Genomic DNA, 106159 nt, shown 5'->3' with positions numbered 1-106159 from the left:
CTCATCAAACGCCCACACTTATCGACTGTTAATTTTTAAAGAACTTTATTCGGTGCATCTTGCTGCTGGTAGCGAATCGTTTTGTTCGCTGCAGCAGAGAAGAGAGATTATGCTGTGTTTCTGAAATCTCGTCAACTCTTTCTTTTCGCTTCGCCTCAGATTTCTCTGTAGACTTTGCTCTCGTAACCACTTGATTACGTTAACTTTTTCGGTCAGTGCCGAAGCGGAGGCGAACTATACCAAACCTGCCGCGCAGTCCGCAAGGGACTACAAAGAAAAGATTTTGTCCTACAAGAGCCAGTCGATCGGCAGCCAACCCAGCCCATGCACCACCGCCCGCTTCCACCACGTCGTTCCAGGCTCGACGTCGTGCCGGACGATCTTGCCGTCGCGGCCCTCCAGCCAGTAGACATTCCCCTTCTCATCCAGCAGCACTTCATACGCGCGCATTGGCAAGGTCTCGTCCAGCGTCGTACTCAGGCGATGGGCCAGCTCGACGCTGTCGATCACCATCCCCATTTCGGTATTCAGGTGAATCGACCGCTGGTCGAAGTTGAACGAGCCGACGAAGATCCGGTTACCGTCCACGCCAAACGTCTTGGCATGCAGGCTCGCATCCGAACTGCCAAAGCCGGGACCACTGCGCTTCTTCTTGCGCGATGGTTCGTCGGTCGACGCACGGCGCAGTTCATACAGCGCCACGCCGGCCTCCAGCAGCGGCTTGCGCCACTTGGCATAGCCCGCATGGACGGCAGAAACGTCAGTCGCCTCGAGCGAATTCGTGAGTACCCGGATTTTTGCGCCCTTCTTGGCCATCTCGACCATTGCGGCCGCCCCATCCTTGCCCGGCACGAAGTACGGTGAAACCAGGTCCAGATTGCGTTCCGGCTGGCCAAACAACACCGCCAGTCTGGCTGCAATATTCTCATCTGGCGACGACTGGTTCAGCACCTTGGCCGGATCGTCGCTCAGGAAACGCGCATGCGCCCATTCCAGCGGCAGCGTCCCGCTCATGACTTTGTTCAGGAAGGCCGATTGTCCGATCGCATCCAAATATTCTTTGGTCTCGGCATCGACCGTGGCAGGCGGCGGCGCCTTCGCATCCTTCACCATCAGCGCCAGCGGATACGCCGACGGACAATTCCAGTACAGGTCGAAATCCGCGGAAACTTCTTTCACCACCGGACCGGTAGCGATCACGTCGAGGTCGGCGAACGAGATATCGCCTGCTGCGCCGAAATACTCGTCGCCCACATTGCGGCCGCCGATGATCGTGGCCTTGTTATCGGCGGTGAACGATTTATTGTGCATGCGCCGGTTCATGCGCCAGAAATCGGCGACCATGCCGAGCGGACGCATCGAGCGAATACCGTTCGGATTGAACAGCCGCACTTCGATCTGTGGATGGGCGTCGAGCTGCGCCAATATCGCGTCCAGGCCACCCGTGTTGTTATCGTCAAGCAGCAGGCGCACCCGCACGCCACGGTCCGCCGCCTTGCGCAAGGCGTTGAACATCAGCATGCCGGTCGTGTCATTGCGCCAGATATAGTACTGAACGTCCAGGCTGCGATCGGCCGCCTGCGCCAGCACGGCGCGCGCGGCGAACGCATCGCGCCCATCGGGCAGACTGTGAATGCCGACCAGGCCGGGATGCGCCGTGGTCAGTGGCAACAGCGCCTGGCCGAGCCGGGTATTGTCCGTATCGGTCAAGGCGGTGCTGGCAACGCGCCCCTCAAGAGGTGGCAGCGTTGAGCAACTCGATAGCGTCAATGCGCCTGCAAGCAGCGCCGTTGGCAAGAGCAGCCACAATTTGGCGCGCTTCTTCATGGTTCAATGTCCTTCGAAGTCAGGTTTGCGTTTTTCAAGGAATGCCGACATGCCTTCTTTTTGCGCAGGCGTGCCGAAACCGGCGTGGAAGTAGCGGCGTTCGTAGGCCACGCCCTGGCTCAGCGTCATTTCATAGGCCTGGTTGACGCAGTCCTTGATCTGCATGGCAACCGACACCGGCATGTCGGCAATGCCCTGGGCGATCTTGATTGCCTCGTCCATCACCTCGGCCGCCGGGTACACGCGCGACACCAGCCCGGTCCGCTCTGCCTCGGCGGCGTCGATCATGCGCGTGGTGAGCAGCATGTCCATCGCTTTCGACTTGGAAATGGCGCGCGGCAAGCGCTGGGTGCCACCGGCGCCTGGCGTGACGCCGACCTTGATCTCGGGCTGCCCGAACTTTGCGCTGTCGGCGGCGATCAAAAAGTCGCACATCATCGCCAGCTCACAGCCACCACCCAGGCAATAGCCCGAAACCACGCCGATGACCGGCTTGCGGATATCAAGGATGTGTTCCCAGTTGCGGCCAATATAGTTATTGCCGTAGGTTTCCTGGTAATCGTACTGCGCCATGGCGGCGATGTCGGCGCCGGCGGCGAAGGCCTTCTCGCTACCCGTCAACACGATGACGTTGATGGCCGGATCCTGGTCGAACGCGCGCAGCGCATGGCCCAGCTCGTTCATCATATTGTCGTTAAGCGCATTCATCGCCTTCGGACGGTTCAGCCGTACCACGGCGACCTTGCCGTGGTTCTCGATCAACAGGTCAGCATATTCCATGGGAAACCCTCATCTGGTTGGATAGTATCGTCGCGATTGTAGCGCTTTCCGTGTACGTCAAGTAGAGCGCCCCGATCGGCCAATATGCATGCGACGCCGGCCATCACGGCCCTGCCGGCGGCAGCACGACCGGCAATTCCGGGCAGCCCATGGCCTGGCAGCCGTTGGGCAAGGTCCGCAGCCAGGTCACGATCGACTCCACCGAGACGGTCTGGATCCTGCCCTTCCAGCGCAAGCTGGACGGATGGTCGTCAAATGCAATATTCGCCTTCGATATCCGCGCGCCCAGGCGCGTCATCGTGCCCAGCGCCAGCTCGGTTGGCTGGTAACCGGTCGACGCCAGCCAGGTCTGCGCCGTGGCGCGGGTCGTTGCCGCGCCTTCGGGGGCGATGGCGTAGGCCAGCATTTCAAGGACCCAGCCGTTCGAATTCTGATAGCGCGTGCTGAACGGATAGGCAGCCAGGCTATAGTGGGGCTCGTGATAGTCGCGCGCCTTCGTGCCAAGCAGTGCGTTCTTGAGCCGGGCTTGCACGGCAGGCGCCAGGCGCCAGATGCCGGCCTGATACCGCACCGGCGCGTCAGAGAAGAAATTGATCAGTCCTTCGTCGTACAGTGCCGACGTCGCTGTGCCACACGTATTGAGCTTGTGCACCACCGACCAGGCGCCGGCAGAATGTGCGCGCACGGCAAATGCCGCGTGCGAATAGGTCAGCCGATAGGCCGACAGATCCTGTCCCACGCGCGCGATCAGTACGACATCGTCGCCGATGCCTTCCAGCGCCGTGCGCGTGAGATCGGCCATCTGCATGCTTCGGACCAATAGCTCTGGAGAAGCGACCTGCTCCTCGCAGGGGGTGCCGGCGAAGGCCGTGGGCACCGCCAACGCCAGTGCGGCCGCAGCAACGGCGCGGCGCATCCTAGCTGCGCGGGCGCGAGTGGGCCATGCCGGTGCCTGGTTCGGCCAGCAGAGCAATCGTCGCCTTGCCTTTCTTGACGGCATAGCCAGCCTTGCCGATTGCTTCAATATCAATGCGATCGCCGGCCTTGATTGCCTCGTTCTGCGCGATCCGGGTCTGGATTGCCATATCGATCTTCAACTGCTGGTCGTCGCTGTGCAGTTCGAGCGCAGTCTTGTCGCCCTCGGGCTGAACCGTCACGACGCTCCAGCGCCTGGAGACGTCGATTGCAGCCTGCGAGCCTTCCGCTACTTTCTTCGCGCTCAGATAAACCACACTGAACGGCACCAGCAGCACGATGCTGCCCACCGACAGTACGGTATCGGAAGGACCAGGCGCGGCGGCCTGGCTGGGCGCGGCAATGGCAGCGGCAAGGGTAATGGCAAGAAGGGAATGCAGACGCATGAATAGAACCTGTCAAAAATGAAAGCACCACCACGTCACCGCGCATCAACCACAGCGGAAAATTGCAACGTGGAAATTGAATCAAAAGTCAGAGTAGCCCGATTCTCTCATTAATGCAACGAAGGTTCACTTCGGCAACAACACCCACATCGTCCCACTTTGCTTCATGAGTCCGGCATTTTCCGTCGCTTCCGGCCCGAAGCCGAAGAAGAAATCGGCCCGCACCGCGCCGCGAATCGCGCCGCCGACGTCCTGCCCCATCACCAGACGCTGCAGTGGTGCGCCATCCTTCGGCATGGTCGTCGACAGCCACACCGGCGCGCCCAGCGGCAGGATGGTACGGTCGATGGCAATCGAGCGGCCTGGCGTCAGCGGCACATTGAGCGCGCCACGCGGCCCGACGCCCGGGTCTGCCACCTTGGTTTCCGTGAAGAAGATATAGCTCGGGTTCACATTCAACAGTTCCTGGCGTCGCGACGGATTCGCCGCAATCCAGGCCCGGATCGACTGCGCCGACACCTGGTCCGGCGTCATGATCCCCTGCTCCACGAACCAGCGTCCGATGGCTTTATAAGGATGACCATTCTGGTCGGCATAGCCCACGCGCACCGTTTCACCGGAATCAAGCTTGACGCGACCCGAACCCTGCACCTCAAGGAAGAACGCATCCACCGGATCGCTTACCCACAGCAACTCCTTGCCGCTCAATGGCGCGCGGTCGATGTCGGCACGGCTCTGGTACGGAATCACGGTCTTGCCGGACAGACGGCCCCGCAGGCGCCGGTTCTGCAGATCGGGATAGATGCTGCCCAGGTCGACCGTCACCAGATCGTCCGGCACCCGGTACAGCGGCGTCTGGAACGCCCCGCCCCGCTTGCGCGAACCGTATAGCATCGCTTCGTAATAGCCGGTGATGAGCCCGGTATTGGCGCCATCCGGGTTGCGCACCTGGTTCGGCACGAAATACGTCTCGAAGAAGCGGCGCACGGCCGCGACGTCTTTGGCATCCACCGCGCCAGCCGCAGCACACGGTGCTTTCCACGGCGCCTGGCGCGACGCCAGTACGCTGCACGATTGCAGGAAGGCCGGCCAGGCCTGACGCACGTCGTCCTGCTGCCAGCCCGGCAGCGCGGCAAAGGTGGTGGGCGTGAGCGGTGCTGTCGGCGCGGTCGGCGCTGGCGGCTGAACCGGCGGCGGCACTACCACCGGCCCGACCGGCGGCGGCATCGTGACCGGCGGCGGCGCGGAGGGCGCCGTGGGCTTCGGTTCGGTCGAACAGGCACTCAGCAGGCTGACGAGCGCGATCAGGACGGGTACACTGCGGCGTATTGTATACATGGGAACCATGGGGACCGATATGTGGATCTTGATGGTGGAAGCCGGCGTTGCGCTGTTCCTGTTCGTGTTCATCGTCTGGTGGACCATGTTCGCCGGCCGCAAAGATAGCGACCGGGACGACGGCGACGACACCCCCGCCCCGTAGGCTCAGTGCAGGGAGCGCGGCGGCGACAGCACGAATTCAGGAATGGTGGCCTCGAAGCGGTGGCCATCCTCGGCCACGCAGAAGTATTCGCCGCGCATCGAGCCCTGCGCGGTGCCCAGGTGCGTGCCGCTCGTGTACTCGAACTGCTCGCCCGGCGCCAGCAACGGCTGGTGGCCAACCACGCCCAGGCCTTTGACTTCCTGCATCTGGTTATTGGCGTCGAGAATGACCCAGTGACGGGAAATGAGCTGGGCAGGAATGCTGCCGGTATTCTTGATCGTGATCGTGTAGCTGAACACGAACTGGCTCCGGTCCGGGTCGGACTGCTCCGCCAGGTATTGCGTTCTGACGGTGACAGCGAAATCGTAGGCGGGCATCGAGGTTCCTTGCGTGATCGTGGACTCGGCCGCTGCGCCATTCGCAGGGGCCGGCGCGCCATGTGGCGCAAATAACAATCATACCGCCTGTGGCCGCCAAGCGCCGACGCGCCACGGCATCGTCAACGCTGGAGGCGCCAGCGCGACCGGCGTAGAATAGCGGATTCCCACCAAAACACGCATCGTCGCCCCATGACCACCTACCGCATCGCTCCCAGCATCCTGTCCGCCGATTTCGCCCGCCTCGGTGAAGAAGTGCGCAATGTCGTTGCCGCCGGCGCCGACATCATTCACTTCGACGTGATGGACAACCATTACGTCCCGAACCTGACCATCGGCCCGCTCGTCTGCCAGGCGATCCGCCCGCACGTGGACGTGCCGATCGATGTGCACCTGATGGTCAAGCCGGTCGACCGCATCATTCCCGATTTCGCTAAGGCCGGCGCCAACATCATCACCTTCCACCCGGAAGCGTCAGAGCACATCGACCGCACGCTGCAGCTGATCCGCGATCACGGTTGCAAGGCCGGCCTGGTCTTCAATCCGGGCACGCCGATGCATTACCTCGAGCACGTGATGGACAAGATCGACATGATCCTCATCATGTCGGTCAATCCGGGTTTCGGCGGCCAGTCGTTCATCCCCGAAGCACTCAAGAAGATCGCCATCGCGCGCCGCCTGATCGACGAGTCGGGCCGCGACATCCTGCTCGAAGTCGATGGCGGCATCAAGGCCGAGAACATCGCCGCCGCAGCAGCTGCCGGCGCCGACACGTTCGTGGCCGGCTCGGCCATCTTCGGCAAGCCAGACTACAAAGCCGTGATCGACGCCATGCGCGCCGAACTGGCCACGGTCGCGCGCTGATGCGGGCCGGCGCAGCACGTATCCGGGCCGTCATCATCGACCTCGATGGCACCATGCTCGACACGGTGCCCGACTTCGAGGCGGCGCTGAACGGCATGCGCCACGACCTTGGCCTGGCGCCCATCAGCCAGGCCATCATCAAGCCCCTGGTCGGCAAGGGCTCCGAAAAACTGGTGCGCGATGCGCTGCTGCTCGACTGGGACGCGGCGCGGGTCGATGCGGCGTACGTCGACGCAATGGCCGGCTACCAGCGGCACTACCTGGCCATCAATGGCGATCGCAGCACGCTGTATGACGGTGTGCTGGACGGCCTGGCGGCGATGCAGGCGCTTGGCCTGCGCCTGGTCTGCGTGACCAACAAGCCAATTGCATTCGCACTGCCGCTGCTGGCCCAGAAAGGCCTCGCGCCGTATTTCGAGCACGTGTTCGGCGGCGACTCGTTCGCCAAAAAGAAACCGGACGCCATGCCGATGCTGGGCGCCTGCGCCGCCCTGGACATTCCGCCAACGCAGGTGGTGGCCATTGGCGACTCGTCGAACGATGCCGAAAGCGCCCGCGCCGCCGGCTGTTTCGTACTCACGGTCCCGTACGGCTACAACCACGGCCGTCCTGTACAAGAAATTCAATCCGATGGTATAGTGGATTCGCTGCTGGATGCAGCACGCCGCATCGGCGCGCACAATGCAACGGCCAGCTTAACCAACTAACTTCTCTCACCATGTTTTTCACCAAAAAACTCACTGTCAACCAAACCGGCGCCCCTGAGGCCTGGGTCTGGCGACGCTGGCAATCCTGGGCTGACTAAGCCGTACCGATTGCTGCCGGGTGTGCGTGCGACTGCACGTCACCGGCGGGTTTTTTGAAGCACACCACCGCCCTCTTCCCCCGTGGCGGTCTGGAGAAAACATGACCGAACTCGAATTCAAGTCCCTGGCAAACCAGGGCTACAACCGCATCCCCCTGATCGCGGAAGCCTTCGCCGACCTCGAAACCCCGCTCACGCTGTACCTCAAGCTGGCGCAATCGCAGAACACCGGCAAAAACACCTTCCTGCTCGAATCGGTGGTGGGCGGCGAACGCTTTGGCCGCTACTCTTTCATCGGCCTGCCGGCGCACACGCTGCTGCGCACGACCGGCAACCTGACCGAGATCGTCAAGAACGGCGAAGTGATCGAGTCGCACGAAGGCAATCCACTCGACTTCATCGAGGCGTATCAGGCACGCTTCAAGGTCGCGCTGCGCCCTGGCCTGCCGCGCTTTTGCGGCGGCCTGGCCGGCTACTTCGGCTACGACACGGTGCGCCACATCGAGCACAAGCTGGCCGCGAGCACGCCGCGCGATGAACTGGGCCTGCCCGACATCCAGCTGATGGTGACCGAAGAACTGGCGGTGATCGACAACCTGTCGGGCAAGCTGTACCTGATCGTGTACGCCGACCCGGGCCAGCCCGAAGCGTATTCGCGCGGCCGCCAGCGCCTGAAAGACCTGCGCATGATGCTGCGCCGGAGCGTCGATGCGCCCGTTACGTCGGCCTCGGTACGGACCGAATCGGTGCGCGACTTCAGCAAAGAGGATTACCTGAAGGCCGTCGCCAAAGCCCACGAATACGTGATGGCCGGTGACCTGATGCAGGTGCAGATCGGCCAGCGCATCCGCAAGCCGTATGTCGATTCGCCACTGTCGCTGTATCGCTCGCTGCGTTCGCTGAATCCGTCGCCGTACATGTACTACTACAACTTCGGCGACATGCAGATCGTCGGCTCGTCGCCCGAGATTTTGGTGCGCAACGAGACGCTGCCCGAGGGCGGCCGCAAGGTCACGCTGCGCCCGATCGCCGGCACGCGCGGGCGCGGCGCCACGCCGGAACGCGACGCCGCCCTGGCTGCCGAACTGCTGGCCGATCCCAAGGAAGTGGCCGAACACGTGATGCTGATCGACCTGGCGCGCAACGACATCGGCCGCATCGCAGATACCGGCAGCGTCAAGGTCACCGACCGCATGGTCATCGAGAAATACTCGCACGTGCAGCACATCGTCTCGAACGTCGAAGGCAAGCTGAAAGACGGCATGTCGAACCTCGACGTGCTGCGCGCGACCTTCCCGGCCGGCACCCTGACGGGCGCGCCGAAGGTGCGGGCGATGGAAGTGATCGATGAGCTGGAGCCCGTGAAGCGCGGCATCTACGGCGGCGCCTGCGGCTACCTGAGTTTTGGCGGCGAGATGGACGTGGCGATCGCGATCCGCACCGGCGTGATCAAGGACGGTAACCTGTACGTGCAGGCCGCCGCCGGCATCGTCGCCGATTCGATCCCCGAGATGGAATGGCAAGAGACCGAACACAAGGCGCGCGCCGTGCTGCGCGCGGCCGAGCAAGTGCAAGATGGCCTGGATGGAGAGTTCTGACATGCTGCTCATGATCGACAACTACGACTCGTTCACCTACAACATCGTGCAGTACTTCGGCGAACTGGGTGAAGACGTGCGCACCGTGCGCAACGACGAGATCACGCTCGAAGAGATCGCTGCCATGAAGCCTGACCGCATCTGCATCTCGCCGGGCCCGAAGGCGCCGAAGGATGCCGGCATCTCGCTCGACGTTCTGCGCGAATTCGGCGGCAAGCTGCCGATCCTGGGCGTGTGCCTCGGCCATCAGGCCATCGGCGAAGCGTTCGGCGGCAAGGTCATTCGCGCCAAGCAGGTCATGCACGGCAAGACGTCGACGATCGCGCACATCGGCGAAGGCGTGTTCCAGGATCTGCCGAGCCCCTACACCGTGATCCGCTACCACTCGCTGGCGATCGAGCGCGCGTCGCTGCCGGCCTGCCTCGAAGTGACGGCATGGACCGACGACGGCGAGATCATGGGCGTGCGCCACAAGACGTTCGACATCGAGGGCGTGCAGTTCCACCCCGAGTCGATCCTGTCCGAGCACGGCCACGCGCTGCTGAAGAACTTCCTGACGCGCTGATGCACGTCATTCCCGCGAAGGCGGGAATCCAAGTCAGCACCGCAGCCTGTCCGTCATCAGCACCCCGGACACGCAACAAACTTGGGTTCCCGCCTGCGCGGGAACGACGTACGAGCGAATACTGACACCATACTGGACCCCGCCATGGCGATCACCCCACAAGAAGCGCTGCTGCGCTGTATCGAACACCGCGAAATCTTCCACGACGAAATGCTGTCGCTGTTCCGCCAGATCATGTCGGGCGACGTGTCGCCGACCATGGTCGCGGCGCTGACCGTCGGCCTGCGCGTGAAAAAAGAAACCATCGGCGAAATCACCGCCGCCGCCCAAGTCATGCGCGAGTTCTCGACCAAGGTGCCGATGGCCGACACCACCGGCCTGCTCGACATCGTCGGCACCGGCGGCGACGGCGCCAACACCTTCAATATCTCGAGCGCGGCGATGTTCGTTGCCGCCGCTGCCGGCGCGCGCGTGGCCAAGCACGGCGGCCGCAGCGTCTCGTCGTCGTCCGGCAGCGCCGACCTGATCGAAGCGTTCGGCGCCCACATCGACCTGACGCCCGAACAGATCGCGCAGTCGATCGCACAGACCGGGATCGGCTTCATGTTCGCACCGAACCACCACGCGGCGATGAAGCACGTGGCGCCGGTGCGGCGCGAGCTGGGCGTGCGCAGCATCTTCAACATCCTGGGCCCGCTGACCAATCCGGCCGGCGCGCCGAACATCCTGATGGGCGTGTTCCACCCCGACCTGGTCGGCATCCAGGTACGCGTGCTGCAGCGCCTCGGCGCCCAGCATGCGGTCGTGGTCTGGGGCCGCGACAATATGGACGAAGTCTCGCTCGGCGCCGGCACCATCGTCGGTGAACTGGTCAACGGCGAGATCCGCGAATACGAAATCCACCCGGAAGACTTCGGCCTGCAAATGGTCTCGAGCCGCAACCTGAAGGTGGCCAACGCCGAAGAATCCAAGGCGCGCGTGCTCGAAGCCCTGCGCGGCGAGCCCGGTCCGGCGCACGACATCGTGGCGCTCAACGCCGGCACTGCCCTGTATGCCGCCGGCGTGGCCGACTCGATCGGCGCAGGCCTTGAGCAGGCGCGCGCCGCCATCGCCTCGGGCGCGGCGGTCGCCAAGCTCGAACAGTTCGTCCAGGTCACGCGCCAGCTCGGCGCGGCCAACTGATACCGAAAGCACCAGCATGTCCGACATCCTCGACAAGATCCTGGCCGTAAAGGCCGACGAAGTGGCCGCCGCGCGCAAGCACCGCGATCTGTACAGCCTGCGTAATGAGGTGGAAAGCGATGGCGACGCGCGCCGCAGCCTGCGTGGCTTCGAGCAGGCTTTGCGCGCAAAAATCGCCGCAGGCCAGGCCGGCGTGATCGCCGAAGTCAAGAAAGCCTCGCCATCGAAGGGCGTGCTGCGCGCCGACTTCCAGCCGGCCGCGATCGCGCAGAGCTACGCCGAACATGGCGCGGCGTGCCTGTCGGTGCTGACCGACGTGAATTTCTTCCAGGGTTCGAGCGAGTACCTGCGCCAAGCGCGCGCCGCCTGCGACCTGCCGATCCTGCGCAAGGATTTCATGGTCGACCTGTACCAGGTCTATGAAGCGCGTGCGATGGGCGCCGATGCGATCCTGCTGATCGTGGCAGCACTGGACCACGGCCTAATGGCCGAACTGGAAGCGTGCGCGCTGGAGCTCGGGATGGACGTGCTGGTCGAAGTGCACGACGGCGCAGAACTCGACGCAGCCCTGCAATTGCGTACGCCGCTGGTGGGCATCAACAACCGCAACCTGCGCACGTTCGATGTCACGCTCGATACCACGCTCGGCCTGCTCTCGGCGATTCCGCCAGAGCGCCTGGTGGTTACCGAATCGGGCATTCTCGGACCGCAGGACGTGCAGCGCATGCGCGACGCAAATGTGCACGCCTTCCTCGTTGGCGAAGCCTTTATGCGCGCTGAAAACCCGGGTCAGGAACTGGCGCGCCTGTTCGCCTGAAAAATCGAACGCTTAACGCACATTGCACGGCGCAGGCGCCGCGTGACTACCGTCATGCCGCGTACGCGTCGTGCAACGCTTGCAGAACCGGCGGTTGCGCAGGTGCGCGTACAGCAGCATGAAACCACTGAGGACAGCAACAGCCGCCTCGGCATGCTCGCCCAGCAGCGGGCTGACAACGAACACGGCCGCCAGGAACAGCGCCAGGCCCGCGCAGCCGATCAGCAGCGTTGTCTTGTCACGGTGCCGCAGATAGCCAGGCACCAGCGCCAGCAGCACCGGCAGCGTGATCGCTGCGATCAGCGTGTCGTGGAACGTGTCGTGCGCGTGGGCGAGCCCCAGCATCGGAAACGCCAGGATCACGAGCGGCATCGCCAGGCAATGCAGCAGGCACAGGACGGATGCCGTCATGCCGGCGATATCGCCGAATTTGATCAGTGCAGTTTTGGTCAGAGCGTTCTTGCCTGGGTGGTTCATGGCCCTGTTCCAATCATCATTAGAATCTAATGATAACCCATTATCGTTAGCGATTCAATCTGCATGGCGAATCGTGCGTGCGATGCCAGAGCCCAAACGACAAACGGCGCACGGCAATATCTGCCGTGCGCCGCTTAGGATCCTTCAATCAGCCTCAGAACATCACGCGAATCCCTGCCGTGACATTACGGCCGGTGAGCGGCGCCGCATTCTTGATGAACGATGTGTGGCTGAACGCCAGTTCGTCGGTCAGGTTGTTCAGGCGCGCATAGAACTGCGTCGGCACGCCGCCGATGCGGGTCGAGTAGTGGGTACCGACATTGAGCATGTTGTAGCCGCCCGTTTCGGTCTCGTACTCGGCCAGCTTGTCCTGCTTGCCGACGCGGTACAGCTCGACCATGCCATGCAAGCCATTCCACTCGCCATCGAGCTTCACGCCAATGCGGCTGGCCGGAATGCGCGGCAGGTTGCGGCTGCCGTCACCACCATCGAAACGGGCGCGCACATAATCGCCGAACACGGTTGCGCTCAGGTTGGACGACAGCTTCTGGCGAAGTTCGCCTTCCACGCCGGTGAACAACGCGTCACGCTGCGTGTACTGCACCAGCTGGAAGCCATCCTGGCTGTCCAGCGTGCGCGCATAGATGTAGTTGTCGACCTTGTTGCGGAACGCGCTCACCGAGAACGTCGTGTCGCCGTCAAACTTGCGCAGCGTGAGGTCGACGTTGTTCGAGGTTTCCTTATCCAGTTCCTGATTGCCGATCTCGTAGGTGGACGTGGCCAGGTGAGCGCCGTCCGCATACAGTTCTTCGGCGGTCGGCAGGCGATGGCTGCGCGAGAGCGAAGTGCCCAGCGAATAGCCCGGCGTGAGCTTCCACACCGCGCCGACCGATGCCGACGTGCCGCGCGCATCGGCGTTCAGCAGGCCCGGGGCATCGACCTCGATGTCCTGCCACTCGTGGCGCAGGCCGGCCTCGAAGCGCCAGTCCTGCAGCTTGTATTCCTCGGTCAGGAACGCCGCATGCTTTTTGGTGAGGGTCGGCGGCACATACGCTTCTTCGCCCAGCGCCGAGAAATCGCGGCGCGTGGTCTGCAGGCCGAACACGCCGCGCACACCGGCAATCGGCGCGTGCACCGCTTCGAGGCGCGCATCGATGCCCTTGTTGCGGAACGACGTCGAGACCACGTTCTCTTCCAGCTCATCGTGGACGTACTCGGTGAACGAGGCGCGCATGCGCACACGCTCGATGCCGGCCACCGGATTGCGGTACTCGCCGCGTACATCCCAGCGCTCGCTGTCGAGTTTCACGACCGGGACGTCGCTGTGCTCGTGTTCATGGTCGTGGTCGTGTTCTTCTTCCTCGTGGTCGTGCCCCTCTTCTTCTTCATGACCGCCGCAATGCAGCTGGGCGCCATGCGGATGGCAGCCTTCGAATTCGTGGTTGTGGCCCGGGATGCCGTATTCGGTGCGCTCTTTCGTGAAGGCCGCGCCAAGGTAGCCGTTCTTGCCGATCCACGACAGGCCGACCGTCCCGGTCTCGCCTTCCTTGTAGCTGCCCAGCACGCGGCGGCCATCGACCCAGTCCTTGCCGACACGGTAGTCGCCCGCATCGCGCTTGACGCCTTCCAGGTGCAGCGCAACGTTGCTGCCGGCCGCCGTGGTGAATTCAAACGCGCCGGTCTTTTCGCGCGCAGCCGAATTGGCGCGGATTTCGGCGCTGCCCTCCAGGCCGTTTTCCGGCATCGCCGTCGGGATCTTGCGGTCGATGATGTTGACGACGCCGCCCACCGCGCCGCCGCCATAGGCCAGCGCCGACGGGCCGCGCAGCACTTCGATGCGCTCGGCCAGCACGGGTTCGAAGGCGACAGCGTGATCGGGGCTGATGGTCGAGGCATCCTGGATCTCGGCGCCATCCGACAGGATTTTCACGCGCGGGCCATCCATGCCGCGGATCACCGGACGGCTGGCGCCAGCGCCGAAGTGGCTCGACGTGATGCCCGGCTGGTGGGCCAGCGTTTCGCCCAGCGTCGATTCGCGCGCGCGCACTAGTTCAGCGCCGCCGAGCGACGTCACTGGCGTGATCATGTCGTCGTGCACCACGCCCAGCGCGCTGGCCGACACCACGACGGTCGGCACGCTGTCCGGATCGGCCGCCATGCGGCCCGTCGTCGTCTGGGCATGGACGGCCAGCGGCGCGCCGAAGGCCAGCATCAGCGCCAGGGTCAGTGGCGTGCGCTTGCAGGTGAAATGCGACATGGTGAAATCCTTGGTGATGAGATGAACGGCAGGCGGCAGGTCACCGGGCGCGAACGCGTCTAGTGATAAGCCATTATCATTAACGTCGAGATGATAGGCCATTATCAATAAGGATTCAAGCCCCTTCTGGCCGAAGGGTCGCGCTTTCAGGTATTCTTCGGCTATGCAACGCAATACACGCCAAAAATCAGCCATCCTGCACGCGATCGAGCATGCACGCCGTCCACTGTCGCCACAGGAGATCCTGGCCGAAGCCAGTCAGGCCGTCAGCCAGATCGGCATGGCCACGATCTACCGCAACCTCAAGTCGCTGGTAGACGACGGTGCGCTGAAAGTCGTCACACTGCCGGGCGACGGCGCCCGCTACGAATCGACCAGCGTGGCCGAGCACCATCACCATCACTTCCAGTGCACCAACTGCCAGCGCGTGTTCGACGTGCACGCCTGCCCGGGCGACATCGACCACATGGCCCCGAAAGGCTTCAGCGTCGAGCGCCACGAACTCACGCTATACGGCCGCTGCGCCGATTGCATCAAAGCCGCGCCGTAACAGCAGCGCGGCCCGTGACGGGCCGCGTGGTTTCTCTTATTTACCCAGCACGTTCAGCACCGCCAGCGTCATTGCCTGGGCGCTCGTCTTGATCGACGGTTCCGGCACCGGCGCGTAGAACGGCGAGTGGTTGAACGCGATCGGCTTGCCGCCGGCCTGTTCGGCTGCGGCGACATCCTTCGGGTCATACACACCGGTAAAGAAGAACATCGACGGTACGCCTTCGTTCGCGTACAGCGAGAAGTCTTCGCTGGCCGTCATGGCTGGCATGCGATGGGCCTTGTCGGCGCCGAACGCTTCCTTGAACACCACCTCGGTCTTGTTGACCAGCTCCGTGCTATTGACGATCGCCTGACCGCCACCGCTGATCTGCATCTCGGGCTTCGGTGCACCGGCCATTGCGGCCGACCCTTCCGCCACGCGGCGCACGCCCTCGAGCAGCTTGGCCCGTACCTGCGGGCTATATGAGCGAATGGTGCCGCGCACCTGCACGCTGTCGGGGATGATGTTGCCCACCGTGCCGCCCTGGATCGAACCGATGGTGACGACGCCGAATTCCTTCGGGTCCTTCTCGCGGCTGACGACCGTTTGCACGTCGACGACGAAGCGCGCTGCAATCGCGATCGGATCGACGGTCTTGTCGGGCGCCGAACCATGGCCGCCACGGCCCTTGAAGGTGATCTCGAGCGAGTCGGAATTGGACGACACCGGGCCGTCGTTGTAGCCGATCGTGCCATGCGCCAGCGGCCACGAATGCAGCGCGAACGCGTAGTCGGGTTTCGGGAAGCGCTTGAACAGGCCGTCGTCCAGCATGGCCTTGGCGCCGGAGACGATTTCTTCGGCCGGCTGGCCGATGAACACGAGCGTGCCCTTCCACTGCCCTTTCAGTTCGACCAGCGTGCGCGCGGTGGCGAGCCAGCTGGTCATGTGGATGTCGTGGCCGCAGCTGTGGGTCACGAAGCTGTCGCGGCCTTCGCTGGTGGCGCGGGCGCGGCTGGCGTACGGCAAGCCGGTTTTTTCTTCCATCGGCAAGCCATCCATGTCGGTGCGTACCAGGACCGTGGGGCCGGCGCCGTTCTTGAGCACCGCGACGATGCCGGTCTTGCCGACCTTCTCGGTGACGGTGAAGCCAAGTTTGCGCATCTCGGCTGCCAGCTTGCCAGCGGTGCGCACTTCCTGGAAGGCGATCTCGGGATGCGCATGCAGGTCCTTGTAGATCGTGTCGAGCCACGGATACATGGCGTCCACGCGCGTGACGACATCGTTCTTGAGCGGAGCGGCCGGTTGGGCCAGGGCGGAGGTTGCGGACAGTGCCAGGAGCGGCGCACAGGCTGCGGCGGCGATGCGGGTCAGGATCGGCATGGGCTCTTGCGGTCGTGTTGAACAGGCCACAACGATAGCATGCTGCACTGCGATATGGTACGGGCGGCGGGTCGTGCCCGCCGCCCGGTATGGCTAGACGGGCTAGACGGCGCTCGGCCGCTTGAGCGCTGCCGGCTTGCGCCCCGCCGCTGCCTGCGACAGCGTGATGACCGGCACCCGGTCGCCCTGCAGCGTAACGTCGAACGCCATCAGTTCATCGCGCCGGAACGCGTGGACGGGTACGCGGTCGCCGACGCGATAGCGCGCCAGCAGCGCATCGACATTCGACGGATTGCCGTTCACGCGCAGCCCGTCGATCGCAATGACCACGTCGAGCGCCGACAAGCCGGCCAGATGCGCGGCGCCGCCTTCGTGCACTTGCGTGAGCCTGGCGCCCAGCGGATCGCGCCCGATGCCGGCGTCGAGCGACGCCTTGCCGGTCTTGCGCTCGTCGACCAGCTTGACGCCGAACGGCGCGTACAGCTTGGCCAACGGCAGGTCTTCCACGCCGCGCACGTAGCGCTCGAACAGGTTCCTGAGTTTCAGGCCGCTGACTTCATCGAACAGCGCTTCGACTTCGTGCTCGGTCACGCCGCGCCCGACGCTCGGATAAAAGTCGCGGCCGTAGCGGTCCCACAGCGCCAGCATCACGTCGTCGAGCGACTTTGCGCCGCCCGTCTTCGCGCGGATCGTCAGGTCGAACGCCAGCGCGATCAGCGAACCCTTGGTGTAGTAGCTGATGATCGCATTGGGCGAGTTCTCGTCCTGGCGGTAGTACTTGCTCCAGGCGTCGAAGCTCGACTCGGCCACGCTCTGCTTCAGGCGCCCGCTGCCGCGCAGCACGCCGCACATGGACTTGGCCTGCAGCTTGAAATACGTCGTTTCGCCGATGATCCCGGCGCGCACCAGCATCAGGTCGTCGTAGTAGCTGGTGAAGCCCTCGAACAGCCACAGGAGCGGCGTGTAATTCTCGACCTGCAGGTCGTACGGCGCGAACACGGCCGGCTTGATGCGCTTGACGTTCCAGGTATGGAAGTACTCGTGGCTGCACAGGCCCAAAAACTGCAGATAGCCCTCGCCCGGCTCGCCGGATTTCTGGTTTGCGGTGGTGGGCAGGTCGGCGCGCGCGCAGATCAGCGCGGTCGAGGCGCGGTGTTCGAGGCCGCCGTAACCGTCGCCCACGGCCATCGTCATGAACACGTAGCGCTCGAGTGGCGCGCGTTTGGTCAGCGGTTCGAAGAAGGCGATCTGGGTTTCGCAGATGGCTTTCAGGTCGGCCTGCAGGCGCGCCATGTCCAGGTTGGGCACGCGGCCCGTGATGACGATGTCGTGCGGGATGCCGTGCGCCTCAAACGTCGCCAGTTCGAAGTCGCCCATCTCGACCGGATGGTCGATCAGCTCATCGTAGTTGGCCGCGCCGTAGGTGCCGAAGCCGTAGCGCTTGGCGCCCGCTTCTTTCATCGAGGTCGCCACGCGCCAGGTGCGGGCAGCTGCATCGCCCGGCCGCTGGATGTCGACGTGGTGCGCCGTCGCTTCCTGCCCCACCACGCGCAGGAACACGCTGGTGCCGTTGAAGAAGCCGTGGGTCTGGTCCAGGTGCGCAGCGCGCACTGACAGGTCCCACGCGTACACCTCGTAGTGCAGCGTCAGCAGGCCATCGCCAGGCGCGCCACGCCACGTGTGCTTGTCGAGCTTTGTCAGTGCCACCGCAGCCCCGGCCCGCTCGGCGCGGATGCGCACGATATTGCGCGCGAATTCGCGGATCATGTAGCTGCCCGGGATCCAGGCCGGCAGCGCGAAGGTCTGCCCGTCAGGATCGGGATTGGCCACCGTCAGCGTGACGTTGAACAGGTGACCGGCCAGGTCCCGCGGGACGATGGTGTAGTGAAGTGCGCTCTGTTTTTTTTGCGATGGCTTTTTCATGATCTGGGGTTGGTCTCGGGTCGCGCCGTATGGACAGTAGTGTAAGCGGATTCAGGCTGGCAGATCGCCCTGTGTATCGATGTCGCGAAGGATGCCGGGGTCGGGCACGGCGACTGTGGTCACCGGCCTGCTCGCGAGCAGGCGCCGCGCGCCCTGGTCGCCGTCCAGCGCCAGCAAGGCGGCGTGGTGGACGGCGCCAAACGCAACCGGATTGCCGCGGCGGCCATCGAACAGCGGCGCCGCAATCCCGGCACCGTCGCCAATCGCGCGCACCAGCGCCTGCAGCGTCGCTTCGGCCACGAACGGCATGTCACCCAGCGCCACCAGCCAGCCGTTGGCACCATGCGTATGGAGCGGCGCATGGCGAATCGCATGCGCCAGCGACAGGCCCATGCCGCTGTCGGCGTCCGGGCACACGGTGACGGTGCAACCGAGCGCGCGCAGCGCATCGGCCACGCCACCATCGCTTGGTGGCACCACCGCCACCACGTGCGGCAGCACCGCCAGCAGCTTGCGCGCACTGGCCACGACGACGAACTCGCCGCCCGGCAGGCGCTGGAGCAGCTTGTTCTGCACACCGGCCGGATCGAAACGCCGGCCGCGCCCTGCGGCCAGCAGGATGCCGGTGAGCGTGATGTCCTCGCGCGGCGGCACGCCGGTTACTTCCCGGCCTTGCCTTCGAGCGAATCGAACTTGCCTTCGAGCGCCTTGAGGTCGATCGCGCCCGGGATGCGCGAGCCGTCGGCGAAGAAGATCGCCGGCGTGCCCGTAATGCGCAGCTTCTGGCCCAGCGCGAGAACCTTCTCGTTCGGTGATTCGCACGCGGCCGGCGTGGTTGGCGGCACCTTGCCGGCGATCATCCAGTCATCCCAGGCCTTGTTGCGATCGGACGCGCACCAGATGTTCTTCGACTTTACCGACGAATCCTCTGACAGGATGTTGTACATGAAGGTGTAGATCGTGACGTTGTCGATCTCCTTGAGCGTGGTCTGACGCAGGCGCTTGCAGTAGCCGCAGTTCGGATCCTCGAACACCGCGATCACGCGCTTGCCGTTGCCCTTGACCTGCTTGAGCGCCATCTCGAGCGGCAGATCGGAGAACTTGATCTTGTTGACTTCATCGATGCGTTCGCGCGTCAGGTTGCGCGAGCTTTTCACGTCGTAGACCTGGCCGATGACGAGGTACTCGCCCTTCTTGTCGGTGTACAGGATGTCGCCTGCGACGCGCACTTCGTACAGGCCCGAATACGGGGTTTCCTTGACCGACTCGATCTTCGCGCCGCTCAGGCGTGGCTCGAGCGCCTTCTTGATGGTCGATTCGACGTTGGTCTGCGCATCGACGCACGATGCGAGAAGGCCAGTCGCCAGCAGGACGGCGATCTTCATTTTAAGCATGCTTGTATTCCTCAGCGTGTATTTCTCAGATTGATGACTTGCCCATGGCATGGGCCATCAGGCGCCGCTTCAGTGCCGGCATGTTATTGAGCAGGTTCAGGCCGATATTCCGGACCACGCGCAGCGGTTCCAGGTTCGCGCCGAACAGGCGTTCGAGTCCATCGGTGGCCAGTTGCATCAGCAGCACCTCTTCCTTGCGCTTGCGGGCATAGCGCGCCAGCACCCGCTCGTCGCCGATGGCGCGCCGCTCTTCGCGGTCACGCACGATGGCCAGCAGGTCGACGATGTCGCCAAACCCCAGGTTCATCCCATGGCCGGCCAGCGGATGCACGGCATGCGCCGCGTCGCCCACCAGCGCCACGTGCGGCGCCACCATCGCATGCGGCTTGATCAGCGCCAGCGGCACGGCGGCCACCGCATCGGGTTGCAATGGACGCAGCGTACCCAGTTTGTCGTCGGCGTATTCGCCAAGCCGGATCGCCAGCTCGCCCAGCGACTCTTCCATCAGCGTGGCGGCCAGGGTTTCCGGCGCCGACCACACGAGCGAGACGCGGTTGCCCGGCAGCGGCAGCAGCGCGATGATGCCGTCCGAGCCGGTGAACCACTGGTGCGCGACGCCATGGTGCGGCTTGTCGCAGGCGAAGTTGGTGACGATGGCGCTCTGGTGATACATGCGGTAGTCGACGCCGATATCGCACTGCCCGCGCACCCACGATTCGCGCCCGTCCGCGCCGACCAGCAGCGCGCACTCGACACGGCGGCCGTCTTCGAGGCGCACGGCGGCGCCGCTGTCGCTGCAGGTCAGTTCGCAGGCGCGCCCCTCCACGCGCTGCACATTGTGCGCGAAGCGGAGCGCGGCATCGAGCGCGCCGTTCAGGTTCTGGTCTTCGACGATCCATGCGAGCGTGCCGACACGGGCGCCGAAGGCATCGAAGCCCAGGCTGCCGCCATCGGCGCCGTCGCCGTGCACGTCCATCGCATCGACCGGCGCAATGCGCGCCATGTCAAGGGCATCCCATACCTTCAGTGAGTCCAGCAGGTCATGCGCCGTATGGTTGAGCGCATACACGCGCACGTCCCACGGTCGCTCGACCGCCGGCGTAGTCGCTGCAGCTGGCGCTTGCCGGGCCGACGGCGCCAGCAGCGTCACGCTGTGGCCCGCCTGGGCGAAGCCGAGGGCTGCCGTCTTGGCGATGGCGCCATTGCCGACGATGCAGACGTCGGTCCGGATGGTGGAGGTCGTGGGCGTGGTCATGGAGGCATTATAGCGATATGCCGGTGCCGGGGGCCGGGCGGCGGGTTCACGCCGGTGCAGGTGAGCGGGACAGGCCGATGAGCCCGACAGCCACGCACAGACCACGTTTGCGCGGCCGCGCGCGCAAGAGCACTTGCGCAACTGAAAATCGATCGCTATAATCGTGCCTCTCTTGGCCTGGTAGCTCAGTTGGTAGAGCAGAGGATTGAAAATCCTTGTGTCGGTGGTTCGATTCCGCCCCGGGCCACCAAGAATTCAGCAACACGCAAAAAACGCCACCACCGAGTGGCGTTTTTGCATTCCAAGGCCACTCATGCATACCCTTCCGCCCTGCCCCCTCTGCCAATCGGCCTACACCTATGACGACGGCGCCGGTCAGTACGTCTGCCCGGAATGCGCGCACGAGTGGCCGATCGCGGGTGCTGCTACCGCCGAGACCGCGCGCGTCTACAAAGATGCGTCGGGCAACATCCTGCAGGACGGCGACACCGTCACCGTGATCAAGGACCTCAAGCCAAAAGGCTCGGGCGGCGTGATCAAGCAGGGCACCAAGGTCAAGAACATCCGCCTGGTCGACGCCGACCACGACATCGATTGCAAGATCGATGGCTTCGGCGCCATGAGCCTGAAGACGGAGTTCGTGCGCAAGGTGTGATGGCGTGGTGCTGTAAACCATGCGACATCATGGCGGTTTTGTCATTATTCTGTGAACCTTGAAGATCACAAGAGGTTCCCATGTTTGCCAAGCCATCGTTCCTTGCCGCGTGCGCCACGCTCGCCCTGTCTGGCCTCTGCGCCGGGTCGGCATTGGCTGCTGACGCCGCCAAGCCATTGCAGCCGATCGAATCGCTCGCGGTGCCCCGCTATATGGGCGTCTGGTACGAAATCGCCAAGTTCCCGAACGAGTTTCAGAAGAAATGCGTGGGCGACACCAGCGCAACCTACAACCTCGACAAGGACGGCCGGGTCAAGGTGATCAACCGCTGCCGCACTGCCGACGGCAAGGTCGATACCGCCGAAGGCGTCGCGCGCCAGCCGGGCGCGGCCACGTCGCCCAAGCTTGAGGTGCGCTTTGCACCGGCCATCCTGTCCTTCATCCCGATGGTGTGGGGCGATTACTGGGTGATCGATCTGGACAACAAGTACCAGCTCTCCGCCGTGAGCGAACCCAAGCGCGAGTACCTGTGGATCCTGTCGCGTACACCGCAGGTCCCCGCGGCCGAATACAACGCCTTGCTGGCACGACTGAAGGCCCAGGGCCTCGACACCTCGAAACTCGTGCTCACGCCGCACACGCTGGCGTCGCAAGCCGGGCAGTGACCGGCCGGTGAAGCGATCAGTCATGCGCGCTGCCCTCTTCGGGCTCGGCCTGCTGACATCGATCGCGCCAGCCTGGGCCCAGTCGCTTGCTGCCGATCCGCTGGCAGCACTGATCAATGCCTATCGCGCCAAACCGGCTGACTGCGACGGCGCACCGGTCGCGCCCGTGACGCCGCTGGTCGCCGAGCCGGCCCTGGCGCAGATCCGGATTGGCTTCGGGACCTTCATTGAATCGGCCCTGGCGCAGGCCGGTTACGCCGCCGATAACGCGGATTCCGTCGACGTCACCGGTCCGGAAGATGCCGTGGCCGCCATGAAGGTGCTGCAGCAGAAGTACTGCAAGGTGCTGCGCAGCGAACAATTCTTGGCCGTGGGCAGCTACCGCGAAGGCGCAACCTGGACCGTCGTGCTGGCCCGCCCGGCGCCGCCCCTACCCTCGACTACTTACCCGGACTGGCGTGACGCCGGCCGCGCGATCCTCGAAGCGGTCAATCTTGCACGCGCCAGCGCACGCATGTGCGGCGACCGCGCATTTGCGGCGGCGCCGCCCTTGCAATGGAACGCGGTGCTGGGCGAGGCCGCGCTGGCCCACAGCCACGACATGGCCACCCGCCGCTACTTCAACCACTATGCACAGGACGGCAGCGACCCGGCCGATCGCGCCACGCGCGCCGGATACCGCTGGCACCGGTTGGGTGAAAACATCGCCTTCGGCCAGCACTCGCCGCAGGAAGCGGTCGACGGCTGGATCGACAGCCCGGGCCACTGCGCCAACATCATGCAAGCGGACTTCACCGAGATGGGCGCGGCCTACGGCGTCACGGCCGACCGACAGGCGGGCATTATCTACTGGACCCAGGTGTTCGGCACGCCGCGGTAAGGTGCCAGTAACTCGCCCTGCCCCGCTTTCGACCCTGGTTCCAACCCCAGGCGCGCTCTTCGTCAACGCTGCTTCGGCTAGACTTGCCTGCACCATGACCCTGATCGCCACCCAACCACACCTCGGCCTTGTCTGCATCACCGTCTCGAAAGAGGTGCGGTATCGCACGATCACGCGCAAGCGCCTGCTCGACCTGTCCGAAGAAGGCCAGCAGCGCGCGCTGGAAGACATCTACCGCGACAATATCCAGACGCTCGACAACGCCCTGCGCTACTGCGAGCGCGAAGGCATCAAGCTGTACCGGATGCCGTCGTCGATCTTCCCCTTCGCCGACGAGCCGTTCGGCCTGGCGATTCTGGAAAAATTCAAGGAAACGCTGGGCCGCTCGGGCCGGCGCGCGACCGAACGCGGGATCCGGCTCGTGATGCACCCCGACCAGTTCGTGGTACTGAGCTCGGACTCGGAGAACGTCGTCGCCAACAGCGTCAAGATCCTGCAGATGCACGCCGACATCATGGATTTGCTGGAGCAACCGCGCTCGCCCTGGGCGCTGCTGGAGATCCACGGCGGCAAATCCGACCGCGAAGACCAGCTGGTGGCCCGCATCGCCGAATTGCCCGAGGCGATCCGCAGCCGCCTGTGTCTGGAGAATGACGAATACGCCTACAGCGCCGACGAAATCCACGCCGTGTGCGTGCGTGCGGGTGTGCCGATGGTGTTCGACGCCCACCACCACATCGTTCATGAAAAGCTCGACAGCTACGACCACCCGAGCGTGGCCGAGACGCTGGCCAAGGCCCGCGCCACCTGGCCCGATCCCGCGCACCAGCTGGTGCACATCTCGAACGGCCGCGAAGGGTTCAACGACCGCCAGCACTCGGATCTGATTTCGGTGATGCCATCGTCTTACCTGCAAGCGCCATGGATCGAGATCGAGGCCAAGCACAAGGAAGACGCGATCCGCGGCCTGCACGGCTGGTGCGAGAAAGTCACGCCCGCCGCGGCATAGTCGTTCAGCCGGCGCGCAAGGCTGACACGCTTTCCAGCCACGGCACCAGCACCTCTGCCAGCACCTGCGGCGCTTCGATCGGGATCATGTGACCGCTGTCCTCGATGACGGCAAACGTGGATCCGGCGATCCCTGCATGCAGCTCCTGCGATTCTTCCAGGCTGCGCAAGCGGTCGTGCCGGGCCGCGACGATCAGCGTCGGGCACCGGATCTGGTCCAGCAGATGCAGGTCACCGGGCCGCTCGACCATCGACTGGTGGCGAAACGCCTCTGCCCCCAGCCGCACACCCATCTGGCGTACACGCTCGATCAGTGCCTCGTCGCCCGCACGCGCAGGATGCAGCGATGTCGCGATCGCCGTGCGGCTCAGGCCCGCGAACGACACCGACGGCGCCGAGCGCGCCACCGAGCGCTTGCCCTGCTTGACCGCATGGGTATCGGGCCGGGTCGAGCTGGCGATCAGGGCCAGCGCCTCCACCCGTTCGGGCGCCTGGCGCACGATCTCGCGCGCGACATAGCCGCCCATCGAAAAGCCGACGAGGATGAACGAGGGCGGTGCGTCGCGCAGTACGCGCGCCGCCATTGCTTCGAGCGACGTGTCATGGCGCAGGTCGGCATGAACGAGCGGACCGAATGGCGCGAGCGGCGCGCGCAGGTCGTCCCATAGCGTGTCATCGGCCATGTAGCCGGGTACCAGCAGGATCGTCATCGCCGGTGTTCAGGTATTACGCATCTGCGCTTGCGACACATTGCTGCCCGGCGGGACGCTTTGCGTGAGCCAGACATTACCGCCGATGGTCGACCCGGCGCCGATGGTGATTCGGCCCAGGATGGTGGCGCCGGCATAGATGACGACGTCGTCCTCGACGATGGGATGCCGTGGAATGCCCTTGACGAGGGCGCCGCTGTCATCGACCGGGAAGCGCTTGGCGCCCAGCGTGACCGCCTGGTACAGCCGCACGCGCTCGCCGAGGATCGCGGTTTCGCCGATCACGACGCCGGTGCCGTGGTCGATGAAGAAACTGCCGCCGATCTGCGCGCCGGGGTGGATGTCGATGCCGGTGAGCGAGTGGCCGATGTCGGCCACCACGCGCGCCAGGAACGGCACGCCCAGGCGCGTCAGGCAATGCGCGATGCGGTGGTACAGGATGGCAATGGTGCCGGGATAGCACAGCATGATCTCGGCCACCGAGGTGGCCGCCGGGTCGCCCGCGAGCGCGGCCTGCACGTCCGACACCAGCAACGCGCGCAAGGCAGGCAGGCGGGCCGCGAACTCGCGCGTGATCGCGCGGGCGCGCTCGGCCAGCACGAGGTCTTCACGCTGGGCGTCCGCACCGGTCAATTCGGACGGCGCCGCCGGCGAAAACCGCAGCGCGCGCCGTACCTGCTCGACCAGGCGATCGAGCGCGACGTTGAGCGTATCGGCAACGTAGTAGTCGATGCTCTCGTCGTTCAGGTCGGGGCGCCCGTAATGCGTGGGGAACAGCGCGGCCGACAGGCCATCGACGATCTGGCGCAGCACATCGCGCGACGGGAGCTCGCGCACGCGGCCCTGGTGCCGGATATTGTGGGTCGACTCGCGCGAGGTGCGCAATGCATCGATAACGGGACCAAGGTGCCACTGCACCGATCCACCTTGGTATGGGAGTTCGCTGTTCATTTGCCGAGCCTAGCGGGTTTGCATGGTGATGCCACGATTTTATGGGTATTTCGGTCAGCGCGTTTGTCGGGCTATCTTTTTGTCGCCGGGGCAGCAGATCACGACGGCCACGGCTGACCTTGCCGCGCAGCAGTTTCTGAGGCAACATCAGCACTCGCCTAGCCACTTGTATTGATTGCAACCATGAACCTGCCCTCCCACCAGCTCAGCATGACAGTGCTGATGACGCCCGACACGGCCAATTTCTCCGGCAATGTGCACGGCGGCACCATCCTGAAACTGCTCGACCAGGCAGCCTATGCCTGCGCCAGCCGCTATGCCGGGCGCTACGTGGTGACGATGAGCGTCGACCAGGTGACCTTCCGCCAGCCGATCCACGTTGGTGAACTGGTGACTTTTCTGGCCGCAGTGAACTTTACCGGCCGCAGCTCGATGGAAATCGGGATCAAGGTGATCGCCGAAGACATCCGCAGCAAGGCCGTGCGGCACGTGAACAGCTGCTTCTTCACGATGGTGGCGGTGGGCGACGACAAAAAGCCGGCCTCGATTCCGCCGCTGGTGCCGTCAACGCCGGATGAAGTGCGCCGCTTCGAGGAAGCCAAGGGGCGCCGCGACCTGCGCCTGGCGCTCGAGCGCGATCATGCGCAGCGGATCAGCAGCAAGGGTTGAGGATCGGCGCGGAAGGATTGTCTGCTTGCCACAAACGCTGCTATAATTGCGCGCTCTTGGCCTGGTAGCTCAGTTGGTAGAGCAGAGGATTGAAAATCCTTGTGTCGGTGGTTCGATTCCGCCCCGGGCCACCAAGAATATAGTTTACGCAACGCCCACTCATCGAAGTGGGCGTTGTCGTTTCTAGGATTCATAATCCTCGGCTCCGGTCGATTTCCGGTAATCAAGCACATTCCTAAGTCCGACACGACTATGGTACTCCCGATCGCTGTTTCATCCACCCCAAGCAGCGGTGATCCCAATTTTCAGAGTTTGCTAAAAGTAGCGCAATTTTCTGTTTTAGCGTGCTGCCACCGAGTGCCATGTTGGGCCGGTAGTTCACGATTGAATTACCAATGACGTTAAACAATCGAATGCTGCGTTGGTCGGCAGGCTAACCATGCATGAGGTCCCTCGACCGGCTCTGATTGAACGCGGTTGGCACATACACTGGCAGCGGATTCTCACGCATTAGTTAGTGGAATGGCTTTTTTTTGATCCGCAGATTCAACGCAGTTGCCGCACAACCGGTACACCTTCTGTGATCCACTGAAATTTTTCGACGACGCGCAGGAAGCAGATCCGGAACCCTCAAATGCTCGGTCGTTCTTCAACTGCACCAGCCAGTCAGCAGGCAGGCCTTTTCTCGCGTCCGGCTAATCTTGTGAAGGTAGAATGCCTGGCTGATGCAAACTCTCGGCACGCTTGCATGGCAGTAACTTACCGCTCTTTTGCAGCTCACTGCGCCAGCACTCACCGTTGAGCCGGCGCTGCCATTCTTTGAGCGTCTCGGCAATGATCTCAGTGCCTTGTTCACACGATCAAGTTTAGTGCGCTTATCTTGAGCGTGGCATTGCTGGTTTCGTGCTCGCGGTAAAGCTCTGGAACGGAAGTTCCGGTTTCAACCTGCTTGAGAATGGCGATAGACTGATCGTCGTTGAAACAGGACGTCTTCATTTAAGCGTTCTCTGCCTAAAGTAGGAGATTCTACTTCTCAAATCACTTTTGCGCGGAACCACTGTCCGACATTCTGATTGCGCCATCCACATTTCTCCCTTAAAGTGTTGCTTCCTCAGCCCCGGATTAAAAAATGAACACAACTACCATCGGCAACGATTTTCGAGATCACGTATTAGCTCTCCTCCGATGCAAATTTCCGGATGCTCGTCCTGAAGGGAAAGCAAGTTGGAAGAATGCCGATGTAGTTTTTACTATGATGGAACTGGGCAAACGTGTAACAATCGCAGTCGAGTGCAAGAAATATTCACGAGCTTTACAGACAGGCGATTTAATTAGCATTGTAGGAAATTACCAGAGCGCGCTAGATAATAATGAGATAAACTTGCTACTCATTGTTTCAAACCATCCAGTAGGTGCGGCTTCCAGACAATTTATTGAAAAATCTCGCACGCTAAGATTTATGACACTAAGCGATTTGGAGAGTTGGCTTGTTGGACTGGAACCTTATGTAAAAGCGCTTGCTGATGAATTTACATCTGATGAAGTCCATAAGTATTATGTCGAAGGTCGCTTCCAAAATGAAAACGATATTGCATACAATTCGGTTCACGCTTGGATTAATTCAAAAGAATTCGGCGATACCGGAATGGCAGTTCTCGGCGGTTATGGCATCGGGAAGAGTAGTCTAGCGAAGCGAATTGCTTCTGCACAAGCCCAGAAGTATATTAAAAGCCCTGCCAACGAACGCTTGCCGATACTTATTCCATTAGGTCAGGTAGTTCACGAAACAGAGTTAGCGGGCCTATTTGGAAAACATTTCACCTCTCGATTTTCATTGGAAAATTACTCATACAAAGCTTTGATGCAGTTAAACTATGCTGGCCGGCTGCTGATTATTCTCGATGGTTTTGATGAAATGAAACATGCTATGACGGAGCATGACTTTCGAGCCAATTTTCGTGAGTTCAACAAGCTGCGCGCTCAGAACTCGAAAGTACTGCTCTTAGGCCGTCCGAATGCCTTTACGTCAGAATCAAGTGATTTACTCATTCGCGGCCTGAACAGAGTTGCAGACCAGGATTTTACAGACAGTGACTTTCCGGCATGGCAGGAAAAAAAATTAGCATTTTTCACACCAGATGAGCAAATTCGCTTTCTAAACGGATTCCTAAAACACCGTAACCCCGCCCTTATGGATGAAGAAACGCGATCACGACGAATTTCCGAAGTTACCAATGATTTAAATGACGAAATTCTTCAGAGACCAGTGCAAGCACGTATCGTAGGGCTTTTAGCGGCTGATCCAAGTTACTCTTTTAAAAAAGCCAACCGTTACAGTCTCTATCGTGACTTTGTTCGCGAAGTTATTCATCGAGATCAGGAAAAAAGAGCAAGAAGCATCATTCCTGCTGCTGATCGACACAAATTTCTTAGAAATTTAGCATGGTGGGCATGGACTCGGCAGGGCGTGTCTCAAGGCACTTTCAGTCGCGAAGAGGTTCCGACAGCGCTCTTTGAAGGCCTTTCTGATGGTCAAGCCATTGATTGGCGCGCAAAACGGATGGAATATTTAGTCTCATCATTAACTGAAGAAAAAGATTCTAGTTTCCTGTACTTTGCGCACCGATCATTCCAAGAATTCTTGGTTGCCTCCTATATTAATTCACTCACCGATATTACAGACGAACAGATTTCGGAATTAAGTTTTGCTTTAAATGAGGAGATATGCAATTTCCTTATAGAAGCAGGCGATTCCAACTACCTAAAAGTAATATATGCAAAATTTCGCAAACAAAACAACATCAAAATCAGCTTTGAATTACTACAAATATTAGCCTTATCGGGCGAACTTAACTTCGAACTATCCAAGAAGCCACTGGACAGTTTGGTGCCCTTAGACGTACTTATTATAGGCAGCGCACCCAACAAACAGGTTTTTCTAGCAAACGTCAGCCGTTTAGGATCTATAATTCTTGGTGCAGATCAATCAACTGCTGATGCTGCTGCTTTCATCCTTGCAAGACGAGCGCACGACTCCAATGAGGTCGCAGGTAAAGATATTGCGATAGAGATACTCTTACAAGCTTGGGAGCGAATGCTATCAAATGAGGTTGCGTCCGAGGACGAGAAGATTCTTATCAACGAAGACAGATTTGGAAATTTGGGCGCGGCGATTAAATCGTCTTCACTCAAATTAAGATTATCAAACGGCGATTTTTTAAACTTTGGAATAACCAAAGCTTATAACGTTCTACAAAAGCGTTTGAGTGAACAAGGCTTGACAGTAACCGGAAAAAATCTTAGCGTTCAATTTGTAGAATGCGAAAAATCATTTTTAATAGAGCGAATGAGCAAAAATAACGCTTTGCGCTTCAAAGACATATATGCCATGACTGGGGATGAATTCAACATTGCATCACATCGGAAGAGTCCAGTAAGACGCAAAAAGCTGGCTAAAATTTGATTTTCTTAAAAATTCACTGTGAGCATATCGATCACAGTTGACGCAAAGCCCCGGATGCCCCAACGACCTTCTCAGCTAGCTCTGCGGCATACGGTAGGCTTCACATTAGAGATTCCTAAAAATCCTTTAGGCATGAAACGAGTATAAGCTTTGGTTTTGACACAAATGCAGTTTCTGATTTCGGCAACATTACCACGTCATCAGGGCCCCTCCTCCCCGCACGATCGCCTCAAACAGAATTCGTCTCCGCTTGGGCTAATCCACGCTGCGATCCGGTTAACCTGAACAAGCTCGGTAGCGGTAGTTCGATTCTTTATGAATTGCCTGCAACTGCACAACCAGTTCGCCGTCGACCACCTCATTTTGCCGGCCAGTGAACATGTGTTCCTGCGCTCCCCCGAAGTTACCTTTAGCACCATCTTGCTCGCGGATCAACTCTCACCCTTGGCTTAGCCGCACAGTTGGTGGAGTAGAGGATTAAAATCCTTGTGTCGGTGGTTCGATTCCGCCCCGGGCCACCAAGAACATACCTTGCACAACGCCAATCCATCGTGATTGGCGTTGTCGTTTTTGGAATTCGCATGCCTCGGCGCCTGTCAATGTCCACTTCGCTTATCCATCAATACAGCACGGCAAGCTCATGTGTCTAGGCCGGGTCAGGTCACCGAAGCATCGTCCGCGAAACAGCCGCGAGGGAAGTATTGCGCAAGGCGGGTGAGACGTTCACGCAGCGGATAGAAGGGAGAATTCTGTCGGCGAGCCTGGTTCATCAATGCGAGCGAATCATGGGTTTGACAAGCGTCCAGCCCGATCTGCACGGATTGCGGATAATCGCGACAGCCTGTCTGTACCGCGCGTCGGGGCCAGCAGGCGGCCGACGGCTGCGTGATTCTCCGCAGACGCCACAACGACCAATCCGATGCAATCCCAACCAAGGATGAACAACATGCCTCGCCCCTCCTTCATTGCTGCATGGGCAGCTTCGCATCGAATTTATGACCCCGTCAATTCGGGCGCCAAGGTAGCAAAGGTGATAGGAGGAAATGTTGAGAAGAATATTAATAATTCCACTGCCGCACAGCGCTGGAATAACACCTGCGCCGTGCGGATGAGTTATATCCTTGGCGAGGCAGGCCTGATGATTCCGAACATCCATGGACAGACAGTATCCGGGGCGGACGGGCGAAAATACTTCTTCCGTGTACGGGACCTGATTGGTTTTTTGAAACAGCAATGGGGCAAAGCTGAGGTTGGGAAATATCCCGCTTCCGGCGGCGGCACGTTGGTTGGCAAAAAGGTGTCATCCTGTTTGAGGTATCTGGCTGGTCGGATGCGCAGGGGCATGCCACCCTTTTCAACGGCCAATCCTGCTATGACCACTGTTATTTCAATGAGCCGGAAGCGAAATATCGCACTGACCGTGCGAACTTTTGGAGCTTGCGATGAAGTCGATCCCGTTGTGCCTGGCGCTGGTCACCTCCACATTGCTGTCATTCACAGTCCACGCCTCCGATCAAGCCCTCATTTCTCCACAGGCTGGCGCCCGCACCTATGCGCAAAATTATAAGGACATGGTGCTGGCAACCTGTATGACACAGGCTTACCGGAATGAAACCGGTGCGGCCACTGATGCTGGAAGCAGTGCCAGTGCCTTGCGTGATTGGACCTACTTCGATATGGAGAAGAGTCCCGATGCGGTCAAGTCGCTGGTGAACCGCTATCTGGCGCGGGACTATGCCAATCCGCTCGTCGAATCGGAAATCAAGGGAGTCAGGTTCGATTTCCTGAAGTGTATGGACCTGTACCATAGCAAAGCGCTGGAAGACCTGGTCAAGCGGTTGGTCATTCAACCAAAGCGTACTTATAGGCAGGAAAATCCTTCGCGGGCAAGGGCTCCTGGCGCAGCCGCCAGGTAACAACTGGCTAGCGACGAACACCGTCATACCAAGATCAAGTGCATGCGTTATCGAGGCGACGCTGGCCGCAAAGGTACTTACCGCATAGACTAGACCAAGCGGGCTTTCTGGCATCCGCGATCCTTGTGTCCGGCCCAGGAAATAATTTCCCCGGCTAGTTCCCAAGAGAAACAACTATGCTATCGTGAAATTTCAATGTCATTCCATCGCGCGACCGTCAACCTGTCGCAGCGGCGATGTTCCGTTGGAGAATCGTCATGAGCGAGTTATCGTCTTTTTTTCATGCAGTAAAATTGCCCGTCATTTCAGAAGTTGCCCATGCATTGATCAAAACCCTCGATGATGAGGATGCGTCGGCCACTCAAATCAGCGCGATCATCGCGCGCGATCCCGCCCTCACCGCCAAGCTGATGCGCCTGGCCAACAGCGCCCGCTTCGGCGCTGCGCGTGGCGTAACGTCACTCGACGATGCCATCGCGATGGCGGGCCTTGGGCACGTGCGCACCCTGGCCCTGGCTGCCTGCTTCGCCGAAACTTTCCCGGACCTGCCGGGCCTCGATAGCGACGAGTTCTGGAAAAGCAGCATGGCCTGCGCCGGCTACGCCAAGTGGCTGGCCCTCTGCCTGGGTGACGATGGCCAGGATGCCTGGCTCGCAGGCATGATGATGCGGCTTGGCGAACTGCTGATTTACCAGGCGGCGCCGGCAACGTTTGCCGAGATCGAGGCGCAACCCCACCTGCCGGGCGGCCGGTAGGAACGCGAGACGCGACTGCTGGGCTTTTCGGAGGGGCACATTACCGCCGAACTTTGTCGTCGCTGGAATTTCCCAGTCGTCATCGTGACCGCATTAGAAAGTGCATCCGATCCAACGGCCGCCCACCCGTTCAGCAAACTCGGTGCGATCATCCACCTGGCCAGTCTGCTGGCCGACACACCGAGCGACGATCCGGCCATTCTCGAGAGCTTGCCGCAAGACGTCGTCACCGCTTTACAGCTGAACCGCGAGTGGATGCACAAAAAGTTTCCATCCCACGCATCCTTCTCGCCCGCGCCATGAATCGCCTGGTCGCGCTCACTGGCAAAGCCGTTTGGCGATGCGCGCGACCGGCGGCTTGGGCAGTCGACTCGCAAGCCTGCTTGCGATCCGCGTTATTCAGGTCATCGGCTATGCGCGACTGAAACGCCACGCCTCCTGGCGTCCTGCAGGCCCGGCGCCGCGTGGGTAAAAGTGTATGCTCTTGCCATGCCCACTGTCCCAGGAAGGTGCGCCATGACTGCCCCCACACGACCATCCCGCCGCATTGCCCGGCCATGGCGCACACGACAGCTGATCGGCCTTGCCTGCGTCCTGGGGCTGTCGCTGGCGTTGCTGCCCGCAGCCAGCCACGCGGTCGAAGAACCCGCCTACACCATTGTGCGGTCCTACCCCGCATTCGAGATTCGCCAATACGCGGCCTATACCGTTGCCGAGGTGGTGATGCCGCCGCCCGCCGAGGATGCGGGGAACCGCGCCTTTCCTATTTTGGCCGGCTACATCTTTGGCAAGAACAAGGGCGAACGCAAGCTTGCCATGACCGCCCCGGTGACCCAGGCGCCGGTCCCGGCCAAGCTGGACATGACGGCGCCCGTGACCCAGAGCACGGGTCCCGACGGCATCCTGGTGCAGTTCGTCCTGCCCAGGGAGATCAATATGGACAATGCGCCGCTGCCGCTCGATCCAACCATCAGGCTGCGCGAAGTGCCGCCCGCACAGGTAGCTGTAATCCGGTATTCCGGCTTCTGGTCGCAAGCCAATTATGACGAGCACCTAGCGGAACTCCAGGCGGCGCTGCGTGCGGCCAATATCCGCTGGACCGGCGAACCGGTACTGTCGCGCTACAACAGCCCGATGACGCCATGGTTCATGCGGCGCAACGAGATCTGGCTGAAACTCGACTAAACGGCGCCGCGCCGGCCCTTGTTACCGACGCGCGGGCATGCGCCGCCATTTGACCAGGCCGACAACCTCGGCTTGCGTTCGCCGAACAGGGCTAGCGATCGAAACCTGACGGCTGAACGGAACGTGGTCGGCAAGCGCCGGTTGTAGCGTGCCCGCCCTCCCTACCCCGCAATCATCCTAACGGACGCAGTCGTTATGCACGCTGCGGTACGCTTGCAGCCTACGCACACCCGTGCGATGGGAGATCGATCATGCATCACATTCGCTGCGGCACCGGCAAACCTTTGCTTCTGATTCATGGCCTCGGTGGTCATTGGCAGAGCTGGAATCCCATCCTGGCCGATCTCGCGACCCGGCGCGAAGTCATCGCGGTGGACCTGCCCGGCTTTGGCCAGACACCGAGACTCAATGGCGAAACCTCGATCCGCACGCTGGCGGATGAAACGGCGGCCTTCGTCCACGCCCAGGGCTTGACCGGCATCGACGCAGTCGGCAGCTCGATGGGCGCGCGACTGGTGCTGGAACTGGCGCGCCGCGGTGGCGTCGTTGGCGGCGTGGTGGCGCTCAATCCGGGCGGGTTCTGGCAGGGCTGGGAGCGTCACGCATTCTTCAGCTCGATTTACTTGTCGATCCGGCTGCTGCGACTGCTGCGCCCCGTGTTGCCAGAAATCTGCGCCAACCCGATTGGCCGCGCGCTGTTGTTGGCGCAATTTTCTTCCCGGCCAACCAAGCTGGCGCCAGACATCGTGACCGATGAATTGTGCAGCTATGTGGCCTCGCCGGTGTTTGACGAAATGCTGGCCCAGCTCGCGTATGGCGAGGAGCAGCAAGGCGCACCCCGCAACAGCATTACGCAGCCGCTTGTCATCGGCTGGGGGCGACGTGACCGGGTCTGCTTTCCATGGCAGGCCAAGCGGGCATTAGCCTTATTTCCGGATGCCCAACTGCACTGGTTCGAACGCTGTGGCCATTTCCCGCATTGGGATGCGCCAGCGGAAGCCGCGCAGCTGATCCTGAGCGCACTGGCCGGCACGTACGCCACTGCTGCTGCCGGACTTGCTTATGCGGGCGATGGACCCCATCTTGAACAATCCCTGAGTCTGCAACTGCCCGCCCGCTGATGTTCACGGCCCGACACGTCGATGTGTCAATCAGCGTCGTCCGCGCCGTTGCCGGGCTCCGTTAAATGCAGCAGTGCCGGTGGGCTGCAACGCTGCCATTTGCCAAAAATGGGGCAGGTGCGACGACGAATGCATCAACGTGGGAAGATAGACGTTATCGACTCATGACTCATCCAAGCAAAGGACATCAATGACACAACGAACTGAAACCGCGATCCTGGCCGGAGGTTGCTTCTGGGGCATGGAAGATCTGCTGCGCCGCATGCCTGGCGTGCTGTCCACGCGCGTCGGCTACACCGGCGGCGACGTACCCAACGCGACCTACCGTAACCATGGCACGCACGCAGAAGCGCTCGAACTGGTGTTCGATCCAAGCCAGATCAGCTATCGCCGGATTCTCGAATTTTTCTTCCAGATCCACGATCCGACTACCCCGAACCGCCAGGGCAATGACCGGGGCATGAGCTATCGCTCCGCCATCTATTATCTCGACGATGCACAAAAGCAGATGGCCGAACAGACCATTGCCGACGTCGACGCATCCGGCCTCTGGCCCGGCAAAGCTGTTACCGAGATCGCTGCAGCAGGGCCTTTCTGGGAAGCCGAACCGGAACACCAGGATTATCTGGAGCGCATTCCGAACGGATACACCTGCCACTTCATCCGCCCGGACTGGAAGCTGCCATCGCGCCAGGAATCGACGTAATCCCGGTACCGCCCGGGCATGGAGTTGCCAGACGAGGGTGCAATATCCTCAGCCCGGTAACTCCATGTAAAAGCTGATGTGGCAACGTCAAGTCAAACCATATCGGATTGATCCCAACCATCGGTTGCACGCTGAAGCGGAACTCCAGCGGATGAACTTCAGTCCAAAAAGGACGTTCATTCCGGAGGTGCAACCATGAGATCTGTCTTGAAGTGGCTGGGTGCGTTGAGTTTGGCGGTTCTTCTGTCGTCCTGTGGAAGCAGTGACGACGATCTCGGCAATGTCGCCGAGGTCGCTCAAAAAAATGGTTTCACAGCATTGCTGGCAGCGGTCGACAAGGCAGGTATTGCCAGTACCCTGACCGCGGCAAATGCCGACCTGACGGTTCTGGCGCCCACCGACGCGGCCTTCGGCGCACTGGCGACGCAACTTGGCTTTACCAATGCCAGCGCCATGGTGGCGGCACTGCCAGCGGCCGACTTGGGCAAGATACTTCGCTACCATGTGATCCCCGGCGCCAGGTCATCGGCAGCGTTGAGCACTGCCGGCGCGACTCTGGCGACAGCCTACGTCTTCGACGGCGCCGCTGCCCGGCTCGCATTGAACACTTCAACCGGCGTGGCATTCACCGACGCCGTGCTGGCCAGAGCCAGCGTGACAACGGCCAATGTGTACGCCGACAACGGCATCATCCACGGGATCGACAAAGTCCTGATACCGCCCGGCGTGCTCAATATCGTGCAGATGGCTCAGGCCAATCCGGCATCTTTCAGCTCGCTCGTCGCGGCAGTCGTGGCGACCGGCCTGGCGCCTGCGCTCAGCGCAAGTGGCCCCTTTACTGTCTTTGCGCCCACCAATACCGCTTTCGCTTCGGCACCCACGGGCCTGACAACATCACAGCTCACATCGGTCCTGACCTATCACGTGTTGCCGGCACAGGTTCTGTCCACTGCCATACCGTTTGGCACGCCGGTGGCGACACTGGCGACGACAGCCCTCGACGGATCGACGGTTCCGGCCCAGACCATTACGATCAACCGCAATTTGACGATCACCGACACCACGGCAGCACCGGCCACCATCCTGGCAACTGACGTACGCGCCAGCAACGGCGTCATTCATGTCATCGGAAAGGTATTGATTCCCAAATAGATGCACTATCGGTCTTGGCAACACCCTCCTTCCAGGCGAGAACGGCACAGTCAACAAGTACGGCAAGCTCCTCCACGACAGCGTCCGGGCCTATCGTACAGGCCCGGGGCGCTGTCCAGCCAGACAGCATGAGCCAGGCTTCCCGCCTGTACTGACGCTGCCGGCTGCCAGCGCCCATAACGTTGACGACACCCTTGCGCCCGGCGATACTCGTTGCTCTTCGATCAATGCCATGCACGATGCATGCTCGTCATTGGTCCCTGACGCGAATAACCTGGAGCGCGCATGCCGCCTGTTTCTGCTGCCATGATTACCAACGACGCCGTCGTCTTCGGTATGCTAGCCGCCATACTGGGTACCGTCCTGTGGACCGCGGCGCGCCCGGATGGTTTCTGGAAAAAGTTCTACAGCTATGTACCCGCCCTGCTGCTGTGCTACCTGCTGCCTTCGCTGCTGAACACGCTTGGCATCATCGACGGCGCGGCCTCACGTCTCTACCCGATGGCGCGCGACTATCTGCTGCCCAGTTCTCTCGTGCTGCTGTGCGTGGCAATCGACTTCAAGGCGATCGTGCGGCTCGGCCCCAAGGCAATCATCATGTTCCTGACCGGCACGGTTGGCGTCATGCTCGGCGCGCTCGTCTCGTTCGAGGCCATGCGCGTGATCCATCCCGAGACAGTGGCCGGCGACACCTGGCGCGGCATGACCACCGTGGCCGGGTCCTGGATTGGCGGCGGCGCCAACCAGGCCGCCATGCGCGAGGTCTTTGACGTCGATGCGACGATGTTCGGCCAGTTCGTCGCTGTCGACGTGCTGGTCGGTAATCTGTGGACAGCCGTGTTGCTGTTCCTTGCCAGCCGGGCCCAGGTATTCGATCGCTGGACAGGCGCGGACCTGACGGCGCTGAACCGCTTGCGTGACAGCATCGAGCAATACCAGGCGCAGCACGCGCGCATCCCGACGCTGGCCGACATCATGGTGATCCTTGCCATTGGCCTGGGCGCAACAGGCCTGTCCCATTTCCTGTCGGAGCTGCTGGTCGGGTGGATCACGTCCCTGCCGGCCGAATGGCGCCTGCAGGATTACAGCCTGACGTCGGGCTTTTTCTGGATCGTCGTGATCGCCACCACCATCGGTTTGCTGCTCAGCTTTACCAAGGCCCGCACGTTCGAGGGTGCCGGCGCGTCGCGCATCGGCTCAGTGATGCTGTACGTGCTGGTCGCCACGATCGGCATGCAGATGGACCTGAGCGCCCTGGTCGATCGCCCGTGGCTGTTCCTGCTTGGCCTGATCTGGATCGCGTTCCACGGCGGCTTGATGATCCTGATGGCCAAACTGATCCGGGCACCGCTCTTCATGATGGCGGTCGGCTCGCAAGCCAATATCGGCGCGGCAGCATCGGCGCCGGTGGTTGCCAGCGCCTTCCACCCGGCGCTCGCGCCGGTCGGCGTGTTGCTCGCCGTGCTGGGCTATGCGCTGGGCACCTATGGTGCCTACATCACGGGGATTTCCCTGCGCGCGATCGCTGGCGGGTAAGCACGGGCCGCTGGCGCGCGCGGCTTAAGGATGACATCGTCAGCGTGCTGTTAGAATTTGCGACAATCTTTCCCTGTTCTTTCCCTATTTATTTGCAGGAGTATTCAAATCCTCGGCTTTCTCGTCAAACTGGCAATCGGCAAGCCAAAACTGGTGCTTGCCCTGGTGGTGGCGCTGCTGGCAGTGTTGGCCGGCACGATCACCTATACCGGCTACCTCGTGATCGGGGTCGTGGCCGAGTATCTCGGCACGGGCCGGTTCGTGGCCGGCTTGCTGCTTGGTATTCTGTTTGCCAGGTTTCCTTCGGTTAGCCAGGGCAAGCTGCGCCTCGTTGGCCTGCTGCCCAAGCCTGTCCGTCGCCCGCTGATGGTGACCCTGGTCGCACTCTGCCTGCTGCACTTCGTCTGGCAAGGCGAGTACGTGCCAGCCCTGTTCACCGGGTTTGTGACGACGTTTCTTGTTGCCTTTCCCTGGTTGCGCAAAACCCTGTTCGATCGGGTGTCCTCGTCGTTCTTCAGGTTCATGCCTGGCCGGCGCCCGCCTGAACGCAGCGACGATATGGTCATCGAGGGTGAATTCAAGGAACGCAAAGAGTAAGGGCTGAGCGTCACCGGCAAGGGGCGACGACGCGTGCAGAAGGTGAAACCGCATCCTTCTTGCATGCAAGCCGTATGGCGCTCAGTGGTATGCTGCGCCCTTAAACTCCGAAGCCAATGCCATGACCAATAAAAAACAGCCTTCCACCCGCCAGCCAGCCGAGACGCCCGCCGGCCGGACTGAAAATCCCTTCCTCGACCTCGAGTTCTATCAGCGCATGCGCGACTACACCGAGCGCGACGCCGCCTTTTCGAAGGAGCTGAAGGCCATCGGCGACAGCGGCGCAGGCAAGCACAGCACCGACATTCGCGAGGCGCCGTCACTGGCATTGCTGCGCGCCGTCGTCAAGAAAGGCTTGTCGCTGGAGACCATGCTGGGCCGCATGGCGCAAGGTGTGGAACTGGGCTTGTGGGAACCATGGATGAGCGCATTCGGCATCGAGATCCGCGGCGTCAACTACGCAAAAACAGAGCAGCGCAATGCCCGCCTGGCGCTCGACATGAGCCTGGCGTGCAAGGTCAATTCGGTGTTTGCCAATGCAGGCGTCGTCAACTGGCGCAGCCTGGTGGCGCAGGATTGCGCACAGATCCAGATCGACAAGCCGACCGAGAAATCCGGCGCCAAGGTCTACGCCATTTTCTTCCTGGATGCGCCAGCGAAATAATACGCACCACCTGATCATCCAACCCAACTGCCCCAGCCACCAAGAGCCCCATGGACCGACGCCACTTTCTCGCCGCATTGGCGGCATGCGCAGCGCCCGTTGCCGGGGCCGCCTCATCACCATGGCCGCTGCTCCAGCGCGGTGGCTACGTCATCCTGATGCGCCATGCCGCCACGGTGCCGGGCATTGGTGATCCGCCCGGCTTCAAGCTCGGCGTATGCAGCACCCAGCGCAACCTGTCGCAGGCGGGTCGCGCGGACGCCACCAAAATCGGCGCAGCTTTTCGCAAGCATGCGGTGCCGGTCGGCCCGGTGCTGTCGAGCCGCTGGTGCCGCTGCGTCGACACCGCCCGGCTTGCGTTCGGCCGGGTCGAACCCAGCGAGATGGTCGACTCGATGTTCCAGGATGAGGACGCGGCGCGTGAGCGCAAGCTGGCGCAGCTGCGCGCCTACCTGGCGGGATACAAGGATCCCGGCAACCTGGTGCTGGTGACCCATGACGTGAACATCCGCGCACTGGTCGGCAAGTACGTCGAACAGGGCGACATCGTCATCGCCACCCGCAGTCCCGATTGCACCTTGCGCATCGAGACGACAATGCCGGTGGCACAGCTGACGGGCTGACCGGCCCTACCAGGGCAATTCAGCGCCGTTGTACGACCTGAACGAACCGCTGTCGGCCGGCGTCAGCGCATCGAGTACCTGCAGCATGTCGGCAGCAGCGGCCTCGGCCGGTCGCCCGATAATCTCACCACGAAACGGTTTCGACAGCCGTGAATTCACGGTCCCCGGATGCAGGGCGACCAGCACGCTGTTCTTCTGCGTGCGCGCCACTTCGATCGCCGCGGTTTTTATCAGCATGTTCAGGGCCGCCTTCGAGGCGCGGTAGCTGTACCAGCCACCCAGGCGGTTGTCGCCGATGCTGCCCACCTTGGCGGACAACATGGCCATGATGGCGCGCTCGCCTGCCAGCAACGGCGCGAAATGGCGCATGACCAGCGCAGGACCAAACGTGTTCGCCATGAAGGTCGCCTGCATCTGCGGATAGTTCAGATCGGCCAGGCGCTTCTCGGGCATCGTTGCGCCGTCGTGCAGCACACCGGTTGCATTCACGATCAGGTGGTAGCGCGGCCCGTCGGCGAGCGCCTGCGCCGCCCCGGAAACACTGGCCTCGTCCGCGAAATCGATCGCGGGTTCTGACTGCCGGTGCAGCCCCCGCACCGAAGCGCAGTGCGGCGACTGTTCCAGCAGATCGACAAAGGCCGCGCCGATCGTCCCCGAGGCGCCGATGACCAGCGCATGAAATTGATCCGGCAAACTGTTCATCATGATGTCGTGCTCCGCCGTTGTACGTGCATCGAGTGTACCGAAGGCAGGTCGTGCCATCACCGTCATGCGACGACAACGCCGGGTCAATACGCGGGCTGACCCGCGCTGCTACGCGATCATTCCCTGGCAGCCCCATGCTATTCTTGCATCGCCCCGACCACCACGAGACCCCATGACCCGCTCGCTTCCCCTGCTCCTGTGCACCCTGCTGTGCGCCGCCCTCCCCGCCATGGCCCAGGTCAAAACGCCGGCCACACCGGAAAAAATGAACCAGCTGTACGCCGAATACTGGGAAGACTATCTGCGCGAAAATCCGATCGCCGCGACCTTCAATGGCGACGCGCGCTACAACGATCGCTTCGGCCCCGTTTCGTCGGCCGAGGAGCGCAAGCAAAGCCGCGCGCTGTCGGAAAAATATCTCGCCGCCAGCGCCAAATTCGATCCGGCGCCGCTGCCGGCCGAAGACCGCATCAGCTATGACTTGCTGCGCTACCGCCTGCAGCAGGTGCTCGACGGCCTGCGCTTTCCGTCCGACCTGGTGCCGGTGGACCAGTTCTCGGGCCTGCACCTGATGATGGCGCAACTGGGTTCCGGCGCCTCGACGCAGCCGTTCCAGACCGTCCAGGATTACGACAACTGGCTGGCGCGCGCTGCCGGCTATGCCCCGGCGGTCGACAACGTGATTGCCGACATGCGCCTCGGTATCAAGCAGGGCATCGTGATGCCGAAGGCCTTGATCAGCCGCGTCTTGCCGCAGCTCGAGAATGTCGGCAGCGACGATCTGGCGACCAGCACCTATATGGGCCCGGTGAAGAAGTTCCCGGCTTCGTTCAGCGCCGCCGACAAGGCGCGCCTGACGGACGCGTACGGCAAGCTGGTGCGCGAACAGCTCGCGCCCGCCAACCGCAAGCTGCTCGCGTTCATGCGCGACACCTACCTGCCAGCCGGCCGCACCACGGCCGGCATCGGCGCCCTGCCCGGTGGCAAGGAATGGTATGCGTTCCGCGCGCGCCAGTCGACCACGACCGACCTGACGCCGTCACAGATCCACGACATTGGCCTGTCCGAAGTAGCGCGCATCCGCGCCCAGTTCGAAGAAGCCAAGGTGCGCGTGGGCTTCAAGGGCACGCTCAGGCAATTTTTCGATCACCTGAACAATGCGCCTGAGCTGCGCTTCAAGTCGCGCGAGGAAATCCAGGCGGCCTATGAAGGCGTGCGGCCGCAGGTCGAGGCCAAGGTGGGCCAGCTGTTTGCGAATGTGCCGAAGGCGCCGTTTGAAATCCGCCCGGTCGAAGCGTTCCGCGAAGTGAGCGCGGCGCCCGCGTCGTACCAGCGCGGCTCGGTCGACGGCAAGCGGCCTGGCATCTTCTATTACAACGCCTACAAGCCCGAGACGCGCACGCGCTTTACCACCAATGCGTTCTTCCTGCATGAGGCGATTCCCGGCCACCACTTCGAGCGCAGCCTGGCGCAGGAAACGACCGGCCTGCCGGCCTTCCGCCGCTTTGGCGGCAGCACCGCGTTTTCGGAAGGCTGGGGCCTGTACAGCGAAATGCTGGGCCAGGAAATCGGCATGTACGACGATCCGTGGCAGTGGATCGGTCGCCTGACGGCCGAAATCTGGCGCGGCGTGCGCCTGGTGGTCGATACCGGCATCCACGAGAAAGGCTGGACACGCGAACAGGCCATCGCCTACTTCATGGACAACGTGCCGCAGAACGAAGTGACGGCAGTACAGGAAGTCGAGCGCTATATCGCGGTGCCCGGCCAGGCGCTCAGCTACAAGATCGGTGAACTCAAGCTGCGCGAACTGCGCGCACGCGCTGAAAAGACGCTGGGCAAGGACTTCGACCTGCGCGCCTTCCACAACGAGGTGCTGTCGCACGGCGCGGTGCCGCTCGACGTGCTGGAAGCGGCGACCGATCGCTGGATCGCGGCGCAGAAGAAAAGCTGAACTGGCTTTAGTTGCCGCCCTGCGCCTGCGCCATCTCGATCGCGGGCAAGGTGACCGTCAGGAATGACGACACTTGCCCGATGAGTTCGGCAGCCTGCTGCCGGACTTGCCCCATTTGCAGGATCGACAGCTCGGCCTGGCGCACTGCCTGCTGGAGCAGCGTACGTCGCTGCACGAGCGCGTCGAGCAAGGCGATATCGGCCGAGTCGCCGGCCAGTGTCGACACCACTGCCAGCGTGGCCGAATGCAGGCTCAGGTTCTGCGCCGACGCTTCCAGATTGCGCGTGGCGACATCGCTGTCGGCGATGAGCTGCACCAGTTGCGCGCGGGCAGAGGTCAACGCTGGCTTGAATTCAACGGGCGACGTCGCGCGCCGAAACAGCTTGCCGAACATGCCCGCCGGCGCACGCGTGGTCTCGAGCGCCGCGTCGAGCAACCCCGGCACCGCCATCTGCCTGAACGACAGCACCAGCTCCGTCACGGGCCGCAGCAACGCAGCCTGCTCCATCAGCGGCGCCTCGCCCCATTCCGTCACCAGCGACAGCTTGACCGGCAGGATGCGGCGGAACAAGGCGGCAAAGCGTTGTTCGGCGTGCGCAAACAAGACGGGATAATCAGTCCGGGCAATGGCCAACGCGTCACGCACCGCCGGGTGATCTTCACTGTCGAACAGCGCCCTGGGCGCAGCCTTCGCAGTAGCGCCTGACACCGCCGGGACGGCTGGCAGGTCGTCGAATGACAGCGGCTTGGGCGGGCTATTGCGCACGGGAGGCGCCGATTGGGCATGCGTGTCGCCGAAATCGAGCGCGCGCGGCGTAGCCGGCACCTCGACCGGATCGGAAGGCGCCCCGGCCGCCTCACCGAAATCAAATGGCTTGGGCATCAGCGAACGGTGGGCGAGCAGCGCGGGTGGTCGGCCTCAGACCGTGCCACCCAGCTTGCGGATGAACGTCGCCAGATTGAGCTTGAAACCGGCGCCGACCGCCTGGAAGCGCCATTCGCCATCCCGGCGGTACAGTGAGCCGAACTGCAGCGCGGTCTTGTCCGAGTAGTCTTCGTTCAGGTCGTACTGCGCGATCGTCTCGCCCGTGTCGTCGTTGTACACCTTCACGTAGGCGCCACTGACGCGGCCGAAATTCTGCTTGCGCACCTCGGCGTCGTGGATCGTGACGACAATCGGCATTTCCACCACGGCCGCTTCGACCTTGGCCAGATCGACGATGATGACTTCGTCGTCGCCATCCTTGTCGCCCGTGCGGTTGTCGCCTGAGTGCACCACCGCGCCGTCGGGCGACGTGGTGTGGTTGTAATAGACGAAGTGGGCGTTGCTGATCATGACCGGGTGGTCGTCCGCGTCCTTCTTGCACAGAAAGACCGATGAATCGAGGTCGAACGCCTGGCCTTCGGCCGCATTGACCTTCCAGCCCAGGCCGATACGAACGCGCTTCAGGCCCGGCGCCGTCTTTTCGAGGTTAATGCGATGGCCGGTTTCGAGCGTGGTCGACATGGATATTCCTTTATGAATGTGATGGGTCAGTTCGTGATTACTGCGCGCCGGGCGTTGACGCCGACGAGAAGCGCGTGATCAGTTCGCGCTCGAGTTCCTGCAGCTTCGGCAGCTCGTCCTTGCGGCGCTGCTGGCCTTCGTTCGAGATCTGCTCGAGCTTGTCGAATGCGGTCATCAGCTGCGTCTGCACGTGCTGGGCGGTTTCCAGGCTGACGATCGAGCGCTGCTTGACGCGGGCCACGGTCTCGGTATTTTCCAGCAGCATGTCGGCCTGGGTGCGGAAGGCGGCGTCGGTCGCATCGTAGGCAGCATTGGCCACAGCTGCGCTCTGCTTGGCTTCGAGCTGCAGCAGGTACAGCGAGAACACATTGCGCCAGGCCGGGATCGAGACGTTGACGATATCGGTGAAGGTGTCGGTCAGTGCGCGTGCATTGTCTTGCGACAGCCGGATTTGCGGCACCATCTGCGTGGCCATCAGCATCGCCCGGCGCAGGTCGTCGATGCGCTTTTCGAGCCGCTCCAGGCGCCGCCGCAGTTCGGTCGCCTGCTGCGCTTCGAACGCATTGGCCGGGGCCGCCTGCTGCGCGACAGCCTGCTGCAATTTGGCGGCCCATGCTTCGCCCTTTTTGACGTCGGCGTCCAGCCCCTGGTAATAGATTTCCAGGCCCTTGTACATCTCGTCGAAATCATTGATGCGCCCGCGGTGCACGTTGGCATGGCGCGTCATTTCGGCCACCAAGGTGTCCATGCGCGATTCGACCACCTGGTACTGCGACAGCATCTTTTCCTTGACCGAGCCAAACATGCCCGTCACGCGCGCCATCAGGCCGCCAGAGCGCAGCTTGGCCGGGTCGAGGCCCTTGGCGGTGGCAATCAGTTCGTTCAGCTGCGCGCCGAAGACGTCGGCGTCGGATGCACGCACGGTGCCCAGCAGCTTGGCCGACACCTTGGCCACGCTCGCACCGGTCGCGCCGCCCAGGGACTCGATGGCCTTGTCGTCGATGCCGGAGATATCGACGCGCACCAGCGGCGCCGCGCTCGCCTCGGGACGCAATGCCGGCAGCGCGTCGGTGCCGGCAGGACTGAACAAGGGCGGCAGCGCCGGGGCCGGGGTGGATGGCACTGTGGATGGCACTGCGGATGCTGCGTTCGCTTCTTCTTCGGCGGAGAACAGCGGCTTCATGGCAATCCTTCAGGTGTGAGGTGACGATGTTGATAGCTTACCACCGGTCAAACCGGCTGAGCGAGTGTCACCTGACGACTGCGCCTGACGTCGTCGTCACGATACGGATGCCGTGTGTCGGCGCGCGCCCGCTACCGCTACAATCCCTCCATGAAGATGCGCAAGAAATCCGAGCTGCCCACCAAGACCTGCGCCCACTGCGCGCTGCCGTTTACCTGGCGCAAGAAGTGGGCGCGCGACTGGGAGCAGGTCAAATATTGCTCGGAGCGGTGCCGACGTGCAGCGCCCCCGGACCGGTCACCACCACAGTCCGGCTGACAGTCGCCCTGCGCCCGTCGCGCGCCACGACCGTCGCCGTCACCGCATACACGCCGGCCGTTGAAAAGCTGTGACTGGCGCTCGCACTGCCGCCGCCGCCCTGCTCCACGATCTTGCGCGCCGCCCCGCTACTGCCGTCACCCCATGCCCACTCGACGCTGCGCGTGCCGGTCCGGTCGCCATCGACGAAACTGACCGACGCCTGCAGCGGCACGCCGGCCTCGGCCTGCGCAGGCAGGACCAGCGGCCCCAGCGTGTGACCGCACATGCATTCCCGATCTGGCCTCAGCAGTACCAGCCCCGCATTCGAGCCCGCCACGATCGCGCCGTTGTCACCGATCGCCAGCGCCTGGTCCAGCACGAGGCCCGGCGGCGCATGGCGCAGCGCCCGGTTCAGGTCGAGCATGCCACCTCGATCGCTCCAGACGAAGGCGCGCATGGCACCAAGCCGGTCCTCGGCAAAACCGACGATCTGGCCCCGGGTGTTGACGTCGCGCGCGGCGGATGTCCGCCCGCCCAGCGTGCCGAGTTCGCGCATCCCGCGCTGGCGCGTCCACGACATTGCCCTTTGACGCCCATCCGGATACCCGATACTCCCGGCGATGTGCAGACCGGGCGTCATCGCAATGACCGATGCGGTGGAACCGCGGCCGGTGCCAAGGTCGACCATGCCGGTGGCGCGCGTCCAGAGAAACGGCCGCGCGCCGCCATCGTCGAACGACGCGAACCGGTTGCCCGCCACCTCGCCCCCGGCCCCGACGGCCACCGGTGACGATTCGACGCTGCCCAGCGTGTCGATGTCGATGAGCCCATCCGAACGTGTCCAGACGAAAGCGCGCGTGAATTCGTCATCGATCGTCGTCACGCCGGCAACCAGGCCGGCGTCGTTCAGCACGCGGCCAGCTGCCGGCGCCGGAATCCCGGGCGTAACGTTCAGGTCTTCGACACCGCTGGCGACGCTCCAGAGAAATGGATGCGCTGCATCGCCTGCTGCGCCGGTGACGACGCCGCGTTTGTTGATGGCCCAGCCATATGAGCGACCACGGGATGCGTCGGCGCGCAGGTCGAGCATGCCGCCGCGCACGCTCCAGACGAAGGCATTTTCGATGCCAGCTTCATTGAGCGACGTGCCGGCGACCTGCCCGGCATCGTTCAGGTCGTTTGCATACACGGTACGGCCGCCCAGCGAACCCATCTCCCGAACGGCATTGCCATCGTAAAAGTAGCCGTCCGTACGATCGCCATGGATCAGCGAGAACGCGACGTGCCCTGACGCATTGATGCGCGGGTAGGTCGCGATCTCGCCCGTGCCCAGGTTGATCACGCGGTAGGCGGCTGGCGATGCGCCCGCGCCGCCGCTGACCTGGATGGACGCTGGCGCTGGCTGTGCCAGCGCGGGACTGGCCGCCGCGAGGACCAACAGGCCTGCCCACAAGCCCATGCACGCCAGCCACCGCATGGCGCTGGCAACCGACATCATCTTCCTCCAACCCCAATACATGATCTCTCCAGTCAATGTTAAACAGCGCCACGCTGCCGACACCCGGCGCCACTGGCGATGTCAGGCAGCGCGCCAATCATGCACGGCGCCGCACACGCACGGTACGGCGCGCACCGAAATCTCACGATGGTTTGTGCGGCGCCAATGCGCGCGGCGGCGGTCAATTTTCTCCAGACACGAGGTGCGCCGCTCATGGAACCTCGCGCGGCGCAGGGTGTCCTATTAACACCTGCGGCCTCCGACACTGCCACCACGTTCTCCACCGGTATCCGCTGCTGTCCGCTGCTGTTTCACATTGCAATAGTGATCCGAAGGAGACCACAATGAAAATTTACGGCGCCGAGTTTCTCGGCACATTCTGGCTGGTAATGGGCGGGTGCGGCAGCGCGGTGCTGGCCGCTGCATTTCCCGAACTGGGCATCGGCCTGCACGGCGTCGCCCTCGCCTTTGGCTTGTCCGTGCTCACGATGGCGTACGCGATCGGCCACATCTCGGGTTGCCACCTGAACCCGGCGGTTTCGATCGGCCTGTGGGCCGGGGGCCGCTTTCCCGCGCGAGAACTGTTTCCTTATATCGTCGCGCAGGTCGCCGGCGGCATCCTCGCCGGCGGCGTGCTGTATGTGATTGCCAGCGGCGCCCCTGGCTTTGACAGCGCCAATGGCTTTGCTGCCAATGGCTATGGCGATCATTCGCCAGGCGGTTATTCGCTGCTGGCAGGGCTGCTGAGCGAAGTCGTCATGACCACCTTCTTCCTGCTGATTATCCTGGGGGCGACCGACCAGCGCGCGCCCAAAGGGTTTGCGCCCGTCGCAATCGGTTTGGCACTGACCCTGATTCACCTGATCAGCATCCCTGTGACAAACACGTCCGTCAATCCTGCGCGCAGCACGGCCGTTGCCGTGTTTGCCGGCGACTGGGCCGTGGGGCAGCTGTGGCTGTTCTGGATCGCGCCCATCGCCGGCGCGTTACTTGGCGCCGCGCTCTACCGCGTCATTGGCGCGCAGGCGCCGGTGTCGGAACCGGTCGACGCGCCCGCCTACGGCCATGTGGAGCGGCGCCAGCGGCAGGTACGGGGCAGCGGCGTGGGCCGCGAGCAAGCCCAGCATTGACGTCCGGGTACCTGATCGACTGGGGCGGCGGAACGCCGGGCCGCCGAGCCACGCCGTCTTTCGGCGGCGTGGTTTGTTGTTTTTCTGCACATTTATTGAAGCCCCTGGTGCCCGCGCCAGGGGCGTAGCAGGCGCGTATCCTAGGGGGCGCACACGATATGAGGCATTGTCTTACATGATTAAACCCACATCGCATTTACTGTTAGATTGTTAATACACCTTCACCCCAACCCTTCTATCAGTGCTGCTATGAAAACCTTTCACTGCGACAAATGTTCGCATCAGATCTTCTTCGAGAACACCCTTTGCTTCAATTGCGAAAGCACCCTGGGCTACCAGCCTTCCCAGCGTTCCATCAACAGCTTCGAACAGGCTGAAGACGGCCTGTGGCGTAGCCTGAACCGCAAGGATGAAGGCAAGCTCTACAAGCAGTGCAGCAATTATGTGCAGCACAATGTGTGTAACTGGATGCTGCCGGCCGACGATCCGCATGAGTTGTGCGAAGCATGCCAGCTTACAGTGGTGATCCCGGCGCTGACGTCGGAGAAGAACCGGGTCCTGTGGTCGCGCCTTGAAACCGCCAAGCGCCGCCTGCTGTTCTCGCTGGCGCAGCTGAACCTGACTCCGGCCTCGAAAGAAACCCAGCCCGACACCGGCCTGGCATTTCAGTTCCTCGAAGACGGCGTGACCGACCAGTGCGTGATGACCGGCCACGACAATGGCCTGATCACGCTGAACATCGCCGAAGCCGATCCGGCCGAGCGCGAGCGCACGCGCGAACAGATGCACGAACGTTACCGCACGCTGCTGGGTCACTTCCGCCACGAGAGCGGCCACTATTATTTCGACCGCCTGGTTGCCGATACACCATGGATCGACAGCTACCGCGCGCTGTTCGGCGACGAGCGCCAGGATTATGGCGACGCACTCAAGCGGCACTACGAGAACGGTCCGGTCGCCGACTGGGAAGAGCGCTTCGTGAGCAGCTACGCCGCATCGCACCCATGGGAAGACTGGGCTGAGACCTGGGCCCACTACCTGCACATGATCGATACGCTGGAAACCGCGCACTCGTGCGGGCTGTCGCTCAAGCCGGCCAAGGCCGACGAGCCGGAACTGGACAAGATCACGCTGCCGACAAAATCCGGCGCGTTCGAAGAAACACTGAGCGACTGGTTCGCGCTGACCTACGTGCTCAATAGCCTGAACCGCAGCATCGGCATGCCGGATTCGTACCCGTTCAAGCTCAGTACGCCTGTGCTGGAAAAGCTGGAATTCGTGCACAAGGTCGTGCGTGATCAGATGGGCAAGCCGTCACTGGCTGCGCAGGCGGCGCAGGCACAAGCGGCTGCACCAGCACCGGCGGCTGCGCCAGCACCGGCAGCACCTGCAGCACCGGCACCAGCTGCCGTCTGAGCTTGAGTAGGGTGGACGGGGGCGCCGAGCCGGCTATGCCGTCCACGCGTTCAAATTGACGTGATTTTGTGGCGCGCCAAGGATCGTTGAACGCGTGGACGGGAAACCCGTCCACCCTACTGGCGGGGGATCGTCAACCTGGCGCCCCCTCCAGCAACTCCACCGTCACCTGCATCTCATGCAGCGCCAGCGCCGGCCCGAACTGCGTGAAGATCGCTACATCGGCCGCATCGCGCCCATACCCGATCGTCACGCGGCCGCCGCGCGGTCCATCCTGGCTCGCATCGAACGTGTACCAGCGCCCGCCCACATACGCTTCAAACCACGCATGCAGGTCCATCGGCACCAGGCCATGCAGATAACCGGCGACAATGCGCGCCGGAATGCTCAGCGCGCGGCACAGCGCAATGCCCAGGTGCGCCAGATCGCGGCACACGCCTTCGCGATATTCATTGACCTCGGTTGCTGCCATCTGCGTGTGATTCGCCGCCGGATTGAAGCGCACCTCGCGCCGGATCCAGTCGGTGATGCAGGCGACCTGGTCATACCCTGGCGCGACACCCGCCACAATGGCGCTGGCCATCTCGGCAAACCGGTCGGATTCGCAGTAACGGCTTGGCAGCAGATACAGCAGCACGTCCGCCGGCAAGGTCGGCACCTCATCGAACGGCGCACCGGGTGCAACACTGATGACCTGGTCGGTCAGCACGTCGGCCGACGTCTGGATTGAAAACTCGCCGGGCGGCGCTGTCAGCCGCTGGCACAGGTTGCCGTAGGCATCCGTATATTCAAGCACTTGCACGCTCGGGGTGAGCGTATAGGATTCGCGCGCCACCCACTGTTGCGCACCGCTGCGGGGACGCAGCATCAGGATGAATGGCGTGGGGTAGTCGACGCTGAAACTGAGCTTGCAACCGGTTCGCAGCCACATCGCAGGCCCGCCTTCCTTCGTTAAAGTGGGCGCACCGCCATGACGCAGGCTGGCCATGACGGTGCGCCGCGCCATTGTTTGGTGCGCGAGTTGGTCAACGCGTCTGCGACTGTGTTTGCGACTGGGTCTGCGTCTGCGATGAGGTCTGCGATGACGTTTGCGACTGCGTCTGCGACTGGGTCGGCGCCGGCACAGGCACTGGCACCACTTCCGGCAACTCCGGCGCCACCGGCAGCAGGAAGTCACGCCCGATACCGTTACCCAGCTCGCCAATACACGCCAGGAACTTGGTCAAAAATTCGTGCAAACCTTCGTCGAGGATCTCGTTGATCTCGGCCGACTTGAGCGACGCATGCAGTTTTTCCGCCAGCCGCTCGGTGTCGTGCGACAGCTCGTTGCGCACATCTTGCAGCACGGCGACGACCGCGGCCATGCAGGCCACCAGCGAGCGCGGCATCTTGCCCTGCAAAATCAACAGTTCGGCCACGCGGGTCGGCGTGATCGCGTGGCGGTATACCTTGCGATAGGTCTCGAACGCAGATACCGAGCGCAGCAGCGCGACCAGGTAATAGTATTCGCCTTGCGCGCCTTCCTGGATCGTGTCCGACGCCAGGAACCGGAACTTCACGTCGAGAATCCGCGCCGTGTTGTCGGCCCGTTCCAGAAAGGTGCCCAGGCGGATGAAGTTGAACGCTTCATCCTGGAACATCGTGCCCAGCGTGACGCCGCGCGACAGGTGCGAGCGGTACTTGACCCATTCGAGGAACTGGCCGGGATCGCGTTCGAACATGCGCTCGCTCAGGTGCTTTTGCAGCACGAGCCAGGTGGTGTTTTCGGTTTCCCAGACTTCGGTGGTCAAGGTGCCGCGCACGGCGCGGGCATTTTCGCGCGCGGCGCGCAGGCAGCTGGCGATCGACGACGGATTGTCCGGGTCACGTACCATGAAGTCGATGACGTTTTTTTGCGTCAGTGCGTCGTACTTGGCGTCGAACTGGGCTTCGAGTTCGGACACGCTCAGCATCGTGCGCCAGCCTTGCTGCTCGGCCTGGACCGATTGCGGCATCAGCGAATACTGGACGCGCACGTCGAGCATGCGCGCCGTGTTTTCAGCCCGCTCGGTGTAGCGGGCCATCCAGAACAAATGATCTGCGGTGCGGCTCAACATGCTAGTTCTCCAGTATCCAGGTGTCCTTGGTGCCGCCGCCCTGCGACGAATTGACCACCAGGGAGCCTTCTTGCAACGCCACGCGGGTCAGCCCGCCCGGCACCATCGACACGCTCTTGCCCGACAACACGAACGGGCGCAGATCGATGTGGCGCGGCGCGATGCCCGATTCGACATAGGTCGGGCACGCCGACAGCGCCAGCGTCGGCTGGGCGATGTAACCGTCCGGATTGGCCAGCAGGCGGCGGCGGAAGTCTTCGATCTCGGCCGTCGTCGAGGCCGGTCCGACCAGCATCCCGTAGCCGCCCGCGCCGTGCACTTCCTTGACCACCAGTTGCGGCAAATTCGCCAGCGTGTACTGGAGGTGTTCTGGTTTCCTGCACTGGTAGGTCGGCACGTTGTTCAGAATCGGCTTTTCGCCGAGATAGAACTCGATCATGTCCGGCACGAACGGGTAGATCGACTTGTCGTCCGCCACGCCGGTACCGATGGCATTGGCCAGGCCAACGCGGCCGGCGCGCACCGCATCGAGCAGGCCCGGCACGCCCAGCGTCGATTCGGGGCGGAACGCGCGCGGATCGAGGTAATCGTCGTCGATGCGGCGATAGATGACGTCGACCTGCTTCGGGCCGCGCGTAGTGCGCATATAGACAGTGTCGTTGCTGACATACAGGTCTTGCCCCTGCACCAGCGCCACACCCATTTGCTGGGCCAGGAACGCGTGCTCGAAATAAGCCGAGTTGTGCATACCCGGCGTGAGCACGACCACGGTCGGATCGTCGCCGCCATGCGGCGCCACGGTGCGCAGATTGTCCAGCAGCAGGTCGGGATAATGATCGACTGGCGCCACGCGGTTGCGCGCGAACAGTGCCGGGAACAGCCGCATCATCATCTTGCGGTTTTCCAGCATGTACGACACGCCCGACGGCACGCGCAGATTGTCTTCGAGCACGTAGAACTCGCCCTCACCGGCGCGCACGATGTCGACGCCGGCAATGTGGGCGTAGATATCCAGCGGCACCTTGACGCCTTGCATGGCCGGCCGGTACTGCGCATTATTCAAAATCTGTTCAGCGGGGATGACGCCTGCCTTCAGGATATTCTGGTCGTGGTACACATCGTGCAGGAAGCGGTTCAGCGCGGTCACGCGCTGCACCAGGCCGGCCTGCAGCTTGGCCCACTCGGCGGCGTTGATCACGCGCGGAATGATGTCGAATGGGATCAAGCGTTCCTTGCCGGCGTTGTCGCCGTACACAGCGAACGTGATCCCCACGCGTTGGAAATTCAGCTCGGCTTCTGCCCGCTTCTGCTCGATCAGATGCGGGGGTTGCTGGGCGAGCCAATCCGCGAACGCCTGGTAATGAGGTCGTACGGTTGCTGCAGTGGAATACATTTCATCGTAAAAGTTCGACATCATTGCCTCCTGTGCCAGAATACTAACAAGAAACGTGCCAGCCACCCCGTCCGACTCGCAAGTCAAACGAACGCAGGTATGAATCATGCTTAAATGCTTCTATCTTGCGCATACATAGTTGCGCGCAAATTAACACGACCAAATTCAGAGCGCCGGCATCGATCGCGCCCCAATCGAAAGGCACTACCGCATGGCTATCCGCGTTGCGCTTCATCACAAGACCAGCTACCGTTACGACCGCCTGGTCAATCTGTCACCGCATGAAGTGCGCCTGCGTCCGGCGCCACATGCGCGTACACCGATCCTGTCGTATTCACTGACCGTCCTGCCAAAAGAGCATTTCATCAATTGGCAGCAAGACCCGTACGGCAATTACATCGGCCGTTTCGTGTTCCCCGAACAAACCGACGTGCTCGAGTTCACGGTCGATCTCGTTGCGGACATGACGGTGATTAACCCGTTCGACTTCTTCGTTGAAAAGTACGCCGAGACCTTCCCGTTCACCTACCCGGACCTGCTGCAGTCCGAACTGAGCCCATATACCAAGTCGCAAGAGCCCGGCCCGCTGCTGACCGAGTGGGTCGCCAGCGCGCGGCGCGAACTGCTGGCCCAGCCGATGGGCACGAACGACTTTTTGGTGGCCATCAACCAGCGCCTGCAGCGCGACATCGCGTACCTGCTGCGGATGGAACCGGGCGTGCAGGAGCCGGAAGACACATTGCAGAAGCGCTCCGGCTCGTGCCGCGATACGGGCTGGCTGCTGGTGCAGATCCTGCGCGAGATGGGTCTGGCGGCGCGTTTCGTGTCCGGCTACCTGATCCAGCTCACCGCCGACCAGGAAGCGCTCGATGGCCCGAGCGGCACCACCGTCGATTTCACCGACCTGCACGCCTGGACCGAGGTGTATGTGCCGGGCGCCGGCTGGATCGGACTCGACCCGACCTCGGGCATGCTGGCCAGCGAAGGCCATATTCCGCTGGCCTGCACGGCGATGCCGTCGTCGGCCGCGCCGGTGACCGGCTTTACCGACAAGGCCGAGGTCACGTTCGTCCACGAAATGACGATCACGCGCATCCACGAAGATCCGCGCGTGACCAAGCCGTACACGGAACACGACTGGGACAAGATCAACCGCCTGGGCCAGCAGGTCGATTCCGATCTGGTAAACCAGGACGTGCGCCTGACGCAGGGCGGCGAGCCGACCTTTGTGTCGATCGACGATATGGACGGCGCCGAATGGAACACCCTGGCGCATGGCGACAAGAAGCGCGAGCTGGCGGGCAACCTGATGCACCGCCTGAAGAACCATTTTGCACCGGGCGGCATGATCCATTACGGCCAGGGCAAGTGGTATCCGGGCGAGCCGCTGCCGCGCTGGGCGCTGAACATTTTCTGGCGCGTCGACGGCCAGCCGATGTGGTTCGATCCGTCGCTGTTCTCGGACGAGCACATCGATGATGGCTACGGCAGCGAGGACGCCGGCCGCTTTGCTGCGGAGCTGGTCAAATCGCTTGGCCTGCCGGCCGGCAGCGCCATCCCGGCCTACGAAGACGTGCTGCTGCAAGCCCAGCGCGAGCAGGCGCTGCCGCGCAATCTCGATCCGCTGGACGCTGACCTGAAAGCACCGGAAGAACGCCGCCGCCTGGCGCGCCTGCTCGAACGGGGCCTGGGCCAGGTGGCCGGCTACGTGCTGCCGCTGAAAGCCCGCGAGCACGATCCGTCCGTCATGCTGGGCACCAGCTGGCGCACGTCGCCGTGGCCGCTCAAGCGCGAAAACCTGTACCTGATCGAGGGCGATTCGCCGATCGGCCTGCGCCTGCCGCTGGCCACGCTGCCGTGGGTGCTGCCCGAAGAGCGCGATCCTGATTTCGATGTCGACCCGTTCGCGCCGCGAGGCCCGCTTCCGGTTGGCAAGAAGGACCGGCGCCCGGTCCTGAGCGTGGCGCCCGGCAAATCGACAAACAAGGCAACGGCTGCACCGGCTGACCCGGAAGCGCGCGAAGTCATCCACACCGCGCTGTGCCTCGAAGTGCGTGCGGGCCGCCTGTACATCTTCATGCCGCCGCAAAAGCGCATCGAGGATTACCTGGCGCTTGTCACGGCGGTCGAGAACACTGCCGCCAAGCTGAAAATGAAGCTGCGCATCGAGGGTTACGCGCCGCCGCGCGACCCGCGCATCAAGCTGCTCAGCGTCACGCCCGACCCGGGTGTCATCGAGGTCAACATCCATCCGGCCGCAAGCTGGCATGAGCTGGTCCACAATATGACGACGCTGTACCAGGAAGCGCGCCTGACCCGACTGGGCACCGAAAAATTCATGCTCGACGGCCGCCACACCGGCACGGGCGGCGGCAACCACGCGACGCTGGGCGGCGCCACGGTCGAAGACAGCCCGATGCTGCGCCGGCCAGACCTGTTGAAAAGCCTGATCACGTACTGGCAGATCCACCCAGCGCTGTCGTACCTGTTCTCGGGCACCTTCATCGGCCCGACCAGCCAGGCGCCGCGCGTGGATGAAGCGCGCGACGACAACCTGTACGAACTGGCGATCGCGTTCCAGCAAATGGACAAGGTGCTGCCGACCATGCACCCCGGCGACAAGCCGTGGATGGTCGACCGCCTGCTGCGCAATATGCTGGTCGACCTGACCGGCAACACGCACCGCTCGGAGTTCTCGATCGACAAGCTGTATTCGCCGGACGGCCCGACCGGCCGCCTGGGCCTGGTGGAATTCCGCGCCTTCGAGATGCCGCCGCACGAGCGCATGAGCCTCTTGCAAATGCTGCTGCTGCGCGCCCTGGTCGCGCGCTTCTGGCGCCAGCCACTGCAGGCCAAGCTGGTGCACTGGGGCACGGCGCTGCACGACCGCTGGATGCTGCCGCACTTCGTCGCGCAGGATATCCGCGACGTGGCGAAAGACCTGCGCGCGGCCGGCTACGCGTTCGAGGATCACTGGTTCGAGCCGTTCATCGAATTCCGCTTCCCGCGCTTTGGCACCGTCGTCTACGAAGGCGTCGAGATGGAACTGCGCCAGGCGATCGAGCCGTGGAACGTGCTGGGGGAAGAAGTCAGCGCCGGCGGCACCGCACGTTACGTCGATTCGTCGGTCGAGCGCATGCAGTTGCTGGTGCGCGGCCTGACCGACGGGCGCCATGTGGTGGCCTGCAACGGCCGCATGCTGCCGCTGCATCCGACCGGCGTGCCTGGCGAATACGTGGCCGGTGTGCGCTTCCGCGCCTGGAGCCCGTGGTCGGCGCTGCATCCGAGCATCCGGGTGCAGGCGCCGCTCGTGTTCGACCTGGTCGACACCTGGAGCGGGCGCTCGATCGGCGGCTGCACCTACCACGTCGTGCATCCGGGCGGACGCAGCGAAACCGGCTCGCCGGTCAATGCCAATGCTGCCGAGGCACGCCGTTTTGCCCGTTTCTGGCCACACGGTCACACGCCGGGCCCGTTCACGGTGTACAAGGAAGACCTCAATCCGAGCTTCCCGATGACCCTCGATTTGCGCTGGCAGCCGATGTAACGCTGGCATTCGTTTCAACCGTAAAGCTGCACGCCAATGCCCAATCAACTGCTTGCCCACTATCTGGCCGCGCCGGATGGTTTCGATGAAATGCTGGGCGCCGACAAGGCGCCGCGCGCGCACTGGCGTGCGATGCTGGCCAACCTGGAGCACGAAGCACCGGACATGATGCGCCAGCGTCTGGAGATGGTGCAGCGCCAGGTGCGTGAAAACGGCGTCAGCTACAACGTGCTGGCCGACGCCGGCACCCGGCCGCGCCAGTGGGACCTGAACGTGCTGCCCCTGATCCTGCCGCACGAGGAATGGAGCGGCATCGAAGCGGCCGTGATCCAGCGCGCCACGCTGCTCAACAAGATCCTGGGCGACGTGTATGGCGAGCAGGCGATGCTGCGTGAAGGCCTGCTGCCGCCGGCGCTGATCCATGGCCACGCGGGCTTTCTGCGTCCGTGCCACGGCATGCGTCACCACGACGACGTGGCGCTGCATTTCTATGCGGTCGACCTGGCGCGCGCGCCCGATGGCCGCTGGTGGGTGATGGCCGACCGCACGCAGGCGCCGTCGGGCGCCGGCTATGCACTTGAAAACCGGTCCATCATCGCCCCTACCTTCCCCGACCTGCTGCGCGAACTGAAGGTGCAGCCGGTGTCGCCGTTCTTCCGCACGATGCACGACAGCCTGGTGCACTGGGGCCGGTTGTGCGCGGCCCATGGCGACAAACCGGCGCCGCTGCGCGAGGGCGAAATGCCGCTGATCGTACTGCTCACGCCGGGCCCGCGCAGCGAAAGCTATTACGAGCAAGCGTACCTGGCACGCTACCTGGGCCTGACGCTGGTCGAAGGGGGCGACCTGACGGTGCGCGACGGCGTCGTCTTCATCAAGACCCTGGCCGGGCTGCACCGGGTACACGTGATCATGCGCCGGGTCGACGACGAATCGTGCGATCCGCTCGAGCTGCAAAACTCGCTGCTCGGCGTGGCTGGCCTGACGCAGGCCGCCATGCGCGGCAATGTGGTGGTGGCCAATAGCCTCGGTTCGAGCCTGCTCGAGTCGGGCGCCCTGCTCGGCTTCCTGCCGGCGCTGTCCAAGCGCCTGCTGGGCGAGCCGCTCAAGATGCCCTCGGTGGCCACCTGGTGGTGCGGCGAACCGGCCGCGCTCGAAACAGTAGTCGCCAGGCTCGATCGCCTGGTGATCAAGCCAAGTGGCGCGATGCCGGGCCAGCCGGCCGTGTTCGGCCAGGATCTCGACGGCGAAGCGCGCGCGGCGTTCATTGCCAATCTGCGCGCCAATCCCAACCATTACATCGCGCAGGAACTGGTGCGCCTGTCGCAGGCGCCGGTGTGGAAGGATGGCCGCGCGCCGGGCCTGCAGGCGCGCGCGGTGGGCTTGCGCGTGTTTGCCTGCGCCACGCCGAATGGCTATGTCGTGATGCCGGGCGGCCTGACCCGCGTGGCCACCGGGCCCGACGCGCGCGTGCTGACGATGCAGATGGGTGGCGCCAGCAAGGACACCTGGGTCCAGGCGCGCGCCCGCGTTGAAACGCACCGCCTGCAAAAGAGCAGCATCACGGGCGAAGACCTGGTGCGCGAAGACAGCAACCTGTCGAGCCGCGTGGCCGAAAACCTGCTGTGGTTCGGGCGCCATGCCGAGCGCAGCGACAATATCTGCCGCCTGCTGCGGGTCGCACTGAATATCCTGTTCAATGTGCGCTTCGACCAGCGCGGCGCCGAGTGGCCCACCGTCGAGGCCCTGTGCATCTGGTTCGGCCTGCTCGATGCGCAGCGCAAGCCGGCCGCGCCGGGCACGCCGGCCGTGGTGGGCTCGGCCAAGTTGCCGGGCACGGCCAGCGCCCTGCCGGCCCCGATCTTCACCGATGCCGAGATCGAATCGGCGCTACTGCTGGCGGTCGTCTCGCCTGCCGTTCCTGGCCTCGCGCGCCAGCAGCAGCAATTGCACCGGATCGCCGGCCAGCTGCACGAACGCTTCTCGGTCGACAACTGGCGCGCCCTGAATCGCATGGTGCAGCCGGTCGCCCCGCCAGGCGAGCGGCCGTCGCAGTCGGGCGTCATGACGATTCTCGACGATGCCGCCGCGGCGCTGATGACGCTGGCCGGCTTTGCCCTCGACGGCATGGTGCGCGACCTCGGCTGGCGCTTCATGTCGATCGGCCGGCGCCTCGAGCGCCTGCAGTTCCAGGCGGTCGTGCTGCAGCGCGCACTGGCGATGGACGAAAACGGCAATCTCGACTGGGTGCTCGAACTGTCCGACAGTATCATCACCTACCGCGCCCGCTACCGTGCCCAGCCCGAGTGGCTGCCGGTGCTCGACCTGCTGCTGCTGGACGAAACCAATCCGCGCTCGATCGTGTTCCAGTTGAACGGCATCATCGGCACGCTGGGCAAGGTCACGCAGGCCCAGGGCGCCGGGGGCCTGGACCTGCTGGCACCACTGAAGGCCGAGCTGACGGCGCTCGATCCGGGGGTCGACCTGAAGCATGGCAACGCGCTGCTCAGCGACCTGCTCAGCCGCATCGGGCAGGCCAGTGCCGCCTTGTCCGAACAGATCGGCGTCCAGTTTTTCAGCTATACCGCCAACGGCCGGCAAAGGAACCGTACCTCATGACCGATTTGCTGCCGGGCGCCGTGGGCGCCGATGTGGTCGCGCGCTATCGCGTGGTGCACGAGACGCGCTACAAGTACAACAGCATGGTCACGCTGTCGCAGCAATACCTGCACCTGACGCCGCGCTCGTTTTCGTGCCAGCAGACCGAGTCGCACCTGATCTGGCTCGACCCGGTCATCAACGACAGCAACGAAGGCGTCGATTACTTCGGCAACATCACGCGCCACGTGGCGCTGACCGTGCCCCATGACAGCCTGCTGGTGCACGCCGAATCGACGGTCTCGCTGCGCGCGCGCTACACGCTGGCGCAGATCGCCGGCACGCTGTCGTGGGAGAGCGTGCGCGACATGATGGGCAAGGAAAAAAGCGCGGCTACACTGGAAGCCTGCCGCTACCTGTACGCGTCGCCCCACGTCGCCCTGTTCCCGGAACTGGAAGCCTATGCGCGCGAGAGCTACGTCCCGGGCCGACCGCAGCTTGACGCGGCGCTCGACCTGACGCACCGGATCTTCGACGACTTCGAATTCGACAGCAAGGCCACCGACATCTCGACGCCGCTCGACCAGGTGCTGCGCGGCCGGCGCGGCGTGTGCCAGGATTTCGCGCAACTGATGATCGGCTGCCTGCGCAGCATCGGCCTGCCGGCACGCTATGTCAGCGGCTACATCCTGACGCACCCGCCGGAAGGCAAGCCGCGCCTGATCGGGGCCGACGCCTCGCACGCGTGGGTATCGGTGTTCTGTCCGGCGCTGGGCTGGGTCGATTTCGATCCGACCAACCGCTGTCTGGTGCAGCATGAACACATCACGCTGGGCTGGGGGCGCGACTTCAGCGACGTCACGCCGATGCGGGGGATCGTGCTGGGCGGGGGCAAGCAGGAGCTCGACGTGCAGGTGACGGTGACGCCGCTGCCGCTGCCCGGCGCGGCGTGATGTGAACAACGCACCGGCCATGCCACCTGCGGGCGAACGGCCGGTGGCGTAGCAATTACATTGGCAATTCCGTACCGCGGTACCCGATCGCGCCTTCGCCGCTGTAGGTCATGCCGCCATGCAGGTTGTTACCCTGGTTGCCGGACGTGACATTGAGCGCCACGCTATGCTGGCCAGCGCGGCAGCCGATCAGCCAGACGCCGCCCGGATGCCATGCCGACGACGTATCACCCCACTGGTTTTCGACCTGGTAGTTGTTGCCAGCGACCGCCGTGGCGCGCACGCGGATGGGGCCTTCGCCTGCATACGTCATGAGGCCGGTCAGGGTCTTGCCGCCATCGATCGACGTCAGGTCGACCGCGAGCACGGCCTGGTCGCGGCTACCGAGCACGCAGATGCCGCCCTGGTGCCAGGGCGCGAACCCGCCGCCCCACTGGTTTTCGACAGCGTACACGGCGCCATCGCTCGCCTGGCTCTGGAAACCGATCGGCCCTTCACCGCTGTAGGTCATCGTTCCCTTCAGCGTGGCGCCGTTGTCGCCCGACTCGACATGGATGGCGACCACGCTCTGGCCAGGGCGGCAGCCGATCACCCACGTGCCGCCCGGATGCCACGGCGCCGACGAACCGCCCCACTGGTTTTCGACGATGTACGTGTTGCTCTGGGTCAGAGTGGCGCGAAAGCCGATGGCGCCTTCGCCTGCGTATTTCATTTGTCCGGTGAGCGTCTTGCCGTTGTCGCTCGACGTGAGGTCGAGCGCCACGACGTGCTGACCGGGCCGTGCGCCGATGATCCACATGCCGCCTTCATGCCACTGCGTCGACGTCCCGCCCCACTGGTTCTGCACGTGATGCAGATTGTTCGTGGCCTTGCTTGTTTTGGACATGCCTGACTCCTTCTTGACCTGCGCAGCAGAACGGCGCTGCCCCGATGATGCGCAGGCTGGCTGCGCCTGACGACCCTGTCGATGGTGTAGTTTTGAAGTGGATAAACATCCTGTGCGAACTTTATTTTGCGCTAGTCAGCTGCCTGAATTGCTATCAGATCAGCAAGCTTCTTCGAAACCGGAATACTCCTACCGATGTCTTTCGTGATTACCTGAACGGGCATCCCATACACATGACCCCGCACCCGTATTGACACGCCATATTTCCAGATCAAATGTCATTTAGAATATGTTCATGGAATACACTGTCCGCGCCCCGATTGCCAACTTCACGGACCTGCTGCTCGACGCCGTCTGCATGGTCGACGCCGGTGGGCGGTTCGTGTACGTCAGTGCGGCCGGTGTGAACATCTTCGGCTATACACCGCAGGAAATGATCGGCATGCGCGTGGTCGATCTGGTCGCTCCCGCCGACCGCGAGCGCACGCTCGCTGCGGCGCAGGACATCATGAATGGCCATGCCCATACCGACTTTGAAAACCGGTATGTGCGCAAGGACGGCAGCATCGTCCATATCATGTGGTCGGCGCGCTGGTCCGAGGCCGACCAGCTGCGCGTGGCCGTCGCGCGCGATGTGACCGCCCTCAAGAAGGCGCAGGCGATGCAGTCGGTGCTGTATGCGATTTCAGAAGCGGCCCACGCAAGCGATGACCTGGCAGACCTGTTCGAGCGCAGCCACGCCATCGTCCACGAGCTCCTGCCTGCCTGCTGCTTTGCGGTAGCCCTGTGCGACAAGGCCGGCCAGGACATCGACTTCGCCTACCTCGTGGACGACGGCGCTCCGTGCGACGCCACCCTGATGCCGCTGCTGTGCGAGGCAGTGGCACAGTGTGCTGCGCCACTGCTGCTTGCGCCCGATGTCCAGGACGCCCTGCCGGCGCCATTGCGGGCTGCCGCCGCGACCCTCGCAGGCGGCGCGCTGGCCGTACCGATAGCCACGACCGACGGCGTCGTCGGCGTCATCGCGCTGCGCAACGGCCCGGATGACGCGCCGTACCGGACGCAGGACCGGGACTTGCTGGTGTTCGTCGCCGATCAGCTCGCCGCAGCCATCGGACGCAAGCAACTGCATGTGCAACTGCGTTTCATGGCTCTGCATGACGAGCTGACCCGCCTGCCCAACCGGCGCCTGTTCCACGACCGCCTCAACACCGCGCTCGCGCATGCCCGGCGCCAGCAGGAGCGCCTGTCGCTGCTGTTCATCGATCTGAACCGGTTCAAGCAGGTCAACGACAGCTTCGGTCACGCCTGTGGCGACCGCTTGCTGCAGGAGGTCGCGCGCCGTGTTTCTGCCTGCCTGCGCAACAGCGATACGCTGGCGCGCCTGGGCGGCGATGAATTCGTCGTCTTGCTGGAAGACATCGTGCTGGCGGCCGATGCAGAGCGGGTCCTGGACAAGATCCACCTGGCGCTGGCGGCGCCGGTCGATCTGGGCGACGGGCACCGGCTGCAGATTTCCGTCAGCGTCGGTGTCGCGCATTATCCCGAGCACGGTGGCAATCGTGAAGAACTCATCGCGCATGCGGACAAGGCGATGTATGCCGCCAAGGCGGTCGCAGCGCTTACCGGATCAGGGGCGCATCAGCCGGCCTGATCGGCATCCCTGCGGCCCAGGCCCGGCCCCAGGCCCATGGCCATGCCACCGCCGCCGCCGCCATCGGCATTGCCGCCGCCATTGCCACCGCCCCGGTTACCGCCCGCCTCGCCCTTGCCACGCGCCGCGCCGCCCTGGGTGCGCGTCGGTCCCTGCAGCGGAATCAGCACATCGGCCGGCATCGGCCCCAGGTCCAGCGCGCTGCGGATGAAGCCGCGCAGGCTGATCACCAGATCCGCCGTGTGGATCGGCCGGCCAGCCGCCATGTCGGCTGCAGCCTGCCCCGCCAGCCGGCAATGCTCTTCGGTCCCCAGCAGCAGGATGTCCGCCAGCGCCGCCTCGACGGCGTCGCGCATGCGGCGTGACCGTTCGGAGCTGAAGGTTTCCTCGGCCGTTGCTGGTGCCCCCTCCCCGGCCCGGGCGCGCTCGTGCAGGTCGCGCAAATGGGTCGGGTCGACCGTCAGCTGGCCGGTGAACGAGCCGCCCAGCGTGCGGTAGGCCGCGATCAGCGTCTTGAGCCGCTCGTTGATCTGGCGGTTCATGCGCTCGCGCCGCTGCTGGATCGTCTGCATGATGATGAGGCGAATGCCCACACCCAGCAAGGTGATGACGGCAAGTCCGATGATGGTCGTCATCGCACCTTGCCACGAACTGAAATCCATGGAACGCATGCTTGCCTCGATAAGGTCTGGAGGATGCCAGTGTACCGAGTCGGTGTTCGCCACACGCCGCCCAGCAGTGCGTGTGTAAGACTATCGCCTGATGACGCAACCGCTTCCCGGGAGATGAACGATGACGATCAAGCATGTATTCATTGTCGGCGTCGCCAAATGCGGCACCACGGCGCTGTCGGAATGGATGGTCGTCAATGGCCTGGCCGAAGACCGCGTGCCCGGCGAAAAAGAACCGTATCTATACGCAAACGACGAGCCGCACGCGGCGCGCTCGCGCAAGGCCAGTCTGCCGCTGCTCGACGCCAGCGCCGGCTACGCCTTCGATCCGGCCACCGTGCAGCGCCTGCCGCAGCACGATACGCGGCTGGTCCTGTGCCTGCGCAACGGGTTTGAGCGGATGTGGAGCTTCTACAAGATGTTCAAGCTCGACTCGCTGGGCGGAGATCAGGCACGGGACTATTTTTCATCGTATCAATCCGAACACAGCGGGACAGGTCGCGCGCCGCGTGAGGCCAGCACGTTTTCGGCCACCGTGATCCGTATCTACCAGGCCTACTTTCCACGGCGTTTGCACGTGATCGTGGAAGGCTATGCGCGGCGCGAACTGGAACATCTTCGTACGCACACTTTCATGCAGCGCATCGAGTACGAACTCGCGTTCTACCTGTCGCGCAAACAGTTTCCATTTTTTTCCATCCTCTCCAACAGCTTTTACTACACCCCGCTGCGCACGCTGCTGGAACGCTACCTGCCGTCCGACCTGTCCGTCATCTGCGTCAGCCGGCTTGACGATGCCGACGCGCGCCGCCGTTTCGTCGACGCCGTGTTTGGGAAATCGATCGACACGCCGCCCGTTCCCGTCGTCTTCAGCAGCACCGACATTGCCATCGACGAAACACGGCCCGATTTCAATGACCGCGCATTCGATACGCTGCGCGCCTGCCTGCGGTACGACCTGGTCCAGGCACGCGGCCTGATCGCCACGACACGTCTGGGCGACAGCCTGCTGGACCATGCAGAACTGGACCGTTACCTCGCAGCCACGTAAGCAAGTCAGCACGCTCGTTGTCATACCCCTGTCATGACAGCATCCGATGATGGTGCACAGTGAGCACCGGCAGGGTTGACAGGCCGGTCCGGTCAACGGCATCGGGAGCGCTGCACATGTACAACAGCGATAAACGGCTTCTCATTCTCGACGCGGATGGCACCACCATCGATGCATTTTCCGCGATCGCCATGGCCTTCAACCAGCATGGCTGCGTGCTCGGCGCCGAAACGGCATTCCAGAAACGGCACCACCTGCTCAAGTACGTGGGCGGCCTGAAGCAATTCCCGTCGATTATCAAGAAAAACCTGCGCAAGAACAGCCGCGCCAAACTGGTCGACACGCTGACCGACATTTACCGGCAAGAAGCCCGGCTGTATGACGGCATCCCCGACCTGATCCGCGAGCTGATCGCCGCGCCCGGCATCACGGTGGGCATCGTCACGCGCAATATCACGATCGAGCCCCTGGAAACGCTGCGCCAGCTATTCCTGCGTCACGACATCGATATCGGCGCACTGGATTTTCTGGAGCATATTCCGTTGAAGGACAAGAAGACGGCATCGTTTCGCGCCGTGCGCGAGCGCTTCGGCGTCAATCCGGCGCGCGGCTATATCTGCGGCGACGAGCACAAGGATTTTACGGCGGCGGCCCATACCGGCATGCACCCGTTCATGGTCTCGTACGGGTTTGAAGATTACGATCGCCTGACGAACAAGTTCGCGATTCCCCCGGAACTGATTTCGCGCACCTCGGGCGAGTTATGCGATCGCGTGCGCCATGCACTCGACCTGGCTCAGGCGCCGTACCAGAACAGCACCGCGCTGATGGCGCCAAACAGCCAGTAATCGATCGGCGCGCCCAGCGCCCAGCGCTTGTGCCACGCCACGTGGACTTGCTTGAAGCGGCGCCAGCCGAAGGCCGGATTGATGACGAACCACAGATAATCCTCGACGATCCAGAACAGCATGATCGACGCCATGATCGTCGCCTCGAGCTGCCACGACCACTGGCCCATGAAGAACAGCGGGAAGTGAAACACCAGTCCGATGAACGAGAACATCCACAGGTGGTAGCCGGTCAACGCGCGCCCGCCCCAGAAGATGTCGAGCAGCAGATGCTCCTCGATGCGCCAGGTCGGCAGGTTCGCCGCCCAGCCGGCCTCGCCTTCGATTTCCACTTCCACGCGCGCGAACAGATACGCCAGCGCCAGCACGGCGCACACGGTCGCCACGAGCCTGGCGCCATCAGCTAATTCAAACATGGGCAACATCACTTTTGCGGGCGGCTTGCACCAGGACAGTCTCGACAACGTGGCGCGCAGCTTGCGGGCGGCCCAAGGCGCGTGCACAGGCTGCCATCCGGGCCAGCTTTTCCGGGTGCGCCATCAGGTAGCGGATGCGGTAGTCGAGCGTGGCCAGGTCGACCGCCTTGAGCGCGGCGCCATGCTCGAGCAGATAATTGGCGTTGTGTTCTTCCTGGCCAGGGATCGGTGCATTGACGATCATCGGCACGCCCATCGCCAGGCATTCGGCGGTGGTCGCGCCGCCCGGCTTGGTGATCACCAGATCGGCGCACGCCATCAGGCGCTCGACGCGGTCGGTGTACCCGTGCGGCGCCAGCCGGCCCGGGAAGCGCACGGCCAGCTGCTCCAGCGCGGCCAGTTCGGCGGCGTTCTTGCCGGCCAGCGCGATCAGCTGAAAATTGCCCGGAATCGCCAGCAACTGCTGCGCCACGCGGTGCAAGCCGCCCAGGCCGGCGCCCCCGCCCATCAGCAGGAAGGTCGGCAGCGCCGGATTCAGGCCCAGTGTTCTGGCGCAGTCGGCGCGGTCGTGGGTGGTTGAAAACGCCGGCATCGTGGGAATGCCGGCGACATAGATGGCATGCGCGGCGACGCCCTGCTCGTGCATGCGAAACGCCACCTCGTCGTTGGCGGCAAAATAGCCGGTGACGTGCGGCTGCAACCACATGCGGTGCAGGTCGAAATCGGTCACTTGTACCCAGAGCGGGCACGTGAGTTTTCCGGCAGCGATCTGCTGCGACAGTACTTCGGCCGGCTGGAAATGGGTGCAGATGATCGCGTCGGGTTGCAGTGCCGCAATTTCATCGGTGAGCATGCGGCACGCATGCCGCTCGATCCGGCGCCGCAGCCGGCTGACCAGGCCATCCGGCTTGGCCGCATCGGTCCAGCGGTAGATATAACGCCACAAGCCCGGCGCGCGGGTGATCAGGCGCAGATAGAAGTCGGTATAAACCTTGCGCAGCAGCGGCGTGGCAAACGCCATCGCATCCAGGTGGATGACGGTGGCGTCCGGGTGTTCGGCTGCGGCGCAGGCGCGAATCGCCTCGGCGATCCGGGTGTGGCCGGCGCCAGCCGGGACGCTGAGCAGGACGATGGTCTTGCCGGCCATGCTGCGCTGGAGTTCGCCCTCTTTCACGAGGGGCGCTTTCCGGCCTGCGCCAACGCTGCCATCCGGTCAGGCGAAGATTTCTGCTTCATGCACACTCCATCGCAAGGTGATGCGACGAAGTGTGAAGGCCGATTATGACCCGGCCATGACGCCTATGCAGTTAGACGACGCTGTTCCACGGCTTGGACAGGCGCATCGCACAATTGATCAGACCAACCATCGAATACGTCTGCGGGAAATTGCCCCACATTTCGCCGGTGTCCGGATGCGTGTCTTCCGACAGCAGGCCCAGGTGGTTGCGCGCCGCCAGCATCGCTTCGAACACAGCGCGTGCTTCGTCCTCGCGGCCGATCCGCGCCAGCGCATCGATGCGCCAGAACGTGCAGATATTGAAGGCCGTTTCGGGCTTGCCAAAGTCGTCCGGCGCTTCATAGCGGCGCATGTACGGGCCGTCGCACAGTGATTTTTCCAGCGCGTCGACGGTGGCGACGAAGCGCGGATCCATCGGATCGATGAAGTTGATCTCGGCCATCAGGAGCACGCTGGCATCGAGGTCGCGTCCACCCAGGCTTTCGGCAAACGCCTGACGCTCTTCGCTCCACGCTTCGGTCAACAGGCGATTGCGGATGATTTCCGCGCGATCGCCCCAGAACGTGGCGCGCTCGGGCAAGTCCAGTTCTTCGGCGATCTTGGCCAGGCGGTCGCACGCTGCCCAGTTCATCAGCACCGACGAAGTGTGGACGCGGGCGCGCGTGCGCAGCTCCCACATGCCGGCGTCCGGCTCGTCGTACAGGCGGAACGCCTGTTCACCCACCGCTTCGAGCTGCACGAATTCGGCATGCCCGGCACGGCGGAACAGGCGGTGATCGAAGAAGGCCTGCGCCGCGCCGAGCACGATATTGCCGTACACGTCGTGCTGGAAGTGCTCCTGAGCCTGGTTGCCCACGCGCACCGGCCCGTTGTTGCGGTAGCCGGGCAAGTGCTCAATGATCGATTCGGGCAGCTCTTCTTCCAGCCCGATGCCGTACAGCGGCTGGATATGCCCGCCCTTGGCGCGCGCCACGACATTGCTCAGCCAGCGCAGATAGTCTTCCATCGTGCCAACTTCCGACAAGCTGTTCAGCGCGCGGATCACGAAGAATGCGTCGCGCAGCCAGCAGTAGCGGTAATCCCAGTTGCGCTCGCTCCCCGGTGCTTCCGGAATGCTGGTCGTCATCGCTGCGATGATCGCGCCGGTGTCTTCGTACAGCGACAGCTTCAGCGTGATCGCGGCGCGGATGACCACGTCCTGCCACTCGAGCGGCAGGGCCAGGCGGCGCGACCAGGTGCGCCAGTACGAAATCGTCTCGAGCTCGAAGCGGTGCGCGGTGTCCTTGATGCCGTCGGCCAGCGTTTCGTCCGGTCCGAGCATGAAGTTCAGCGGCCGATCGAGCAGGAAGAACGATTCGGACATCACATAATTAAGCGACGCGTCGGTGTTCAGGCGCAGCGTCTGGTCGGGACCGACATAGCGGATGTGGTGGCTGCCCTGCGTGATCTCGGGCTTCTTGGCGCCATACTGGAAACGCGGACGCATGATCACGCGCACGCGCACGCCGCTGCCCAGCGGACGCACGCGGCGCACCAGCATCAGGGGGCGGAACATGCGATCGCGGCTCAAAAAGCGCGGCGCGAAGTCGGTGATCTCGATGCCGTTGCCGCCGCTGTCGAACAGGCGCGTGCGCAGCACCGCCGTGTTCGGCTCATACACTTGCTCGCTGCGGGCGAAGTCTTCCAGCTCGACGCTCCACAGGCTGCCCTTCTCGCTCGGATCGAGCAAGGCATTGAAGACCGGGTCGCCGTCAAAGCGCGGCAGGCAGCACCAGACCATCCGGCCCATGCGGTCGACCAGGGCGCTGAAGGCGCAATTGCCGATCACGCCGCAATCGAGCGAACCGGTGGGGTCGATGGCGCCCTGTGCTTCGAGGACGTTCGGTAGTGCTGTACTCATTGTCGACTCGTGGGAATCATCATTCATGGGGTATGTCCTTTCCAATGGTTGGCGCGGCGGCCGCTTGCGACAGTACGATGCGCAATTGTTCCGCCGACGCGATGCGGCACTGGGCCACGGTGGGGCCCGGGCCGACCTTCAGGCCGATCCCGCCAATACTTTGTACTTGTGCAAAACCTGCTTCGTCGGTGGTGTCGTCGCCGATGAACAGGGGCCGGTAACCGGCAAACGGCGCGTCGGCCAGGAAGTCGCGGATCGCCGTGCCCTTGCTGACGGCGTTCGACTTGACCTCGACGATCATCTTGCCTTCCATGAGCAACAGGCCCGGGCTGGCGCCCACCGCCACGCGCATCGCGTCGGTGCACAGCGCCTGCAACTCGGGCGCCTGGCGGAAGTGCAGCGCCAGCGCGCCATGTTTTTCTTCGACCCACAGGTCGGGATGGCGCGCCGCCAGCCCCTGCGCGGCCTGGCGCACCAAAGCGAAGTCGGGCGGCGTCAGGCGGCGCACGACGCCATCGATGCCGCGCCGCTCCATCCCATGCACGCCGGCCGCAGGAAACGTCAGCGGCGCCAGCAGTTTGTCGAGCTCGTTGATGGGCCGGCCGGACACGAGGGCCAGCCGCCCTTCCAGGCGCGCCTGCAGCAGCGGCAGCGCGACGCGCAGCATGTCGGTGACGATCACCTGGTCGGGTAACGGCGCAATATCCACCAGCGTGCCATCGAAGTCCAGAAACAGCGCGCAATCGGGCGCGGCCAGCAAATCGAGTGCGGCCTGCAGATTGTCATTGGCAGCGATCATGCTTCCCCCCTGCGCACGCGATCCTGGCTGAGCGAGACGATGCGCGACTTGACGCGCTCGCGCTGGCGCAGGCGCGCTGCATCCTGCAGCATGCGACCGGCCCAGCGGTACACGTTGAAGTCGCGCACGCGGCGGCGCATGCTGCGCATCCGTTCGCGCTGCTCGTCGCGCGGCATGCGCAGCGCCTGGTACAGCGCTTCGGCGCCTTCTTCGATGTGGTACGGATTGACGATCAGCGCCTCATGCAGCTCGCGCGCCGCGCCGGTGAACTGGCTCAGGATCAGCGCGCCGCCTTCGTCGTCGCGGGCGGCGATGAATTCCTTGGCCACCAGGTTCATGCCGTCGTGCAGACTGGTCACGCTGCAGACGTCCGAGGCGCGGAAGTACGTGCGCAACTGGCGCTGTTCGTGGTGCTCGGTTTTCAGCACGATCGGCAGGTAAGTGCCGCTGGCGTAGCGGTCATTGATCCGCTGGGCCAAGCCGCGCACGCGCGTTTCCAGGTTCTGGTATTCGTCCAGCGACGAGCGGGTGGGCGCGGCGATCTGCACGAACGTGAACTTGCCGATCATTTCGGGATATAGCTCGAACATGCGCTCGACCGCTTCGAAGCGCTCGACGATGCCCTTGGTGTAGTCCAGACGGTCGACGCCGATGCCCAGCAACTGGTCGGCCGGCAGCGACAGGGCCTGGCGGATCTCGGCGCGGCAGGCGGCGATATCGGGTTCGCCCGGGATTTCGTCAGGCCACGCGATGGAAATCGGGTACGGCTTGACCTGCGTGAGCTGGTTGCCGTAGCTGACGGTCGAGGCTTCATCTTCGATGCGGGTTTCCAGGTAGCGGTCGACCGTGTCGAGGAAATTCTTGCGGTGGAACGGCGTATGGAAGCCCAGGATCGTGCTGCCCAGCATGCCGTCGAGGATTTCTTCGCGCCATGGGCAGATGCCGAACGACTCCGGATTTGGCCATGGGATGTGCCAGAACGTGATGATGGTCGCCTTTGGCAGCACCGCACGCACCATGCGCGGCAGCAGCGCGAAGTGATAATCCTGGACCAGCACGACCGGGTTGTCGGAGCGCGCTTCGGCGATCACGGCATCGGCAAAGCGCTGGTTGACGCGCACGTATTCAGCCCAGTCGGTCGAGCGGAACACGGGGCGCACGTGGGCGATATGGCACAGCGGCCACAGGCCTTCGTTGGCAAAGCCGTAGTAATAGCCCTGCTCTTCTTCTTTCGACAGCCAGACGCGGCGCAGCGTGTAGCTCGGGTTGTCGGGCGGAACCGGCACGTGGTCGTTGGCATCGACCGTTTCGCGGTCGGCCGAACCGGCGCCATGCGCGATCCAGGTACCGGAGCAGGCGCGCATCACGGCTTCCACCGCCGTGACCAGGCCACTGGCCGGGCGCTGGACTTTCACGCCACCCGGTGTGGCCACGTGGATATAGGGCTCGCGGTTCGATACCACGAGGATCTGGTCGCCAGCCAGGTCCTGGTTCAGCAGCAGCTTGAGCGTTTCGGGACTCCAGGTCGTTGACTCGACCGGACTGGCAGCCAGCTCGCGCTGGTAATCATTGAGCATGGCGCGGAACTCGCTGGCCAGCGGCGCCATGTCGCCTTCGGCCGGCACGGGCTCGGTCGCACCGGGACGTGGCGAGCGCGGCAACAGTTCGCCGCGCAGCATTTCACGCATGCCGGCCACCCAGCCATGCCAGCTCAGGTGGGCGATGATCACGGTGATCATGGAAATCGCGCCAGCCATCAGTACGAACAGGCCGAGGATGTATTTCTTGGTATCGGCGCTGCGGCGCTCGATGAAGCTCATGTCCTGCACCAGCACCAGGCGGCCGGCAGACACGCCGTCCTGCAGCAGTTCGCGCGTGGAGACATGGACCGGACCCTCCGCCAGGCGCACGACCGGATTGGACGTCGAGCCATCTTCTTCGTTACTGACCTGCCCCTCGCGGCAACCGAGCGTCGCCGGATAGGTCGAGGTCTTGTACAGCAGCATGCCGTCGGTCGAGCACAGGGCCAGCGCATACAGGCGCTCATCCTGGATTGCACGCTCGAACGCGTCGTTGATGCGTTCGCCGGAGCCATCTTCGAGATAGGTCAGCAGGGGCTGTTGCAGCGTGCTCGACACCAGACGCGAGCGCGTGTCCAGGTCACGTACGAACCAGCGCTGGGTGAGATTTTCCATCCACGGAATGGCAAAGTACCCGAATAGCGCCAGCACCAGGGCAAGGGGAACGATGAACCGCAGGGATAATTGAATGGATCTGAAGCGCATGAAGCTCTTTCAATGGGACGAAGACGCCGACCGATTGATTATAGCTATCTAAAAATTATCTTGTCGCTATGGCATGCAACGGTGTCGAACCGGGTGGGATCGTCGTTGAATACGCTTATTTAATCAGAAAATTTCCTATCCACATGCAGCGCTGACAAAAAATCAATTAAACCTACCTCATAGCAACAAAATTGCGTGATTGCGGTAAATGAAAAATAAAGTGTCGTTATTTATGTGACAAGCGTATGAAATTTGTCGGAAAATCTTACAATTAATTACGAAATAATCATCTGTAAAAATATTCTTCAAAGAAATCAACGCCTTGTTTTGCTGGCACGCAATGTGCATAGGCTCTTACAGTCGTCGAATGATCGTTACGACATCCGATACAGGGGCTGTGACACGAATACAGCGCCGTTCATCGAACACACTTGGAGCACATCAGAATGAAGAAAGCACTTGTTGCATTGCTGGTTTCCGGAATGATGTCCTCGGCATTTGCCGGGGTCGTGATTAAAGAAGGTTTCGAGGATGTAGGCAGCCTGCAAGGCAAAGGCTGGGTTGCAGAGAACAAGAGTTCTCCGGTCGGCGCCACTGGCTGGTTCCAGGGCAGTGTCGGCTTCAACGGCCAGGGCGCAGCTGAAGGCTCGGACGACCGCAGCTATGTCGCCGCGAACTACAACAACACGACGGACGGCGGCACGATCAACAACTGGCTGTACACCCCCGAATTTTCGACCCTGATTGGCGCAACCGTCTCGTTCTGGCTTAACGCCGATGAAGCCGCCACCTACGACGACAACATCGCATTTGGCTTCGTTGACGCCGCTGGCGCCATGATCGATCTGATGCCGAGTATCAGTGTCGGCTCCGGCTGGACGCAGTATTTCGCTTATATCGGCCCAACTGCCGGCAGCGCCCGCTTCGCCTTCCAGTACACCGGTGACTATGCCAGCGCGAACTATGTCGGCATCGACTCCCTGGTCGTCGACGTACCTGAACCGTCGAGCATCATGATCCTGGCCGCTGGCGCCATGGGCCTGGTTGCCGCACGCCGCCGCAAACGCGCCTGAGCGCTCCACGCCACGTTGTCCGCCGAAGCGCGCTGCGCTTCGCACATTTTGCATCGAATATGTTTTTCCAGGAGATTGTCATGTTCCAGAAACAACAAACCGGCCTGCGCGCACTGCGCGCCGCCGGCATTGCCCTTGCCCTGATGGGTTTCGCTGGCCAGTCCGCCATTGCCCAGGAAGCTGTCGTCTCGAATGAGTCGCAGACCGTCGTGCGCGATGCCGAAACGGGCAAGCTGCGCGGCGCCACCCCTGCCGAAGCAGTCGCGCTGAAAGCGCAGTCCGTCAAGGCCAACGCACGCATCGCACCGAAAGCAACGCTGCAAAAATCCCACAGCAGTGGCGCGCGCGGCGCCCGCCTGACCGATGAATTCCTGACCTCGTCGGTAGCGGTTCGTAACGCCGACGGCAGCATCAGCGTCACGCACGGCGACACCCAGAATGCCGATTCGACCGGCCACGTTCACACCATTACGCCTGTCACGGAGTAATCATGCGCACACCATCCTTCTCGCTCACCGCTGCACGCACCGTGCTGGCCACCGCCAGCATCCTGACCTGCATCGCCGCACAAGCTGCAACCATCACCATCCAGAGCCGCGATGCGGCCGGTTTCGGCTTCAACGATCCGACCCCGGTGGCGCCGGTTGGCGGCAATAACGGCACCACGCTCGGCCAGCAACGCATGAACGTGTATCGTTACGTTGCCGATATCTGGGAACGTAATCTCCAGAGTAACGTGACGATCACCGTGTCGGCCGGCTGGGAAGCACTGAACTGCACCGCCACCTCGGCCACGCTGGGCAGCGCCGGCGCCTGGAACATCTGGAATAACTTCCCAGGCGGCAAGCCAAACACCTGGTATCCAGCGGCACTGGCCAACAAGCTGGCCGGTGTCAACCTGACCAATGGCATCCCTGACGATGGCACCGGTTATGGCAACGTCGACATCAAGACCCAGTTCAACGTCAACCTCGGCCAGCCGAACTGCCTCGCAGGCAGCAGCTTCTACCTGGGTCTGGACGGCAATGCCGGCGGCCAGGTGAACTTCGCAGCAACCCTGCTGCACGAACTGGGCCACGGCCTGGGCTTCTCGGTCGTCAGCGTGCAGACCTCGACTGGCTACCGCATCAGTGCAACTGGCTCGGGGTATGTCGCCAATGGCGGCCTGCCAAGCGTCTGGGAAGAGTTCATGTACGACAACACGGCCAAGAAGAGCTGGCTGAACATGACGTCAGCCGAACGCCGCGTCTCGGCCATCAACCCGCTGGGCCTGGCCTGGACCGGCGCCAATTCGGTCGCCGGCGCCAGCATCCTGCGCTCGCAGCCGATTCTGAAAGCGGCTGCGCCAACTGGCGTGCTGCCGGTCATCAGCTATACGGCGTCGACCTTCGGTCCGACCCTGCCTGCCGTCGCCTCGCTCGGCGCTCTGGCCACGATCACGCCGCAAGATGGTGAAATCGGTCCTGGCTGCGAACCGTTCAATGCCGCCAATGTCGCAGCAGTCCGCGGCAAGGTGCCGATCATCAGCCGCGGCGCGTGCGGCTTCGCCGTCAAGGTGAAGAATGCACAAAACGCTGGTGCAGTCGGTGTTCTGCTGGCCAATAACGTTGCCGGCGACGTCGCACCGGGCGGCACCGATCCAACCGTTACCATCCCGTCGGCCGGCATTACGCAAGCTGCTGGCGATGCGCTGAAAGCCGCAGTCGCTGCTGCCAAGCCATACGGTACGCGTTCGCAGCCTGGCGTCGTGATCGCGTCGCTGGCGACCGATCCAACCCGCAAGGCCGGCGCCGATTCGCTTGGTCGTCCGCTGCTGTACACCCCAGCCACGCTGGCGCCGGGCTCGTCGGTCTCGCACTGGGACGTGACGGCATCGCCAAACCTGCTGATGGAACCAAGCATCAATTCGGACCTGACCCTGTCGGTGTCGCCACCGCAGGATCTGACGCTGCCACTGCTGAAGGATATCGGCTGGTAATCGTTGGATAAATTGCTTCACGGCGCCAGGCGCCGTGAAGCGTGCAAACAAAAACGCCACCTCGAAAGGTGGCGTTTTTTTTTGCTGCTACCGCGATCGTCGATTAGAAGATCAGGTACAGGATGACCAGTACAACGACCGGGATGCCCAGGAGCCAGCCAATGAAAAATTTACCCATGATAGTGTTCCTTCCGTGTTTGCAGTGTCGATGGGTCCATCTTGCGCCCTGCAGCGTTCCCGTTCAGTACGCTACTGCACGTCCACCAGTAAATTGATCCATTTGGTATCTCGCCACCTCGTCAGGCGCGCACGGCAGGAACGCGGTGCGACGTGGATTTTTTGACAGGGCTATACTAAATCATCACTTGTCGCCAGGCAGGGAACGCGGGCCGATGCTGTGCGTCGTTCGTGTCCGTTACTGCCGGCGATGGCCTCCACGCGCATCGCGCCAGCCGGGGCCCGGGCTCCGCAGCGCCAGATGCGCTCACTCACCATTCAAACAGGAGACTCTATGCCTACAACCTGGATTATCGCGGCCAATGCCGGTCGTGCACGTATTTTCGCCGATGCCAAGTCTGCCAAGTCGCTGCAAGAAGTGGAAGACATGGTCAATCCTGCTGCGCAAGGGCGCGTCAGCGACATCGTGACCGACCGCCTGAGCCCACGCTCGGCCGGCAATAGCGGCCATAATATCGGTGGCGGCCAGGGCGGCGGCTTCGAGCATGCGGCACAAGCAGGCGCGCCGGGCAGCGACTATCAGCCAGCCGTCACGCCAGCCGAACACGAAGCGCAAAAGTTTGCCAAGGACGTCGCCGCGTACCTGTTGCAAGGCCACCAGAAGGGCCAGTACCAGCATCTGATCGTGTCCGCATCGCCCGAGTTCCTGGGCCTGCTGCGCACCGCAATCGATCCGCAGGTCAAGGCGCTGATCACGCATGAGCTCAACAAGGATTACACGCACTCGAGCGGTCACGAACTGCGCGGCCAGCTCGCTTCGCATCTCGAAAAAGCCTAAGCTCTAAAGACCGCAAGGTAGTTCCATCCTGACAGGCCCGCCACTCTAGCGGGCCTGTTGCGTTATGGCCGTGCGTGTTCGACCGGTGAGAAGATCTCGCGCAGGTCCTCGGCCCCGATGGCGGGCGCCAGTTCGGTATCGCCAGCCAGCAGGGCATTGGCCAGATCGCCTTTGCGGCGCTGCATGTCCTGGATTTTTTCTTCCAGCGTGCCGCGCGCGATCAGCTTGTAGACGAACACCGGCTGCGTCTGGCCAATGCGCCAGGCGCGGTCGGTGGCCTGGTTTTCGCTGGCCGGATTCCACCACGGATCGTAGTGGATGACGGTATCGGCCGCCGTGAGATTGAGGCCCACGCCGCCGGCCTTCAGGCTGATCAGGAACACGCCCACCTGCCCCGCCTGAAACGCAGCGACCGGTGCGGCGCGGTCGACTGTGCTGCCGGTGAGTTCGACGTAGGCGATGCTGCGCGCGTTGAGTTCATCGGCAATCAGCGCCAGCATGCTCGTGAACTGCGAAAACACCAGCACCCTGCGTCCTTCGCTGATGAGCGTATCGAGCAGTTCCATCAGCGCCTCGAGCTTGGCCGAGCCACCCGCCGCGCCCGTCTTGAGCAGGCGCGGATCGCAGCATACCTGGCGCAGCTTGAGCAGCGCCTCGAGAATCACGATGTGGCTGCGCGCCAGGCCCTTGCGGTCGATCTCGTCGCGCACCTTGCGGTCCATCGCCACGCGCACCGTTTCGTACAGGTCGCGCTGCACGCCACCGAGCTCGACCGGCAGGATGATCTCGGTCTTGGGCGGCAGTTCGGTCGCCACCTTGTCCTTGGTCCGGCGCAGCATGAACGGTTTCAGGCGTCGCACCAGCAGGTCCTTGCGGCCCATGTCGCCGCCCTGCTCGATCGGTTTGCGAAACACGGTGTTGAAGCCCCGCTCGTCGCCCAGCAAGCCCGGCATCAGGAAATGGAACTGCGACCACAATTCGCCCAGATGGTTCTGCACCGGCGTGCCGGTCAGGCACAGGCGATGGCGCGCGTCGAGCAGGCGCGCCGTCTGCGCCGCCTTGCTGCGGCTGTTCTTGATGTACTGCGCTTCATCGAGGATCAACAGGTGATAGCGGTGGCCGCGCAGCGCCACTTCGTCGCGTCCGAGCAGCGCGTAGGTGGTCAGGACCACGTCGACGTCGCCAATGCCATCGAACAGCGCCGTGCGCTCCTTGCCGTGCAACAGCAGCACGCGCAGGCCAGGTGTGAAGCGGGCCGCCTCGGCCTGCCAGTTGGGCATCAGGCTCGTGGGCGCCACGACCAGCGCCGGACGATCGAGCCGCCCCGCTTCTTTCTCGACCAGGATGTGGGCCAGTGCCTGGATCGTCTTGCCCAGGCCCATGTCATCGGCCAGGATGCCGCCGAATTCGTACTCGCGCAGGAACTGCAGCCAGGCCAGGCCGCTGCGCTGGTAGGGCCGCAGGTCGGCCTGCAGGCCAACAGGCAGTTCAACTGGCCGGATGCCGTCGAAATCGTTGAGCTTGCGGCCCAGTGCGCGCAGGCGCTCGCCGCCCATCCAGCGCAGGTGCGCGGCGCGCTCGAGCTCGGCCAGGCGCGCGGCATCCATCACCGGCAGGCGCACCCGGCTGCCCATGCGCTCGTTGAAATACAGCTCGCCCAGCGTGACGAGGATGGGCTTGATGCGGCCCCAGGTCACGGCCACACGTGTTTCGTCGTCGAGTTCGATCACGAGGTCGCCCTCGTCGGGACGTGTAGCCAGGGCCACCGGGTCGAACTCCTGCGGTGCAGCACGGATCATCTTGAGCAGCAAGGGCAGCAGCGCGTGCCGCTGGCCGTTCACCACAATGCCCAGCTCGAGCGCGAACCAGGCCTGCCCGCCCTCGCCTTCTTCATCGAGTTCGGCATACCAGTCATCGACCTCGGCCAGATCGTAGCGATAATCCTCATCGATCTCGACCTGCCAGCCGGCCGCCTCCAGGCGCGGCAGCGCATCGCGTACGAAGCCGACCCAGGCCGCCTCGTCGGCAAGCTGCAAGGCGCCGGGGAGTTCAAGCAGTGGCGAGTCGGGTGGCGGTTCGGCAAACCCGAGCCCGGTCAGCAACGCCCGCGCTGCCGCCTCGAGCGCGGCATTGCGCACGATGAGCTGGACCCTGGTGTTCTCGACGCGGCGCAGCACCGGCCCGTCGTCGGGCTCCGCGATCCAGCCGTCGTAGTCGAACATCAAGGTGGCATGGTCGTACCAGCGGTAGTCGCCGCGCTGTCTGGCCAGCATGCTGTCGAGCACCAGCAGGGGCACCGGCGCCACGTCGCTGCGCTCATTGGTTTCCAGCACCTGGGGCAGCGGGAACACGCCATCCAGGCCAAGCTCGGCCATGCGCGTCGCCACGCTGGCGCGGTGCTCGGGCCACAGCAGCGGCGCCTGCTCTACCGCGCCAAGCAGCATCTCCAGCGGCAAGGGCGCCAGTAAAGCCGGCAGCGTCAGCTCGCCGATCAGGTCGCCATCGATGTAGCAGGCCGGTTCGGTTGGCAGTACCTCGTTGGGAATCTGCTGCTCGCGCGCGCCGCCGCCGGCAAATTGCCAGCTCAGCTGAAGCGCATCGGGATCGCCGTCCAGTGGATGCCAGTCGATCACGGCCGCGCGCTTCGGGCCGGCCAGCAGCGGCGCGACCCGGCCGCGCGCCAGATCCTCTGGCGTGTGGGCGCGCAGCAGCCGGTCTTGCGCGACCAGCTGGGCCAGCAGGCGTGCGCCCAGCGCGCCTTGCGGCCGGGCGACACCCAGGCCACCCGACGCCGCCGCCAGGCCGGCAAACTGGCGCAGCAGCTCGACGTCACCGGTCGCGATCCAGGCTGGGGGATCGCGCAGCAGGCCGTGATGGTTGACGTCGCCCGAGCTGGCGCCGATGCCGCCACGCTTTCCCTGGCGGCCCTTGCGCAGGTGCAGCCGGGAGTGGCCGTGCAGATCCGGCACCAGGACCCAGGCCAGTATGGTCACGGCGCCCGTGCCCGACAGCGCCGGCTGCGTGATCTGGCTCAGCTGCGAGAGCTGCATGAGCCAGTGCTGTGCGACGGCGTTGGCCGCGCCGGGGGCCTGCCGGGCTTCGCGTTCGCGGCACTCGATGTCCTTGATCAGGACAGCCACCACGTGCTTGCAGTTGTAGCCGACAGGGCAGGTGCAGCGGCCGTCGAAGTTGATTTGCTCGCGGCGCGTGAACACGCGGATGGTCTGATGGTAGATCGCCCCGCCACTGCCGGCGACTTCGCCAATCAGCCGGTCGGCCTGCCACTGCGCGACCAGGACATGGCCGTCATCGGCGTAATCGTGACCACGCTTCAGGGCGCCGGAGTCAAAGTTGTGCGTCAGGTCGGCGTAATCGTAATGCATGGGCGAATCGGACAATCATGGCGGCGAAGCCACCATTATCGCCCGAACACGTCAATTCTTACTGCGCGACGACCTTGATCTGCTCGACGTCCACGGTAGAGTCGCCAAACATTTCCTTGTCGAACTCGCCGGTGAGTTCCACCAGCGTGTTGTGATCGACCGTCACGCCGGCCGGAAATCGATCAGCGTCGATCTCGACGGTGATCTTGCCGCTGGCGTCGGTGAACTCGTAGTTCTCGTCGCCCTTGTGGCTGGTGAGCTTGCCCTTGAGGCGCACGTACTGGTCATCCTTGCCATTGGCCAGCAAGTCCTTGGCGGTCATCAACGGCGCGCCCGATGGACCGGCGTAGCCCGCTGGCGCGGCCTTGGTGGCCGGGGCGGCAGTTGGCGTTACGGTGGCGGTTGCAGCCGGCGTTGCAGTCTGGGTTGCCGCGGTCTGGGCGACAGCAGCGGCCGAACCGGTGATCAACAGGGCGATGCAGGCGATGTGCGAAATACGTTTCATGGTCAGTCCTCGGTAGTTGGTGGGTCGTTGCCTGCACAGCGTTGGCAGGCACAGACGCATTACACCGGCGGGACATTAAACCGATCTTAAGGACGGGTCGAAGTCGAGCGTGACACCCAGGCCGCGTCCGTCCAGGCCCATGCCAAAGGTCAGCGCGATGCCATGCAGATCAGCGATGCGTCTGACGATCGACAGCCCGAGCCCGCTGCCCGGCTGGCCCTTCCCCAGCACGCGAAAGAACCGCTCGCTCAGACGCGCACGGCTGGCTTCATCGACTCCCGGGCCATTGTCGCGCACGGCAATGCGGTCGGACCCGCCGTGCCGGCGCGCATCAATGGCGATGCGGCTGCCATCCGGGCAATAGCGCAGCGCATTGTCGAGCAGGTTGCGCAACACGATGTCGAGCATCTGAGGGTCGGCCTCCACGTAGTCGAGCTCGCATTGCACGTCGATGATGATGGCGCGCTCTGCCGCCTCGTGCGCATGCGCGCCGACGAGGCGCTCAAGCAGCGCCGGCAAGGGCACTGGCTGGCACACCAGCTGTTCGCGCGCCAGCGGGTCCAGGCGCGCCAGCATCAAGAGGCTATCGACCAGCCCGGTCGTGCGCGCGATATCGTGGCGCAGCTTCTGGAACGGCGCGGCCAGTTCGGGATGCTGGCGCTGCAGCAGCTGCACGTGCATGTGCAGGCCCGCCAGCGGTGTGCGCAGCTCGTGCGCAGCGTCCGCAGTAAAGCGGCGCTCGGCCTGCAGCGCCGCTTCCAGACGACCCAGCACGCCATTGAGCGCCTGCACGATCGGCAGCACTTCGCGCGCCTGACCGGCGGTGGGTACTTGCGTCAGGTCGTGCGGCGTCTTGGCCGCAATGCTTGCCGCCGTCTGGCGCAGGGGTTTGAGCACGCGCCCGGTCAGTACCCAGCACACGAGCGCCAGCAGCAGCAGGAAGCCCAGCACGGGCAGCCACAGCGATTCGGCCAGCTCTTCCAGGATGTCGAAGCGCTTGCTCTGCTGCTGGCCGACCTGGACCTCGACGCTACGCGCCGCGTCGCGCACGACGAACACGCGCCACGGATCGCCATTGTTGCGCACGTCGGCGAAGCCGTCCTGCTCATCGAAATCCGTCACGAACGGCTTGGCGGGCGCGCCGCCGGTGCGCTGGATGACGCGTCCGTCCGCCACGATCTGGTACTGCATGTCGACCTTGCGGCCAGGCCGGCTCTCGAGCCCCGGCCGCAGCAACAGGCCGCGCTCGTTCCAGTCGGTGGTGGCTGCCATAATCATATGGCCCGATTCTTCGAGCGCATCGTCGAACACGTCATTGGTTTCCTGCCAGGCGATGACGGTGACGATGCCCAGGCTGGCCAGCCACAGCACGGTGCTGGCGGCCACGATGGCGATCAAGAGGCGCCGGCGCAGCGACCACGGCTGCACCGCGGCATCAGGCTTATTCGTCATCGTTCTTCATCCGGTAGCCCAGCCCGCGCACGGTGACGATGCTGTCGCTGCCGAACTTCTTGCGCAGGTTGTGCACGTAGACCTCAATGGCATTGCTCTCGACTTCGTCGCCCCAGCCATACAGCGTCTCTTCGATCTGGGCCCGGGTGACGATGCTGTTCTTGCGCAGCAGCAGCGCGTACAGCACGTTGTACTCGCGCGCCGTCAGCGCGACGGGCACGCCGCGCAGGCTGGCCGCCTTGGTGTCCAGGTTCAGCGCGATCTCGCCATGCACGAGGTCATTGCTCATCTGGTTCGCGCCACGGCGCACGGCCGCGCGGATGCGGGCCGACATTTCCTCGAGTTCGAACGGTTTGACCAGGTAGTCGTCGGCGCCCAGGTCCAGGCCTTCGACACGATCGGCCAGGGCGTTAAAGGCCGTGATCAGGATGACGGCCACGCCGTTGCCGGCCGCGCGCAACTGACCCAGCAAAGCGTCGCCGGACAAACCCGGCAAGCCGCGGTCGAGCAGCACACAGTCGTAGCGATGGGTCATCAGGGCCGTCTGCGCCGAGTCGCCGCGTTGGACCCAGTCAACGGCGTGGCCGTCAAGGCGTAACCAGGCCTGGATGGTGTCGCCAAGGGAGAGGTCGTCTTCGACGAGCAGAATGCGCATGGTATGGAATCAATAGATGGAATGACTTAACTTGCCATGCTTGCGCCGCAAGATGAACCGAATCTTAAAGTATTGGCGCCGCGGATGAGAATGCGTGAGTTTTGAATGATGTCGATGCCGTAGACTGGCAATTTTCCACATTCGACTTCAAGCCATGACATTTCGACTTGCATTGACTCGCCTTGCTACGCCGGCAGCGTCGCTGATAACGTGCCTCGGCATGCTGGCAACCGGCTCGGCGCTGGCTGCTGAAACGAATTTTTGTACATCGATGTGCGAATCGACGCAGCGCGAATGCCGCGTCGAGGCCAGCTCGGGTGGCAAGGAACGCTTCGTGCCACCGCCTGAGACCGCTGCCCGTAATCCGCTGGCGCGAACGGCCGAGGGTGCAGTGCCGGGCCAGGGTGCACGCGCCCTGCAGGCTGCTGGCGACACGCATCGCCGGCTCGACCGCGCTGGCGCCTGTGACAAGGCGTATCAGCAGTGCACGCGCAGCTGCCTCGTCCAGACTGAAACGAAACAGCAGGCAGCACCGGCGCAGCGCTGATTGTCGAGCCCGCGTGGGCTTTACGCTTTCTTCAGCGCCGACGCCTTGTGCGCCGCCTCCGCCCCGGTCTTGTCACTGACCACCAGGTATTCCGGATGCTCTTTGGACGCCGCGACATGGTGACTCTTGATGTCGGTTGGCGCCGTCAACTGCTTCTTGACCTTGCCGGTGACCGTGCCCTGGGATGACTCCCATTCCAGCTTGTCACCGGCCTTGAACGTTGTCGTCATGGCCCTGCTCCTTTCAGCAATGACGTGAACCGGGCTGCCCCGGTTCACGTTGCAACTTACTGGCCTGGCTTGAGGATCACCTTGGTCCAGCCATCAGCGCGCTCGTCGAACTTCTTGTACGCGTGCGGCGCCTCGTCCAGCGACAGCTCGTGCGAGATGATCTGCGATGGCTTGGCGCGGCCGGCGTGGATCAGCTTGGCGAGGCTGCGGTTGTAGGCCTTGACGTTGGCCTGGCCGTTGCCGATGCGCTGGCCCTTGAACCACAATTTGCCGTAGTCGAACGCCAGCTTGCCTTCCTTGGCCAGCTCGTCCTTCGCACCAGGATCTTCGGGCAGGAACACGCCCACCACACCGATGCCGCCGGTTGGCTTGACCGCTTCGACCAGATTGTTCATCGTCAGGTTCGGCACTTCCTTGCCGTGCTTGTCGCAGCACTGGTAGCCCACGCATTCGCAACCGCAGTCGGCGCCCTGGCCATCCGTCAGTTCCTTGATCTGCGCGGCGCCATCGCCTTCGATGTCATTGATGCCGATCGCGCCCATCTTCTCGGCCAGCGCCAGGCGGTCCTTGTTCGGGTCGACCACGAACACGCGGCTCGCGCCCTTCAGGAAGGCCGACATTGCCGCCATCAGTCCCACCGGACCGGCGCCGTAAATGGCTACCGAGTCGCCCGGCTTCATCTGCGCCAGTTCGGTTGCGTGATAGCCAGTCGGGAAAATATCCGACAACATCACGTAATCGTTTTCCTTTTCTTGCGCATCCTTTGGCAGCACCAGGCAATTGAAATCGCCGTATGGCACGCGCAGCAGTTCAGCCTGGCCACCGCTGTACGGACCCATGCCGGCAAAGCCGTAGGCCGCGCCCGCGCTGCCCGGATTGCAGGTCAGGCAAAAACCGGTCAGGCCGCGCTCGCAGCTTTCGCAAAAGCCGCAACCGATATTGAATGGCAGGCACACCATGTCGCCGACCTTGACGCGGTCGACGGCCTTGCCGACGGCGATGACTTCACCCATGTTCTCGTGACCCAGAATGCGGCCCGTTTCCATGCTGGTGCGACCTTCGTACATGTGCAGGTCGGAGCCGCAGATGTTGGTGGTCGTGATGCGCACCAGCACATCGGTCGGCTTCTCGATCGTGGCGTCCGGCACGTTCTTGATCTGGACATCGCATGGTCCGTTGTAGACAAGTGCTTTCATTGGGTTCCCTTCGTGAGGCGTTCGGTGAATAAAACACCTACTTTGGGAGTCGCACGATTGATGCTCTGTTCGCCAAGTCACAGACCGGGCGGCAGCGGCGCATGCGCCTACGTGACATTGCCCGTCAGCGCGCCAAGTCGATAACGATAGGAAATTTGACAGCGCGTCAGAGCATCGGCGCCCAAGAAAAACGGCCAGCCCGCAACTGCGGCTGGCCGTTCGTGTCGTACAAGATGAATGCTTACTTCTCGACGATCTGGCGCACGCGCCGGCGCAGTTCGCGTTCCTGCTTCTCGTGCGCAGCCCAGTCTTCGCGCACCCCGCGCCACAGCGAAATCAGCATCAGGATGATCACCAGCGAAAACGGCACGGCAAACACGATGGTCGCTGTCTGCAGCGCCTTCAGTCCCCCTGCCAGCAACAGGCTGATCGCAATACCGGCGATCAGGCCGCCCCACAACAGCTTGGTGCGGGTCGACGGATTCGGATTACCACCGCTGCTCATCATGCCCAGCACCAGCACGGCCGAATCACCCGACGTGACAAAGAACACAAGCACCAGGATCGTGGCCACGCCCGACATCAGCATGCCGAACGGCATGGCGTCGAACATCGCGAACAGCGCAGTGGCCGTATCGGCGCGCACGGCGTCGGCAATCGGGATCTGCTGCCAGATCTGCATGTGCAGCGCGGTGCCGCCAAAGATCGAGAACCAGATGAACGCGGCCAGTGTTGGCGCCAGCATCGTGCCCAGGATGAATTCACGGATCGTGCGGCCACGCGAGACGCGGGCGATGAACAGGCCCACGAATGGCGACCATGAAATCCACCAGGCCCAATAGAAAATGGTCCAGCTGCCAACCCAGGTGCTGTCGCGGAACGGCGTCGCGCGCAGGCTCATGCGGACGAACTCGGTGACGTAGTTGCCCAGCGTGCTGGTCAGCGTGTCGATGATTGCCACGGTCGGGCCAAGGATGAACACGGCCAGCGCCAGCAGCGCAGCCATGATCATGTTGGTGTTCGAAAGGATTTTCACGCCGCGCGTGACGCCACTGACGGCCGAGCCCAGGAACATCACGGTAGCCAGCACGATGATGCCGATCTGCGAGGCCTCGCTTACTTGCACGCCGAATACGGTATTTAGGCCATTGTTGATCTGCAGCGCGCCCACGCCAAGCGAGGCTGCCACACCGAAGGCGGTCGCGACCACGGCCAGTCCGTTGAAGAATCCGCCCATGTGCTTGACGATCGGCCACGGCAGCGCGTCCGTCACGGTGCTGACCAAGGCGACACCGCCGCGCCGGTACTGGAAGAAGGCGATGGCCAAAGCCACGGCGCTGTACACGGCCCACGGGTGAATACCCCAATGGAAGAAGGTGTAGCGCATGGCGGCGCCCGCTGCTTCCGGCGTGTTCGACACGGTGCCGGGTGGCGCTTCGATGTAGTGCGAGATCGGCTCGGCCACGCCAAAGAACACGAGACCAATGCCCATGCCGGCGGCAAACAGCATCGAAAACCAGCTGCCGAGCGCGAATTCCGGCTCGTCGTCATCGCCGCCAAGTTTCAGGTTGCCGTAACGGCTGAAGGCCAGGAAGGCAACGAACACCACCATGCCGAGGACGACCCAGAGGTAGAACCAGCCAAAATTGCGGGTAACGGTAGCAAGCGCGGTGTCGAAGACCGGGCCCATGGTGTCGGGCGAAATGACACCCCACAGAACGATGGCGAGGATGAAGCCCGCCGATAATGCTGTCTGCATAATTTCTCCAGAGACAGAACGCGCGGGGCGTTTTGATAGTTAAATGACCACGCAATTGTAAATGAATTGCCAACTTGCTGCGGCGCAACAATTCTCCCGTGCTAGCTGTCCATACGTGCCATTATTGTATTTTCCAGGCTACACATAGTTCGCCATGGCAGCGGGTTTGGTCGCATAATTCATCAACGCTGTCATGACGAGCCGCGATATGCCACCGACCCACGCCGCCCTTGCCCACCGTATGCCACCTGCCGCCCCCTGCGTGGCGCCCCGGGTGCCGGTGTCGCGTCTGTCGCGCCTGTACGAAGTCATGGACCTGATGCTCGACTCGGTCGGCGATCCGCTGGCCTTGGGCAGCCTGGCCGCGTCGGCCAAATATTCGAGCTACCACTTCGACCGCATCTTCCGTGAGCTGACCGGCTTTTCGGCGGTGGAATACCAGCGCAAGCGGCGCCTGCGCCGCGCCGCGCACCTGCTGCGCCACGAACCGGACGTGCCGGTCGGGCGCATCGCGCAAGATTGCGGCTTTCCGTCGAACGCGGCGTTCGCCAAGGCCTTCCGCCAGCAGTTCGGCATGCCCGCCAAATCCTGGCGCGACGGCGGCTGGCGCATCTATATGGATGCCCAGGTCGGGCGCGAAAGCGATGTCAGCTTCTTTGTCGCCGAGCCGGGCGAACTCACCGCGCTGAACGCCCCTTATTGCGCGCCCGCGCCTGGCAGCGTTGCCGCGCGCGTCACGCTGCGCCAGTTACCGGCCCTGCAGCTGCGCTACCAGCGCTTCTTCGGCCAGTCCGGCGCGGCGCTGTCGCTGGCCTGCAATGCCTTCATCTGCGCACAAGAAAGCGCCGGCATCCCACGCGGGGCGCCGTGGTACGGCGTATTCGACGAAGATCCGGGTTTTACGGGCGAGCGCGAATACTGCTACGACTTCGGCTTCGACGCCAGCGTGCTGGCCGACCCGGGGCTGGGACTGCGCGTGCTGCCGGCCGGGATGGTGGCGATCCTCGAATTTCGCGGCGAGTGGCCGCGCTTTCGGGCGATGTACGAAGACTGGCTCGAACACCAGAGCGTGTGGCGACTCGATGCGACGCGGCCCCATGTCCAGAAGGTCGCGCGCACCGAAGATGGCGGCTGGCAGGGCTGGCTGGCCCTGCCGGTCAAGCGGCGCTAGTTTTTCTCCACCGCGTTATCGGGCGCCTCGATGCGCATGAAGCGGCTCAGCACCAGCACCGGCAGCGCCGCCACCAGCACCCACAGAAAGAAATCCCGATAACCCAGCGCCTGCTGGATGTCGCCGCTGATCGTGCGAAACAACACAAAACCCAGTTGCATGAAGCCGGTGCCCAGCGCGTAGTGCGCCGCCTGGTACGGGCCGCTGGCGACGACCTGCATGATGAACAGGATCACGCCGACAAAGCCGAAGCCATAGCCAAACATCTCGAGCCCCAGCGCGCTGACGATCAGCGGCATCGAGACGGGCTGCGCGTCGCTCAGGTACCAGAACACGGCATTGGGCAGGTTCATCGCCAGGATCAGCAGCGGCAATGCGCGCTTGAGGCCCAGCCACGCCGTGAAGTAACCACCCGCAATGCTGCCGATCAAAAAGGCGGCGGTGCCAACCGTGCCGTACACCCAGCCCACCTGGGCGGTGGTCAACCCCAGGCCCCCGGCCTCACGCGCGTCGCGCAGAAACAATGGGCCAATCGACTGGATCTGCCCTTCCCCGGCGCGAAACAGGATGATGAACAGGATCGCCATCCAGATGCCGCGTTTGGCAAAGAAAGTCTTGAACACGTCGGCCAGAGTGGCCCCAATGTCGCGCGCATGACGAATCCGCCCCGCGAGCTTGGGCGTGGCCGGCAGCGCGTGCCAGTGGTACAGGCCCAGCGTCACCATCAGGCCACCAAGCAGCACGAACACGACGGTCCAGGCGGAAGCGATGCCGAAGCGTTCCTCGAGTTCGCCCGCCAGGATCAAGAGCCCGCCGAGCGAGAGGAACTTGGCGGCGTTGAAGAAAGCGCCCTGCCAGCCGGCATACGCCGCCTGCTCGCGCGATGTCAGGCTGCTGATGTAGATGCCATCGGCGACGATGTCATGGGTGCTCGAGGCCAGCGACACGATCGCCAGCAGCGCCAGGCACAAGGAAAACCACATCGGCAGTTGCAGGGCCAGCGCGACCAGGGCCAGGCAGGCGCCACCAAAAATCTGGCAGGTGACGACGGCCATGCGCCGGCTCGGGGCCAGTTCCAGGAACGGACTCCACAGCGCCTTGAAAGCCCAGGCCAGGCCAAGAAGCCCCGTCCAGCGGGCGATCTGGTCATTCGGCACGCCCATGCTCTTGAGCATCTGGCCGGCGACCAGCGCCACGGCATAGAACGGCAAGCCCTGCGCCAGGTACAGCGTGGGCACCCACGACAGCGGATGGCGCCGTGGCGCATGGTGGACCGGAGCAGCGACCAGCGTCTCGTTCATGGCGATTCCAGATGTAAGGTGACGATGCGGCTCACGCGACCGTGCGTGTCGATGCTGGCCAGTTTCACGATGCGCGCGCCGCGTACAGGCACCGGGTCGGCGTAGCGCGGGCTGGTGGCATCAGGGTCGCGGCCATCGATAGTGTGATGCAGGCCCAGGCCGGGAAAGGCGGTATTGGCCTGCAGCATACCGTTCTCCACGCGGGCGCCCGGCGGCGGCAGGCGGTAGTGCCAGCCATGGCGATCGAGCCGCGGCAATTCGCGCCGACCGAGGCGGTTGGCAAATTCGTTCCAGTCCGGATTCGTGTCCTGTGGCGACCACGCGCGTTCGGCCAGGCCGAGCAGGCGCGGCATCGCGAGATACTCGAGCCGCGCGCGTGAGCACACGTTCTCGCCCCAGAGCTGGCCCTGCAGGCCCGTGACGCCGGCGCTCGGCGCCAGATCGAACGCATCGCGCGTGCCGACGAAACCGGCCCAGTAGTAGCCCGGTTCCAGCGGATGCTTGGCATGGGCGAAATCGAAATACAGGCTGGTGGCATTGGCCAGCACGACGTCGAAACCGGCGGCGGCCAGCTCGGTCGCGCAATCGCGTTCGTGCGGCAAGCCGCCGTTGTTCCAGACATAGACGTGGAAGTCGCGCCCGGCCTGACGCCGGTCGGGCGCCAGCACGCCATCGGCGCGGGGTGTCAGCGCCGTTTCTTCCCAGCCCGCAAACGCGATGCCATGACGCGCCAGGATCGCGCGGCAGCGCGCCTGGAAGTCGTCGCGCAACTCGCGCACATCCGTCCAGCCATGCGCGCGCATGCTGGCCTGGCAGACGGGCGAACCGACCCAGGCGCCGCCAGGGACTTCATCGCCGCCCGTGTGCAGCACGGTCAGCGGCACCTTTGCTTCCCGGTACAGCGCCGCCACGGCAGTGACGACGGTGTCGATGAAGCGATCGACCGATGGCAGCGCAATGCACATCACGTTGTCGTGCCACAGCTGCACCGATTCGTAGGCGGACGTGTCGGCCGGATCGCTGAGCAAATACTCGTCGGCGCCGGCGAGGTCGCCCGCCGCCATCAGGCGCGCATGCCGCACGCGCATCGCTTCGACGGCCGCGCGTGCGTGGCCCGGCAGATTGAATTCGGGGATGACGTCGATGTGGCGCGCTTTCGCATGGCGCAGGATCGTGATGAACTGGTCGGCCGTATAGAAGCCGCTGCCGCTGGATGCATCGACGGCTGCCCCGGAGCCAAACGACGGTGGTAAACAATCTCCGACGCCGCGCTGCGCACCGACCGCCGTCAGTTCGGGCAAGGCGGCAATCGCCAGACGCCAGCCCTCGTCATCGGTCAGGTGAAAATGGAAGCGGTTGAGTTTATACGCGGCCATGCAGTCGAGCAGGCGCAGCACGGTGTCGACGCTGGAAAAGTGGCGGGCAACGTCGAGCATCATGCCCCGGTAGGCGTAGCGCGGCGCATCCTGCACCACTCCCAGTGGCAGCGTGCCATCGGGTGCGACCAGCTGCGACAGGCTTTGCAGGCCGTTGAAGACGCCGTGCGCGCTGGCGCCCGTGAGCACCACGCGCTGACTATCGATGTCGAGCGAATACGCTTCATCCCCCGCTTCAGCGACCGGCCCGATGGCGAGCGTCACCGCGCCCTCGCCCGGCGGCAGGTCGGCCAGCAGCGCGCGCAGGAACCGCACTTCGTTGTCCAGGCCTGGCCCGTGCACGACCGACGCGTCGCGCCCCAGCCGGTACTGACCGCCCGTGAATCGCGCCGAGCGTGGGCGCGGCGTGATACGCCCGACCTCGGCCTCGGGCAGGGTCGACAGCGCCGTGTTCTGCGCAAAACGCCAGGCCGCATCGGCAGTGGGCACCGCGTCGCCCCGGTTACGGTGCCGCTGCTCGGGGCGCACGAACGGCGCAATGATCGGGTCGCCCAGGTCGACGGCCATCCCGCCCTGCCCCGGCAGCAGGTAAAACCCCAGCGGCGCATCGGTGATGCTGATCGCCCAGTGCAGCGCCTCGTAGTCGAGCGTGTGTGTCTGCCCCGGCAACCAGGCGTCGCCACCCGGCATCGACAGTGCGAACAGGTCGCCATTGACGTGCGCAATGGCGTAGCCAGCGCTGACTGTCTCGGCCAGGATCTTGCGGCAGGTGTTGAAGCACAGCGTCCAGCCAGGTGCGATGGGCACACCGCCATCGTTGCGCAGCACGAGGCGCGCGGCAAACGCGTCGTCGCGTATGAAATTGCTCAGGCACTCCCAGGCGATGTGGATCGCCGGGCCGCCATCGGATCGGTCCGTCATGGGTGTCCAGGTGAATGCGGGGCGGCCATTGCCGCCCCTGGGCTGATTACAGCTTGCCGCGCAGGCCGAGGTAGAAGGTACGGCCGTTCGAGTAGAAGGCGCGTGGCCGGTCCTCGTTTTCGGCGTACATCTTGATGGTCTCGTTGGTGAGATTGAGCGCATCGAACGTGAGCGTGAAGCGTTCGCTCAGCTTGACGTTGACGGAGCCGGCCAGCGACGGCATGTCGTCCACGTGCTGGCTCGCGCCACGGTCCACGCCCGCCTTGTACTTCGATCGCCAGTTGTAGGCCAGGCGCGCCGAGAAGCGTTCATTCTCGAAGTAGCCGGTCACGTTGTAGGTGTTGCGCGACGAGTTGATGAGTTCACCACCATCGTCGAGTTCACCATCGGCGAACGTGTAGTTGACCAGGAAACCGAAGTCACGCGCCACCGGCTGCTGCCAGCTCAGCTCCACGCCGCGATTGCGCCCGCTCGTGTTGTACGGCGACGTGATCTGGTACTCGGTCAGCGTACTGCGCTTGTTGTTGTAATAGGTGCCGGTCGACGTGCCCTGCGCCACGATCGAGCGCAAGTCCATGTAGAACAGGCCTGCCGAGATCAGCGCTTTCGGCGCGTAATACCACTCGGCGCCGATGTCGAAGTTGGTCGAGCGCACCGGCTCTAAATTGACGTTGCCGCCGTTGCCGCTCAGCGCGTCGTCGTTCAGCGACACCGAGCCGCCCAGCGCGCTGTAGTCGGGGCGCGCGATGGTCTTGGCCAGCGCCGTGCGCAGCACCAGATCGGGCGTCACGTTGTATTTCAGGTTGGCGCTTGGCAGGTAGTCGCGGTAGGTACGCTTGAACGTCGTCGGCGTGTAGGCGCCGAAGGCCGAACCGGTGATCGGCGCCGGGCCGCCCGGCAGGTTGACAATCGTGTTCTGGCGCGTCTCGACGGCGCGCAGGCCGACATTGCCGCTCCAGCCATCGCCGCCGAAGTCGACCATGCCGTACAGCGCCGCCGTCTTCTCGCCCACTTCGAATTCGTTCATCCAGTTATGGCGCAGTACGTAGTCGAGCAGCCGGTTGCCGGGGATCGCGCCCCACGCGCCCAATGCTGCGCCGTCGTACTTGAAGTAGTTCGACGCGAGATTGCCGCCCAGGTCATTGGCGAAGTCGCTCGGGTACAGCTGGCCGTTCCAGGCCGGGCCCGGATTGCTGAAGCCCAGCGGGCCGGGACGGGTTTCCAGCGGATGCTCGGCGTTGCGCTGGTGGTCGGTCCAGCGCGCGCCGAAGCGCACGGCCTGGAACGTCGGATTGTCCAGGCGCAGTTCGCCGTCGAGCTGCGCGTACTGTTCCTTGTCCACCGACTGCGATTCGCCGCCGCCGGCCCACGCGGTCGAACCGGGCGAGACCGTGTTGCCGCCGGGGTAGCTGACCGATGCCGGCGAAAGACCGTTCAAGCCATACACCATGCCGCCGTCGACATTGTTCTGGTAGTAGACGTCGTCGCGGTCCCAGCCCACGCCGTGGGTCTTGCCGAGCTTGCCCGACAGCGAGAAGCGCTCGTTGACGCGCCACTTGCCGTTGAAGTCCAGGTACCACGATTCGCCGCCCGCATCCGGACGGTAGATATTGTCGACCTCGCCCGCGTTGCGCGTGAACCCGGCCCCCACCAGTGTGTTGTTGCGCACAACCGGGTTAATTGGAATCAGGTTCAGGCTGTTGATCGAGTTGGCCGGCGCGGCCAGCCAGTTGGTGTTCTGGTGCGGCGCTTCGAGCTTCGAATAGAAGCCGTTGACGTCCAGCGTCAGGTCGCGGTTCGGGCGCACCTCGACGTCGAAGGCGCCGCCTTCGCGCTTCTTCTCCTGCTCGAACAATGCGGCGCCGATGAAGGTCGGCACAACCACGCCGGCCAGCGCCGGATTGGCGAGCGCCGCCGCGCTGGTCGCGCTGATCGGGGTGTAGCCGAGGATTTCCTGGCCATCGCGCCGCACGGATGATTTCTCGGAGAACCCCTGGATCAGGATGCCCGCCGTGTTGGCGGCGTTCTTCCAGTTCACGAGGCCCGACAGATGCGGCTTGGTCTCACCCGACAGGTCGTTGTAGTTGGCCTGGACCGAGCCTTCGACAGTGAGCTGCTGGCGGAAGTCGAGCGGACGACGCGTGATGACGTTGATGGCGCCGGAGACGCCGCCTTCGACCAGGTCGGCCGTCGGGCTTTTCTGAACCACGATCGAGCCGACCAGCTCGGACGGCAGCAGCGAGAAGCTGCTCGACCGGCCGACATTGCCGCCGATCTGGTTCAGCACGAACCAGTCGCCGGTGCTGATCGCGTGGCCGTTGAACAGCGTCTGCTGCAGGCTCGGGCTGGTGCCGCGCAGGCTGACGCGGTCGTTTTCGCCGAAGCCGCCTTCGCCGCCGGCGGACGATTGCGTGTTCACGCCGGGCAGGCGCTGGATGGCATCGGCCACGTTTTTATCGGGCATCTTGCCGATGTCTTCGGCCGTGACCACCTCGACGACGGCGTCGCTGTCGCGCTTCTGGCGCAGCGACTGTTCGAGCGCAGCACGCACGCCCGTCACCACAACAGTCTGCGGCGCCAGCACCGGCGCTTCCTGCGCGCCTGCCCCGCTCACCGCCAGGATTGCCACCGCCGCTGCGATCGCGGTCCGCTGATACTGCCGTGCCTTCAACTCATTCATGTGCGCTCCAAACCAGGTTGGCCATCGGTTGTTGGAGCCAGTCCCAAGCAATCCGGACAGGCTCTCAGTGAGCGCATTGTGGTGGCATCCGGGATGCCATGTTTGTCAAATCTTGCTATCCGGAAGAGGAATTCATCACACTGACATGTGACTGTGGCAGGCGGAACCTGGCGGCAGATTCAGGGCGCCGGGAACGGCACCAGCGCCAGCCCGCGCTTGAGCGCATCGAAGCAGGCCGGGTCGAGCGCGGTGCCGACGGTCTTTTCCATCATCTCGAGCGCCTGCGGGATCGGGATCGCGCCGCGGTATGGGCGCTCGGCGGTGATGGCGTCGAAAATGTCGGCGGTGGTGATGATGCGCGTCTCGAGGCGGATGTCGTCCGCATGCAAACCGCGCGGGTAGCCGTTGCCGTCGAGCCGCTCGTGGTGGGCGCCGGCAATCGACGCCAGTTCGGCAAACGCCGCGATGCGGCCCAGGATCGTTTCGGTGTATTCGGCGTGCTGGCGCACGGCGGTCCATTCGTCGCGGTCGAGCGAGCCTGCCTTGTCGAGAACGCTGTTGCTCACGCCCAGCTTGCCGACATCGTGCAGCAGCGCGCCGCGCTTGAGCCAGCGGCGGCGCTGCGCCGACAGCCCGAGGGCCTCGCCGATCATGTCGGTGTACAGCGCCACGCGTGCGCTGTGGCCGCTCGTGTACGGGCTCTTGGCATCGACCACCTGGCCGAAAGCGGTGGCGATATCGTCGAGGTAGTCTTCGTCGAGCGCAACTTCGTGGCCCGCCGGCTCCAGTGCGAAGACAGCGCGGTCCAGGTCCGGCGCGGCAAGCTTGCGCCAGAAGGCATCCTCCAGCGCGACCTGTTCGAACGCGGCGACCAGCTGCGGATCGAACCAGCTGCCGGCGCGCGCGGTGGCTTCGTGCAGCGCAGCCTCGCGCCCGCCATCGGTGTGGAACACGTCGATCACCTGCGCCAGCAGCGCAATGCGCGCATACACGGGGATCGCGTCGCCCGCGAGCTGGGCCGGCTTGCCCTTGCCATTCACGTGTTCATCGAGCGAATAAATGCCTTCGGCCACGCCCTCCGGGAAGCGCAGCAGGCGCGCGATGTCAGCGCCGCGCTGGCAGCGGGTGGCGATGAGGCCCTGCGCGATCTCGGGGCCATCGCGCAGAATGGTCATGACGCTGCGGAACCGCTCGGCCAGGCCCGCTTTGAGGCCCGTGTGCTTGAGCACGAAACCGAGCACCTGCGGCAGGCTGTCGCCCACCGTCTTGAAACTGCGCTTGAAGTCGAGATCGTCCGTCAGGTACAGCTCGCAGATGCGGGCGGCATTGCTGCTGCAGCCAAGGTCTTTCAGCAGCAGCGTGTAATACAGTTCCCACAGCTGGTCGTCATTCAGGCCCGCGGCACGGCCGATATGCATCCCGATCCAGCAGCAGCGCACGCAGTGGCCAGCAGGCTGGCCTTCGGTAATGTCGAGCGCATAGCTCAACGCGCCAATCAGCTCGGAGAGCTTCATGGCGCTGGGGGCCAGCATCTCCTGCGGCGCGTCGGGGTGCATCATAATTAGTTCCGTAAGGCAATAATTATGAATGGTACGCCACAACCTTCGTGGAAAATCACCAGCCCCATAATATTGACCACGGATGCGGCGCGGATACCACAGATAAAACGACAACACCGGCGCGAGGCCGGTGTTGTGCTGGTGGCGGCTAAGCCACCCTTATTGCTGACGCATTGCTGGTGCTATCAATAACCGCGGCCGGTGGTGCCCGTAGTACCGGTGCCGGTGCCGGTAGTGCCCGTTGCGCCGGTTCCAGTTGTACCCGTTCCGGTAGTACCAGTGGTGCCCGCGCCTGCTGCGCCGCTGGTACCCGTGCCCATTGAACCGCTCATACCGGTGGTGCCAGCAGCGCCGGTGGTACCGGTAGCGCTGCCGGTTGTGCCGGTCATGCCGCTGTTACCCATTGCGCCGGTGGTGCTGCCGTTCATGCCCGTGGTGCCGCTGGTGCCGGTGCGGCCCGTGGCGCCGACCGTGCCTGCACGGCTGTCAACGACGCCCGCCGAGCCGGTGGTGCCGGTCATCGGGCTGGTGCTGCTGCGGCGATCGTTCTGCGGGTTCATGCTGCTGGTGCCGGTGGCGCTCATCGACGAGCGGCCCGTCGCATCCTGCATGCTGCTGCCGGTCTGGCTACCAACCTGGCCCGAGGTACCCGCCATGCCCGTGCCGGTCGTGCCGGCGGTGCCCGTTGCAGTGCCGGTGCGGCCGGCCGCGCCTGCCGTGGCGCCCGTTTGTGCATGAACTGCAGTAGCGCCCAGCATGGCAACCGTCAGCGATGCGCCGATCATTCCTTTGAGTAGCTTGTTCATGGTGTTCTCCTGAATATGTTTTGTAGTGCGTTCTCGACACATCAGTGCGTCAAGTCAGGAGTCCAGTGTAGGTCGACAGCAGATATGGGCGCGCACGGTACCGCGCGGAAACAATTAATCGTCGCCCAACGTCATCTATTTTGCGCACAATTGCACGCATTTTTTTGTTTATTGTTGAGCTGATAATACGGCTTCTGCCGATAGCGTTCCCAGCTCGGCGTAGAGCGGCAGGATGCTGTTGCGGTCGTCCGGATACACTCGGTTGGACAGGAAAACATAAAAGCTTTGCGACTGTGGGTCGATCCACAGGATGCAGCCGGTAAAGCCCGTGTGCCCGTAGCTGCCCAGCCGGTAATGCCGGCCCCGTGGCTGGCGTGCAAATGGCGAATCGATGTCCATGCCCATGCCGCGCAGTGCGGCAATGCCTGGTGGCGACTGCGCGGTGCACAGCAGGCGCACGCTGTCGGGATGCAGCACGCGCACGCCATCGAGTTCACCGCCTGCAAGCAGCATGCGGGCAAAGCGCGCGACGTCCCGCGCGGTCGAAAATACACCGGCCGAGCCCGCCACGCCGCCCATCCGGCGCACGGTCGGATCATGGACCTGGCCTTGCAGCACGGCGCCGGGCGCCAGGCCACGCTGCGCTTTCGACAGCACCGCATTTGCCTCCACCGCACCACGCTGGGTGGGCGCAATTGTCCGCCCGTCGCCGCGCGCCAGCGGCCGATAGCCGGTGTCCTGCATGCCCATTGGCGCAAAGATGCGCTGCTCGGCAAACGCATCGAGCGGCATGCCAGCCACGCGTTCGATGATCAGGCCAAGCAGGATGTAATTGATGTCGGAGTAGCGAAAGACACTGCCCGGCACATGCGTCACGCGCTCGAGCGAGGCCAGCAGCAACGCTGCCTCCCTGCCCTCCCACGCCGGACTGGCCGGCAACCCGGCCAGCAAGCCCGACGTGTGGGTCAGCAACTGGCGCACTGTGATCGCGTCCTTGCCGCCGCCCGCACAGTCAGGCAGGTAGCGCAGCAGCGGCGCTTCGAGGTCGATCTGGCCGCCCTCGTGCAGCAGCAGGATCGCCGGCGCCGTCACCAGCACTTTGGTCAGCGAAGCGACGTCAAACACGGTACCCACGGTGACCGGCGCGGCAGCCGGCCCGAAGTGGAGCCGCCCATACGCGCGCTCGGCATGTGCGGCGCCGCGTTCGAGCCAATACACGGCGCCGGGCAGCGAACGAGCCGTGATGGCAGCGCCGATGGCAGCGTCGATTGCCGCCAGATGATGCCCGTTGAAGCCATGTTGCACACTCATAACCACATATTGTATTGACAAGCGGCCGGTGCAGTTTTGGGCACCCTTGCACGCGTTTTTTCGCATCGGCGTATCATTGTTCCATGATCCCTTTATCGATACTCGACCTCTCGCCGATCGTTCAAGGCAGCGATGCGGCAACTTCCTTCAAAAGCTCCCTCGACCTCGCCCAGCATGGCGAACGCTGGGGCTACAACCGTTACTGGCTCGCCGAACACCACGGCATGCCAGGCATTGCGAGCGCCGCCACGGCGGTACTGATCGCCCATGTGGCGGCCGGCACGTCCACGATTCGCGTGGGCGCCGGCGGCATCATGCTGCCGAATCATTCACCGCTCGTGATCGCCGAACAATTCGGCACGCTCGCGTCACTCCATCCGGGCCGGATCGACCTGGGCCTGGGCCGCGCGCCTGGCTCCGACCATACCACGGCCCGCGCGCTGCGCCGCAACCTGGCGTCGGACGCCGACGAGTTCCCGCAGGACGTCGTGGAACTGATGGATTACTTCGCAGGTTCAAGCCGCCGGCAGGTGCTGGCGGTGCCGGGCGCAGGCCTGGACGTGCCACTATGGATTCTCGGTTCGAGCCTGTTCGGCGCGCAACTGGCGGCGCACCTTGGTCTGCCGTATGCATTCGCGTCGCACTTCGCGCCGCAGATGATGATGCAGGCGATCGACATGTACCGCAGCAATTTCCGTCCATCGGCGCAGCTGGCCGAGCCGTATGTCATGCTCGGTTTCAATGTGTTCGCGGCCGATACCGACGAAGAAGCGCATCTGCTGGCCACCTCGATGCAGCAGGCGTTTGTCGCGCTGCGCACGGGCAATCCGGGCAAACTCAAGCCGCCCGTCAGCGGTTACCTGGAAGCGCTGGACACGCCCGAGCGCATGATGCTCGACAGCGTGCTGGCCTGCTCGGCAATCGGCTCGCGCGACACCGTGGCCGCCCAGCTGCACGCGTTCATCGACAAGACCAAGCCGGACGAGATGATGATCACGTCGCAGATCTACGACCATGCAGCGCGCCTGCACGCGTACGAGATCACGGCTGACATCCGGCGCAACAGCTGACACCAGCACTGATGTTTTAACGATGAAAAAGCCCACCCGGCGCGTGCCGGGTGGGCTTTTTTACGTTCGTACCACGTGATTACAACGCCTTGCCATCCGCATCGATGCGGCGCACCTCGCCCAGGTTCAGCGCGCGCACGTCCTTTTCGACCTTGCTCATGTCACCGACGACGACCCACACCAGGCGATCGGTCAGGAAGCTGCGCGTGGCCAGGGTGTTGGCCTGCTCTGGCGTGAGTGCCAGCGCCTTCTCGGTGTAGGTGTTGTAGTAGTCGTCCGGCAAGCCGTATTGCAGGATGGTCGTGTAGGCGCCGCCCAGCTGGCCGGCTGTCTCGAAGCTGCCCGGCAGGCGCAGCGTGCGGTTGTCCTGCGCGAATTTCAGCTCGGGACCGGTGATCTGGCGCTCACCTGCCACGCCCTTGTATTCGCGCACCAGTTCCTTGAGCGCATCGCCGGTCTTGTCGGTCTGCACCGGCGAGATGCTCATGAACGTGCGCTGGCCGACGGCCGGCTGCACCAGGCTGCGCACGCCATACGACCAGTGCTTGTCTTCACGCAGGTTCATGTTGATGCGCGAGCTGAACGTGCCGCCGAACACGTCGTTGACGATTTCCAGCGGCAGCGACTCGGGGCTGTTGCGCGGCGGCGCCAGTTGCGCGCCGACGATCACGCTTTGAAGCGCGCCGGGCCGGTCGACCAGGTACACGAGCGGCTTGGCCGGTGCAGGCACGGTGGCGATCACTTTCTTCGGCACCTCGCCGCCCTTCCAGCCGCCGAACGTTTTCTCGAGCATCGGCGTGATCTCGGCCAGCGTCGTGTCGCCCACGACCAGCAGCGTCGCGTTGTTCGGCTTGAACCAGGTCGCGTGGTAATTGGCCAGGTCGGTTCGGGTCATGCGGCCCACGGCGTCCTCGGTGCCGTTGGCAGTGCGCGCATACACGTGGCCCTGGCCGTACATCAGGGCCGGCACGACGCGCAGCGCAATACCCTGCGGATCGACCTTCTCGCGTGCGATCGCGGCCAGGCGGTCTTTCTGCAGGCGCGCGAATTCGTTCTGCGGGAACGCCGGATTGCGCACCAGGTCCGCGTACAGGCCGAGCGCCTGCGGCAGCGTCGCCTTGAGCGAATTCATGCCGACAAAGGCGCCATCGAGATTGATGCTGGCGCCAAAGGTCGCGCCCAGGCGTTCGAGCTCTTCGCCGATCTCGAGCGACTTTCGCGTGGCCGTGCCTTCTTCGAGCATGCGCAGCGTGAGGCTGGCCACGCCCGGCAAGGCGGCGCTGTCGGCCGCGTAGCCGCTGTCGACCATCATCTGCAGATTGACGACCGGTGCTTCATGACGCTCGGCCAGCACCACCTTCAGGCCGTTGGTCAACGTAATGCGCTGCATTGGCGGCAATTTGAGGGACATCGCCTTGCCGGCGACCGGTTCCTTGCTGCGATCGAGCCCCGTATCGGTGGCGGCCAGGCCGGTCGGGAACGGATCGATCTGCAGCACGTAGTCGCCGTCGCTGAGCCAGTCGTTCATCGCTTTCTTCACCGTGGCCGGCGTGGCGTCCTTGATGCGCTGCAGATAGACCTTGTAGCAGTCCGGATTGCCGGTGAAGGTCTGGCACGAGGCCAGCAGATCGCTCTTGCCGCCGAAGCCGCCAACGCGCTCGATCATGCGCGTGTACTGCGCCAGGATCGTGGTCTTGGCCAGGCGCAGCTCGGCGTCCGTCGGGCCGCTTTTCATCAGCGCGCGCAATTCGTCGTCGGCAGCCTGCTCCATCTTTTTCACGTCGGCGCCGGGACGGGCCGTCAGCGTCAGGTCGAACTGGCCGCCAATCTCGGACGCATCGTCGCTTGCGGTCGCGCTGGTGGCCAGTTGATCCTTGTAGACCAGGCGCTTGTACAGGCGCGACGTCTTGCCGCCGCCCAGCACGCGCGCGCCCAGGTCGAGCAGCGCTTCTTCAGGCGTGTGCGCACCCGGCACGTTCCAGGTGCGGTAGATGCGCGTTTGCGGCACGCGGTCCTGCGCCAGCGTGCGGTGCGTGCCGGTCCGCTTGGCGATCCACGCATCGTGCTTGGCCAGCGGCGGGCCCGGCGGAATCGCGCCGTAGTATTGCTCGACCTTCTTGCGCGCTTCTTCCGGCGAGATATCACCCGACAGCACCAGCACCGTGTTGTTCGGGCCATAGTTCTGCTTGAACCAGTCCTGCACGTCGGTCATCGAGGCCGCGTCGAGGTCGGCCATCTTGCCGATCACGGTCCAGGAATACGGGTGGCCGACCGGATAGGTGTTTTCGACCAGCAGCTCGTAGGCGATGCCATAGGGCTGGTTCTCGCCCTGGCGCTTTTCGTTCTGCACGACGCCGCGCTGGATATCGAGTTTGGTCTTGTCGACCGTTCCCAGCAGGTAACCCATGCGGTCGCTCTCGGCGAACAGCGCATAGTCGAGCATCGAGGTCGGCACGTTCTGGAAGTAATTCGTGCGGTCCTGGCTGGTGGTGCCGTTCAGGTCAGTCGCGCCGACCTGTTCCATCGCATTCAGGTAGGTCTTCTTGAAGTTGTCGCTGCCGCTGAACATCAGGTGTTCGAACAAGTGGGCAAAGCCGGTCTTGCCTGGTTTCTCGTTCTTCGAGCCGACGTGGTACCAGGTATTCACGGCCACCACCGGCGTCTTGCGGTCTTCGTGCACCAGCACGGTCAAGCCGTTCTTCAGCGTGAACTTGGTGTACTTGATGTCCGGGATCGGGATATCGGGCGTGCTGGCAGGGGCAGGCGCGGCCTGCAGCGCAGATGCGCCAAAGATCAGCGCAAGTGCTGTCGCGAGATGGGTGATGCGACGAACGGGAACTGCCATGCTGCGCCTCCTGAATGGGTCGGGAAAGGACCATTCTAGGCACGTTTCAGTTAGTCAACAAACAAAACAGCGTATGCATGTCTCGCAGAGCGACAAACCATGCGGGGCGCATCGCGCGTTACGCATGGAGCATGGAATCGCCAGCGCGCGAGCCTTGTTCGACATGGCCGGTTTTCGGATCGAGCGCCAGGCCCTGCACTTTAGATGACCGTGGCTGTGAATTCTGGCCAGACGGTTGAGCTGCGCTTGGGCCGCGCCGGTCCCAACCGGCTTGCCGGCGTCAGCATACGCAAATCTCTCAAAAACAGTTAAATACTTGACATCGTAGCTGAAATGTCGCGATTTTCTGTACATTGTCTGCACGATTGCGGCAAATGGCGTATCATCGATTGCTCACTGAACCAGCGCAAGGACTCCCTTCAATGATTCAACGCCGTACTATCCTCAAAAGCGGTCTCCTCCTCGCAGCATCCTCCCTCAGCCTTCCCACTCTTGCCAAAAATTCATCGATTGCCACCGGCGATTGCTGTCTGCGTTTCTACAATACGCACACGGGTGAAAAGCTGACGAGCACGTTCTGGGCGCAAGGCGAGTTCATCCCTGATGCGCTGGGCGACATCAACAAGGTGCTGCGCGACCACCGCACCAACAAGATTGCGGACATCGATCCCGAACTGCTGCTGCTGCTCGGCCAGCTCAATGGCAAGCTTGGCAACAGCAAGGAATTGCATATCATTTCGGGCTACCGCGCGCCGGAATCGAATGCGTTCCTGCGTGGCCATGGCAGCGGCGGCGTCGCCAAGCGCAGCCTGCACATGGAAGGCAAGGCCATCGACATCCGCCTGCCAGGCACCGACCTGCGCAATCTGCAAAAGGCGGCCATGTCGCTCCAGGGCGGCGGCGTCGGGTATTACGACAGCTCGCAGTTCGTCCACATGGATACCGGCCGCGTGCGGTATTGGTAAATCCATTGATGCGGCCGTCCATCGTCCGTGTCGTTGCCGGACTGGCCATGAGCGGCCTGTTCATGGCTGCGGCCGCAAGCCTGCCGGCGCATGCCGCCGGCCAGAGCACCGTCACCGTCAAGTCCACCCGTGACCCGGTCGACAAGTCGTACCGCAAAATGATCCGCGGCATGGAGCGCTTCGAGCGCGAGCGCGCCTTCGCGCCGAACGCCTCCCTGCGCTTCCAGTTGCTGCCGCGCCTGCCGAACGTCGACATGCGCGGCATCACGCTGCGCGTGGCGGGCGATACGGTATCGGTGCCCGTCCCTGTCGACGACAACAATTTCTTTGTCCTGCCGCGCAACGCGCAAGCCTTGCAGGAAGACGCTGCCGTGCTTGCCCGTCGCAAGACGGCCAGCATGACCTGGCGCGCGCGCATCGAAACGCCGGGCGTCCCGGCCGGCATGCGCCGCCTGGGTGACCTGCGCCTGGAATGCCGCGTGGGCAAGGAAGCTGGCCTGGTATCGAACAGCTCGCCGCTGTTCGGCTGGATCTCGGATGCGCTCGATTCGCCCGAAGGCGTCTGCACGAGCCCGGATGGCAATTACCTGTTCTTCGCCGAGCGCCCGATCTTCGCGGTCACGCTGCGCGCCGGTGAGCGCATTGAAACGCTGCCGTTTTCGATGCTTTACGCGGGCGGCGACCAGACGCCCGACATGCTGCCGTTCTGCGATTGCCAGGTGCTGCTCGACCGCACCTATTACGTGCCGTTGTGGGATGCCAGCTGGCCGGACGACACGCTCGTGGAATTCACCTACATGGTCGATCCGCCAGCCGGGGTAACGCCATGAGGGCGCCTCTGATCCTGTGCGCTGCGCTGCTGACTGGCTGCGCCACGCAGAATGCCGCGCCGCCCGGCGCGCAAGTGCCGGCCGAGCGGCTGCAACAGACCGTCATCGCCGGCCAGACCACCAAAGCGCAGTTGCTGGCCGCGTTCGGGCCGACGAAAAACGTGCGCTTCGACAGCGGCTTCGAGACCTGGGTCTACCAGTCACCGGCAGGTGCTGGCCAGTTTGCCGAGTTCGTCGTGCTGATCGACCCGGCCGGCGTGGTCGCCAAAACACGTACGCGCGCGCCAGCCCCGGCACCCTGATCGTTTTTGTTAAGGCGCTGTCAACGTTAAATAGAGACTAGCTTTGAACTGACGAGTAGGCCAGTGGTCCAACCCCTGTCCCCAGCGTCAGGAGTCGATCATGAAAGCGCCACGTTTCAAGGGCTGGTTCGCAAAACTGCCTTCGTTGAACCAGCCGCAGTGTCGGCAAGTGCTCGATGCCCTGCATCCTGCAGCCGGGCTCGATCAAGTGGTTGCGCTCATCACTAAGGTCAGAGCGCCAGACCGCTGCTGCCCCAGATGCGGCAACGAGCACTGCTACCGGCATGGTTTCGCCAACGACTTGCAGCGCTACCGTTGCTGTTCCTGCGGCCGCACCTTTAACGACCTCACCGGCACGCCGCTGGCGCGGCTCAGGCACAAAGCCAAATGGCTCGCGTATTCGCAAGTGCTGCTCGATTCACTCCCCGTGCGCACGGGCGCAGATCGGGTCGGCGTACACCGCAACACCGCCTTTCGCTGGCGACACCGCTTCCTGCATTGGGTCAAGCTCGACCGGCCCGCGCTCCTGAATGGCATCGTCGAGGCTGACGAAACATTTCTGCTCGAATCACAAAAAGGTTCGCGCGCGCTCAATCGCCCACCGCGCCGCCGCGGTGGTCGCGCTGCCAAACGGGGCATTTCCGGTGAACTGGACTGCATCCTGGTCGCGCGCGACCGCGAGGGGCGCACCATCGATGCCGTCACTGGCCGCGGTGCGCTCAAGACTGCGCAACTCGAGCGTGACTTGCTACCCAGGCTCGACAGGCAGGCCTTGCTGGTCAGTGACGGCCATCCCGCTTACCGCGCCTTTGCACGCAAGCACAGGATCGCGCACGAGGCAGTCAATGTGCGCGCCGGTGTGCGAGCGAGGCGTCTGGGCAGTCTTGCCATCCATGTGCAGAACGTGAACGCCTACCATCAACGCTTCAAGGCCTGGCTACAGGGCTTTCGTGGCGTGGCATCGCGCTACCTTCCCAACTACCTCGGCTGGCGCTGGGCACTGGATGGAAGGCGAATTATTTCGCCAGAACAATTGCTTCGCATTGCTATCAGCGTCATCAACAGATAACGCTGACTGAGCCTTTGTTAACGAGTGACGCGCAAATGTGTCATACCTAACAAACGGTACCCATCAATTCTGCCATTCTGGTTGCACCTATTCACCAGCGGAGAATTTCATGGCAACTGCAATCGACGACAATCTGAACGACTGGCTACGTGACGCCCATGCAATGGAAGAGCAGGCAGACAAGATGCTCAACGCGCAAGCGGACCGCCTCGAACACTATCCGGAACTGCGCGCACGCATCGTCCAGCACATCGAAGAAACGCGCTGGCAGCGTGGCGTGCTGGACGAGATCCTGGCGCGCCGCGACATCAGCAATTCGGTGGTCAAGGATATCGGCGCCAAGCTGATGGCCTTTGGCCAGGCCGTGGGCGGCATGACCGTCAGCGATGAAGTGGTCAAGGGCGCGATGGCCGGCTACGTGTTCGAGAACCTCGAAATCGCCACCTACACATCCCTGATTGCAGCGGCCAAGGCGGCTGGCGACAGCGCCACTGCCGCTTCGTGCGAACAGATCCTGGTGCAAGAAAAGGCGATGGCGGCCTGGCTGCTGGAGCACCTGCCGCAAGTCACACAGGCCTTCCTGACCCGCTCGGCAACGCCGGGCGTGGAAGCGAAAGTCTAACTCCCGCACCACCCGCGGTCGGGGCGGCGCAGTATGCGTGCGCCGTCCTGTATCCTGTCCATCTATCCCGCCCATCACCAGGATGGCCCATGCCCCGCGTACAACTCGACTTTCCCGCCGACCAGTTCTACTTTTCGACCGTGCTCACGGTGCGGGCCACCGACATCAATGCGGCGAATCATGTCGGCAATGAATCGATGATCGCGATGGTGTCCGAGGCCAGATCGCGCTTCCTGTTCGAGTTCGGCGTGCCGGAAACCAGCCTCGATGGCCCTGGCATCATTGTCACCGACCTGGCCACCATCTACCGCGCCGAAGCGTATCGCCGCGACGAACTGCTGTTCGACGTGGGCGTCATGGACTTCAACAAGTATGGCGGCGACCTGATCTACCGTGTCACGCGGCCGCGCGACGAAAAGCTGATCGCCATGGCCAAGACCGGGTTTGTGTTCTACGACTACAAGGCGGGCCGGGTATGCCCGATGCCGGACGACTTTCACGCCAGGTTCGAGCGTGTCAACCGGGTCGATTAGGTCACAACAAAACGGCGCCCCGCAGGGCGCCGTTTTTTTACATGCGCGATAAAAATGGCTCAACCGCCGCGCTTCTTGCCGATGATCGTTTCGTCGAACCACTCGTCGATCATGCGCTTCTCGGCGCGCAGGCTGTCAGAGTCGCTGAAGCGGCCGATGCGCTGCATGTAGTTCATGTCGGCCAGGCGTGCATCGCCGCCCTTGAGCACCTGCCCGTTTTGCGTCAGCGAATAACGCAGGTTGATGATCGGCCAGTCGGCCGTGCCTTTCAGGATGCGCAAGTCGCGCCCGTTGCTGACATTCGGGTACTCGCGCCCGGCCAGGTCGATGTCGGTCACTTCGATCACCAGGTCCTGACCCGCAGGGAGTTTCTCGCCAAGCTTGGTGAAATACGTGCTCAGTTCTTCCAGCACCTGCTTGCGCTCCCATGGGGCAAATGGCAGGTCGGAAAATTTATCGGACTCGATGTAATTGACGGTCACGCCCGCCGAGGCGGCGCCGGCAGACAGTGCGAACAGGCCTGCCAGGGCGGTTTTTATCAATATGGATTTCATTGCTGGAACTCCTTCTCAATGCATCTTGTGTGCGATCTTCGCTTACCAATATACGCCGCTTCGCCCTGCTCTGCTCGTGGCGAAACGTTGGAACTTGTATCCAAATGTTAGGTCCCGAACATGACCAAAAGATGGTGCCATATAAGAATGCATCAAGGAGGCAACCATGCCAGAAGGTCCAACGCTGTACATGCTCAAGGAACAGACGACGCGCTTCGTGGGGCAAACCATCGTGCGCGCCAGCGGCAACCTGAAGACGCTCGATCCGGCACGCCTCGTGGGCCAGCGCAT

Annotated in this window: 95 protein-coding genes, 2 tRNA genes and 1 pseudogene (1 of these 98 only partly in view); 52 read left to right on the top strand and 46 right to left on the bottom strand. The window is 63.4% G+C overall.

Translation table 11 applies throughout. The features are described 5' to 3' along the window. Positions 1 to 288 precede the first annotated feature (288 nt). The 5 genes from NX775_RS19140 to mltA form a co-directional block, all read right to left on the bottom strand. Entirely contained in the window at positions 289 to 1827 is a 1539-nt protein-coding gene (locus NX775_RS19140) for a phospholipase D family protein (RefSeq protein ID WP_258837394.1), read from the bottom strand. A gap of 3 nt (positions 1828 to 1830) precedes the next feature. Next, positions 1831 to 2607, bottom strand: a complete 777-nt coding sequence (locus tag NX775_RS19135; RefSeq protein WP_258837393.1) for an enoyl-CoA hydratase — start codon at positions 2605 to 2607, stop codon at positions 1831 to 1833. Positions 2608 to 2710: 103 nt separating this feature from the next. Then, positions 2711 to 3523 (bottom strand): DUF2145 domain-containing protein, encoded by an 813-nt coding sequence (locus NX775_RS19130; protein ID WP_258837392.1) that lies wholly within the window; start codon positions 3521 to 3523, stop codon positions 2711 to 2713. 1 nt (position 3524) lies between these two features. Continuing rightward, a complete protein-coding gene (locus NX775_RS19125; RefSeq protein ID WP_258837391.1) occupies positions 3525 to 3968 on the bottom strand; it encodes a hypothetical protein in 444 nt (147 codons plus the stop codon). Between the two features lie 126 nt (positions 3969 to 4094). Then, positions 4095 to 5306, bottom strand: coding sequence for a murein transglycosylase A (mltA, locus tag NX775_RS19120; protein ID WP_258837390.1), 1212 nt, complete (start codon positions 5304 to 5306; stop codon positions 4095 to 4097). A gap of 19 nt (positions 5307 to 5325) precedes the next feature. Between mltA and NX775_RS19115 the strand changes: the two genes are divergently transcribed. Further along, on the top strand, positions 5326 to 5451 hold the full coding sequence (locus NX775_RS19115) for a hypothetical protein (protein WP_258837389.1): 126 nt from the start codon (positions 5326 to 5328) through the stop codon (positions 5449 to 5451). A gap of 2 nt (positions 5452 to 5453) precedes the next feature. Here the strand turns inward: NX775_RS19115 and apaG are convergent, their stop codons facing one another. Beyond that, positions 5454 to 5828, bottom strand: coding sequence for a Co2+/Mg2+ efflux facilitator ApaG/CorD (gene apaG, locus NX775_RS19110; protein ID WP_183553774.1), 375 nt, complete (start codon positions 5826 to 5828; stop codon positions 5454 to 5456). A gap of 192 nt (positions 5829 to 6020) precedes the next feature. On the opposite strand from apaG, the gene rpe reads away from it, so the two are divergent. From rpe to trpC, 6 genes are all read left to right on the top strand, one after another. Next, positions 6021 to 6692 carry a ribulose-phosphate 3-epimerase gene (gene rpe, locus NX775_RS19105; RefSeq protein ID WP_183553776.1) on the top strand — a complete coding sequence of 224 codons (672 nt, stop codon included), beginning with the start codon at positions 6021 to 6023 and terminating at the stop codon, positions 6690 to 6692. Continuing rightward, entirely contained in the window at positions 6692 to 7399 is a 708-nt protein-coding gene (gene gph, locus NX775_RS19100; RefSeq protein WP_258837388.1) for a phosphoglycolate phosphatase, read from the top strand. Before rpe ends, gph begins: the two co-directional genes overlap by 1 nt. Before the next feature lie 199 nt (positions 7400 to 7598). Further along, the gene (gene trpE / locus NX775_RS19095; protein ID WP_183553780.1) at positions 7599 to 9095 is read left to right on the top strand and encodes an anthranilate synthase component I; all 1497 of its coding nucleotides are present in this window, start codon (positions 7599 to 7601) and stop codon (positions 9093 to 9095) included. 1 nt (position 9096) lies between these two features. Then, positions 9097 to 9660 (top strand): anthranilate synthase component II, encoded by a 564-nt coding sequence (locus NX775_RS19090; protein WP_183553782.1) that lies wholly within the window; start codon positions 9097 to 9099, stop codon positions 9658 to 9660. 144 nt (positions 9661 to 9804) lie between these two features. Continuing rightward, positions 9805 to 10842: an anthranilate phosphoribosyltransferase gene (trpD, locus tag NX775_RS19085; protein ID WP_183553784.1), complete on the top strand. Its 1038-nt coding sequence runs from the start codon at positions 9805 to 9807 to the stop codon at positions 10840 to 10842. 16 nt (positions 10843 to 10858) lie between these two features. After that, positions 10859 to 11659: an indole-3-glycerol phosphate synthase TrpC gene (gene trpC / locus NX775_RS19080; RefSeq protein ID WP_258837387.1), complete on the top strand. Its 801-nt coding sequence runs from the start codon at positions 10859 to 10861 to the stop codon at positions 11657 to 11659. Positions 11660 to 11671: 12 nt separating this feature from the next. Here the strand turns inward: trpC and NX775_RS19075 are convergent, their stop codons facing one another. Together NX775_RS19075 and NX775_RS19070 are read right to left on the bottom strand one after the other, a co-directional pair. Then, positions 11672 to 12136 carry a MerC domain-containing protein gene (locus NX775_RS19075; RefSeq protein ID WP_258837386.1) on the bottom strand — a complete coding sequence of 155 codons (465 nt, stop codon included), beginning with the start codon at positions 12134 to 12136 and terminating at the stop codon, positions 11672 to 11674. Between the two features lie 154 nt (positions 12137 to 12290). Further along, on the bottom strand, positions 12291 to 14393 hold the full coding sequence (locus NX775_RS19070; protein WP_258837385.1) for a TonB-dependent receptor domain-containing protein: 2103 nt from the start codon (positions 14391 to 14393) through the stop codon (positions 12291 to 12293). A gap of 163 nt (positions 14394 to 14556) precedes the next feature. Here NX775_RS19070 and NX775_RS19065 point away from each other — a divergent pair, with 163 nt between their 5' ends. Next, entirely contained in the window at positions 14557 to 14943 is a 387-nt protein-coding gene (locus NX775_RS19065) for a Fur family transcriptional regulator (RefSeq protein WP_258837384.1), read from the top strand. A gap of 36 nt (positions 14944 to 14979) precedes the next feature. Here the strand turns inward: NX775_RS19065 and NX775_RS19060 are convergent, their stop codons facing one another. From NX775_RS19060 to NX775_RS19040, 5 genes are all read right to left on the bottom strand, one after another. Next, the gene (locus tag NX775_RS19060; RefSeq protein WP_258837383.1) at positions 14980 to 16305 is read right to left on the bottom strand and encodes an amidohydrolase; all 1326 of its coding nucleotides are present in this window, start codon (positions 16303 to 16305) and stop codon (positions 14980 to 14982) included. Between the two features lie 102 nt (positions 16306 to 16407). Continuing rightward, entirely contained in the window at positions 16408 to 18228 is a 1821-nt protein-coding gene (locus NX775_RS19055) for a M61 family metallopeptidase (protein WP_258837382.1), read from the bottom strand. A 51-nt stretch (positions 18229 to 18279) separates the two neighbouring features. Further along, positions 18280 to 18882, bottom strand: a complete 603-nt coding sequence (locus tag NX775_RS19050) for a nucleotidyltransferase family protein (RefSeq protein WP_370660598.1) — start codon at positions 18880 to 18882, stop codon at positions 18280 to 18282. Between the two features lie 5 nt (positions 18883 to 18887). Further along, positions 18888 to 19622, bottom strand: coding sequence for a DsbC family protein (locus NX775_RS19045; RefSeq protein ID WP_258837381.1), 735 nt, complete (start codon positions 19620 to 19622; stop codon positions 18888 to 18890). A 25-nt stretch (positions 19623 to 19647) separates the two neighbouring features. Then, positions 19648 to 20877, bottom strand: a complete 1230-nt coding sequence (locus tag NX775_RS19040; RefSeq protein ID WP_258837380.1) for an FAD-dependent monooxygenase — start codon at positions 20875 to 20877, stop codon at positions 19648 to 19650. Between the two features lie 174 nt (positions 20878 to 21051). On the opposite strand from NX775_RS19040, the gene NX775_RS19035 reads away from it, so the two are divergent. From NX775_RS19035 to uvsE, 5 genes are all read left to right on the top strand, one after another. Continuing rightward, positions 21052 to 21127, top strand: a tRNA-Phe gene (locus tag NX775_RS19035). A gap of 63 nt (positions 21128 to 21190) precedes the next feature. Further along, complete coding sequence (locus NX775_RS19030; protein WP_183553797.1) at positions 21191 to 21532, top strand: zinc ribbon domain-containing protein YjdM; 342 nt, start codon at positions 21191 to 21193, stop codon at positions 21530 to 21532. Positions 21533 to 21612: 80 nt separating this feature from the next. Continuing rightward, a complete protein-coding gene (locus tag NX775_RS19025; protein ID WP_258837379.1) occupies positions 21613 to 22197 on the top strand; it encodes a lipocalin family protein in 585 nt (194 codons plus the stop codon). Between the two features lie 22 nt (positions 22198 to 22219). Then, positions 22220 to 23077, top strand: a complete 858-nt coding sequence (locus NX775_RS19020) for a CAP domain-containing protein (RefSeq protein ID WP_258837378.1) — start codon at positions 22220 to 22222, stop codon at positions 23075 to 23077. A 94-nt stretch (positions 23078 to 23171) separates the two neighbouring features. After that, a complete protein-coding gene (uvsE, locus tag NX775_RS19015) occupies positions 23172 to 24086 on the top strand; it encodes a UV DNA damage repair endonuclease UvsE (protein WP_258837377.1) in 915 nt (304 codons plus the stop codon). A 4-nt stretch (positions 24087 to 24090) separates the two neighbouring features. On the opposite strand, the gene NX775_RS19010 is transcribed toward uvsE, so the two are convergent. After that, positions 24091 to 24795: an alpha/beta fold hydrolase gene (locus NX775_RS19010; RefSeq protein WP_258837376.1), complete on the bottom strand. Its 705-nt coding sequence runs from the start codon at positions 24793 to 24795 to the stop codon at positions 24091 to 24093. A 9-nt stretch (positions 24796 to 24804) separates the two neighbouring features. Continuing rightward, a complete protein-coding gene (gene epsC / locus NX775_RS19005; protein ID WP_258837375.1) occupies positions 24805 to 25746 on the bottom strand; it encodes a serine O-acetyltransferase EpsC in 942 nt (313 codons plus the stop codon). Positions 25747 to 25929: 183 nt separating this feature from the next. Between epsC and NX775_RS19000 the strand changes: the two genes are divergently transcribed. Both NX775_RS19000 and NX775_RS18995 read left to right on the top strand, forming a co-directional pair. Beyond that, entirely contained in the window at positions 25930 to 26415 is a 486-nt protein-coding gene (locus NX775_RS19000; protein ID WP_258837374.1) for an acyl-CoA thioesterase, read from the top strand. Positions 26416 to 26473: 58 nt separating this feature from the next. Then, positions 26474 to 26549 (top strand) — tRNA-Phe (locus tag NX775_RS18995). Positions 26550 to 27300: 751 nt separating this feature from the next. Here NX775_RS18995 and NX775_RS24255 read toward each other — a convergent pair. Further along, positions 27301 to 27411: pseudogene (locus NX775_RS24255) on the bottom strand (IS3 family transposase); the annotation flags it as partial. A gap of 133 nt (positions 27412 to 27544) precedes the next feature. Here NX775_RS24255 and NX775_RS18985 point away from each other — a divergent pair. The 13 genes from NX775_RS18985 to NX775_RS18920 all read left to right on the top strand — a co-directional run bounded on the left by NX775_RS18985 (position 27545) and on the right by NX775_RS18920 (position 40133). Continuing rightward, on the top strand, positions 27545 to 29878 hold the full coding sequence (locus NX775_RS18985) for an NACHT domain-containing protein (RefSeq protein ID WP_258837373.1): 2334 nt from the start codon (positions 27545 to 27547) through the stop codon (positions 29876 to 29878). Between the two features lie 919 nt (positions 29879 to 30797). Next, complete coding sequence (locus NX775_RS24275) at positions 30798 to 31445, top strand: T6SS effector amidase Tae4 family protein (RefSeq protein ID WP_502572604.1); 648 nt, start codon at positions 30798 to 30800, stop codon at positions 31443 to 31445. Continuing rightward, positions 31330 to 31794: a type VI secretion system amidase immunity protein Tai4 gene (locus NX775_RS18970; protein WP_502572605.1), complete on the top strand. Its 465-nt coding sequence runs from the start codon at positions 31330 to 31332 to the stop codon at positions 31792 to 31794. Before NX775_RS24275 ends, NX775_RS18970 begins: the two co-directional genes overlap by 116 nt. A gap of 236 nt (positions 31795 to 32030) precedes the next feature. Continuing rightward, the gene (locus NX775_RS18965) at positions 32031 to 32549 is read left to right on the top strand and encodes an HDOD domain-containing protein (RefSeq protein ID WP_307732311.1); all 519 of its coding nucleotides are present in this window, start codon (positions 32031 to 32033) and stop codon (positions 32547 to 32549) included. 84 nt (positions 32550 to 32633) lie between these two features. Beyond that, a complete protein-coding gene (locus NX775_RS18960; RefSeq protein ID WP_258837370.1) occupies positions 32634 to 32852 on the top strand; it encodes a hypothetical protein in 219 nt (72 codons plus the stop codon). A 213-nt stretch (positions 32853 to 33065) separates the two neighbouring features. Further along, the gene (locus tag NX775_RS18955) at positions 33066 to 33734 is read left to right on the top strand and encodes an SOUL family heme-binding protein (RefSeq protein WP_258837369.1); all 669 of its coding nucleotides are present in this window, start codon (positions 33066 to 33068) and stop codon (positions 33732 to 33734) included. A gap of 251 nt (positions 33735 to 33985) precedes the next feature. Further along, positions 33986 to 34855, top strand: coding sequence for an alpha/beta fold hydrolase (locus NX775_RS18950; protein WP_258837368.1), 870 nt, complete (start codon positions 33986 to 33988; stop codon positions 34853 to 34855). A 190-nt stretch (positions 34856 to 35045) separates the two neighbouring features. After that, positions 35046 to 35561, top strand: a complete 516-nt coding sequence (gene msrA, locus NX775_RS18945) for a peptide-methionine (S)-S-oxide reductase MsrA (protein WP_258837367.1) — start codon at positions 35046 to 35048, stop codon at positions 35559 to 35561. Between the two features lie 195 nt (positions 35562 to 35756). Next, positions 35757 to 36713: a fasciclin domain-containing protein gene (locus NX775_RS18940; RefSeq protein ID WP_258837366.1), complete on the top strand. Its 957-nt coding sequence runs from the start codon at positions 35757 to 35759 to the stop codon at positions 36711 to 36713. A gap of 285 nt (positions 36714 to 36998) precedes the next feature. Further along, entirely contained in the window at positions 36999 to 38249 is a 1251-nt protein-coding gene (locus NX775_RS18935; protein WP_258837365.1) for a DUF819 family protein, read from the top strand. Positions 38250 to 38306: 57 nt separating this feature from the next. Further along, positions 38307 to 38846 carry an FxsA family protein gene (locus NX775_RS18930; protein ID WP_258837364.1) on the top strand — a complete coding sequence of 180 codons (540 nt, stop codon included), beginning with the start codon at positions 38307 to 38309 and terminating at the stop codon, positions 38844 to 38846. A 121-nt stretch (positions 38847 to 38967) separates the two neighbouring features. Continuing rightward, entirely contained in the window at positions 38968 to 39510 is a 543-nt protein-coding gene (locus NX775_RS18925) for a hypothetical protein (protein ID WP_258837363.1), read from the top strand. A 50-nt stretch (positions 39511 to 39560) separates the two neighbouring features. Next, positions 39561 to 40133 carry a histidine phosphatase family protein gene (locus NX775_RS18920; protein ID WP_258837362.1) on the top strand — a complete coding sequence of 191 codons (573 nt, stop codon included), beginning with the start codon at positions 39561 to 39563 and terminating at the stop codon, positions 40131 to 40133. 6 nt (positions 40134 to 40139) lie between these two features. Here the strand turns inward: NX775_RS18920 and NX775_RS18915 are convergent, their stop codons facing one another. After that, positions 40140 to 40835 (bottom strand): SDR family NAD(P)-dependent oxidoreductase, encoded by a 696-nt coding sequence (locus tag NX775_RS18915; RefSeq protein ID WP_258837423.1) that lies wholly within the window; start codon positions 40833 to 40835, stop codon positions 40140 to 40142. A gap of 175 nt (positions 40836 to 41010) precedes the next feature. Here NX775_RS18915 and NX775_RS18910 point away from each other — a divergent pair, with 175 nt between their 5' ends. Continuing rightward, the gene (locus tag NX775_RS18910) at positions 41011 to 42792 is read left to right on the top strand and encodes a DUF885 domain-containing protein (protein WP_258837361.1); all 1782 of its coding nucleotides are present in this window, start codon (positions 41011 to 41013) and stop codon (positions 42790 to 42792) included. Between the two features lie 7 nt (positions 42793 to 42799). On the opposite strand, the gene NX775_RS18905 is transcribed toward NX775_RS18910, so the two are convergent. Genes NX775_RS18905 through NX775_RS18895 form a run of 3 tightly spaced genes read right to left on the bottom strand, consistent with a single transcriptional unit; the run spans position 42800 to position 45482 of the window. Then, positions 42800 to 43675: a hypothetical protein gene (locus NX775_RS18905; protein ID WP_258837360.1), complete on the bottom strand. Its 876-nt coding sequence runs from the start codon at positions 43673 to 43675 to the stop codon at positions 42800 to 42802. 36 nt (positions 43676 to 43711) lie between these two features. Continuing rightward, positions 43712 to 44299 (bottom strand): TerD family protein, encoded by a 588-nt coding sequence (locus NX775_RS18900; RefSeq protein WP_258837359.1) that lies wholly within the window; start codon positions 44297 to 44299, stop codon positions 43712 to 43714. A 37-nt stretch (positions 44300 to 44336) separates the two neighbouring features. Further along, positions 44337 to 45482, bottom strand: a complete 1146-nt coding sequence (locus NX775_RS18895) for a toxic anion resistance protein (protein WP_258837358.1) — start codon at positions 45480 to 45482, stop codon at positions 44337 to 44339. Positions 45483 to 45632: 150 nt separating this feature from the next. Here NX775_RS18895 and NX775_RS18890 point away from each other — a divergent pair, with 150 nt between their 5' ends. After that, entirely contained in the window at positions 45633 to 45800 is a 168-nt protein-coding gene (locus NX775_RS18890) for a DUF2256 domain-containing protein (protein WP_258837422.1), read from the top strand. On the opposite strand, the gene NX775_RS18885 is transcribed toward NX775_RS18890, so the two are convergent. Continuing rightward, positions 45733 to 47280 carry a PKD domain-containing protein gene (locus NX775_RS18885; RefSeq protein ID WP_258837357.1) on the bottom strand — a complete coding sequence of 516 codons (1548 nt, stop codon included), beginning with the start codon at positions 47278 to 47280 and terminating at the stop codon, positions 45733 to 45735. The two genes, NX775_RS18890 and NX775_RS18885, sit on opposite strands and share 68 nt — an antisense overlap. 344 nt (positions 47281 to 47624) lie before the next feature. Here NX775_RS18885 and aqpZ point away from each other — a divergent pair, with 344 nt between their 5' ends. Together aqpZ and NX775_RS18875 are read left to right on the top strand one after the other, a co-directional pair. Then, positions 47625 to 48410: an aquaporin Z gene (aqpZ, locus tag NX775_RS18880; protein ID WP_258837356.1), complete on the top strand. Its 786-nt coding sequence runs from the start codon at positions 47625 to 47627 to the stop codon at positions 48408 to 48410. Between the two features lie 249 nt (positions 48411 to 48659). Then, positions 48660 to 49826, top strand: coding sequence for a zinc-binding metallopeptidase family protein (locus NX775_RS18875; RefSeq protein ID WP_258837355.1), 1167 nt, complete (start codon positions 48660 to 48662; stop codon positions 49824 to 49826). A 133-nt stretch (positions 49827 to 49959) separates the two neighbouring features. On the opposite strand, the gene NX775_RS18870 is transcribed toward NX775_RS18875, so the two are convergent. The 3 genes from NX775_RS18870 to NX775_RS18860 form a co-directional block, all read right to left on the bottom strand. Beyond that, positions 49960 to 50757, bottom strand: a complete 798-nt coding sequence (locus NX775_RS18870; protein ID WP_258837354.1) for a transglutaminase domain-containing protein — start codon at positions 50755 to 50757, stop codon at positions 49960 to 49962. A 94-nt stretch (positions 50758 to 50851) separates the two neighbouring features. Further along, positions 50852 to 51922 (bottom strand): alpha-E domain-containing protein, encoded by a 1071-nt coding sequence (locus NX775_RS18865; RefSeq protein WP_258837353.1) that lies wholly within the window; start codon positions 51920 to 51922, stop codon positions 50852 to 50854. A 1-nt stretch (position 51923) separates the two neighbouring features. Then, the gene (locus NX775_RS18860) at positions 51924 to 53336 is read right to left on the bottom strand and encodes a circularly permuted type 2 ATP-grasp protein (RefSeq protein WP_258837421.1); all 1413 of its coding nucleotides are present in this window, start codon (positions 53334 to 53336) and stop codon (positions 51924 to 51926) included. 190 nt (positions 53337 to 53526) lie between these two features. Between NX775_RS18860 and NX775_RS18855 the strand changes: the two genes are divergently transcribed. From NX775_RS18855 to NX775_RS18845, 3 genes are read left to right on the top strand one after another with little or no spacing between them, the layout of a single operon-like run. Continuing rightward, positions 53527 to 56862 (top strand): transglutaminase family protein, encoded by a 3336-nt coding sequence (locus NX775_RS18855; RefSeq protein WP_258837352.1) that lies wholly within the window; start codon positions 53527 to 53529, stop codon positions 56860 to 56862. Between the two features lie 36 nt (positions 56863 to 56898). After that, positions 56899 to 59481: a circularly permuted type 2 ATP-grasp protein gene (locus NX775_RS18850; protein WP_258837351.1), complete on the top strand. Its 2583-nt coding sequence runs from the start codon at positions 56899 to 56901 to the stop codon at positions 59479 to 59481. Beyond that, entirely contained in the window at positions 59478 to 60413 is a 936-nt protein-coding gene (locus NX775_RS18845; RefSeq protein WP_258837350.1) for a transglutaminase family protein, read from the top strand. The genes NX775_RS18850 and NX775_RS18845 overlap by 4 nt, the downstream gene beginning before the upstream one ends. 55 nt (positions 60414 to 60468) lie before the next feature. Here the strand turns inward: NX775_RS18845 and NX775_RS18840 are convergent, their stop codons facing one another. Continuing rightward, the gene (locus tag NX775_RS18840) at positions 60469 to 61299 is read right to left on the bottom strand and encodes a lectin OAA family protein (RefSeq protein WP_258837349.1); all 831 of its coding nucleotides are present in this window, start codon (positions 61297 to 61299) and stop codon (positions 60469 to 60471) included. A 295-nt stretch (positions 61300 to 61594) separates the two neighbouring features. Between NX775_RS18840 and NX775_RS18835 the strand changes: the two genes are divergently transcribed. Next, the gene (locus NX775_RS18835; RefSeq protein ID WP_258837348.1) at positions 61595 to 62953 is read left to right on the top strand and encodes a diguanylate cyclase domain-containing protein; all 1359 of its coding nucleotides are present in this window, start codon (positions 61595 to 61597) and stop codon (positions 62951 to 62953) included. On the opposite strand, the gene NX775_RS18830 is transcribed toward NX775_RS18835, so the two are convergent. Next, positions 62941 to 63624 (bottom strand): hypothetical protein, encoded by a 684-nt coding sequence (locus NX775_RS18830; protein ID WP_258837347.1) that lies wholly within the window; start codon positions 63622 to 63624, stop codon positions 62941 to 62943. The genes NX775_RS18835 and NX775_RS18830 overlap by 13 nt on opposite strands. A 121-nt stretch (positions 63625 to 63745) precedes the next feature. On the opposite strand from NX775_RS18830, the gene NX775_RS18825 reads away from it, so the two are divergent. Both NX775_RS18825 and NX775_RS18820 read left to right on the top strand, forming a co-directional pair. After that, positions 63746 to 64675: a sulfotransferase family protein gene (locus NX775_RS18825; protein WP_258837346.1), complete on the top strand. Its 930-nt coding sequence runs from the start codon at positions 63746 to 63748 to the stop codon at positions 64673 to 64675. A gap of 116 nt (positions 64676 to 64791) precedes the next feature. Continuing rightward, the gene (locus tag NX775_RS18820; protein WP_258837345.1) at positions 64792 to 65523 is read left to right on the top strand and encodes an HAD family hydrolase; all 732 of its coding nucleotides are present in this window, start codon (positions 64792 to 64794) and stop codon (positions 65521 to 65523) included. Here the strand turns inward: NX775_RS18820 and NX775_RS18815 are convergent. The 5 genes from NX775_RS18815 to NX775_RS18795 all read right to left on the bottom strand — a co-directional run bounded on the left by NX775_RS18815 (position 65472) and on the right by NX775_RS18795 (position 72160). Next, positions 65472 to 65939 carry a hypothetical protein gene (locus tag NX775_RS18815; protein WP_258837344.1) on the bottom strand — a complete coding sequence of 156 codons (468 nt, stop codon included), beginning with the start codon at positions 65937 to 65939 and terminating at the stop codon, positions 65472 to 65474. The genes NX775_RS18820 and NX775_RS18815 overlap by 52 nt on opposite strands. Further along, positions 65932 to 67086 carry an MGDG synthase family glycosyltransferase gene (locus NX775_RS18810; protein ID WP_307732347.1) on the bottom strand — a complete coding sequence of 385 codons (1155 nt, stop codon included), beginning with the start codon at positions 67084 to 67086 and terminating at the stop codon, positions 65932 to 65934. The genes NX775_RS18815 and NX775_RS18810 overlap by 8 nt, the downstream gene beginning before the upstream one ends. 160 nt (positions 67087 to 67246) lie before the next feature. Continuing rightward, positions 67247 to 69076 carry a glycoside hydrolase family 15 protein gene (locus tag NX775_RS18805; protein ID WP_258837342.1) on the bottom strand — a complete coding sequence of 610 codons (1830 nt, stop codon included), beginning with the start codon at positions 69074 to 69076 and terminating at the stop codon, positions 67247 to 67249. 19 nt (positions 69077 to 69095) lie between these two features. After that, entirely contained in the window at positions 69096 to 69875 is a 780-nt protein-coding gene (gene otsB, locus NX775_RS18800; protein WP_258837341.1) for a trehalose-phosphatase, read from the bottom strand. Next, positions 69872 to 72160: an alpha,alpha-trehalose-phosphate synthase (UDP-forming) gene (locus NX775_RS18795; RefSeq protein WP_258837340.1), complete on the bottom strand. Its 2289-nt coding sequence runs from the start codon at positions 72158 to 72160 to the stop codon at positions 69872 to 69874. Before NX775_RS18795 ends, otsB begins: the two co-directional genes overlap by 4 nt. A 446-nt stretch (positions 72161 to 72606) precedes the next feature. Here NX775_RS18795 and NX775_RS18790 point away from each other — a divergent pair, with 446 nt between their 5' ends. From NX775_RS18790 to NX775_RS18775, 4 genes are all read left to right on the top strand, one after another. Next, positions 72607 to 73233 (top strand): choice-of-anchor J family PEP-CTERM protein, encoded by a 627-nt coding sequence (locus NX775_RS18790; RefSeq protein WP_258837339.1) that lies wholly within the window; start codon positions 72607 to 72609, stop codon positions 73231 to 73233. A gap of 80 nt (positions 73234 to 73313) precedes the next feature. After that, positions 73314 to 73721, top strand: a complete 408-nt coding sequence (locus tag NX775_RS18785) for a post-PEP-CTERM-1 domain-containing protein (protein ID WP_258837338.1) — start codon at positions 73314 to 73316, stop codon at positions 73719 to 73721. 2 nt (positions 73722 to 73723) lie between these two features. After that, a complete protein-coding gene (locus NX775_RS18780; RefSeq protein ID WP_258837337.1) occupies positions 73724 to 75211 on the top strand; it encodes a PA domain-containing protein in 1488 nt (495 codons plus the stop codon). A 511-nt stretch (positions 75212 to 75722) separates the two neighbouring features. Continuing rightward, complete coding sequence (locus NX775_RS18775) at positions 75723 to 76226, top strand: host attachment protein (RefSeq protein ID WP_258837336.1); 504 nt, start codon at positions 75723 to 75725, stop codon at positions 76224 to 76226. Between the two features lie 62 nt (positions 76227 to 76288). Here NX775_RS18775 and NX775_RS18770 read toward each other — a convergent pair whose 3' ends face one another. The 4 genes from NX775_RS18770 to NX775_RS18755 form a co-directional block, all read right to left on the bottom strand. Further along, on the bottom strand, positions 76289 to 79609 hold the full coding sequence (locus NX775_RS18770) for a DEAD/DEAH box helicase (RefSeq protein WP_258837335.1): 3321 nt from the start codon (positions 79607 to 79609) through the stop codon (positions 76289 to 76291). A 58-nt stretch (positions 79610 to 79667) separates the two neighbouring features. Further along, a complete protein-coding gene (locus tag NX775_RS18765) occupies positions 79668 to 80114 on the bottom strand; it encodes a YgiW/YdeI family stress tolerance OB fold protein (RefSeq protein ID WP_258837334.1) in 447 nt (148 codons plus the stop codon). Positions 80115 to 80189: 75 nt separating this feature from the next. Continuing rightward, positions 80190 to 81566 (bottom strand): ATP-binding protein, encoded by a 1377-nt coding sequence (locus tag NX775_RS18760; protein WP_258837333.1) that lies wholly within the window; start codon positions 81564 to 81566, stop codon positions 80190 to 80192. Next, on the bottom strand, positions 81556 to 82221 hold the full coding sequence (locus tag NX775_RS18755) for a response regulator transcription factor (RefSeq protein WP_258837332.1): 666 nt from the start codon (positions 82219 to 82221) through the stop codon (positions 81556 to 81558). The genes NX775_RS18760 and NX775_RS18755 overlap by 11 nt, the downstream gene beginning before the upstream one ends. A 154-nt stretch (positions 82222 to 82375) precedes the next feature. On the opposite strand from NX775_RS18755, the gene NX775_RS18750 reads away from it, so the two are divergent. Beyond that, positions 82376 to 82768 (top strand): hypothetical protein, encoded by a 393-nt coding sequence (locus NX775_RS18750; RefSeq protein ID WP_258837331.1) that lies wholly within the window; start codon positions 82376 to 82378, stop codon positions 82766 to 82768. 20 nt (positions 82769 to 82788) lie between these two features. On the opposite strand, the gene NX775_RS18745 is transcribed toward NX775_RS18750, so the two are convergent. The 3 genes from NX775_RS18745 to NX775_RS18735 form a co-directional block, all read right to left on the bottom strand. Continuing rightward, positions 82789 to 82998 (bottom strand): hypervirulence associated TUDOR domain-containing protein, encoded by a 210-nt coding sequence (locus NX775_RS18745; protein ID WP_258837330.1) that lies wholly within the window; start codon positions 82996 to 82998, stop codon positions 82789 to 82791. A 56-nt stretch (positions 82999 to 83054) separates the two neighbouring features. Next, positions 83055 to 84194, bottom strand: a complete 1140-nt coding sequence (locus NX775_RS18740; protein ID WP_183553909.1) for a glutathione-independent formaldehyde dehydrogenase — start codon at positions 84192 to 84194, stop codon at positions 83055 to 83057. A 241-nt stretch (positions 84195 to 84435) separates the two neighbouring features. Continuing rightward, on the bottom strand, positions 84436 to 85953 hold the full coding sequence (locus NX775_RS18735) for a BCCT family transporter (RefSeq protein ID WP_258837329.1): 1518 nt from the start codon (positions 85951 to 85953) through the stop codon (positions 84436 to 84438). 208 nt (positions 85954 to 86161) lie between these two features. Between NX775_RS18735 and NX775_RS18730 the strand changes: the two genes are divergently transcribed. Continuing rightward, positions 86162 to 87124, top strand: a complete 963-nt coding sequence (locus NX775_RS18730; protein ID WP_258837328.1) for a helix-turn-helix domain-containing protein — start codon at positions 86162 to 86164, stop codon at positions 87122 to 87124. Here the strand turns inward: NX775_RS18730 and NX775_RS18725 are convergent. From NX775_RS18725 to NX775_RS18700, 6 genes are all read right to left on the bottom strand, one after another. Beyond that, positions 87121 to 88425, bottom strand: coding sequence for an MFS transporter (locus NX775_RS18725; RefSeq protein ID WP_258837327.1), 1305 nt, complete (start codon positions 88423 to 88425; stop codon positions 87121 to 87123). The genes NX775_RS18730 and NX775_RS18725 overlap by 4 nt on opposite strands. Next, on the bottom strand, positions 88422 to 90722 hold the full coding sequence (locus tag NX775_RS18720) for a family 20 glycosylhydrolase (protein WP_258837326.1): 2301 nt from the start codon (positions 90720 to 90722) through the stop codon (positions 88422 to 88424). Before NX775_RS18720 ends, NX775_RS18725 begins: the two co-directional genes overlap by 4 nt. Positions 90723 to 90768: 46 nt before the next feature. Then, on the bottom strand, positions 90769 to 93402 hold the full coding sequence (locus NX775_RS18715) for a TonB-dependent receptor (RefSeq protein ID WP_258837325.1): 2634 nt from the start codon (positions 93400 to 93402) through the stop codon (positions 90769 to 90771). Positions 93403 to 93581: 179 nt separating this feature from the next. Further along, positions 93582 to 94961 carry an HD-GYP domain-containing protein gene (locus tag NX775_RS18710; RefSeq protein WP_307732309.1) on the bottom strand — a complete coding sequence of 460 codons (1380 nt, stop codon included), beginning with the start codon at positions 94959 to 94961 and terminating at the stop codon, positions 93582 to 93584. A gap of 185 nt (positions 94962 to 95146) precedes the next feature. Then, positions 95147 to 95767 (bottom strand): hypothetical protein, encoded by a 621-nt coding sequence (locus NX775_RS18705; protein ID WP_258837324.1) that lies wholly within the window; start codon positions 95765 to 95767, stop codon positions 95147 to 95149. A 168-nt stretch (positions 95768 to 95935) separates the two neighbouring features. After that, entirely contained in the window at positions 95936 to 97078 is a 1143-nt protein-coding gene (locus NX775_RS18700) for a serine hydrolase domain-containing protein (RefSeq protein ID WP_258837323.1), read from the bottom strand. 83 nt (positions 97079 to 97161) lie between these two features. Between NX775_RS18700 and NX775_RS18695 the strand changes: the two genes are divergently transcribed. Next, positions 97162 to 98148 carry an LLM class flavin-dependent oxidoreductase gene (locus NX775_RS18695; protein ID WP_258837322.1) on the top strand — a complete coding sequence of 329 codons (987 nt, stop codon included), beginning with the start codon at positions 97162 to 97164 and terminating at the stop codon, positions 98146 to 98148. Positions 98149 to 98227: 79 nt separating this feature from the next. Here NX775_RS18695 and NX775_RS18690 read toward each other — a convergent pair whose 3' ends face one another. Further along, positions 98228 to 100993, bottom strand: coding sequence for a M16 family metallopeptidase (locus NX775_RS18690; RefSeq protein WP_258837321.1), 2766 nt, complete (start codon positions 100991 to 100993; stop codon positions 98228 to 98230). Positions 100994 to 101415: 422 nt separating this feature from the next. On the opposite strand from NX775_RS18690, the gene mepK reads away from it, so the two are divergent. The 6 genes from mepK to NX775_RS18660 all read left to right on the top strand — a co-directional run bounded on the left by mepK (position 101416) and on the right by NX775_RS18660 (position 105314). Further along, on the top strand, positions 101416 to 101958 hold the full coding sequence (mepK, locus tag NX775_RS18685) for a peptidoglycan L,D-endopeptidase MepK (protein WP_183553928.1): 543 nt from the start codon (positions 101416 to 101418) through the stop codon (positions 101956 to 101958). 47 nt (positions 101959 to 102005) lie between these two features. Further along, positions 102006 to 102788 (top strand): hypothetical protein, encoded by a 783-nt coding sequence (locus tag NX775_RS18680; protein WP_258837320.1) that lies wholly within the window; start codon positions 102006 to 102008, stop codon positions 102786 to 102788. Next, positions 102785 to 103090, top strand: coding sequence for a hypothetical protein (locus NX775_RS18675; RefSeq protein ID WP_258837319.1), 306 nt, complete (start codon positions 102785 to 102787; stop codon positions 103088 to 103090). Before NX775_RS18680 ends, NX775_RS18675 begins: the two co-directional genes overlap by 4 nt. A 100-nt stretch (positions 103091 to 103190) precedes the next feature. Beyond that, positions 103191 to 104159 carry an IS1595 family transposase gene (locus NX775_RS18670; RefSeq protein WP_258837318.1) on the top strand — a complete coding sequence of 323 codons (969 nt, stop codon included), beginning with the start codon at positions 103191 to 103193 and terminating at the stop codon, positions 104157 to 104159. Positions 104160 to 104268: 109 nt separating this feature from the next. Next, on the top strand, positions 104269 to 104781 hold the full coding sequence (locus tag NX775_RS18665) for a ferritin-like domain-containing protein (RefSeq protein ID WP_258837317.1): 513 nt from the start codon (positions 104269 to 104271) through the stop codon (positions 104779 to 104781). 89 nt (positions 104782 to 104870) lie between these two features. Further along, positions 104871 to 105314, top strand: coding sequence for a thioesterase family protein (locus NX775_RS18660; RefSeq protein WP_258837316.1), 444 nt, complete (start codon positions 104871 to 104873; stop codon positions 105312 to 105314). A gap of 59 nt (positions 105315 to 105373) precedes the next feature. Here NX775_RS18660 and NX775_RS18655 read toward each other — a convergent pair whose 3' ends face one another. Then, positions 105374 to 105868 (bottom strand): DUF3016 domain-containing protein, encoded by a 495-nt coding sequence (locus tag NX775_RS18655; RefSeq protein WP_258837315.1) that lies wholly within the window; start codon positions 105866 to 105868, stop codon positions 105374 to 105376. A 166-nt stretch (positions 105869 to 106034) separates the two neighbouring features. On the opposite strand from NX775_RS18655, the gene NX775_RS18650 reads away from it, so the two are divergent. After that, on the top strand, positions 106035 to 106159 hold the 5' end (the start) of the coding sequence (locus NX775_RS18650) for a DNA-formamidopyrimidine glycosylase family protein (protein WP_258837314.1). Its footprint extends 613 nt past the window's final position; the window shows 125 of its 738 coding nt (coding positions 1–125); the start codon lies at positions 106035 to 106037; the stop codon falls past the right edge of the window.

The sequence above is a fragment of the Massilia aurea genome (genome assembly GCF_024753205.1).
Lineage (GTDB): Bacteria > Pseudomonadota > Gammaproteobacteria > Burkholderiales > Burkholderiaceae_D > Telluria > Telluria aurea.
This window is presented reverse-complemented; position numbering and strand designations above follow the sequence as displayed.

Coding starts and splice junctions, on each gene's coding strand:
- NX775_RS18790 (WP_258837339.1), top strand. CDS start 72,607: ATGAAGAAAGCACTTGTTGCATTGCTGGTTTCCGGAATGATGTCCTCG.
- NX775_RS19070 (WP_258837385.1), bottom strand. CDS start 14,393: ATGTCGCATTTCACCTGCAAGCGCACGCCACTGACCCTGGCGCTGATG.
- NX775_RS18780 (WP_258837337.1), top strand. CDS start 73,724: ATGCGCACACCATCCTTCTCGCTCACCGCTGCACGCACCGTGCTGGCC.
- epsC (WP_258837375.1), bottom strand. CDS start 25,746: ATGAACAGCGAACTCCCATACCAAGGTGGATCGGTGCAGTGGCACCTT.
- NX775_RS18890 (WP_258837422.1), top strand. CDS start 45,633: ATGAAGATGCGCAAGAAATCCGAGCTGCCCACCAAGACCTGCGCCCAC.
- msrA (WP_258837367.1), top strand. CDS start 35,046: ATGACACAACGAACTGAAACCGCGATCCTGGCCGGAGGTTGCTTCTGG.
- NX775_RS19025 (WP_258837379.1), top strand. CDS start 21,613: ATGTTTGCCAAGCCATCGTTCCTTGCCGCGTGCGCCACGCTCGCCCTG.
- trpC (WP_258837387.1), top strand. CDS start 10,859: ATGTCCGACATCCTCGACAAGATCCTGGCCGTAAAGGCCGACGAAGTG.
- NX775_RS18765 (WP_258837334.1), bottom strand. CDS start 80,114: ATGAAACGTATTTCGCACATCGCCTGCATCGCCCTGTTGATCACCGGT.
- mepK (WP_183553928.1), top strand. CDS start 101,416: ATGATTCAACGCCGTACTATCCTCAAAAGCGGTCTCCTCCTCGCAGCA.
- NX775_RS19040 (WP_258837380.1), bottom strand. CDS start 20,877: ATGACCACGCCCACGACCTCCACCATCCGGACCGACGTCTGCATCGTC.
- NX775_RS18660 (WP_258837316.1), top strand. CDS start 104,871: ATGCCCCGCGTACAACTCGACTTTCCCGCCGACCAGTTCTACTTTTCG.
- NX775_RS18720 (WP_258837326.1), bottom strand. CDS start 90,722: ATGACGGACCGATCCGATGGCGGCCCGGCGATCCACATCGCCTGGGAG.
- NX775_RS18785 (WP_258837338.1), top strand. CDS start 73,314: ATGTTCCAGAAACAACAAACCGGCCTGCGCGCACTGCGCGCCGCCGGC.
- trpE (WP_183553780.1), top strand. CDS start 7,599: ATGACCGAACTCGAATTCAAGTCCCTGGCAAACCAGGGCTACAACCGC.
- NX775_RS18895 (WP_258837358.1), bottom strand. CDS start 45,482: ATGAAGCCGCTGTTCTCCGCCGAAGAAGAAGCGAACGCAGCATCCGCA.
- NX775_RS18680 (WP_258837320.1), top strand. CDS start 102,006: ATGAGCGGCCTGTTCATGGCTGCGGCCGCAAGCCTGCCGGCGCATGCC.
- NX775_RS24275 (WP_502572604.1), top strand. CDS start 30,798: ATGCAATCCCAACCAAGGATGAACAACATGCCTCGCCCCTCCTTCATT.
- NX775_RS18730 (WP_258837328.1), top strand. CDS start 86,162: ATGCCACCGACCCACGCCGCCCTTGCCCACCGTATGCCACCTGCCGCC.
- NX775_RS18700 (WP_258837323.1), bottom strand. CDS start 97,078: ATGAGTGTGCAACATGGCTTCAACGGGCATCATCTGGCGGCAATCGAC.
- NX775_RS18940 (WP_258837366.1), top strand. CDS start 35,757: ATGAGATCTGTCTTGAAGTGGCTGGGTGCGTTGAGTTTGGCGGTTCTT.
- NX775_RS18750 (WP_258837331.1), top strand. CDS start 82,376: ATGACATTTCGACTTGCATTGACTCGCCTTGCTACGCCGGCAGCGTCG.
- NX775_RS18965 (WP_307732311.1), top strand. CDS start 32,031: ATGTTCCGTTGGAGAATCGTCATGAGCGAGTTATCGTCTTTTTTTCAT.
- NX775_RS19020 (WP_258837378.1), top strand. CDS start 22,220: ATGCGCGCTGCCCTCTTCGGGCTCGGCCTGCTGACATCGATCGCGCCA.
- NX775_RS18955 (WP_258837369.1), top strand. CDS start 33,066: ATGACTGCCCCCACACGACCATCCCGCCGCATTGCCCGGCCATGGCGC.
- apaG (WP_183553774.1), bottom strand. CDS start 5,828: ATGCCCGCCTACGATTTCGCTGTCACCGTCAGAACGCAATACCTGGCG.
- NX775_RS18870 (WP_258837354.1), bottom strand. CDS start 50,757: ATGTGGCTGCGAACCGGTTGCAAGCTCAGTTTCAGCGTCGACTACCCC.
- NX775_RS18705 (WP_258837324.1), bottom strand. CDS start 95,767: ATGAACAAGCTACTCAAAGGAATGATCGGCGCATCGCTGACGGTTGCC.
- NX775_RS19075 (WP_258837386.1), bottom strand. CDS start 12,136: ATGAACCACCCAGGCAAGAACGCTCTGACCAAAACTGCACTGATCAAA.
- NX775_RS18735 (WP_258837329.1), bottom strand. CDS start 85,953: ATGCAGACAGCATTATCGGCGGGCTTCATCCTCGCCATCGTTCTGTGG.
- NX775_RS18925 (WP_258837363.1), top strand. CDS start 38,968: ATGACCAATAAAAAACAGCCTTCCACCCGCCAGCCAGCCGAGACGCCC.
- NX775_RS18885 (WP_258837357.1), bottom strand. CDS start 47,280: ATGATGTCGGTTGCCAGCGCCATGCGGTGGCTGGCGTGCATGGGCTTG.
- NX775_RS18910 (WP_258837361.1), top strand. CDS start 41,011: ATGACCCGCTCGCTTCCCCTGCTCCTGTGCACCCTGCTGTGCGCCGCC.
- NX775_RS18810 (WP_307732347.1), bottom strand. CDS start 67,086: ATGGCCGGCAAGACCATCGTCCTGCTCAGCGTCCCGGCTGGCGCCGGC.
- aqpZ (WP_258837356.1), top strand. CDS start 47,625: ATGAAAATTTACGGCGCCGAGTTTCTCGGCACATTCTGGCTGGTAATG.
- NX775_RS18755 (WP_258837332.1), bottom strand. CDS start 82,221: ATGCGCATTCTGCTCGTCGAAGACGACCTCTCCCTTGGCGACACCATC.
- NX775_RS18840 (WP_258837349.1), bottom strand. CDS start 61,299: ATGTCCAAAACAAGCAAGGCCACGAACAATCTGCATCACGTGCAGAAC.
- NX775_RS19030 (WP_183553797.1), top strand. CDS start 21,191: ATGCATACCCTTCCGCCCTGCCCCCTCTGCCAATCGGCCTACACCTAT.
- NX775_RS18715 (WP_258837325.1), bottom strand. CDS start 93,402: ATGAATGAGTTGAAGGCACGGCAGTATCAGCGGACCGCGATCGCAGCG.
- NX775_RS18865 (WP_258837353.1), bottom strand. CDS start 51,922: ATGTTGAGCCGCACCGCAGATCATTTGTTCTGGATGGCCCGCTACACC.
- NX775_RS18710 (WP_307732309.1), bottom strand. CDS start 94,961: ATGATGCACCCCGACGCGCCGCAGGAGATGCTGGCCCCCAGCGCCATG.
- NX775_RS18850 (WP_258837351.1), top strand. CDS start 56,899: ATGCCCAATCAACTGCTTGCCCACTATCTGGCCGCGCCGGATGGTTTC.
- NX775_RS18815 (WP_258837344.1), bottom strand. CDS start 65,939: ATGTTTGAATTAGCTGATGGCGCCAGGCTCGTGGCGACCGTGTGCGCC.
- NX775_RS18695 (WP_258837322.1), top strand. CDS start 97,162: ATGATCCCTTTATCGATACTCGACCTCTCGCCGATCGTTCAAGGCAGC.
- mltA (WP_258837390.1), bottom strand. CDS start 5,306: ATGTATACAATACGCCGCAGTGTACCCGTCCTGATCGCGCTCGTCAGC.
- NX775_RS18950 (WP_258837368.1), top strand. CDS start 33,986: ATGCATCACATTCGCTGCGGCACCGGCAAACCTTTGCTTCTGATTCAT.
- NX775_RS18795 (WP_258837340.1), bottom strand. CDS start 72,160: ATGCGCTTCAGATCCATTCAATTATCCCTGCGGTTCATCGTTCCCCTT.
- NX775_RS19065 (WP_258837384.1), top strand. CDS start 14,557: ATGCAACGCAATACACGCCAAAAATCAGCCATCCTGCACGCGATCGAG.
- NX775_RS18855 (WP_258837352.1), top strand. CDS start 53,527: ATGGCTATCCGCGTTGCGCTTCATCACAAGACCAGCTACCGTTACGAC.
- NX775_RS18655 (WP_258837315.1), bottom strand. CDS start 105,868: ATGAAATCCATATTGATAAAAACCGCCCTGGCAGGCCTGTTCGCACTG.
- NX775_RS19130 (WP_258837392.1), bottom strand. CDS start 3,523: ATGCGCCGCGCCGTTGCTGCGGCCGCACTGGCGTTGGCGGTGCCCACG.
- gph (WP_258837388.1), top strand. CDS start 6,692: ATGCGGGCCGGCGCAGCACGTATCCGGGCCGTCATCATCGACCTCGAT.
- NX775_RS18935 (WP_258837365.1), top strand. CDS start 36,999: ATGCCGCCTGTTTCTGCTGCCATGATTACCAACGACGCCGTCGTCTTC.
- NX775_RS18690 (WP_258837321.1), bottom strand. CDS start 100,993: ATGGCAGTTCCCGTTCGTCGCATCACCCATCTCGCGACAGCACTTGCG.
- NX775_RS18860 (WP_258837421.1), bottom strand. CDS start 53,336: ATGTCGAACTTTTACGATGAAATGTATTCCACTGCAGCAACCGTACGA.
- NX775_RS18770 (WP_258837335.1), bottom strand. CDS start 79,609: ATGCATTACGATTACGCCGACCTGACGCACAACTTTGACTCCGGCGCC.
- NX775_RS18675 (WP_258837319.1), top strand. CDS start 102,785: ATGAGGGCGCCTCTGATCCTGTGCGCTGCGCTGCTGACTGGCTGCGCC.
- NX775_RS18665 (WP_258837317.1), top strand. CDS start 104,269: ATGGCAACTGCAATCGACGACAATCTGAACGACTGGCTACGTGACGCC.
- NX775_RS18805 (WP_258837342.1), bottom strand. CDS start 69,076: ATGAGTACAGCACTACCGAACGTCCTCGAAGCACAGGGCGCCATCGAC.
- NX775_RS19115 (WP_258837389.1), top strand. CDS start 5,326: ATGTGGATCTTGATGGTGGAAGCCGGCGTTGCGCTGTTCCTGTTCGTG.
- NX775_RS19060 (WP_258837383.1), bottom strand. CDS start 16,305: ATGCCGATCCTGACCCGCATCGCCGCCGCAGCCTGTGCGCCGCTCCTG.
- NX775_RS18835 (WP_258837348.1), top strand. CDS start 61,595: ATGGAATACACTGTCCGCGCCCCGATTGCCAACTTCACGGACCTGCTG.
- NX775_RS18745 (WP_258837330.1), bottom strand. CDS start 82,998: ATGACGACAACGTTCAAGGCCGGTGACAAGCTGGAATGGGAGTCATCC.
- NX775_RS18820 (WP_258837345.1), top strand. CDS start 64,792: ATGTACAACAGCGATAAACGGCTTCTCATTCTCGACGCGGATGGCACC.
- NX775_RS18920 (WP_258837362.1), top strand. CDS start 39,561: ATGGACCGACGCCACTTTCTCGCCGCATTGGCGGCATGCGCAGCGCCC.
- NX775_RS18775 (WP_258837336.1), top strand. CDS start 75,723: ATGCCTACAACCTGGATTATCGCGGCCAATGCCGGTCGTGCACGTATT.
- NX775_RS19125 (WP_258837391.1), bottom strand. CDS start 3,968: ATGCGTCTGCATTCCCTTCTTGCCATTACCCTTGCCGCTGCCATTGCC.
- NX775_RS19090 (WP_183553782.1), top strand. CDS start 9,097: ATGCTGCTCATGATCGACAACTACGACTCGTTCACCTACAACATCGTG.
- NX775_RS18725 (WP_258837327.1), bottom strand. CDS start 88,425: ATGAACGAGACGCTGGTCGCTGCTCCGGTCCACCATGCGCCACGGCGC.
- NX775_RS19045 (WP_258837381.1), bottom strand. CDS start 19,622: ATGCTTAAAATGAAGATCGCCGTCCTGCTGGCGACTGGCCTTCTCGCA.
- rpe (WP_183553776.1), top strand. CDS start 6,021: ATGACCACCTACCGCATCGCTCCCAGCATCCTGTCCGCCGATTTCGCC.
- NX775_RS18985 (WP_258837373.1), top strand. CDS start 27,545: ATGAACACAACTACCATCGGCAACGATTTTCGAGATCACGTATTAGCT.
- NX775_RS18760 (WP_258837333.1), bottom strand. CDS start 81,566: ATGACGAATAAGCCTGATGCCGCGGTGCAGCCGTGGTCGCTGCGCCGG.
- uvsE (WP_258837377.1), top strand. CDS start 23,172: ATGACCCTGATCGCCACCCAACCACACCTCGGCCTTGTCTGCATCACC.
- NX775_RS18670 (WP_258837318.1), top strand. CDS start 103,191: ATGAAAGCGCCACGTTTCAAGGGCTGGTTCGCAAAACTGCCTTCGTTG.
- NX775_RS18900 (WP_258837359.1), bottom strand. CDS start 44,299: ATGTCGACCACGCTCGAAACCGGCCATCGCATTAACCTCGAAAAGACG.
- NX775_RS19010 (WP_258837376.1), bottom strand. CDS start 24,795: ATGACGATCCTGCTGGTACCCGGCTACATGGCCGATGACACGCTATGG.
- NX775_RS18825 (WP_258837346.1), top strand. CDS start 63,746: ATGACGATCAAGCATGTATTCATTGTCGGCGTCGCCAAATGCGGCACC.
- NX775_RS18915 (WP_258837423.1), bottom strand. CDS start 40,835: ATGAACAGTTTGCCGGATCAATTTCATGCGCTGGTCATCGGCGCCTCG.
- NX775_RS18830 (WP_258837347.1), bottom strand. CDS start 63,624: ATGCGTTCCATGGATTTCAGTTCGTGGCAAGGTGCGATGACGACCATC.
- NX775_RS19140 (WP_258837394.1), bottom strand. CDS start 1,827: ATGAAGAAGCGCGCCAAATTGTGGCTGCTCTTGCCAACGGCGCTGCTT.
- NX775_RS18905 (WP_258837360.1), bottom strand. CDS start 43,675: ATGCCCAAGCCATTTGATTTCGGTGAGGCGGCCGGGGCGCCTTCCGAT.
- trpD (WP_183553784.1), top strand. CDS start 9,805: ATGGCGATCACCCCACAAGAAGCGCTGCTGCGCTGTATCGAACACCGC.
- otsB (WP_258837341.1), bottom strand. CDS start 69,875: ATGATCGCTGCCAATGACAATCTGCAGGCCGCACTCGATTTGCTGGCC.
- NX775_RS19000 (WP_258837374.1), top strand. CDS start 25,930: ATGAACCTGCCCTCCCACCAGCTCAGCATGACAGTGCTGATGACGCCC.
- NX775_RS19055 (WP_258837382.1), bottom strand. CDS start 18,228: ATGAAAAAGCCATCGCAAAAAAAACAGAGCGCACTTCACTACACCATC.
- NX775_RS18740 (WP_183553909.1), bottom strand. CDS start 84,194: ATGAAAGCACTTGTCTACAACGGACCATGCGATGTCCAGATCAAGAAC.
- NX775_RS18875 (WP_258837355.1), top strand. CDS start 48,660: ATGAAAACCTTTCACTGCGACAAATGTTCGCATCAGATCTTCTTCGAG.
- NX775_RS18845 (WP_258837350.1), top strand. CDS start 59,478: ATGACCGATTTGCTGCCGGGCGCCGTGGGCGCCGATGTGGTCGCGCGC.
- NX775_RS19135 (WP_258837393.1), bottom strand. CDS start 2,607: ATGGAATATGCTGACCTGTTGATCGAGAACCACGGCAAGGTCGCCGTG.